The organism is Streptomyces regalis, assembly GCF_001509475.1.
In the GTDB taxonomy this organism is placed as follows: Bacteria; Actinomycetota; Actinomycetes; order Streptomycetales; family Streptomycetaceae; genus Streptomyces; species Streptomyces regalis.
Genome location: NZ_LLZG01000345.1, coordinates 1 through 112,043, shown reverse-complemented (window position 1 = coordinate 112,043; position 112,043 = coordinate 1). Strand labels below are relative to the sequence as shown.

General features: G+C 68.6%; 119 protein-coding genes, 4 tRNA genes, 1 pseudogene and 1 riboswitch (1 of these 125 running past the window's edge). Of the genes and pseudogenes, 99 read left to right on the top strand and 25 right to left on the bottom strand.

Annotated features, from left to right (window positions below; all coding sequences use genetic code 11):
• Positions 1-157: the final stretch of a Cof-type HAD-IIB family hydrolase gene (locus ADL12_RS29115; RefSeq protein ID WP_062706904.1), read on the top strand. The gene continues 674 nt to the left of window position 1, outside the view; only the last 157 of its 831 coding nucleotides appear in the window; its start codon lies beyond the left edge, outside the window; its stop codon occupies positions 155-157.
• A gap of 33 nt (positions 158-190) precedes the next feature.
• Here ADL12_RS29115 and ADL12_RS29110 read toward each other — a convergent pair whose 3' ends face one another.
• From ADL12_RS29110 to ADL12_RS29100, 3 genes and pseudogenes are all read right to left on the bottom strand, one after another.
• On the bottom strand, positions 191-961 hold the full coding sequence (locus ADL12_RS29110) for a LysM peptidoglycan-binding domain-containing protein (protein ID WP_062706902.1): 771 nt from the start codon (positions 959-961) through the stop codon (positions 191-193).
• Positions 962-966: 5 nt separating this feature from the next.
• Positions 967-1,142, bottom strand: a riboswitch (cyclic di-AMP (ydaO/yuaA leader).
• Between the two features lie 281 nt (positions 1,143-1,423).
• Positions 1,424-3,431, bottom strand: a pseudogene (locus tag ADL12_RS29105) (CocE/NonD family hydrolase).
• 19 nt (positions 3,432-3,450) lie between these two features.
• Positions 3,451-4,809 carry a peptide MFS transporter gene (locus tag ADL12_RS29100; RefSeq protein WP_062706899.1) on the bottom strand — a complete coding sequence of 453 codons (1,359 nt, stop codon included), beginning with the start codon at positions 4,807-4,809 and terminating at the stop codon, positions 3,451-3,453.
• Between the two features lie 228 nt (positions 4,810-5,037).
• Here ADL12_RS29100 and ADL12_RS29095 point away from each other — a divergent pair, with 228 nt between their 5' ends.
• The 5 genes from ADL12_RS29095 to ADL12_RS29075 all read left to right on the top strand — a co-directional run bounded on the left by ADL12_RS29095 (position 5,038) and on the right by ADL12_RS29075 (position 10,769).
• Positions 5,038-6,048, top strand: a complete 1,011-nt coding sequence (locus ADL12_RS29095; protein ID WP_062706897.1) for a polyprenyl synthetase family protein — start codon at positions 5,038-5,040, stop codon at positions 6,046-6,048.
• 254 nt (positions 6,049-6,302) lie between these two features.
• Positions 6,303-7,268 carry a CHRD domain-containing protein gene (locus ADL12_RS29090; protein WP_244188090.1) on the top strand — a complete coding sequence of 322 codons (966 nt, stop codon included), beginning with the start codon at positions 6,303-6,305 and terminating at the stop codon, positions 7,266-7,268.
• A gap of 293 nt (positions 7,269-7,561) precedes the next feature.
• On the top strand, positions 7,562-8,839 hold the full coding sequence (locus tag ADL12_RS29085) for a LolA family protein (protein ID WP_062706894.1): 1,278 nt from the start codon (positions 7,562-7,564) through the stop codon (positions 8,837-8,839).
• Positions 8,840-8,911: 72 nt separating this feature from the next.
• Positions 8,912-9,886: an ABC transporter ATP-binding protein gene (locus tag ADL12_RS29080; RefSeq protein WP_062706892.1), complete on the top strand. Its 975-nt coding sequence runs from the start codon at positions 8,912-8,914 to the stop codon at positions 9,884-9,886.
• A complete protein-coding gene (locus ADL12_RS29075) occupies positions 9,873-10,769 on the top strand; it encodes an ABC transporter permease (RefSeq protein WP_062706889.1) in 897 nt (298 codons plus the stop codon). The genes ADL12_RS29080 and ADL12_RS29075 overlap by 14 nt, the downstream gene beginning before the upstream one ends.
• A gap of 16 nt (positions 10,770-10,785) precedes the next feature.
• Here the strand turns inward: ADL12_RS29075 and ADL12_RS29070 are convergent, their stop codons facing one another.
• The 3 genes from ADL12_RS29070 to ADL12_RS29060 are packed head-to-tail and all read right to left on the bottom strand — an operon-like array spanning position 10,786 to position 13,276.
• Positions 10,786-11,373, bottom strand: coding sequence for a flavodoxin family protein (locus ADL12_RS29070; protein ID WP_062707057.1), 588 nt, complete (start codon positions 11,371-11,373; stop codon positions 10,786-10,788).
• 45 nt (positions 11,374-11,418) lie between these two features.
• The gene (locus tag ADL12_RS29065) at positions 11,419-12,720 is read right to left on the bottom strand and encodes an amidase (protein ID WP_079052338.1); all 1,302 of its coding nucleotides are present in this window, start codon (positions 12,718-12,720) and stop codon (positions 11,419-11,421) included.
• Between the two features lie 34 nt (positions 12,721-12,754).
• Complete coding sequence (locus ADL12_RS29060; protein WP_062706887.1) at positions 12,755-13,276, bottom strand: DUF6668 family protein; 522 nt, start codon at positions 13,274-13,276, stop codon at positions 12,755-12,757.
• Between the two features lie 55 nt (positions 13,277-13,331).
• On the opposite strand from ADL12_RS29060, the gene ADL12_RS29055 reads away from it, so the two are divergent.
• On the top strand, positions 13,332-14,693 hold the full coding sequence (locus tag ADL12_RS29055; RefSeq protein WP_107120054.1) for a hypothetical protein: 1,362 nt from the start codon (positions 13,332-13,334) through the stop codon (positions 14,691-14,693).
• A gap of 49 nt (positions 14,694-14,742) precedes the next feature.
• On the opposite strand, the gene ADL12_RS29050 is transcribed toward ADL12_RS29055, so the two are convergent.
• From ADL12_RS29050 to ADL12_RS29035, 4 genes are all read right to left on the bottom strand, one after another.
• On the bottom strand, positions 14,743-15,693 hold the full coding sequence (locus ADL12_RS29050) for a M28 family metallopeptidase (RefSeq protein ID WP_062706885.1): 951 nt from the start codon (positions 15,691-15,693) through the stop codon (positions 14,743-14,745).
• A 170-nt stretch (positions 15,694-15,863) separates the two neighbouring features.
• Positions 15,864-16,340: a VOC family protein gene (locus ADL12_RS29045; RefSeq protein WP_062706883.1), complete on the bottom strand. Its 477-nt coding sequence runs from the start codon at positions 16,338-16,340 to the stop codon at positions 15,864-15,866.
• An 88-nt stretch (positions 16,341-16,428) separates the two neighbouring features.
• Positions 16,429-17,382, bottom strand: coding sequence for an EamA family transporter RarD (gene rarD, locus ADL12_RS29040; protein WP_062706881.1), 954 nt, complete (start codon positions 17,380-17,382; stop codon positions 16,429-16,431).
• Positions 17,383-17,524: 142 nt separating this feature from the next.
• Positions 17,525-18,379, bottom strand: a complete 855-nt coding sequence (locus tag ADL12_RS29035) for an SDR family oxidoreductase (protein WP_062706879.1) — start codon at positions 18,377-18,379, stop codon at positions 17,525-17,527.
• Between the two features lie 90 nt (positions 18,380-18,469).
• Here ADL12_RS29035 and ADL12_RS29030 point away from each other — a divergent pair, with 90 nt between their 5' ends.
• From ADL12_RS29030 to ADL12_RS29020, 3 genes are all read left to right on the top strand, one after another.
• Entirely contained in the window at positions 18,470-18,895 is a 426-nt protein-coding gene (locus tag ADL12_RS29030) for a winged helix-turn-helix transcriptional regulator (protein ID WP_062706878.1), read from the top strand.
• Positions 18,896-19,031: 136 nt separating this feature from the next.
• On the top strand, positions 19,032-19,292 hold the full coding sequence (locus ADL12_RS29025) for a hypothetical protein (protein WP_062707054.1): 261 nt from the start codon (positions 19,032-19,034) through the stop codon (positions 19,290-19,292).
• A gap of 246 nt (positions 19,293-19,538) precedes the next feature.
• A complete protein-coding gene (locus ADL12_RS29020; protein ID WP_244188097.1) occupies positions 19,539-20,027 on the top strand; it encodes a DUF6082 family protein in 489 nt (162 codons plus the stop codon).
• A gap of 103 nt (positions 20,028-20,130) precedes the next feature.
• Here ADL12_RS29020 and ADL12_RS29015 read toward each other — a convergent pair whose 3' ends face one another.
• From ADL12_RS29015 to ADL12_RS28995, 5 genes are all read right to left on the bottom strand, one after another.
• Positions 20,131-21,210: a 2-oxoacid:ferredoxin oxidoreductase subunit beta gene (locus tag ADL12_RS29015; RefSeq protein WP_062706876.1), complete on the bottom strand. Its 1,080-nt coding sequence runs from the start codon at positions 21,208-21,210 to the stop codon at positions 20,131-20,133.
• Positions 21,203-23,131, bottom strand: coding sequence for a 2-oxoacid:acceptor oxidoreductase subunit alpha (locus tag ADL12_RS29010; protein ID WP_062706875.1), 1,929 nt, complete (start codon positions 23,129-23,131; stop codon positions 21,203-21,205). The genes ADL12_RS29015 and ADL12_RS29010 overlap by 8 nt, the downstream gene beginning before the upstream one ends.
• 254 nt (positions 23,132-23,385) lie before the next feature.
• The gene (locus ADL12_RS29005) at positions 23,386-24,084 is read right to left on the bottom strand and encodes a LuxR C-terminal-related transcriptional regulator (RefSeq protein WP_279617175.1); all 699 of its coding nucleotides are present in this window, start codon (positions 24,082-24,084) and stop codon (positions 23,386-23,388) included.
• 286 nt (positions 24,085-24,370) lie between these two features.
• Positions 24,371-25,735, bottom strand: a complete 1,365-nt coding sequence (locus ADL12_RS29000) for a sensor histidine kinase (RefSeq protein ID WP_062706873.1) — start codon at positions 25,733-25,735, stop codon at positions 24,371-24,373.
• Positions 25,736-25,861: 126 nt separating this feature from the next.
• Positions 25,862-27,070: a sensor histidine kinase gene (locus ADL12_RS28995; protein WP_062706871.1), complete on the bottom strand. Its 1,209-nt coding sequence runs from the start codon at positions 27,068-27,070 to the stop codon at positions 25,862-25,864.
• A gap of 339 nt (positions 27,071-27,409) precedes the next feature.
• Here ADL12_RS28995 and ADL12_RS28990 point away from each other — a divergent pair, with 339 nt between their 5' ends.
• The 13 genes from ADL12_RS28990 (at position 27,410) to ADL12_RS28930 (ending at position 40,075) form a co-directional block, all read left to right on the top strand.
• Positions 27,410-27,832: an NADH-quinone oxidoreductase subunit A gene (locus ADL12_RS28990; protein ID WP_062707053.1), complete on the top strand. Its 423-nt coding sequence runs from the start codon at positions 27,410-27,412 to the stop codon at positions 27,830-27,832.
• Complete coding sequence (locus tag ADL12_RS28985; protein WP_062706870.1) at positions 27,823-28,470, top strand: NADH-quinone oxidoreductase subunit B; 648 nt, start codon at positions 27,823-27,825, stop codon at positions 28,468-28,470. The genes ADL12_RS28990 and ADL12_RS28985 overlap by 10 nt, the downstream gene beginning before the upstream one ends.
• On the top strand, positions 28,467-30,191 hold the full coding sequence (locus tag ADL12_RS28980; RefSeq protein WP_063806750.1) for an NADH-quinone oxidoreductase subunit C: 1,725 nt from the start codon (positions 28,467-28,469) through the stop codon (positions 30,189-30,191). The genes ADL12_RS28985 and ADL12_RS28980 overlap by 4 nt, the downstream gene beginning before the upstream one ends.
• A complete protein-coding gene (locus ADL12_RS28975; RefSeq protein WP_062706868.1) occupies positions 30,188-31,156 on the top strand; it encodes a complex I subunit 1/NuoH family protein in 969 nt (322 codons plus the stop codon). Before ADL12_RS28980 ends, ADL12_RS28975 begins: the two co-directional genes overlap by 4 nt.
• A 2-nt stretch (positions 31,157-31,158) precedes the next feature.
• Positions 31,159-31,752 (top strand): NuoI/complex I 23 kDa subunit family protein, encoded by a 594-nt coding sequence (locus ADL12_RS28970; protein WP_062706866.1) that lies wholly within the window; start codon positions 31,159-31,161, stop codon positions 31,750-31,752.
• Positions 31,749-32,438 carry an NADH-quinone oxidoreductase subunit J family protein gene (locus ADL12_RS28965; protein WP_062706864.1) on the top strand — a complete coding sequence of 230 codons (690 nt, stop codon included), beginning with the start codon at positions 31,749-31,751 and terminating at the stop codon, positions 32,436-32,438. Before ADL12_RS28970 ends, ADL12_RS28965 begins: the two co-directional genes overlap by 4 nt.
• The gene (gene nuoK / locus ADL12_RS28960) at positions 32,438-32,827 is read left to right on the top strand and encodes an NADH-quinone oxidoreductase subunit NuoK (protein ID WP_062706862.1); all 390 of its coding nucleotides are present in this window, start codon (positions 32,438-32,440) and stop codon (positions 32,825-32,827) included. Before ADL12_RS28965 ends, nuoK begins: the two co-directional genes overlap by 1 nt.
• Positions 32,824-34,818 carry an NADH-quinone oxidoreductase subunit 5 family protein gene (locus ADL12_RS28955; RefSeq protein ID WP_062706861.1) on the top strand — a complete coding sequence of 665 codons (1,995 nt, stop codon included), beginning with the start codon at positions 32,824-32,826 and terminating at the stop codon, positions 34,816-34,818. The genes nuoK and ADL12_RS28955 overlap by 4 nt, the downstream gene beginning before the upstream one ends.
• Positions 34,819-34,824: 6 nt before the next feature.
• A complete protein-coding gene (locus ADL12_RS28950) occupies positions 34,825-36,399 on the top strand; it encodes a complex I subunit 4 family protein (RefSeq protein ID WP_062706859.1) in 1,575 nt (524 codons plus the stop codon).
• Positions 36,396-37,919, top strand: coding sequence for an NADH-quinone oxidoreductase subunit N (locus tag ADL12_RS28945; RefSeq protein ID WP_062706857.1), 1,524 nt, complete (start codon positions 36,396-36,398; stop codon positions 37,917-37,919). The genes ADL12_RS28950 and ADL12_RS28945 overlap by 4 nt, the downstream gene beginning before the upstream one ends.
• Before the next feature lie 239 nt (positions 37,920-38,158).
• Complete coding sequence (gene htpX, locus ADL12_RS28940; RefSeq protein ID WP_062706855.1) at positions 38,159-39,019, top strand: zinc metalloprotease HtpX; 861 nt, start codon at positions 38,159-38,161, stop codon at positions 39,017-39,019.
• Positions 39,016-39,411: a YccF domain-containing protein gene (locus tag ADL12_RS28935; protein WP_062706853.1), complete on the top strand. Its 396-nt coding sequence runs from the start codon at positions 39,016-39,018 to the stop codon at positions 39,409-39,411. The genes htpX and ADL12_RS28935 overlap by 4 nt, the downstream gene beginning before the upstream one ends.
• A 97-nt stretch (positions 39,412-39,508) precedes the next feature.
• Positions 39,509-40,075: an SMI1/KNR4 family protein gene (locus tag ADL12_RS28930; RefSeq protein WP_062706851.1), complete on the top strand. Its 567-nt coding sequence runs from the start codon at positions 39,509-39,511 to the stop codon at positions 40,073-40,075.
• A 214-nt stretch (positions 40,076-40,289) separates the two neighbouring features.
• Here ADL12_RS28930 and ADL12_RS28925 read toward each other — a convergent pair whose 3' ends face one another.
• Complete coding sequence (locus tag ADL12_RS28925; RefSeq protein ID WP_062706849.1) at positions 40,290-41,558, bottom strand: APC family permease; 1,269 nt, start codon at positions 41,556-41,558, stop codon at positions 40,290-40,292.
• Between the two features lie 136 nt (positions 41,559-41,694).
• On the opposite strand from ADL12_RS28925, the gene ADL12_RS28920 reads away from it, so the two are divergent.
• Entirely contained in the window at positions 41,695-41,961 is a 267-nt protein-coding gene (locus ADL12_RS28920) for a GlsB/YeaQ/YmgE family stress response membrane protein (protein ID WP_062706847.1), read from the top strand.
• Between the two features lie 117 nt (positions 41,962-42,078).
• Here the strand turns inward: ADL12_RS28920 and ADL12_RS28915 are convergent, their stop codons facing one another.
• Positions 42,079-42,567 carry a YajQ family cyclic di-GMP-binding protein gene (locus ADL12_RS28915; RefSeq protein ID WP_062706845.1) on the bottom strand — a complete coding sequence of 163 codons (489 nt, stop codon included), beginning with the start codon at positions 42,565-42,567 and terminating at the stop codon, positions 42,079-42,081.
• A 226-nt stretch (positions 42,568-42,793) separates the two neighbouring features.
• On the opposite strand from ADL12_RS28915, the gene ADL12_RS28910 reads away from it, so the two are divergent.
• Positions 42,794-42,875, top strand: a tRNA-Tyr gene (locus ADL12_RS28910).
• 84 nt (positions 42,876-42,959) lie between these two features.
• Complete coding sequence (locus ADL12_RS56910) at positions 42,960-43,172, top strand: hypothetical protein (protein WP_079052337.1); 213 nt, start codon at positions 42,960-42,962, stop codon at positions 43,170-43,172.
• Positions 43,173-43,219: 47 nt separating this feature from the next.
• Here ADL12_RS56910 and ADL12_RS28905 read toward each other — a convergent pair whose 3' ends face one another.
• The 3 genes from ADL12_RS28905 to ADL12_RS28895 all read right to left on the bottom strand — a co-directional run bounded on the left by ADL12_RS28905 (position 43,220) and on the right by ADL12_RS28895 (position 45,701).
• Positions 43,220-43,600: a nuclear transport factor 2 family protein gene (locus ADL12_RS28905; protein WP_244188089.1), complete on the bottom strand. Its 381-nt coding sequence runs from the start codon at positions 43,598-43,600 to the stop codon at positions 43,220-43,222.
• A 2-nt stretch (positions 43,601-43,602) separates the two neighbouring features.
• Positions 43,603-44,259, bottom strand: a complete 657-nt coding sequence (locus tag ADL12_RS28900; protein ID WP_062707050.1) for an SDR family oxidoreductase — start codon at positions 44,257-44,259, stop codon at positions 43,603-43,605.
• 176 nt (positions 44,260-44,435) lie between these two features.
• Positions 44,436-45,701, bottom strand: a complete 1,266-nt coding sequence (locus ADL12_RS28895; RefSeq protein WP_062706844.1) for an amidohydrolase family protein — start codon at positions 45,699-45,701, stop codon at positions 44,436-44,438.
• A gap of 284 nt (positions 45,702-45,985) precedes the next feature.
• Here ADL12_RS28895 and ADL12_RS28890 point away from each other — a divergent pair.
• From ADL12_RS28890 to ADL12_RS28850, 9 genes are all read left to right on the top strand, one after another.
• Positions 45,986-46,058, top strand: a tRNA-Thr gene (locus ADL12_RS28890).
• Between the two features lie 46 nt (positions 46,059-46,104).
• Positions 46,105-46,177: transfer RNA gene (locus tag ADL12_RS28885), tRNA-Met, on the top strand.
• A gap of 89 nt (positions 46,178-46,266) precedes the next feature.
• Positions 46,267-46,431 carry a 50S ribosomal protein L33 gene (gene rpmG / locus ADL12_RS28880; protein ID WP_003948671.1) on the top strand — a complete coding sequence of 55 codons (165 nt, stop codon included), beginning with the start codon at positions 46,267-46,269 and terminating at the stop codon, positions 46,429-46,431.
• A gap of 135 nt (positions 46,432-46,566) precedes the next feature.
• Positions 46,567-47,031 carry a MaoC family dehydratase N-terminal domain-containing protein gene (locus ADL12_RS28875; protein WP_062706842.1) on the top strand — a complete coding sequence of 155 codons (465 nt, stop codon included), beginning with the start codon at positions 46,567-46,569 and terminating at the stop codon, positions 47,029-47,031.
• Between the two features lie 3 nt (positions 47,032-47,034).
• A complete protein-coding gene (locus ADL12_RS28870; RefSeq protein WP_062706840.1) occupies positions 47,035-47,463 on the top strand; it encodes a MaoC family dehydratase in 429 nt (142 codons plus the stop codon).
• 143 nt (positions 47,464-47,606) lie between these two features.
• Positions 47,607-48,170 (top strand): TetR/AcrR family transcriptional regulator, encoded by a 564-nt coding sequence (locus ADL12_RS28865; protein ID WP_208614640.1) that lies wholly within the window; start codon positions 47,607-47,609, stop codon positions 48,168-48,170.
• A 129-nt stretch (positions 48,171-48,299) separates the two neighbouring features.
• Positions 48,300-49,760, top strand: coding sequence for an MFS transporter (locus ADL12_RS28860; RefSeq protein ID WP_062706836.1), 1,461 nt, complete (start codon positions 48,300-48,302; stop codon positions 49,758-49,760).
• Positions 49,761-49,837: 77 nt separating this feature from the next.
• Positions 49,838-50,218: a DUF3291 domain-containing protein gene (locus ADL12_RS28855; RefSeq protein WP_062706834.1), complete on the top strand. Its 381-nt coding sequence runs from the start codon at positions 49,838-49,840 to the stop codon at positions 50,216-50,218.
• Between the two features lie 86 nt (positions 50,219-50,304).
• Positions 50,305-51,360: a UDP-N-acetylmuramate dehydrogenase gene (locus tag ADL12_RS28850; RefSeq protein WP_062706832.1), complete on the top strand. Its 1,056-nt coding sequence runs from the start codon at positions 50,305-50,307 to the stop codon at positions 51,358-51,360.
• Positions 51,361-51,435: 75 nt separating this feature from the next.
• On the opposite strand, the gene ADL12_RS28845 is transcribed toward ADL12_RS28850, so the two are convergent.
• On the bottom strand, positions 51,436-52,068 hold the full coding sequence (locus tag ADL12_RS28845; protein ID WP_062706830.1) for an NAD(P)-dependent oxidoreductase: 633 nt from the start codon (positions 52,066-52,068) through the stop codon (positions 51,436-51,438).
• Between the two features lie 122 nt (positions 52,069-52,190).
• On the opposite strand from ADL12_RS28845, the gene ADL12_RS28840 reads away from it, so the two are divergent.
• Positions 52,191-52,787 (top strand): TetR/AcrR family transcriptional regulator, encoded by a 597-nt coding sequence (locus tag ADL12_RS28840; RefSeq protein ID WP_062706828.1) that lies wholly within the window; start codon positions 52,191-52,193, stop codon positions 52,785-52,787.
• Between the two features lie 13 nt (positions 52,788-52,800).
• On the opposite strand, the gene ADL12_RS28835 is transcribed toward ADL12_RS28840, so the two are convergent.
• Both ADL12_RS28835 and ADL12_RS28830 read right to left on the bottom strand, forming a co-directional pair.
• Positions 52,801-53,829 carry an adenosine deaminase gene (locus ADL12_RS28835; protein WP_062706826.1) on the bottom strand — a complete coding sequence of 343 codons (1,029 nt, stop codon included), beginning with the start codon at positions 53,827-53,829 and terminating at the stop codon, positions 52,801-52,803.
• A 225-nt stretch (positions 53,830-54,054) separates the two neighbouring features.
• On the bottom strand, positions 54,055-55,281 hold the full coding sequence (locus ADL12_RS28830; RefSeq protein ID WP_062706825.1) for a pyridoxal phosphate-dependent aminotransferase: 1,227 nt from the start codon (positions 55,279-55,281) through the stop codon (positions 54,055-54,057).
• A gap of 285 nt (positions 55,282-55,566) precedes the next feature.
• Between ADL12_RS28830 and ADL12_RS28825 the strand changes: the two genes are divergently transcribed.
• The 16 genes from ADL12_RS28825 (at position 55,567) to tuf (ending at position 74,637) form a co-directional block, all read left to right on the top strand.
• A tRNA-Trp gene (locus ADL12_RS28825) sits at positions 55,567-55,639 on the top strand.
• A 108-nt stretch (positions 55,640-55,747) separates the two neighbouring features.
• Positions 55,748-56,035, top strand: a complete 288-nt coding sequence (gene secE, locus ADL12_RS28820; protein ID WP_062706824.1) for a preprotein translocase subunit SecE — start codon at positions 55,748-55,750, stop codon at positions 56,033-56,035.
• A gap of 80 nt (positions 56,036-56,115) precedes the next feature.
• A complete protein-coding gene (gene nusG, locus ADL12_RS28815; protein WP_062706823.1) occupies positions 56,116-56,943 on the top strand; it encodes a transcription termination/antitermination protein NusG in 828 nt (275 codons plus the stop codon).
• A 260-nt stretch (positions 56,944-57,203) separates the two neighbouring features.
• Positions 57,204-57,638: a 50S ribosomal protein L11 gene (gene rplK / locus ADL12_RS28810; RefSeq protein ID WP_028805116.1), complete on the top strand. Its 435-nt coding sequence runs from the start codon at positions 57,204-57,206 to the stop codon at positions 57,636-57,638.
• Positions 57,639-57,717: 79 nt separating this feature from the next.
• Positions 57,718-58,443 (top strand): 50S ribosomal protein L1, encoded by a 726-nt coding sequence (gene rplA, locus ADL12_RS28805; RefSeq protein WP_062706822.1) that lies wholly within the window; start codon positions 57,718-57,720, stop codon positions 58,441-58,443.
• Between the two features lie 130 nt (positions 58,444-58,573).
• On the top strand, positions 58,574-59,380 hold the full coding sequence (locus ADL12_RS28800) for an SCO4651 family lipoprotein (protein ID WP_107120053.1): 807 nt from the start codon (positions 58,574-58,576) through the stop codon (positions 59,378-59,380).
• Positions 59,381-59,600: 220 nt separating this feature from the next.
• The gene (locus tag ADL12_RS28790) at positions 59,601-59,921 is read left to right on the top strand and encodes a hypothetical protein (protein ID WP_062706820.1); all 321 of its coding nucleotides are present in this window, start codon (positions 59,601-59,603) and stop codon (positions 59,919-59,921) included.
• Between the two features lie 169 nt (positions 59,922-60,090).
• Positions 60,091-60,621 carry a 50S ribosomal protein L10 gene (rplJ, locus tag ADL12_RS28785; protein ID WP_030046352.1) on the top strand — a complete coding sequence of 177 codons (531 nt, stop codon included), beginning with the start codon at positions 60,091-60,093 and terminating at the stop codon, positions 60,619-60,621.
• 114 nt (positions 60,622-60,735) lie between these two features.
• Entirely contained in the window at positions 60,736-61,125 is a 390-nt protein-coding gene (gene rplL / locus ADL12_RS28780; protein ID WP_062706819.1) for a 50S ribosomal protein L7/L12, read from the top strand.
• 581 nt (positions 61,126-61,706) lie between these two features.
• Positions 61,707-65,192 (top strand): DNA-directed RNA polymerase subunit beta, encoded by a 3,486-nt coding sequence (gene rpoB / locus ADL12_RS28775; protein WP_062706817.1) that lies wholly within the window; start codon positions 61,707-61,709, stop codon positions 65,190-65,192.
• Positions 65,193-65,289: 97 nt separating this feature from the next.
• Positions 65,290-69,189 (top strand): DNA-directed RNA polymerase subunit beta', encoded by a 3,900-nt coding sequence (locus ADL12_RS28770; protein ID WP_062706815.1) that lies wholly within the window; start codon positions 65,290-65,292, stop codon positions 69,187-69,189.
• Between the two features lie 169 nt (positions 69,190-69,358).
• A complete protein-coding gene (locus ADL12_RS28765; RefSeq protein WP_079052335.1) occupies positions 69,359-69,922 on the top strand; it encodes a DUF1707 and DUF4190 domain-containing protein in 564 nt (187 codons plus the stop codon).
• A gap of 356 nt (positions 69,923-70,278) precedes the next feature.
• The gene (rpsL, locus tag ADL12_RS28760) at positions 70,279-70,650 is read left to right on the top strand and encodes a 30S ribosomal protein S12 (RefSeq protein WP_003948652.1); all 372 of its coding nucleotides are present in this window, start codon (positions 70,279-70,281) and stop codon (positions 70,648-70,650) included.
• A gap of 2 nt (positions 70,651-70,652) precedes the next feature.
• A complete protein-coding gene (gene rpsG, locus ADL12_RS28755) occupies positions 70,653-71,123 on the top strand; it encodes a 30S ribosomal protein S7 (RefSeq protein WP_003992340.1) in 471 nt (156 codons plus the stop codon).
• 39 nt (positions 71,124-71,162) lie between these two features.
• Positions 71,163-73,289 (top strand): elongation factor G, encoded by a 2,127-nt coding sequence (fusA, locus tag ADL12_RS28750; protein ID WP_062706811.1) that lies wholly within the window; start codon positions 71,163-71,165, stop codon positions 73,287-73,289.
• A 154-nt stretch (positions 73,290-73,443) separates the two neighbouring features.
• A complete protein-coding gene (gene tuf, locus ADL12_RS28745) occupies positions 73,444-74,637 on the top strand; it encodes an elongation factor Tu (protein ID WP_062706810.1) in 1,194 nt (397 codons plus the stop codon).
• 200 nt (positions 74,638-74,837) lie between these two features.
• On the opposite strand, the gene ADL12_RS28740 is transcribed toward tuf, so the two are convergent.
• Positions 74,838-75,377: a hypothetical protein gene (locus tag ADL12_RS28740; protein WP_159053326.1), complete on the bottom strand. Its 540-nt coding sequence runs from the start codon at positions 75,375-75,377 to the stop codon at positions 74,838-74,840.
• A gap of 552 nt (positions 75,378-75,929) precedes the next feature.
• On the opposite strand from ADL12_RS28740, the gene ADL12_RS28735 reads away from it, so the two are divergent.
• Entirely contained in the window at positions 75,930-77,276 is a 1,347-nt protein-coding gene (locus tag ADL12_RS28735) for a sugar transferase (RefSeq protein WP_062707046.1), read from the top strand.
• 67 nt (positions 77,277-77,343) lie between these two features.
• Here the strand turns inward: ADL12_RS28735 and ADL12_RS28730 are convergent, their stop codons facing one another.
• Positions 77,344-79,050, bottom strand: a complete 1,707-nt coding sequence (locus ADL12_RS28730; RefSeq protein WP_062706806.1) for a hypothetical protein — start codon at positions 79,048-79,050, stop codon at positions 77,344-77,346.
• Positions 79,051-79,431: 381 nt separating this feature from the next.
• Between ADL12_RS28730 and ADL12_RS28725 the strand changes: the two genes are divergently transcribed.
• The 46 genes from ADL12_RS28725 to ADL12_RS28500 form a co-directional block, all read left to right on the top strand.
• On the top strand, positions 79,432-80,136 hold the full coding sequence (locus ADL12_RS28725) for a CDP-alcohol phosphatidyltransferase family protein (RefSeq protein ID WP_244188088.1): 705 nt from the start codon (positions 79,432-79,434) through the stop codon (positions 80,134-80,136).
• A 37-nt stretch (positions 80,137-80,173) separates the two neighbouring features.
• On the top strand, positions 80,174-80,722 hold the full coding sequence (locus ADL12_RS28720) for an LbetaH domain-containing protein (protein ID WP_062706803.1): 549 nt from the start codon (positions 80,174-80,176) through the stop codon (positions 80,720-80,722).
• The gene (locus ADL12_RS28715) at positions 80,719-81,831 is read left to right on the top strand and encodes a glycosyltransferase (protein WP_062706801.1); all 1,113 of its coding nucleotides are present in this window, start codon (positions 80,719-80,721) and stop codon (positions 81,829-81,831) included. The genes ADL12_RS28720 and ADL12_RS28715 overlap by 4 nt, the downstream gene beginning before the upstream one ends.
• 156 nt (positions 81,832-81,987) lie before the next feature.
• Complete coding sequence (locus ADL12_RS28710) at positions 81,988-82,968, top strand: NAD-dependent epimerase/dehydratase family protein (protein WP_062706798.1); 981 nt, start codon at positions 81,988-81,990, stop codon at positions 82,966-82,968.
• 27 nt (positions 82,969-82,995) lie between these two features.
• A complete protein-coding gene (locus tag ADL12_RS28705; protein ID WP_062706797.1) occupies positions 82,996-84,198 on the top strand; it encodes a glycosyltransferase family 4 protein in 1,203 nt (400 codons plus the stop codon).
• Between the two features lie 47 nt (positions 84,199-84,245).
• Positions 84,246-84,929 (top strand): class I SAM-dependent methyltransferase, encoded by a 684-nt coding sequence (locus ADL12_RS28700; RefSeq protein WP_208614638.1) that lies wholly within the window; start codon positions 84,246-84,248, stop codon positions 84,927-84,929.
• Between the two features lie 68 nt (positions 84,930-84,997).
• Entirely contained in the window at positions 84,998-86,449 is a 1,452-nt protein-coding gene (locus ADL12_RS28695) for a hypothetical protein (RefSeq protein WP_062706793.1), read from the top strand.
• Positions 86,424-88,091 carry a hypothetical protein gene (locus ADL12_RS28690; protein ID WP_062706791.1) on the top strand — a complete coding sequence of 556 codons (1,668 nt, stop codon included), beginning with the start codon at positions 86,424-86,426 and terminating at the stop codon, positions 88,089-88,091. The genes ADL12_RS28695 and ADL12_RS28690 overlap by 26 nt, the downstream gene beginning before the upstream one ends.
• Entirely contained in the window at positions 88,088-89,632 is a 1,545-nt protein-coding gene (locus tag ADL12_RS28685; protein WP_062706789.1) for an oligosaccharide flippase family protein, read from the top strand. The genes ADL12_RS28690 and ADL12_RS28685 overlap by 4 nt, the downstream gene beginning before the upstream one ends.
• A gap of 92 nt (positions 89,633-89,724) precedes the next feature.
• Positions 89,725-91,257, top strand: coding sequence for a fibronectin type III domain-containing protein (locus tag ADL12_RS28680; protein WP_244188087.1), 1,533 nt, complete (start codon positions 89,725-89,727; stop codon positions 91,255-91,257).
• Positions 91,254-91,727 (top strand): FAD synthase family protein, encoded by a 474-nt coding sequence (locus tag ADL12_RS28675; protein ID WP_208614637.1) that lies wholly within the window; start codon positions 91,254-91,256, stop codon positions 91,725-91,727. Before ADL12_RS28680 ends, ADL12_RS28675 begins: the two co-directional genes overlap by 4 nt.
• Positions 91,728-91,871: 144 nt before the next feature.
• Complete coding sequence (locus tag ADL12_RS28670; protein ID WP_079052333.1) at positions 91,872-93,008, top strand: PQQ-dependent sugar dehydrogenase; 1,137 nt, start codon at positions 91,872-91,874, stop codon at positions 93,006-93,008.
• 46 nt (positions 93,009-93,054) lie between these two features.
• Positions 93,055-93,195, top strand: a complete 141-nt coding sequence (gene pqqA / locus ADL12_RS28665; protein WP_062706782.1) for a pyrroloquinoline quinone precursor peptide PqqA — start codon at positions 93,055-93,057, stop codon at positions 93,193-93,195.
• Between the two features lie 8 nt (positions 93,196-93,203).
• Complete coding sequence (gene pqqB, locus ADL12_RS28660) at positions 93,204-94,103, top strand: pyrroloquinoline quinone biosynthesis protein PqqB (protein WP_062706780.1); 900 nt, start codon at positions 93,204-93,206, stop codon at positions 94,101-94,103.
• Between the two features lie 11 nt (positions 94,104-94,114).
• Entirely contained in the window at positions 94,115-94,837 is a 723-nt protein-coding gene (pqqC, locus tag ADL12_RS28655) for a pyrroloquinoline-quinone synthase PqqC (protein WP_062706778.1), read from the top strand.
• Positions 94,834-95,106 carry a pyrroloquinoline quinone biosynthesis peptide chaperone PqqD gene (pqqD, locus tag ADL12_RS28650; RefSeq protein WP_062706776.1) on the top strand — a complete coding sequence of 91 codons (273 nt, stop codon included), beginning with the start codon at positions 94,834-94,836 and terminating at the stop codon, positions 95,104-95,106. Before pqqC ends, pqqD begins: the two co-directional genes overlap by 4 nt.
• Entirely contained in the window at positions 95,103-96,221 is a 1,119-nt protein-coding gene (gene pqqE, locus ADL12_RS28645) for a pyrroloquinoline quinone biosynthesis protein PqqE (RefSeq protein ID WP_062706773.1), read from the top strand. The genes pqqD and pqqE overlap by 4 nt, the downstream gene beginning before the upstream one ends.
• A gap of 405 nt (positions 96,222-96,626) precedes the next feature.
• Positions 96,627-96,935, top strand: coding sequence for a 30S ribosomal protein S10 (gene rpsJ, locus ADL12_RS28640; RefSeq protein ID WP_003948644.1), 309 nt, complete (start codon positions 96,627-96,629; stop codon positions 96,933-96,935).
• 17 nt (positions 96,936-96,952) lie between these two features.
• The gene (gene rplC / locus ADL12_RS28635; protein WP_062706771.1) at positions 96,953-97,597 is read left to right on the top strand and encodes a 50S ribosomal protein L3; all 645 of its coding nucleotides are present in this window, start codon (positions 96,953-96,955) and stop codon (positions 97,595-97,597) included.
• A gap of 8 nt (positions 97,598-97,605) precedes the next feature.
• The gene (gene rplD / locus ADL12_RS28630) at positions 97,606-98,262 is read left to right on the top strand and encodes a 50S ribosomal protein L4 (protein WP_062706770.1); all 657 of its coding nucleotides are present in this window, start codon (positions 97,606-97,608) and stop codon (positions 98,260-98,262) included.
• The gene (gene rplW / locus ADL12_RS28625; protein ID WP_062706769.1) at positions 98,262-98,681 is read left to right on the top strand and encodes a 50S ribosomal protein L23; all 420 of its coding nucleotides are present in this window, start codon (positions 98,262-98,264) and stop codon (positions 98,679-98,681) included. The genes rplD and rplW overlap by 1 nt, the downstream gene beginning before the upstream one ends.
• Positions 98,682-98,721: 40 nt before the next feature.
• Positions 98,722-99,558 carry a 50S ribosomal protein L2 gene (rplB, locus tag ADL12_RS28620; RefSeq protein WP_062706768.1) on the top strand — a complete coding sequence of 279 codons (837 nt, stop codon included), beginning with the start codon at positions 98,722-98,724 and terminating at the stop codon, positions 99,556-99,558.
• 12 nt (positions 99,559-99,570) lie between these two features.
• The gene (gene rpsS, locus ADL12_RS28615; RefSeq protein ID WP_019753092.1) at positions 99,571-99,852 is read left to right on the top strand and encodes a 30S ribosomal protein S19; all 282 of its coding nucleotides are present in this window, start codon (positions 99,571-99,573) and stop codon (positions 99,850-99,852) included.
• A 44-nt stretch (positions 99,853-99,896) separates the two neighbouring features.
• Positions 99,897-100,244, top strand: coding sequence for a 50S ribosomal protein L22 (gene rplV / locus ADL12_RS28610; protein WP_062706767.1), 348 nt, complete (start codon positions 99,897-99,899; stop codon positions 100,242-100,244).
• Positions 100,244-101,065, top strand: a complete 822-nt coding sequence (gene rpsC / locus ADL12_RS28605; protein WP_003998826.1) for a 30S ribosomal protein S3 — start codon at positions 100,244-100,246, stop codon at positions 101,063-101,065. Before rplV ends, rpsC begins: the two co-directional genes overlap by 1 nt.
• Positions 101,066-101,070: 5 nt before the next feature.
• Positions 101,071-101,490 carry a 50S ribosomal protein L16 gene (gene rplP, locus ADL12_RS28600; RefSeq protein ID WP_030967307.1) on the top strand — a complete coding sequence of 140 codons (420 nt, stop codon included), beginning with the start codon at positions 101,071-101,073 and terminating at the stop codon, positions 101,488-101,490.
• Complete coding sequence (rpmC, locus tag ADL12_RS28595; protein WP_003974259.1) at positions 101,490-101,714, top strand: 50S ribosomal protein L29; 225 nt, start codon at positions 101,490-101,492, stop codon at positions 101,712-101,714. The genes rplP and rpmC overlap by 1 nt, the downstream gene beginning before the upstream one ends.
• Positions 101,714-102,001, top strand: coding sequence for a 30S ribosomal protein S17 (rpsQ, locus tag ADL12_RS28590; RefSeq protein WP_003992363.1), 288 nt, complete (start codon positions 101,714-101,716; stop codon positions 101,999-102,001). Before rpmC ends, rpsQ begins: the two co-directional genes overlap by 1 nt.
• A 233-nt stretch (positions 102,002-102,234) precedes the next feature.
• Positions 102,235-102,603, top strand: a complete 369-nt coding sequence (rplN, locus tag ADL12_RS28585) for a 50S ribosomal protein L14 (RefSeq protein WP_003998823.1) — start codon at positions 102,235-102,237, stop codon at positions 102,601-102,603.
• A 2-nt stretch (positions 102,604-102,605) separates the two neighbouring features.
• A complete protein-coding gene (gene rplX / locus ADL12_RS28580) occupies positions 102,606-102,929 on the top strand; it encodes a 50S ribosomal protein L24 (protein WP_031477830.1) in 324 nt (107 codons plus the stop codon).
• Positions 102,929-103,486, top strand: a complete 558-nt coding sequence (rplE, locus tag ADL12_RS28575) for a 50S ribosomal protein L5 (protein ID WP_016434630.1) — start codon at positions 102,929-102,931, stop codon at positions 103,484-103,486. The genes rplX and rplE overlap by 1 nt, the downstream gene beginning before the upstream one ends.
• 5 nt (positions 103,487-103,491) lie before the next feature.
• Entirely contained in the window at positions 103,492-103,677 is a 186-nt protein-coding gene (locus tag ADL12_RS28570) for a type Z 30S ribosomal protein S14 (RefSeq protein ID WP_003948630.1), read from the top strand.
• 213 nt (positions 103,678-103,890) lie between these two features.
• Positions 103,891-104,289, top strand: a complete 399-nt coding sequence (gene rpsH, locus ADL12_RS28565) for a 30S ribosomal protein S8 (RefSeq protein ID WP_007384075.1) — start codon at positions 103,891-103,893, stop codon at positions 104,287-104,289.
• A 24-nt stretch (positions 104,290-104,313) separates the two neighbouring features.
• The gene (gene rplF / locus ADL12_RS28560) at positions 104,314-104,853 is read left to right on the top strand and encodes a 50S ribosomal protein L6 (RefSeq protein ID WP_053846786.1); all 540 of its coding nucleotides are present in this window, start codon (positions 104,314-104,316) and stop codon (positions 104,851-104,853) included.
• Positions 104,854-104,856: 3 nt separating this feature from the next.
• Complete coding sequence (rplR, locus tag ADL12_RS28555; protein ID WP_007494754.1) at positions 104,857-105,240, top strand: 50S ribosomal protein L18; 384 nt, start codon at positions 104,857-104,859, stop codon at positions 105,238-105,240.
• A gap of 38 nt (positions 105,241-105,278) precedes the next feature.
• Entirely contained in the window at positions 105,279-105,884 is a 606-nt protein-coding gene (gene rpsE, locus ADL12_RS28550; protein WP_016434633.1) for a 30S ribosomal protein S5, read from the top strand.
• A 2-nt stretch (positions 105,885-105,886) separates the two neighbouring features.
• On the top strand, positions 105,887-106,069 hold the full coding sequence (gene rpmD, locus ADL12_RS28545; protein WP_003974250.1) for a 50S ribosomal protein L30: 183 nt from the start codon (positions 105,887-105,889) through the stop codon (positions 106,067-106,069).
• A gap of 2 nt (positions 106,070-106,071) precedes the next feature.
• Positions 106,072-106,527 carry a 50S ribosomal protein L15 gene (rplO, locus tag ADL12_RS28540; RefSeq protein WP_023547373.1) on the top strand — a complete coding sequence of 152 codons (456 nt, stop codon included), beginning with the start codon at positions 106,072-106,074 and terminating at the stop codon, positions 106,525-106,527.
• Between the two features lie 245 nt (positions 106,528-106,772).
• Positions 106,773-108,086 carry a preprotein translocase subunit SecY gene (gene secY / locus ADL12_RS28535; RefSeq protein ID WP_062706764.1) on the top strand — a complete coding sequence of 438 codons (1,314 nt, stop codon included), beginning with the start codon at positions 106,773-106,775 and terminating at the stop codon, positions 108,084-108,086.
• Complete coding sequence (locus ADL12_RS28530; RefSeq protein WP_062706761.1) at positions 108,086-108,748, top strand: adenylate kinase; 663 nt, start codon at positions 108,086-108,088, stop codon at positions 108,746-108,748. The genes secY and ADL12_RS28530 overlap by 1 nt, the downstream gene beginning before the upstream one ends.
• 158 nt (positions 108,749-108,906) lie before the next feature.
• Entirely contained in the window at positions 108,907-109,743 is an 837-nt protein-coding gene (gene map / locus ADL12_RS28525; RefSeq protein ID WP_062706759.1) for a type I methionyl aminopeptidase, read from the top strand.
• A 284-nt stretch (positions 109,744-110,027) separates the two neighbouring features.
• On the top strand, positions 110,028-110,249 hold the full coding sequence (infA, locus tag ADL12_RS28520; protein WP_003948620.1) for a translation initiation factor IF-1: 222 nt from the start codon (positions 110,028-110,030) through the stop codon (positions 110,247-110,249).
• A 59-nt stretch (positions 110,250-110,308) separates the two neighbouring features.
• Positions 110,309-110,422 (top strand): 50S ribosomal protein L36, encoded by a 114-nt coding sequence (rpmJ, locus tag ADL12_RS28515; protein ID WP_003998809.1) that lies wholly within the window; start codon positions 110,309-110,311, stop codon positions 110,420-110,422.
• A gap of 232 nt (positions 110,423-110,654) precedes the next feature.
• Positions 110,655-111,035 (top strand): 30S ribosomal protein S13, encoded by a 381-nt coding sequence (rpsM, locus tag ADL12_RS28510; RefSeq protein WP_005481202.1) that lies wholly within the window; start codon positions 110,655-110,657, stop codon positions 111,033-111,035.
• A gap of 70 nt (positions 111,036-111,105) precedes the next feature.
• A complete protein-coding gene (gene rpsK, locus ADL12_RS28505) occupies positions 111,106-111,510 on the top strand; it encodes a 30S ribosomal protein S11 (RefSeq protein WP_003956432.1) in 405 nt (134 codons plus the stop codon).
• Between the two features lie 155 nt (positions 111,511-111,665).
• The coding region (locus ADL12_RS28500; protein WP_048585330.1) for a DNA-directed RNA polymerase subunit alpha at positions 111,666-112,043 on the top strand (378 nt) is incomplete at its 3' end.

Genomic DNA, 112,043 nt, shown 5'->3' with positions numbered 1-112,043 from the left:
GATGTTCGACTGGGCGGCCCGCGGCGTCGCGATGGCCAACGCGCACCCCGAACTCAAGGCGGTCGCCGACGAGATCACCCTCTCGAACGAGGACGACGGCATCGCCGTCGTCCTCGAGAGACTGTTCGCGGGAAGCCTGGCCGACTTCGCCCAGTAGTGCCCGTTCTTCCCCAGTACAGAATGGTTTTGCTTAGTAAGGACCGTTCACGTTGTCGATCGAGCCGTACCGCGCGGCCGCGTAGTTGCACGCGGCCGTGATGTTCGCGACCGGGTCGAAGGGGTCGTAGACCGTCCCCGGCACGTGGTAAGCCGCGAAGGTGGGGTCGATGACCTGCAGGAGGCCCTTGGACGGGGTGCCCGCCGCGGCGTTGGAGTCCCAGCCGTTGATGGCGGCCGGGTTGCCGGACGACTCACGCATGACATTGCGGTAAATACCGTCGTATGAACCGGGGATTCCGTTTTGAGCCATGATGTCCAGCGCGTTGCGGATCCAGCCGTCGAGGTTGTCCGGATACGACTTCACGGAGGCCGTGGTGGCGTGGGCGACGGCGGACTTCTTGGCCGGCGCGGACGCCTTGTCGGCCGTCTTGCTCGCCGTGCCGGCCTTCGTCGCCCGGACCTTCAGGTCGAGACCCGGGTGGATCAGCCTGGGGTCGTCGCCGACGGCCTTGCGGTTGTCCTTGTAGAGCTGTCGCCAGCCGCCCTTCGCGTCGTACCGGTCCGCGATGCCGTAGAGCGTGTCGCCCTTCTTCGTGGTGTACGTGACGGACTTGGCCTTCGCCGCGGACGGTGCGGTCTGCGGTGCCGCCTGCGCGACGGAGGGGGCTTGGGCCGGCTGTGCGGCGCTCGCGGTGGTCGCGCTCAGGAGCGGGAGGGCGAGGGCGGCGGTACCGGTTCCGGCTGCGACGACGTGCCGGGTGAGGGGGCTGGTTCTGGGGCGGCGGTGCTTGCCTCGGGCCATGGCGCTGTTCCTCTCCGACGCCTGCGAGGTGAGCTGTCGGGTTCGGGCGGGAGATGCCCGGCCGCGCCGCCGTGCGGCAGCGCGAACTTCACCCCGAGCCGGCCCGGCGTGCCATCGAGGCGTCCGGTCCGGCGACTTACCTGGGTCCCCCGCTCCTGCCGTGCGTGAGTGAGTACGTAGGTGGATGACTCGGGCGGCGGCAGGATTCGGCGTCCGCCCGACTGAGCGGGAACGTATGCGAGAGCACATGCCCCGAACAAGGGCCATGGTCACCCGTCGTGCCGGTTGACCATGGTCTGGTGCGTATGGGGTGCTTGATCCTTTGCGGTTGCCAAGCCTCAACTTGCGCTTGAGGCAAGGGGGGATGACGGTGCGCCGAGGCGGATGTGCGGCCGGGCGCGCGTGACCCAACTCACTGGCATCCACAAGAGCGGCAAATCGGGCAATGGATCCAACTCGCCTTTAACCGGCTGTCCGTGGAGTCCGTTTCTCCCAGGTCCGGTGGAAAAGTACCTCTTCGTCGTCCCTGCAGATCACCTCGTTGGAGGTGACGAAGTCATGCCCGTCGCAGCTGATCTCCGAGCGGGTCCGCACCGTCGCGTCCCATGCCGTCTCCGGGCGGTGCAGCCGGATCGACCAGTCCGAGCGGGTGCGGGCCGACAGGGGGTCCCACTCGTCGATCGTGTACGTCTCCAGCGCGTCCTCGGCGAACTCCAGACCGTCGGGGTACACGCGTGCCGCCGTACCGAGGGTCGACCTCCAGGCGCCACTCGCCCTTGGCGACGTCACGCACGACGAGCCGCTCGGGTCGCGGTTCGTCCAGCGTGATGGGGGAGTTCACGCCGAGCGGCTCCGCCTGCTCCGGTTCCTCGAAGGCGATCATTGTGTCTTCCGCTGATTCGTCCAACGCACGCGCGCGTACCGGAAGTTCCAGAGAACTCCCGGCCGGTTCCAGCGTGAAGCCCGCCGACGAGTCCGGCCGGGGCCAGATCCACGGCCAGTAGGCGGAGGAGACGGCGAGGCGGATGCGGTGGCCGGGCGGGAAGGCGTGGCCGATGCCGTTCAGCTCGAAGGTCACGTCCTCGGTGGCACCCGGCTCCCACGGCACCGCACGGTCGCGGCCGTGGCGCGCCGACAGGTTCAGCACGCCGCGCGTGACCAGGGTCGAGGAGCCGTCGGGCGCCACGTCGCAGAGTCGGGCGACGACCTGCCCGCGCGGCACCTCCGAAGTCAGCCTCAGCCGCACCTTCGGCCGCCCCAACACCCAGGTCTCCTCGCCCACTTCGAACTCGAAGCAGGCCGAGCGCGCGTCCTCCTCCCGCTGGTCGGGCGGCAGATCGGCGTCATTGCCGAAGGGGAAGAACCGGCCGGCGTCGATGCCGGTGTGCATGGGCGAGCGGACGAGGACGGGGGCGCCCTGGCAGGCGTACGTCACGCTGCGCACGTGGGGAGAGGGCCAGGCCGGCTCGCCGACCCAGCGACCCGGCAGCGTGGGGTACACCGTGGCCGGGCGGTGGGAGTCGCTGACGTACGCGCGCAGCAGGGGCTCGGCCATGACGCCTGTGTCCTCGTCCTTCAGCCAGTGGTCCCACCAGCGCAGCGTCTCCTGGAGGAAGCCGATCGCCGGGCCCGGCGGCAGGCCTCGGTCCGGGTAATGGTGCGACCAGGGGCCGATCAGGCCGCGGACGCGGTCGGCGGGCAGGTGTTCGACGAGGCGCAGGACCGTGTCGCGGTACGGGTCTTGCCAGCCGCCCACCGCGAGCACGGCGGCGTCGATCGCGCGGTAGTCCTCGCAGACGCTGCCATGGCGCCAGTAGTCTTCGCGGGTCTGGTGGTCGAGCCAGGTGTGCGGAATGGGCTCGACGGCCTCCAGCCGCCCCAGCCACATGTCCCGCCAGGCGCCGCCGACGTACTGGGGGTCCGGCGGGCGGGCGATGAAGGCGAGCATGGTCGACGCCCAGGCGTGCATGTCGACGGCGAGGACGGAACCTCCCATGTAGTGCACGTCGTTGTCATAGCGATCGTCCGTCGAGCAGACCGTGCCGATCGCCTTGAGCGGCTCGGGTGCGAGGGCCGCGATCTGGAGGGAGTTGAAGCCGCCCCAGGAGATGCCGAACATGCCGACCCTGCCGTTGCACCAGGGTTGGGCCGCCAGCCAGTCGACCACTTCGACCCCGTCGTCGAGCTCCGTCGCCGAGTACTCGTCCGTCGGCATGCCCTCGCTGTTGCCGTGCCCGCGGATGTCCACGCGGACGGAGGCGTAGCCGTGGCCGGCGTACCAGGGGTGGCGTTGGTGGTCGCGGGGTGCGGTCCAGTCGGTCAGGCGGTACGGCAGGTATTCGAGGAGCGCCGGTACGGGCTCGTCCGTCAGAGGGCGCCACACGCGCGCGTACAGCAAAGTCCCGTCCGGGAGCGGGATCCAGAGGTCTTCGTGAGCCGTCTCGTGGGGGAAGGACGTACGGATGTGCATGAGCGGGATCCCCGTCAGGTCAGTGCACCGGGTGCATCGTGCGGCGCAGCCACGGTGCCGCGGCCGTCACGGCCAGCCCCGCGGCCACCGCGATCGCGCCGTTGACGCCGAAGTAGGCGGGCTGGGAGACGTCGTCGTAGAGGACGGACATGAGGTGGCCCTCGGCGGACTGCCCCAAGGTCGGCAGCACCATCAGCAGGAAGGACAGGCCGCCGAGCACGCCCCCGATCGCGATCTTGTTGGACGCGTGCGGCTGTCTGCGCCGCGTGCGCACCCACAGCGCGGCGACGGCGGGGGCGAGGGCGACCTCGAAGGCGCCGAGGGCGGAGGCGTACCAGCCGGCGGGGAAGTGGAAGCCGAGGATCGACCTCTCGGTGTTCGTCGAGGCCAGCATCATCGTCGAGTACGCCTGGAAGAGGACGAAGTTGAAGACCGTCGAGGCGAGGAGGAGGACGATGTACGGCCGGAGGCGACCGCGTTCCTCGGGGGTCACGCGCGGGCTGGTGAACATCACCGCGAAGTAGGCGATCGTGGCGATCACCGAGACGAGGGTGAGCAGGTCGACGAAGCGGTCCACGGTGAGCCGGTCGGCGGCGGCGAGGCGGACGGCGATGACCGCGGTGGCCACGAGGCCCGCGACGACGGGGCCCGCGGCGACGACGCGGATCGCCTGGTGTGGCGGGGGTTCCCCAGCGCGGGCGCATTCGAGCGTGGGGGAGTCCGGGGGCGGCGTGACCTCGGCGGCGTGCTTCCGTCCGGCCAGGTGACGGCGGCCGGCGACATACTGGACCAGGCCGAGCGTCATGCCGATCGCGGCTGCCGAGAAGCCCCAGTGCCAGCCCCTGTGGTCGCCGAGCCAGCCGGTGAACAGCGGGCCCGCGAAGGCGCCGATGTTGATCGCCATGTAGGAGAGCGCGAAGCCGGCGTCGCGGCGGTTGTCGTCGGTGCGGTAGAGCTTGCCGACCATGGTGGCGACGTCGGGCTTGAGCAGTCCCGTGCCCGCGCTGATCAGGCCGAGGCCCACCCAGGTCATGCCGGCGGTCGGCACCGCCATGGCGTAATGGCCGCAGGCGATGAGGATGCCGCCCCACAGCACCGCGCGATACGAGCCGAGGATGCGGTCGGCGAGCCGGCCGCCGACGACGGAGACCAGATGGACGAGGGTGCCGTAGGCGGCGGAGACGGAGGCGGCGGTTCCGGCCGACATGCCCATACCGCCGTGGGTGACCGTGTCGGCGAAGTACAGGACGAGGATGGCCTGCATGCCGAGGAACGAGAAGCGTTCCCAGACCTCGAGGCCGCAGAGCGTGAGCAGGCCTCTGGGCTGGCCGAAGAAGGCCTGGTCGGAGCGGTGCGGCGGTCCACTCCCGGGCTCGATGTCGACTTCGGTTCGGGAAACGGGCCGCTACTTCCCTATAAGTCGATGGATATCCGGCCTTATTACGTGATCAAAAACATACCGGTCGTGATCCAATACCGCCCATGGTGGACGGGTGGGCGGCATCGGTGATCGAAACGTGACCGGATACGCTGACTTGAGTGATGGCAGCGACCTATCGACAAACCGTGTAACCGCCAGAAGACACCAGCAGACAGGAGACCCCTCGTGACCGTCGTCGGGCCGTTCGGGCTGAGCGTGCGGGACCAGGCTCTGGAAGCCGATGTCCAGGCCGGATTGGCGGCTGTCGAGGAGGGATTGCTCGAAGCCACCAAGAGTGAGGTCCCCTTCATCACGGAGGCCGCCCAGCACCTGGTGCGGGCGGGTGGAAAGCGGTTCCGGCCGTTGCTTGTGATGCTCACTGCCCAGTTCGGGGACCCGTATGCGCCGGGCATCGTGCCGTCGGCGGTGGTGGTGGAGCTGACCCATCTGGCGACGCTGTACCACGACGACGTGATGGACGAGGCGGCGGTACGGCGGGGTGTCGACAGTGCGAACACCCGCTGGGGGAACTCGGTCGCCGTGCTGACCGGCGACTTCCTGTTCGCGCGCGCCTCGCACATCCTGGCCGACCTCGGGCCCGAGGCGGTGCGGGTGCAGGCCGAGGCGTTCGAGCGGCTGGTCACCGGGCAGATCCTGGAGACTGCGGGGCCGCAGGACGGGCGGGATCCGGTTGAGCACTACCTGGATGTGCTGAGCGGGAAGACCGGGTCGCTGGTGGCGGTGTCGTGCCGGTTCGGGGCGATGATGTCGGGCGCCGACGAGGCGGTGGTCGATGTGCTGACCCAGTACGGGGAGCGGCTGGGGGTCGCCTTCCAGCTTGCGGATGACGTGCTGGACATCGCGAGTGACTCCCATGAGTCCGGGAAGACGCCGGGTACGGATCTCCGGGAGGGGATTCCGACGATGCCGGTGCTGCGGTTGCGTGAGCGGGCCGAGCGGCTGGGGCTGGCGGAGGATGCCGCGCTGTGCGAGCTGCTGGACTCCGACCTGAGCGATGACGCGCGGCTTGCTGAGGCGTTGGCTTCGCTTCGGGTGCATCCGGCGTTGGAGCAGGCTCGTCGGGACACGGTGCGGTATGCGGAGGATGCGCGGGCTGCGTTGGCGCCGTTGCCGGACATTGATGCGAAGGCTGCGTTGATGGAGTTGTGCGACGCGGTGGTGCATCGGGCCGGGTAGGTATTTCGCCCCCGCCGCCCCTACCCGTCCCATCCCGAAGGGGCTCTGCCCCTTCGACCCCGCCGGGGGGCTCTGCCCCCTGGACCCCCCGTCGGCCCTGAACGGGCCTCGTCCTCAAACGCCGGAACGGGCTGGTGGTGTGATGCACGTCACGAAGCTGGACTGAGTCCAAACTGAGATCGTCTCCGTATGAATGCCCGGAAGCTGGCGCAGGGGGTGTCGGCTGCAATGCGGGGAGAAACAGAATCATGGGCATGGACACGACGTTCTCGAAGCGCCGTAAGAGCCTGATCGTCACCGCTGTCGCGGTGGCCGCCATCGGTGGGGTCGCCGCCGCTGTGGTTCCCGCCTTCGCTGCCGGAGGCGACCGCGCTGACCACGCGGGCCTCGGCACCGGGGGCACCATCCTCGCCGCCAGTCTTCGCGGGGCGAACGAGGTGCCCGTCGAAGGTGGGCCCGCTGTCGGGGACAAGGACGGTGCCGCCCTGCAGTTCGTGCAGGTCAAGGGTGACACGGTGTCCGTCGCGGTCACCTGGCGCGGCACCGGGAAGCCGACTGCCCTCCACATCCACCAGGGCGCCAAGGGCACCAACGGCGGCATCAAGGTCGACTTCGGCGGGCTCCTCGGCGAGAGCAAGAGCAAGGGCCACAGCCTCACCGGCACCGTCACCGTGAAGGACCCCGCCCTCCTCAACGCCCTGAAGACCGACCCGAGTTCGTTCTACGCCAACCTCCACACCGCCGAGTTCCCAGGCGGCGCCGTACGGGGCCAGTTCCACCAGGTCACCGTCGCCGAGTTCGACTTCCGCGACGCGCTCGACAACTTCCAGGCATCCGTCGTCGAGGGCAAGCAGATCTACGAGTGCAAGCCGGCCGAGGGCGGCGGGTACGCCTTCGCCCAGCGGGACGTCAGTGCCATACTCGGCGGCCGTATCGCGCACTCCTTCGTCGCCCCCAACTCCGGTACGCCGCAGTGGACCGCGCGTGACGGCAGTGCGGTGACGGGGGCTGTCCTGTCCAGGACGCCCAACGGCGACGGGAACATCCCCGAGCTCGACCTGAGGGCCACTCGGTCCGGCAAGCACCACGGCCTCCTCGCCGACGCCGCCGAGATTCTGCGGCTGAACACCGTCGGCGGTGTCGCCCCGACCGGCTCCTGCACGCCCGGCGCCGTCGTCGGCGTGCCGTACCAGGCCGACTACGTGTTCATCAACGGCTGATCCGCGCGGCAGCGCCCACGCACAGCGGCGTCTTCCCCGTCCAACCCCTACGGGTCGGGGGAGGCGCCGGCGTCGTGTGTCATACCGCAGGTGTACGCGGAGTTGGCTCCGAAGGCTGACGAATCTTCCTGGCCGATTTGGTCAGATGGAAACCACGGAAATCACCACTCCTCACCGATTCGGGTGAGAATGGCGGCGCACGGGTGGACCAGTGGACGAGTGCGGGGGTCGAGAGACTCGCGGGCGAGGAAACGAGACGGGCAGCCGCCGCCGACGACGGAGGTAAGGCACACATGGCACCGTACGCATCGGACGACAGTACGACCGCCGGGGAGGTCGACGACCTGCGCGCCGGACGGCGCAAGGCCGCGCGGTACGTCGTCCCGGTCGCGGTCGTGGGAGTCGCGGCGGCGACCATCGGGCTCGTCCCGGCGATCGCCGATTCCGGCGACCCGGACCTGCCGGAGATCACCGCGCAGCAACTCATCGAGAAGATCGCCCAGTCGGACGTACAGCAGCTGTCCGGCACCTTCAAGATCACCACCGATCTCGGCCTGCCCGACCTCGGCGGTCTGGAGTCCAGCTTCGCATCCGGCGCCATGGGCTCGGGGTCCGGTGACGGATCGTCCGCGGACCCCTCGGCCAAGCTCACCGAGCTCGCGTCCGGCACGCACACCCTGCGCGTCGCCCTCGACGGCGAGAACAAGCAGAAGCTCTCCCTGCTGGAGAACGCCTCCGAGTACAGCCTCATCCACAACGGCAAGGACATCTGGGGCTACGACAGCAAGTCGAACGAGGTCTTCCACGGCACCGCCGACGAGGCGCAGGCCGGGAAGGGCAAGCAGGGGAAGCCCGAAGAGGCACCCGCCACTCCCAAGGACTTCACCGAGGAAGTCCTCAAGGCGGTGGACGACACCACGTCCGTCACCGTCGACGGCACCGCGCACGTCGCGGGCCGGGACGCGTACCGGCTGCTCATCAAGCCGAAGCAGTCCGGGACCACGGTCGGCGCGATCACCGTGGCCGTGGACGCCAAGACCGGCATGCCGCTGAAGTTCACGCTGACCCCGTCCAGCGGCGGCGCGGCAGTCATCGACGCGGGCTTCACCCAGGTCAGCTTCGCCAAGCCGGCCGCCTCCACCTTCGACTTCACCCCGCCCAAGGGGGCGAAAGTCACCGAGGAGGGCGAGCTGGAGGGGTCCGCTCCGGAGCACGGCGGCACCAAGTCCGAGGACGAGTTCCGCAAGGAGCTCGAGAAGGAGTTCGGTGGCTCGAAGTCCGAGGGCAAGCCGGGCAAGGCGCCCGAAGGCGGTCCCGAGGTCATAGGCGAGGGCTGGAATTCCGTGGCCGTCTTCGACACCGGCGGCGAGGGCGTCCCGTCCGGCGCCGAGGTCGGCGGCGACATGGGCGGCTTCCTCGACTCCCTGGGCGACAAGGTCACCGGGAAGTTCGGCTCGGGCACCGTCTTCAAGACCCGCCTGATCAACGCCCTGATCACGGACGACGGCAAGGTCTACGTGGGCGCGGTCGACAAGGACGCGCTCGTGAAGGCGGCCGACTCGGCGAAGTAGGCCGTAACCAACCGCCGTACGCGCACGTAGGCGCACGTAGGCGTATCACGAGGCGAGGAGCCTGAGGGGCCCATGGAGGAACTGCCTGCCGCGGAGGCCGACGAGCACGACAGCGTCGGTGCGGTGATCGCCACCCGCGCGCTCACCAAGCGCTACCGCGGCGGGCAGCTCGCCGTGGACGGTCTCGACCTGACCGTCCCGGAGGGCAGCGTCTTCGGGTTCCTCGGCCCGAACGGCTCCGGCAAGACCACCACCATCCGCATGCTGATGGGCCTCATCGACCCCACCTCCGGTACCGCGCGCGTGCTCGGACAGCCCATGCCCCGGGCCGCGCGCGCCGTACTGCCGCAGGTCGGCGCGCTCATCGAGGGGCCCGCCCTGTACGGCTTCCTCTCCGGCCGCGACAACCTCCTCCGCTACGACGCCGCCGACCCGACCGCCGATCCGCGCACCCGGCGCACCCGCGTCGCGGCCGCGCTGGACCGGGTGGGCCTGACGGCCGCCGCGGGAAAGAAGGCGAGGGCGTACTCGCTCGGCATGAAGCAGCGGCTCGGGCTCGCGGCTGCTCTGCTCCAGCCGCGCAGGCTCCTCGTCCTCGACGAGCCGACCAACGGCCTCGACCCACAGGGGATGCGCGAAATACGTTCCCTGATAAGGGAGTTGGCGGCCGAAGGCACGACCGTCTTCCTCTCCTCTCACCTCCTCGACGAGATCGAGCAGGTCTGCACGCACGCGGCGGTGATGGCGCAGGGCCGACTGATCACCCAGGGCGCGGTGGCGGAGCTGGCGGCCGGGACGCGCGGCCGGCTCGTCGTGACCACGCCCGACACCGGGGACGCGGCCCGGGTGCTGAAGGAGCAGGGCGCCGGTGACGTCGTCATCACCGACGACCGGGTGACCGCCGAACCTCCGGAGCGTGATCTCGCCGACGTCAACGCCGCGCTGGTGAGGGCGGGAGTCCGGGTCCGTGGCTTCGGCGTCGAACGGGCCTCGCTGGAAGACGCATTCGTGGCACTCACGGGGGAGGGGTTCGATGTCGCAGGCTGAAGTCGTCCGACGGACGGGCGCGACCGAAGGCGCCCGAAAGACCAGTCCGCTGTGGACCTTCGGCCTCCTCCGCAGCGAACTGCTCACCACCTTCCGGCGCTGGCGCACGCTCGCCCTGCTCGCCGTCCTGGCCGCCGTGCCGATCCTGGTCGGGATCGCCGTGAAGATCGAGACGAGCGACGGGGCGGGCGGCCCCGGCGGGGGTGGCGGCGGCCCGGCGTTCATCTCGCAGATCACCAACAACGGCCTGTTCCTGGTCTTCACCGCACTGGCCGCGACGCTCCCGTTCTTCCTGCCGATGGCGATCGGCGTCATCGCGGGCGACGCGATAGCGGGCGAGGCCAACGCCGGCACCCTGCGCTATCTCCTCGTCGCCCCCGCCGGCCGCTCGCGCCTGCTCCTCACCAAGTACGCGACCACGATGGCGTTCTGCCTGGTGGCCACCCTCGTGGTCGCCGTCTCGGCACTCACGGTCGGGGCGTTGCTCTTCCCGCTCGGCGACCTGACGACCATCTCCGGCACACGGATCAGCTTCGCCGAGGGCCTGCTCCGCGCCCTGCTGATCGCCCTGGTCGTCGCCGCGTCACTCATAGGCGTCGCGGCCCTCGGCCTGTTCGTCTCGACGCTGACCAACAGCGGCATCGCGGCGATGGCCACGACCGTCGGCCTGCTGATCACCGTCCAGATCCTCGACCAGATCCCCCAACTGCACGCGATCCAGCCGTACTTCTTCTCCCACTACTGGCTGTCCTTCGCCGACCTCATGCGCGACCCCGTCTACTGGGACGAGCTGGTCAAGAACCTCGGCATCCAGGCCCTGTACGCGGGGGCGTTCGGCTCGGCGGCGTGGGCGCGGTTCATGGCGAAGGACATCACGGCCTGAGGGGCGCCGGCGACGCTCAGCCGGCCTCGTAGGGGAAACGGGCGAGCGGCGCCTCCTGCGCGAAGAACGTCTTGGCGCGCGCCAGCGCCTCCGCGTCGTTCAGTACGTCGCCACGCCTGCTGCCGTTGCCGGCCAGGACGCCGCCGAAGCGCATCCCCATGTACGCGGCCGAGTTGTTGAGCGTGCCGACGAGCGGGTCGGCCACCTCGGTCTCCTGGTGCGCGAGCGCGGTGACGCCCCAGAGGGTGCGCCCGGCAAGCGTCGCCTTGAAGTCGATGCCGGGGGTGCGCAGCCAGCCCGACCAGTAGTCCAGGTAGCGCTTGGTGAGACCGGACACCGAGTACCAGTACAACGGCGAGGCGATCACGATGTCGGTGGCGGCGAGAGTGGCGTCGAGCAGCAGCGCGGGAGTGCTTCCCACGGGAGGGCGCACATGGTCGCTGTCGCGCCGCAGGTCCACGAAGTCCGGCAGCGGGTGCTCGGCGAGACTGATCCACTGCTGCTCGACGCTCTTGGGCAACTGCTCGGCGGCCGCGCGGGCCAGCAGCTCGGTGTTGCCCTCGCTGCGGCTACTGCCCAGGACGAACAGGAAGCGGCGGGTCATGAGATCCCCCAGATGGTCGGCGTACGGCAATTACTCGCACGTGCATTATATGCGTACGCAAGTACCTGTCCAGAGGCTACCGGGGCCACCGGGGTCACCGGGGCCGCCGCCTCCGTCGTGCACCTCGGCCGCCCGGGCCACATCCAGCAGCAGTTCCTCCCGCCCGTGCGCCGCCACCACCTGCAGTCCGACCGGACACCCGTCGGGCCCGAACCCCGCCGGGATGCTGATCGCCGGATGGCCGCTCAGGTTGAACGCCCAGGTGAGCGCGGTGGAGTACCGCTCGCCGGGCCCTTCGTGGCCGTGCGGCGAGGTCGGGGCGGTCGGCGTCAGCAGGAGCCGGGCGCCGGAGAAGAAGGCGGACAGGCGTCTGTCGTTCGCGGCCCGGATGCGGTGGGCCGGCGCGGGGTCGGCGCCCGGGGTTCGCAGGGCGAGCCATGCGGGGGCCGGGTCGTCGAGGCGGAGCGGAGCCCGTGGGCGCACGAGCCGTAGCGCACCGGCTTCGGCGAGCCGTACGGCCGCGGCGTGGGCGACGGCGACGACGTCCGGGTCGGGGGAGTCGAAGCCGAGGTCGGGGGACCATTCGGCGGTCGGGGCGTCGTACTCGCCGGGTGGACCGTCCGGATCCGTCCCGTCCGTATCCATCCCGTCCGTATCCGCCCCGCCCCCCGTCGCCGTCGCCGTCCCCGCCACGGTCACCGCTTCCCGTTCCGCCCCCGAGACGACCGCCCAGTACGCCGCCACATCCTCCGCGGACCGTGCCAGCACCCCCGGTGCCATGAGCCCCGTGCGGTCGGTCGACGGCGGCCGCCCGTTGCCGGCCTTCAACCCGACAACCCCGCACCACGCCGCTGGAATCCGCACCGACCCGGCCCCGTCGCTCCCAGTCGCGAGCGGGACCAGCCCCGCCGCGACCGCCGCCGCGGAACCGGCGGAGGAGCCGCCCGGCGTACGGTCGTGCCGCCAGGGGTTGACCGTACGGCCGTACCGGCCAAGTCCCCAGGTCTGCCAGGCAGTTCCGGGCCCGGGAACGGACGTCGCCCCCACTGCCACACAGCCCGCCGCGAGCAGCGGGTCGGCCGCACGCAGCCCATGCCGGCCCTTGACCCCGATCGGCACGCCGGCCAACGGCAGCCGCTCACCCGCGCCGACTCGTGCGTCCACCTCGCGGGCCCGTCGAAGCGCCTCTTCGCCCCACACCTCGATGAAGGCGCAGAGGACGGGATCGGCCCGCTCGATCCGTTCGAGCGCCGACGCGACGGCATCGACGGCACGGAGGGTTCGCGAGCGTACGGCTGAGGCGATCTCCACGGCGGACAGGGCGGCTGGTGCTGGGGCGACTGCCATGGGGTGATTCTCCCGCCCGGCTTCGGCGCCACCCTCAGCGCGTGCGCCCCGTCAGCCGCGCCAACGCCTCCGCCTCCCGAGGCGGCGGTCCGCTCAGGTCGCCGAGCCGCCACGCGGGCACCCACGGCACCCGGTACACGTCGATGACCGATTCGATCACCTTGACGCGCTCGGCGAGCGGCCGCGGAAGCCGCCCCGGCGCGTCCGCGACCAGGACGACCGCATCGAGATCGAGCCCGTGCGGAGCCTCCCCGCGGCGGAAGACCTCAAGGGCGTTCAGGGCGCCGGTCAGCCCGGCCGCATGCGTACGGGCGACGAGCAGCACCGACTGCGGACCGGCGGGACCGGGCCAGTTGCGCCCGCAGTCGTGGCCGCCGTAGACCGAGGCGAGCGTGGAGACACCCGCCCCACCGTGGGTGCCGACCCAGGAGAAGCGCCGGGGCGCGGCTGCGGAAGGGGCGGGCGGCGGTTCTTCCGGCAGGGGCACAGGCCCGCGGATCCAGATCTCCGGCCCCGGTTGCGGCCGCCCCTGCTGCACGTGCATGTCAGTCCGCATGCCCGCACTCCTCCCTCGTCACGCCACCGATCTTCGCGTCAGGCATGAGAACGCTGTGACGTGGCACAAGCTCCTGGAACGAGTCTGTGACGCCGCGGTGACGTCCGCGCCGCGCGCGGCCGGAGAGACTCGACAGTACGTGTACGACGTGTACGACGTGTATGACGTATACGACGTGCAGGACGTGTCCGAAGTACGTGTCCGGCCGGTACGGCCGGACCTTGACGGCAGGGAAGCGATGTCTCTACTGAGCCGCGCGAAGAAGCGGGAACAGAAACGCGCCGCGGCCTCGGCGGCCCCCGCGGCCACGCCGATCGACGTGCGCGTCCCCGCCCACGGTCCGGGTGCCGGCGGGGCGTCGATCGGCGGAGTTCCCGTCACCGCGGCCCCCGGGGAGGAGATCCAGCACGTCGTCCTGACCCGCCTCCAGCGCATCGCCCTCGCTGCCGGCCACGCCGTGCACGCCACGATCCACGACGAGCGCATCGGTTACGTCGTCCCGCTGCGGGTGGACGCGGACGGCTCCAGCCGCTTCACCGCCGAGCCCGTACGGCTGTCTGCGGAGCCGCCCGCGCCACTCGCCCCGGGTGGGACACCGCAGCGGGACAAACCCACGCATGTCCTACGCCCCCTGCCGAGCGCGGGGCAGGACGCCTCGCCCACGTTCCGGTTGCGCGCGCTGCCCGAGCCGGTGCAGGACGCCGTGCCCGGCACGGTCGCGCCGCCGCTGGGGGAGTTCGGCCCGCCGCCGCAGATGGACGCGAGGCCGCTGCCGGCCGACGCACCGCAAACCGGCCGGCCGCCCACCGTCGTACCGAAAACCGACGAACCCGAGCCCGAGCAAGCCCGCGTCCCGGACCCCGACCCCAAGCCCATCCCACCCCGTGGCTTCGATGCCGTGGCCGAAGCCGTCCTCGGTGACGGGGCGACCGACACCACCGCCGACGCCTCGCCCTTCGCGCAACCGTTGGCGCGGATCAACGAGGCCGTGACGGCGGGGCGGACGGCGGAGGCGGCGGAGCTTGCGGAGCGGACCTTGGCGGAGGCGTCCGCGGTGCTGGGGCCGGTGCACCCCGAGGTGCTCCGGATGCGCGAACTGGCCGCGTACGTCGCCTACTTGGCGGGCGACCCGGTGCACGCCTTCGGGCTCTCCCTCGACGTGGCCCGGACCCACCACCACACCCGCGACGCGGAGGCGGCCTACAGCAGCCTCCTGGGCGCGGCCACGGCCTGGCGGGCCGTACGGGACCCGGCGCAGGGTCTCGACCTGGGCCGGGATCTGCTCGGCCTGTGGACCGAGCTCACGGCCGAGGGCGGTCCGGCCGCCGAGGACATCGAGGAGCTGGAGTCGGCCCGCGCCCGCATGGACCGCCTCGCCGCCCGAGCCGCCAAGTCGGCCGAACCGCCCAGGAGCTGAGCCACTAGCTCAGTAGCTCAGTGGATGAGCGGGGCGGTGGATCAGCGGGTCACTCCGAGAGCTCCCACACCGCGTGCGCGACGGCGTCGCTGTTCCGGTCGAGGGCGGTGTCGTTGATGTTGGACGTGGTGTCGCAGGACGAGTGGTAGCAGCGGTCGAAGGACTGCCCCGACGTACCGCCCCACTTGGCCGCCTGCGCCGCGGTCTTCGTACGGCTCGCCCCCGTGAACAGGCCGCCCACCGGGACGCCCGCGCTCTTGAACGGCGCGTGGTCGGAGCGGCCGTCGCCCTCGGTCTCGATCTCGGTCGCGACGCCGAGGCCGGCGTAGTAGTCCTTGAAGGTCTTCTCGATGGCGGGGTCGTCGTCGTAGACGAAGTAGCCGGGGTTCGGCGAGCCGATCATGTCGAAGTTCAGATAGCCGCTGATCTTCGCGCGGTTGGCGGAGGACAGGTTGTTGACGTAGTACCTCGACCCGACGATCCCCAGCTCCTCCGCGCCCCACCAGGCGAACCGCAGATGCTTGGTGGGCTGGTAGCCGGCCCGCGACACGGCGAGCGCGGTCTCCAGGATCGCGGCCGAGCCGGAGCCGTTGTCGTTGATGCCGGGGCCGGAGGAGACGCTGTCGAGGTGCGAGCCGACCATGACGACCTGGTTGGTGTCGCCGCCGGGCCAGTCGGCGATGAGGTTGTAGCCGGTACGGCCGGAGGACGTGAACTGCTGGATGGCCGTGGTGTATCCGGCGGCGTCCAGCTTGGCCTTCACGTAGTCGAGCGAAGCCTTGTAGCCGGGGCGGCCGTGGGCGCGGTTGCCGCCGTTGGCGGTGGCGATGGACTGGAGCTGGGTGAGGTGGGCCTTGACGTTCGCCACGGGTATGTCGGGTGCGGCGGCGGCCTCGACGTCCGCCTTGGGTGCCGCGTCGGCTATGGATCCGCCGGTCAGGAGTGTGGCGGTCGCGACTGCGGCGGCCGCCGACGTGCGCCAGGAGACGGGGAGCTTCATGTGGGGGGCTCCGAATTCCAGGGGGACCCCCGTGGGGTGACCACAGGGGATCCACAGTGAATGGGGTGCCTGGATGGTGAGGGTGAGCCTGACTCTCCGTCAAGAGTGCTATTCGGACTGGAAGTTCGGATAGGGAAAACGCTGCGTTCCTCTGCGTTCCCCTGCGTCCCTCACTGCACGCAGAACTCGTTCCCCTCCGGATCCGCCATCAACACCCACTCCCCGCCCGGCTCCTTCACGTGCCGCAGCACACTCGCCCCCAGCCCCTCCAGCCGCTCGACCTCGGCCTCGCGCTCCCCGGTCGGCGCGTGCAGATCGAGATGGAGCCGGTTCTTGACGGTCTTCGCCTCCGGCACGCGCTGGAACAGCAGCCGACGCCCCAACCCGGTACCGCTGTCCCGGTCGTACGGGTCGTCCGGATGCCGTACGGCCACCAGGTCCCGGAAGGCGAGGCGGGCGTGAAACTCGACGACGGCCTCCCGCGGCAGCGCCCCGAGCTCCAGGAGCCGCTCGATGAGGGCGTTGTTGTCCTCGACCTCGTAGTGCAGCGCGGCGGCCCAGAAGTCGGCCTGGGACTGGGGATTGGCGCAGTCGATGACGAGCTTCCAGTGGAGGGGGGTTGGTGTGGTGCCGGGTGCCTGAGTCATGCGACCACTCATATGGGGTGGGGAGAGGAGTCGCAACGGGGAAACGCCGGTTGGCACATATCAGCCCGTCCGGGGGGCAGCCCCCGGATCAGGCGTCCACTGCGGCGGACCTCGGCTTCTCGACCCGAGCCTCGCCGAGCTCGGCCATCCTGCTCCGCCGCGCGGAGCGCCACGCGTCCGCCGTGAGCAACGTCAACGCCAGCCACACCAGCGCGAACCCGGCCCACCGCTCGGCCGGCATCGCCTCATGGAAGTACAGGATGCCGAGCAGGAACTGGAAGACCGGCGCCAGGTACTGCAGCAGCCCCAGCGTCGACAGCGGCACCCGTATCGCGGCCGCGCCGAAGCAGACGAGCGGCAGGGCGGTGACGATGCCGGTGGCCGCGAGCAGCGCCGCATGCCCGGGTCCCTCCGACGTGAACGTCGACTCCCCACGCGCCGTCAGCCACGCCAGATACCCCAGGGCGGGCAGGAACTGGATCGCGGTCTCCGCGGCCAGCGACTCGATCCCGCCGAGATTGACCTTCTTCTTCACCAGTCCGTACGTGGCGAAGGAGAAGGCGAGGACGAGAGAGATCCACGGGGGCCGCCCGTACCCGACGGTCAGCACGACCACGGCCGCGAAGCCGACCCCGACCGCCGCCCACTGCGCCGGCCGCAGCCGCTCCTTCAGCAGCAGCACGCCGATCGCGATGGTGACGAGCGGATTGATGAAGTACCCGAGCGAGGCCTCGACGACATGGCCCGTGTTCACGGACCAGATGTACAGGCCCCAGTTGACGGTGATCACGCCGGCGGCCAGGGCGATGAGCGCCAGCCGCCGTGGCTGCCGTATCAGCTCACCCGCCCAGGCCCAGCGCCGTACGACGACCAGCGCGATCGCCACGAAGACGAGGGACCAGGTCATCCGATGGGCGAGGATCTCGATCGCACCGGCGGGCTTCAGCAGGGGCCAGAAGAGGGGAACGAGCCCCCACATCCCATAGGCCGCGAAGCCGTTCAGGACTCCTGTGTGCCGCTCGCCGCCCGAATTCCCGGTCACGGCCCCTCCTCCACACCCATCCGGCCGCGCCCTCACGACGGCTCGCACGAAGGTAACGCCGAACACCCCCGCCTGTCATGCCCGTATCGCTATACGGTCATGACAGGCGGGGGTGGGGCGCTCAAGGGGTACTGGGGGGAGTTCAGCCCTTGAGTGCGGCTCCGATCGCCTCGGCGATCGGAGTGGTCGGACGGCCGGCCAGGCGGGACAGGTCCCCGCTGTCGACGACCAGCTCGCCCTTCTCGAGGGAGGCGTCCACGCCGGCGATGATCGCGGCCACGGGTTCCGGCAGGCCGGCGCCGACCAGGATGCCGGTGAAGGCCTCGACGGAGACGGGGTTGTTGGCGATCTCCTTGCCGGTCTGCCGGCTCAGCTCGGCGGCGTACTCGGCGAAGCTCCAGGCGACGTCGCCGCCCAGCTCGTACGTCTTGTTCTCGTGCCCCTCGCCGGTCAGTACGGCGACGGCAGCGGCCGCGTAGTCGGCGCGGGAGGCGGAGGAGACGCGGCCCTCGCCGGCGGCGTGGGTGACCGCGTTGTACTGCAGGACCGGGGCGAGGTTCTCGGTGTAGTTCTCGTGGTACCAGCCGTTGCGCAGCAGCGTGTACGGCAGGCCGGACTCCAGGAGCGCCTTCTCCGTGCCGCGGTGGTCGTCGGCGAGGGCGGCCGTCAGGCTGCCGGGGGCGCTGGTGTAGGCGAGCAGGGCGACACCGGCGGCCTTGGCCGAGTTGATGACGACCTGGTGCTGGCCGACGCGGCTCTTGTCGAGCTCGCTGCCGGATATGAGCAGCACCTTGTCGCCGGCCGCGAACAGTCCGTCGAAGGTCTCGGGGGCGTTGTAGTCGGCGACGGCGATCTTCACGCCGCGCTCGGCGAGGTCGGCGGCCTTCTCGGGGGTGCGGACGACGGCGGTGACCTGGTCGGCCGGAACCTTCTCCAGCAGCTGCTCCACGACGTGGCGGCCCAGGTGTCCGGTGGCTCCGGTGACGACGATGCTCATGATGTGTGACTCCTTGTGGGGTGCGTTGGCACTAACCCTAGGAGATGCGCTAACTCTACGAAAGTACACACTTTGAAGTAAGGTACTGACATGGCAGTAAGTGACGTGGCAGGCGGCGCATCAGGCGCGACGACCATCAAGTACGACCTCGGCGAGGAGATGTGCCCGCACCGTCTGGTCGTGGATCACCTCACCAGCCGCTGGGGCTTCCTCGTCCTGCTGGAACTCCTGGAACGCCCCTACCGCTTCAGTGAACTGCGCCGGGCGATCGGCCGGGTCAGCGAGAAGATGCTGGCCCAGACCCTCCAGACCCTGGAGCGCGACGGCCTGGTCCACCGCGACGCGAAGCCGGTGATCCCGCCGAGGGTCGACTACTCCCTGACCGACCTGGGTCGTGAGGCGGCGGAACAGGTGCGCGGGCTGGCGCTGTGGACCCAGGAGCGGATGGGGCAGGTGCAGGATGCGCGCGAGGCGTACGACGCGCGGAAGCGTGCCGTCGCCGAGTCAACGGCGTGATCGCCGCTAGGTACTACTAGGGCGTGTCGACATGCGGACATGATTACGCTGAGTCAGTGAATCCCCGGCAGTCTGTGCATATTTACCTTGTAGGTTGACCGACATCCCGACGGTCGGCTCTCAAGAGAGGCTGCCTATGTCTAGTAATCTTTTCGATGACGGCGTGATCCTTCGCCGTCTCGGAACCGTCCCGAAAATGCGAAAAAGTCGAAGTAGTGAAACCTGCCCGGACATCTTCGAGCTCAGTGACGGGAGCTTCGCTGTCATCGGCACTGAGGCCACCGCAGCCCTCGATCCTCACCTTCCTCCCGATGCGGCCAGGGCCGAGTACGAGCGCATCGTCGTGATCAGTCGGGACACCCTGATCCATGCCAAGAAGGACATTCCGGACGCGTGAGTGAATCCGGAGCCCTTGCCTCAGGGGCCAGGAGTTTCGCCCCTGGGCTCTCATGCTCGATGACCGGACAGCTCCGGGAGGGGGCGGACGGGCCGGAGCAGGGCATCCATCCGTGCGCCCCCTGTCCGCCTCTGCGTCCGTTCGTTCGGGTGGGCACGCTGGTGCCGGGCGCCTTCGCCCGCCGTGCGTCGGTCCGAGCGCTCGGCACATGCACGGCCGCCGGACGTGGGAGGTCAAGGCGTGGCGATGTCGAACCAGGAAGAGCACCTCGGGGATTTTCTCCGCGTACTCGACGCCGTCTCCGATGGACTGGCAAGCATTGCAAAAGAGATGCACCGGGCGAACGTCATTCAGGTACAGCGCCTTTTCGCGGAGCAGCTGGACCGATCGCTCGACGATCCGCTGCTTGCCGACACGTTGAGCACTTTGGGTGGGATATCCGAGAGCAGGCGACGTCAGATGATTTTCGCCAATCGCCAGTACGCCCTGATTCTGCTCGCCTATCGCGTCGGCGTAATTGACCGAGGTGAACTCCTTGGGGACCTGAAGATATTGAGCCGGAATTCTGTCTTCGCGGAGTACTGGCAGCGGACTGCTGAGCACCGGCGACTGCTTCCCGAGGAGTCGCTGGAGGCCCGGACGGGCCGGGCGGTCGACGCGGTCATGGACGAGCGGCTGGACGACCTGGAGGAGTGGTGGGTCGTGGGCTTGGAGCCCGAGGCCCCCTCGGACTGACAGGCGCCGTAGGAGGAGGCGCCGTACGAGGAGGCCCGGAGACCGCAACGCAGAGGGCCTGGGCGCCCCACGGCACCCAGGCCTCGTCGTCTCTCGGCGGCCGTCAGCCGACGACCGTCCAGGTGTCCCCACCCGCCAGCAGCGCCGCCAGGTCCCCCTTGCCGTTCTGCTCGATCGCCGTGTCCAGTTGCTCGGACATCTGGGTGTCGTACACCGGGCGCTCCGCCGAGCGGAACACGCCGATCGGTGTGTGGTGCAGGGTGTCCGGGTCGGCCAGGCGGGACAGGGCGAAGGCCGTGGTCGGGGACGCGGAGCGGGCGTCGTGGACCAGGATCTGCGACTCGTTCTCCGGCGTCACGGTGACGACCTTCAGGTCACCGGTCTGCGCGTCCCGTACGACGCCCCGCGCGCCGTCGGTCCCGAAGCGGATCGGCTGCCCGTGTTCGAGGCGGATCACCGCCTCCTCGGCCTGCTGCTTGTCCTTGAGGACCTCGAAGGCGCCGTCGTTGAAGATGTTGCAGTTCTGGTAGATCTCGATCAGCGCCGTCCCCTTGTGGGCGGCCGCCTCGCGCAGGACCTGGGTGAGGTGCTTGCGGTCGGAGTCCACCGTGCGCGCCACGAAGGACGCCTCCGCGCCGATCGCCAGCGACACCGGGTTGAAGGGCGCGTCCAGCGAGCCCATCGGCGTCGACTTGGTGATCTTGCCGACCTCGGAGGTCGGCGAGTACTGGCCCTTCGTCAGGCCGTAGATCCGGTTGTTGAACAGCAGGATCTTGAGGTTGACGTTGCGCCGCAGGGCGTGGATCAGGTGGTTGCCGCCGATCGACAGCGCGTCACCGTCGCCCGTGACCACCCACACCGACAGATCCCGCCGCGACGAGGCCAGGCCCGTCGCGATCGCGGGGGCGCGGCCGTGGATGGAGTGCATGCCGTACGTGTTCATGTAGTACGGGAAGCGGGACGAGCAGCCGATGCCCGAGACGAAGACGATGTTCTCCTTGGCCAGGCCCAGCTCCGGCATGAAGCCCTGGACCGCGGCGAGGATCGCGTAGTCACCGCAGCCGGGGCACCAGCGCACTTCCTGATCGGACTTGAAGTCCTTCATGGACTGGCGGGCCTCGGCCTTGGGGACGAGCGAGAGCGCCTCGATCGTGCCCGTGCCTTCCGCGGACGTCTCAGGCATCGATGGCCTCCTTGAGAGCCTTGGCGAGCTGTTCCGCCTTGAACGGCATGCCGTTGACCTGGTTGTACGAGTGGGCATCCACCAGGTATTTCGCCCGGACCAGGGTGGCGAGCTGGCCGAGGTTCATCTCGGGGATCACCACCTTCTCGTAGCGTCCGAGTACCACGCCCAGGTTGCGTGGGAACGGGTTCAGGTGGCGCAGATGTGCCTGCGCGATCGACTCGCCGGCCTTGCGCAGGCGGCGTACCGCGGCCGTGATCGGGCCGTACGTCGATCCCCAGCCCAGCACCAGCGTCTTCGCCTCGTGCGGGTCGTCGACCTCCAGGTCCGGCACCTGGATGCCGTCGATCTTGGCCTGGCGGGTGCGGACCATGAAGTCGTGGTTGGCCGGGGAGTACGAGATGTTGCCTGTGCCGTCCTCCTTCTCGATGCCGCCGATCCGGTGCTCCAGGCCCGGCGTGCCCGGGATCGCCCACGGCCGGGCGAGGGTGTGCGGGTCGCGCTTGTACGGCCAGAAGACCTCGCTGCCGTCCTGAAGGGTGTGGTTCGGCCCCTGCGCGAACTGCACGGTCAGATCCGGCAGCTCGTCCAGCTCCGGGATCCGCCAGGGCTCCGAGCCGTTGGCCAGATAGCCGTCCGACAGCAGCATCACCGGAGTGCGGTACGTCAGCGCGATCCGCGCCGCCTCCAGGGCCGCGTCGAAGCAGTCGGCCGGCGTGCACGGCGCGACGATCGGCACCGGGGCCTCGCCGTTGCGGCCGAACATCGCCTGGAGCAGGTCCGCCTGCTCGGTCTTGGTCGGCAGACCGGTCGAGGGCCCGCCGCGCTGGATGTCGATCACCAGCAGCGGCAGCTCCAGCGACACGGCCAGCCCGATGGTCTCGGACTTCAGGGCCACACCGGGACCGGAGGTCGTGGTCACCCCCAGCGAGCCGCCGAAGGCCGCCCCCAGCGCCGCACCGATGCCGGCGATCTCGTCCTCGGCCTGGAACGTCCGTACGCCGAAGTTCTTGTGTTTGCTCAGCTCGTGCAGGATGTCCGAGGCCGGGGTGATCGGATACGAGCCCAGGAACAGCGGCAGGTCCGCCTGGCGGGACGCGGCGATCAGCCCGTAGGACAGGGCGAGGTTCCCGGAGATGTTCCGGTAGGTGCCGACCGGGAAGGCCGTGGTGGCCGGGGCGATCTCGTAGGAGACAGCGAAGTCCTCGGTCGTCTCACCGAAGTTCCAGCCCGCGCGGAAGGCGGCGATGTTGGCGGCCGCGATGGCGGGCTTCTTGGCGAACTTCGAGGTCAGGAACTTCTCGGTGCCCTCGGTCGGCCGGTGGTACATCCATGACAGCAGGCCCAGCGCGAACATGTTCTTGCTGCGCTCGGCCTCCTTGCGGGTGAGGTCGAACTCCTTCAGCGCCTCCACCGTCAGCGTGGTCAGCGGCACCGGATGGACGCTGTAGCCGTCCAGCGACCCGTCCTCCAGCGGTGAGGCCTCGTAGCCCACCTTCTGCATCGCCCGTTTGGTGAACTCGTCCGTGTTGACGATGATCTCCGCGCCGCGCGGCAGATCGCCGATGTTGGCCTTCAGGGCCGCCGGGTTCATCGCGACCAGCACGTTCGGTGCGTCGCCCGGGGTCAGGATGTCGTGGTCGGCGAAGTGCAGCTGGAAGGAGGACACGCCCGGCAGGGTGCCTGCGGGGGCGCGGATCTCCGCCGGGAAGTTCGGCAGTGTCGACAGGTCGTTGCCGAAGGACGCCGTTTCCGAGGTGAAACGGTCGCCGGTGAGCTGCATACCGTCGCCCGAGTCCCCCGCGAAACGAATGATCACCCGGTCCAGCCGGCGGACGTCCTTTGTCCCTGCCGGTTTGCGCTGCTCTCCCACGACGGCTTCGTCGGCCTGCTCCGCTGGGCTACTGACCTGGCTGGTCACTGAACTGGACCTCCCTCAAGACGGGTGTCTGGGCATGGCCTTCCCGCAAGCCTTCCCAGGATCAACCCTACGTCCGCAAAGGTCGCCCTCCCCGGGCCATTCGCATGACGGACATGGATTTGAGACGGTTTGCCACCCTGACTTGTCATGATTTACACGCCCCCCGGCGCTTCTTTGAAGACGCTCCCCGCTCGTTCCTTGGTTCTAGGTCTCGGACTCGGCGGATCCCGGTTTTCTGACACAGTGTCAGATTGTTAGGAGTTCAGGTAGGTGAGGACCGCCAGAACACGCCGGTGGTCCCCGTCGCTCTGGGAGAGTCCGAGCTTCAGAAAGATGTTGCTGACGTGCTTCTCGACCGCTCCGTCGCTCACCACCAGCTGCCGGGCGATCGCCGAGTTGGTCCGCCCTTCGGCCATGAGGCCTAGGACCTCCCGCTCGCGTGGCGTGAGCCCCGCGAGCACGTCCTGCTTACGGCTGCGGCCCAGCAGCTGGGCGACGACCTCCGGATCGAGCGCGGTCCCCCCTTGGGCCACCCGCACGACCGCGTCCACGAACTCCCGAACCTCCGCCACCCGGTCCTTGAGCAGATAGCCGACTCCACGGCTGGAACCGGCCAGCAGCTCCGTGGCGTACCGCTCCTCCACGTACTGCGACAGCACGAGTACCCCGAGTCCCGGGTGTGCCTTGCGCAGCTGTACGGCCGCTCGCACCCCCTCGTCGGTGTGCGTGGGTGGCATGCGCACGTCCGCGACCACGACGTCCGGCAGCTCGCCCTGTCCGTCCAGCTCCGTGATGGTCTTGATCAGCGCCTCGCCGTCGCCCACCCCCGCCACGACCTCGTGCCCACGGTCGGTCAACAGCCGGGTCAGCCCCTCCCTGAGCAGCACCGAGTCCTCGGCGATGACCACCCGCACCCTGTCCTCCACGATCCTCGGCCCCCCGCGCCTCGGCATTCGGCCGAGCGTGCCCCGGCCCTGTCGTCCCACGCGACCTCAGTATCCCGCGATCGGCCCTTCCGTACCGGGCCTGTGGATAACCTGCCCGCCGCAGTTCGGATCGCGCGGGGTGCGAAGGGGGCGACTCCGGGGCGCATGCACATGAAGTACTCAAGGAGTGCTCAAGGATTGCTCAGGGAGTGCTTGCGAACAAAACGGAAGTCCGGCCCCGAACCAACCGGAGCCGGATCCCCACCTCAGTGGGCCGAACGGCACACTCGAACTACCGAACGGCACACTCGAACTACACGGTCCGCCAGGGAAGCTCAGCCGTAACCTGTGTGGGCCCCCCGACCGGCGAGTCCACCACCAAAATCCCGTCCACCGCGTCCAACCGCTCGGCCAGCCCCGCCAGCCCCGACCCTTCGGAGACGGCGGCACCCCCCACCCCGTTGTCCACGACCTGCAGCATCAGCCGGTTCTCCACCCGCCACACATCCACCGCCGCCCACGTGGCCCGCGCGTGCTTGCTGATGTTCTGCAGCAGCTCCGACACCGTGAAGTACGCGATCCCCTCGATCGCCGGCACCGGCCGCTCCTCGAGGTCGACCTGGACCTCCACCGGCACCGTGCACCGCGAGGCCACCGCCGACAGGGCCGCATCCAGCCCGCGGTCGGTGAGGACCGCCGGATGGATCCCCCGAGCCAGATCCCGCAGCTCCTGCAGCGCCGTCTTCACCTCGCCGTGCGCCTCTTCCACCATCCGCGCGGCGGTCTGCGGATCCTCCGTCAGCTTCTCCTTCGCGAGACCCAGATCCATGGCCAGTGCCACCAGGCGGGCCTGTGCGCCGTCGTGCAGATCGCGCTCGATGCGCCGCAGGTCGGCAGCCGCCGTATCGACGACGACACCACGGTCCGACTCCAGCTCCACCACGCGCGTGGCCAGCCGCGACGGCCCGAGCAGGCCGTGCACCAGCAGCCGGTCCACCATCGTCAGCGCCCGCACGATCCAGGGCGTGGCCAGCGTGAACAGCAGGCCCACCAGTGCGGTGACCGTGATCTCGAAGGGGTTGTCGAGGTAGATGTGGTGGGTCTCGTCGCCGTACAGCTGAAGGCCGTCCTGACCGACGTACGCCGGGAAGACCCAGAACCACAGCGGGTACGTCAGCAGAGCCCAGCCGTACGCCCAGACGTTGAGGGCGACGACGAAGGAGAACACCGCCCACGGGAAGTGCAGCACCGCGTACAGCAGGCTCCGCCACGAGGTCCCGCTCTTCAGCACGGCGCCCATCCACGCCATGAAGCCGCTCCGGCGCATCCGCAGCGGCTCCGGGTCGGCCACCTCCAGGTCCAGCAGTGCACGCGCGCGTGCCCGCTCCAGCGCCCCGAAGCCCCGGCAGCCGGCGAGGCCCGCCGCCAGCACCGGGATGCCGAGGAACGTCACCAGCAGGCCCGCGCCCAGCGACACCATCGTGATGGCGTACACGAACAGCATGATGCTGATCGGCAGGCTCAGCAGCACATACCCGAACTCGCGCCAGCTACGTGCCTCGAACGGCGCCCGCAGCCCGGCCGGCATCCGGTGCCGTCGCTCGCCGCCGCGCTCGGGGAGGCCGCGCTCGGGGAAACCGAGCCCGTGCCCGTAACCCTGTCCGTACTCCGTGGCCATCGGCGTCGTCCGTTCTCCTCGTCCCGTCAGCCCCGCCGCCGGGGCTGTGCCGTCGTATCTCCACCCTGCTCGACCGCAGGTCCAGGGACCATGGAGGCCGTCGGCGTCTCGAACGGGGGGTTTTCCCTACCCCTGCCCGGGGTCGCGGTCCCGCCAGGGCAGCTCCGCCGTCACGGTCGTCGGACCGCCCTGCGGCGACTCGATGACGAACAGACCGTCCACGGCGTCCAGCCGGTCGGCGAGCCCACGCATGCCCGTACCTCCGTCGAGCCCTGCGCCCCCGCGGCCGTTGTCCCACACCTGGATGAGCAGCCGTTCGTCCGACCGCCACACGTCGACCGACGCCGACTTCGCCCCGCTGTGCTTGCTGATGTTCTGCAGCAGCTCGGAGACGGTGAAGTAGGCGATGCCCTCGATGGCCGCCACCGGCCTGGACACCAGGTCGACAGTCACCTTCACGGGCACCGTGCAGCGCGAGGCCACCGCCGACAGGGCGGCATCCAGGCCACGGTCCGTCAGTACGGCCGGATGGATGCCCCGTGCCAGGTCCCGCAGCTCCTGCAGCGCGAGCTTCACCTCGCCGTGCGCCTCCTCGACCATCGTCGCCGCCGCGTCGGGATCCTCCAGCAGCTTCTCCTTGGCCAGGCCCAGCCCCATGGCGAGGTTGACCAGGCGGGCCTGCGCGCCGTCATGAAGGTCACGCTCGATACGGCGCAGATCGGCGGCGGCCGTGTCGACGACGACACCCCGGTCCGACTCCAGTTCGGCGATACGGCGCTCCAGCTCGTCGGAGGGCGACAGCAGGCCACGCACCATCGCCCGGTCCGCGTTGGCCAGGCCCCGCGCGATGAACGGCAGCACCGGCCACAGCACGAACAGCGAGGTCAGCGTGATGGTGAAGGTGAGGATGCCCCAGGGCAGCCGGATGAAGTCGTACAGGATCGTGCGCCAGCCGACCGGGTCCTTCAGCGCCAGCCACAGCTGCGGGAAGAAGCCGTCCTTGCCGCCGCGCAACGGCATCGGGCTCGGCTCGTCCACCCGCACCCCGAGCAACGCACGCGCGCGTGCCCGCTCCAGCTTGCCCAACTGCCGCGCGCCCATCAGCCCGGCCGCGAGCAACGGGAACCCGATCACCGTCACGGTCAGGAAGGCGCCCGTGGACAGCACCACCACGACGTAGGTGAAGCCGAGCAGCGACAACGGAAGGTTCGCCAGGAGGTGCGCGAGCTCCTTCCAGGTGTGCCGGTCGTAGGCGAAACGGGCGGGCGGCAGCGGCGGCTGCTCGCTGTCGGACCGCCCGGAGGCGTCCCGCGAAGAGCTGGGGCGTTCGGTCATATGGGCTAGCGTGCCGCGCGGTGCGCCGCCGCGCCATGAGGCGGGCCGCCCCCGCCTACGGGGGAAATCCCCACCCCGCGACCCGGCAGGGCATCGGGCCGCGCGACCGGCCGGGTGCCCTGCTGTCGCATCTCGAGCGGATCTCAACGCGTGACTGGCTGCTTACGGTGTCTTTAGCAGGGCCTAGACTCCCGTGCGTACAGATCGTCGAACAGCGGTGTTCACGAAATCACAAGCAGCGGACACTGGTTCCAGGGACTGGTTCGGATTCCGGTTCTGGTGCTGGTTCTGGGACCGGTCCTGGGCATCGGTCACGAGGTCAGGGAGCGAGGGGCGGACGTGTCGGAACAGACCGTCGTCGTCGCGGCGGATACGTATGACGTCGTCGTCTCGGCGGACTACTTCCAGTCCTACTCGGTCGTCGGACTGCTGGCCGTCGTCGGCGTGCTGTTCGTCGCCGTCGCCTTCGGGGCGGGCCGCCTGCTGCGCCCCGTGGTCCCGACGCCCGAGAAGCTCCTGACGTACGAGTGCGGCGTCGACCCCGTCGGCGAGGGCTGGGCCCACACCCAGGTCCGCTACTACGTCTACGCCTTCCTGTACGTGATCTTCGCCATCGACTCGATCTTCCTGTTCCCCTGGGCGACGGTCTTCGCCGACCCGGGCTACGGCGCGACCACGCTTGTCGAGATGTTCATCTTCCTCGGCTTCCTGGCCGTGGGCCTGCTCTACGCATACAAGAAGGGCGTTCTGGCATGGACGTGACGCCAGACACCAACGAGCAGCCGGTTCTGTTGCCGGAGCCGAAGCGGCTGGGCGCGCTGGCCCGCCTCGCTCCCGAGCCGATGAAGGTGATCCTCAACTGGGGCCGCCGCTACTCGCTCTGGGTCTTCAACTTCGGCCTCGCCTGCTGCGCGATCGAGTTCATCGCCGCGTCGATGGCCCGCCACGACTTCATCCGCCTCGGCGTGATCCCGTTCGCGCCCGGCCCGCGCCAGGCCGACCTGATGGTTGTCTCCGGCACGGTCACGGACAAGATGGCCCCGGCCGTGAAGCGCCTGTACGAACAGATGCCCGAGCCGAAGTACGTCATCTCCTTCGGGGCCTGCTCCAACTGCGGCGGCCCGTACTGGGACTCCTACTCCGTCACCAAGGGTGTCGACCAGATCATCCCGGTGGACGTGTACGTCCCCGGCTGCCCGCCGCGCCCCGAGGCGCTGCTCCAGGGGATCCTGAAGCTCCAGGAGAAGATCGCGCGGGAGTCGCTGGGGGAGCGGTACGGCGATGAGGCGGCACGGCCGTCCACGGCGGCGCTCCAGAGTGGGCTGGTCAGGGCGCCGGGTGAGCCGGCTGCCGGTGGTAGCGGTACTGGTGGTGCCGACGCGGGGGAGGCCCACCGATGACGACGATCGGCTGGCTGCCCGCCCCCGTCGAGGACCTGTTCGGCCCCGAGGCAACGGCCGAGGAGTCGTACGAGGTCCTGACGGTCGACGTGCCCCCGACATCCTGGATCGCGGCGCTGGAGGCGGCCCGCGACGAGCTGGGCTGCACGTACTTCGACTGGCTGAGCGCGGTCGACGAACCGGGCACCGGCTTCCGCGTCGCGGCCCATGTCGCCGCCCTGTCTCCGGTACGACGCCTGCTGGTCCGTACGACGGTCCCGCACGACGCGCCGACGCTGCCCACCGCCGTCGGTGTGTATGCAGGCGCTGCCTGGCACGAACGCGAGACACACGAAATGTTCGGCGTGGCGTTCACCGACCACCCTGCCCTGGACCACCTGCTCCTCCCGGACAACTTCGAGGGCCACCCCCTCCGCAAGGACTTCGTCCTGGCGGCCCGCGTTGCCAAGGCCTGGCCCGGCGCCAAGGAACCCGGGGAGCCTGCGGCGGGTGCGGCACACGGCGTGCCGAAGCGCCGCCAGATGCTGCCCCCCGGCGTCCCCGACCCGAACGAATGGGGCCCCCTGAAGGGCCAGCTCCCCCCTGCCCCGGCCCGCCCGGCCAGGGGCGCGGGACGCGCAGCGGGGGAGCGGCCGGTACGGCGTACCCGTACGGCGGCGGAGGGCTCGGCGGGCCAGGGGGAGGCGTCGGCGGCTGGAGCAACGGCGCCCGAGGCACCGACTGGTGGAGTTCCGGCGGCGGGTGCGGCGCGGCGCGCTCGTACGGCGGCGGAAGGTTCGGCGAGTCAGCAGGGGACGGATGCGGCGGCTGGATCGCCTTCAGCCGGTGCGTCGCGTCGCGCGCGTACGGCGGCGGAGGGGTCGGCCGGCCAGGCTGCTGCTGGAGCTGAGCCCTCGCCCGAGACGGGCGCGTCTCCGACGGGAGCCGACACGCCGACTGGCGGAGCGGCGGACGGGCAGGAGACGACCGCGACCAGCACCCCACCGGCACGACGTGCACGCAGCGCGAGCGAAGGCTCGGCATCGCAGCGCCCGGAAACGGGCACCACCCCCGCCGGTCCCCGCCGATCGCGCAGCGCCTCGCAGGGCTCCGCGAGTCAGCGGGCTGCGTCCGACGCGGCAGCGCCCGATGCGGTGGCGTCCGAGACGGCGGCGTCCGCCGCAGCGTCGGTCACTGCGCCTGACGAAGCCGCAACGCCCTCGACCTCATCGGCCACCGCGAAGCCCCCCGCGGCCCCCCGCAGCCCGGACGCCCCGTGGCACCACGCCCGCCCGGCATTCGACGAGCAGGAACCCAGGCGACGAGCCGAGCCTGAGTCGCAGACCGAGACTGAGACCGAGACCGAGACCGAGACCGAGGCCGAGGCCGAGACCCGGTCGGCGTCGGAGACCGCGGCGAAGCCAAAGCCCGCCACTTCCGCCGAGGGCGATGCACCGGAGGTCCCGGAGCGGCAGCCCGGAGCCGAGACCGAGCCTCGCTCCGACAGCGAGCCACGCCCCGCGACCGAGCCGCAGCCGGCGTCGGCACCGGAACAGTCAGAGCCCGGCGAAGAAGCCACCGAGGCTCAGCAAGCCACCGGTGCCACTCCCACCCGCAAGCCCGGCCCGTCCGACCTCGCAGCCACCCCCGAAGACCCCCAAGGCTCCGAACGCTCCGACGGCTCCGAAGCCCCCACCGACGACCGCACAGACCGCACAGACCCCACAGGAGGCCCGCAGTGAACGACGCGCTCGACGTCAGCCTGCGACTCCTGATCGTCTTCGTCGTCTTCCTCACCTTCCCCCTGATCATCGGTCAGACCGAGCACAAGGTGATGGCCCACATGCAGGGCCGCCTCGGCCCGATGTACGCCGGCGGCTTCCACGGCTGGGCTCAGCTCGTCGCCGACGGCGTGAAGTTCGCGCAGAAGGAAGACATCGTCCCGACGGGCGCGGACCGCCGTATCTTCCAGCTCGCCCCCGCAGTGGCCCTCCTCCCGTACCTGCTCGTCCTTCTCGCCATCCCCATCGGCCCGGGCGAAGGCGCGGTCGGCGAGGTCATCGACGCGGGCATCTTCTTCGTCCTGGCGGTCATGGGCGTGGGCGTCCTCGGCTCGCTCATGGCCGGCTGGGCCTCCGCCAACAAGTTCTCCCTCCTCGGCGGCTTGCGCACCGCCGCCCAGCTCCTCGCCTACGAACTCCCGATGCTGCTTGCCGCCGCCTCCGTGGCGATGGCGGCCGGTACGGTCTCGCTCCCCGGCATCCTCGACGCCTTCGAGTGGTGGTGGCTGCCCTGGCAGATCGTCGGCGCGATCGTCTTCTTCGTCGCCGGACTGGCCGAGCTGCAGCGCCCGCCCTTCGACATGCCCGTCGCCGACTCGGAGATCATCTTCGGCGCCTACACCGAGTACACCGGCCTGCGCTTCGCCCTCTTCCTCCTCGCCGAGTACGCCGGAATCGTCGTCCTGTGCGGCCTGACCACCGTCCTCTTCCTGGGCGGCTGGCACGGCCCCTGGGGCGCCGACGGCCTCGGCTGGGTCTGGACTCTGCTCAAGGCGGCCGCCCTCGCCTTCATCGTGATCTGGCTCCGCGTCACCTATCCACGCCTGCGCGAGGACCAGCTCCAGAAGCTCTCCTGGACCCTCCTCGTCCCCCTCTCCCTCGCCCAGATCGCCCTCACCGGCATCGTCAAGGTGGTGATCCAGTAACCATGGCTGCGCCTCTTCCGCCCTCCCGGCCCCGCATTCCTGGCAGTGGCCTGGCCAAGGGCCTGGCCGTCACCCTCCGCACGATGACGAAGAAGTCCGTCACCGCGCAGTACCCGGACACCCAGCCCGACCTCCCGCCCCGCACCCGAGGCGTGATCGGCCTGTTCGAGGAGAACTGCACGGTCTGCATGCTGTGCGCCCGCGAGTGCCCGGACTGGTGCATCTACATCGACTCCCACAAGGAGACGGTCCCGGCGCCGACCCCGGGCGGCCGCGAACGCAGCCGCAACGTCCTCGACCGCTTCGCCATCGACTTCTCCCTGTGCATGTACTGCGGTATCTGCATCGAGGTCTGTCCTTTCGACGCCCTGTTCTGGTCCCCGGAGTTCGAGTACGCCGAGACCGACATCCGCGACCTCACCCATGAGCGCGACAAGCTCCGCGAGTGGATGTGGACCGTCCCGGCCCCGCCCGCTCTCGACCCCGGCGCGGAGGAACCCAAGGAGATCGCCGCCGCCCGCAAGACCGCCGAGAAGCTGGCAGCCGCCCAGGCCGAGCCGAAAGAGGCAACCGAGCCGCAGGAGGGCGAGTCGTGAGCCCCACCTCCGCCGCGCTGACCACGGCCGCCGACACGCACGGCTTCCTCTCCCCGACCGGCGTCGAGATCGCCTTCCTCCTTGTCGGCCTGGTCACCTTCGGCGCCGCGCTGGTCACCGTCACCACCCGGCAACTGGTGCACGCCGCCCTGTGGCTGGTGGCCACGCTCGGCGGCCTCGCCGTGGAGTACCTCCTGCTCACCGCCGAGTTCATCGCCTGGGTGCAGGTCCTCATCTACGTCGGTTCCGTCGTCGTCCTCCTCCTGTTCGGGCTGATGCTCACCAAGGCCCCCATCGGCCGCTCTCCGGACGCCGACTCCGGCAACCGCTGGGCCGCCCTCACCGTGGCCCTCGCCGCCGCGGCCACCCTCATCTGGGTCGTCGTCGACGCCTTCCGCACGACCTGGATCGACCTCGAAGGCCCCGCCGCCGGCTCCACCAAGGCCACCGGCGAAAGCCTCTTCCAGAACTGGGTCCTCCCCTTCGAAGGCCTCTCCGTCCTCCTCCTCGCCGCCCTGGTCGGCGCGATCGTCCTGTCCCGCCAGGCAAAGGAAACCGCCGCGGACGGGCCCGGAACCGGCTGCCGGTCGGGCAACCGCACCGAGGCGGGCGCGCCCTCGGCGACTGGCGTCCCGGCTCCCGCCGCCACCGAGCCCGGCGCCCCGAGCGAGAAGGAGTCGCGCTGATGCACCTCGCCTATCCCGCCGTACTGTCCGCCCTCCTCTTCTGCACCGGCCTGTACGGCGTCCTCGCCCGCCGCAACGCGATCCTGGTCCTGATGTCGGTCGAGCTGATGCTCAACGCCGTCAACCTCAACCTGGTCGCCTTCGACGTCTGGCTCAGCAAGGCCGCCGAGGAGACCCTGCACTCCGGTCAGGCCCTGACCCTGTTCACCATCACCATCGCCGCCGCCGAGATCGGCATCGGCCTGGCGATCGTCCTCGCCGTCTACCGAAACCGCGGCACCTCGGACATCGACAAGCTCCGCGACACCGCCGAGAGCCACGACACCGAGGGCCCCGACCACGACGCCCTCACGGCCGGGCAGGCCGAGAAGGCTGAGGCCACCGCGTGACCACGACCACCCTCGCCGTACTCGTCCCCCTTCTGCCGTTCCTCGGCGCCGCAGCCGGCCTGCTCCTGGGCCGCACGGCACCCGGCTTCGTCCGCCCGCTCGCGGTCCTGCCGACGCTCGCCTCCCTCGTGCTCGCCGCGGTGGTCGCCGTGCGCCAGGGCGGAGACGAGGCGATCAACGCCGCCACCAAGCTCACGCCCACCGGCTCGGTCCCGATCGACCTCGCCCTGCACATCGACGGCTTCGCCGCCCTCGTCGCCGTACTCGTCGGCGTCGTCGCCACGTGCGTGCAGATCTACTCGACCGGCTACCTCCGCGAGGACCCGCGCTACCCCTCGTACGCCGCGCTCGTCTCCCTGTTCACCTCCGCGATGCTGCTCGTCGTCTACTCCGGCGACCTGATGGTGCTGCTGGTCGGCTGGGAGATCATGGGCATCTGCTCGTACTTCCTGGTCGGCCACTACTGGGAGACCCCGGAGGCCCGTGCCGCCTCCATCAAGGCCTTCCTGGTGACCAAGCTCGGTGACGTCCCCTTCCTCATCGGCCTGTTCGCGCTGGCCACCGACGCCGGGTCCTTCCGCCTCACGAAGATCCTCGGCACCGTCGCGAGCGGCGGACTCGACCACCCGACGCTGATCGCCCTGCTGCTCCTCGCGGGCGTGGCGGGCAAGTCGGCGCAGTTCCCACTGCACACCTGGCTCCCCGACGCGATGGCAGGCCCGACGCCCGTCTCCGCGCTGATCCACGCCGCGACGATGGTCGCCGCCGGTGTCTACTTCATCGCCCGTCTCCTCCCGGTCTTCGAGGCCTCGCAGGCCGCGATGATCGTCCTCGCCGTGATGGCCGCCGTCACGATGATCGGCTCGGGCCTCGCCGCGCTCGCCCAGGACGACATCAAGCGCGTCCTCGCCTACTCGACGATCGGTCAGCTCGGCTACATGACCGGCGCCCTCGCCGTCGCCGACCGCGGTGCCGCCGTCTTCCACCTCCTCTCGCACGGCGCCTTCAAGGCGCTGCTGTTCCTCGCGGCCGGCGTGATCATCCACGCCGCCGGCACCAACTCGCTGGCCGCCATGTCCCGCATGAGCCACGTGCGCAACCGCGTCCCCGACGCCTACTGGACGATGACCGTGGCGCTCCTCGCGCTCGCCGCGATCCCGCCGTTCAGCGGCTTCTTCTCCAAGGAGTCCGTCCTCGGCGCCGCCGAGCACGTCGCCACCGGCCACGCCGAGCGCGTCCCCGGCTCCGTGGGCTGGATCGTCCTCGTCGCCGGCCTGCTCACGGCCCTGCTCACCGCGGCGTACGCGATGCGCCTGTGGCTGCTGGCCTTCCGCGGCCGGGGCGCCGAGGCCCCCGACCACGGCAGGCAGCCGCTGACGATGACCGTGGTGCTGTGGGTGCTCGCCGTCCCGTCCCTCGCCGTCGGCGCGCTCGCCTACCGCGTGCTCCCCGACTGGTTCGACGGCCGCGACCTCGCCCCGACCCTCACCACCTCCGTCCTCGGCACAGGCGTGGCCCTGGTCGGCGGCATCGTCACCTACGCGGCCTGGCGGCACACCACGGCCGTGGCGGCGCGCGTCCCGCTGGGTGCGGTCGCGGCCCACCCCGAGGGCGACGCCGCCCAGGTCGAGGCCGAGGCCATCGCCAGCCACGCGCCCGTGTACGGAACAGTGGCCTACGCACCCGACCCGGCGGACCCCGGCCGGCTGCTGCTCGGCCCGCTGCACCGCTCTGCGGCCTTCGGCTTCCACCTCGACGCCGTGTACCGGGCGTTGTTCGTCCGCCCGGTCCAGGCCGGCGCGAGTCTCGTCCGGTTCCTCGACCGTGAGGTCGTCGACACTTACGTCCGTGGGGCGGGCGCTCTACCCCGCTGGCTCGGCATCGCCGTACGGCGCGCCCAGACCGGCAATGTGCAGACCTATGTGAGCGCGCTGCTGGCCGGCACCGTCGTCCTGGCCGTCGCCGCCGTCCTCGTCGCCACGGGAGCGTGAGCAGGCGTGATCGATATCAACGAGTCCGTGATGCAGTTCCTTCTGGCGTTCGTCGTCGTCGGCCCGCTCCTCGGCGCCGCCGCCGCTCTCCTGCCCGCCCCGCCGGGGCTGAAGGGGAAGTCGCCCGAGCAGGCAGTGCTCCGGCACGGCGTGACCGTCACGGGCGTGGTCCTCATCGCCGCGATCGTTCTCTCGCTCGGCTTCGACCACGACCAGCCCTCGAAGATGCAGGCCAGCACGGACATCAGCTGGATCCCGGCACTCGACGTGCGCATCCACCTCGGCATCGACGGCATCTCCCTCCCCCTTCTGGTCCTGACCGCGCTGCTGACCTTCCTCTGCGCGCTCTACTCCTACTTCAAGATGCCTGCGGGCCCGACCCCGAAGGCCTTCGTCGCGCTGCTGCTCGTCCTGGAGTCCGGCACCCTCGCCACCTTCGCCGTCCTCGACCTGCTCCTCTTCTTCCTCGCCTTCGAAATGGTCCTCATCCCGATGTACTTCCTCATCGCCCGCTGGGGCGGCGAGGGCCGGGCCGAGGCCGCCTGGAAGTTCATCCTCTTCACGCTGCTCGGCTCCGTGGTCATGTTGCTCGGCCTGCTCCTGATCGGAATCAAGGCGGGCACATTCGACATGGTGGCACTCGCCACTGACAACGGCCAGTCACTGACCGCATCCGTGCAGGTCATCGCCGTTTTGGCGATCGGGATCGGGCTCGCGGTCAAGACGCCGATGTGGCCGCTGCACAGCTGGCTGCCCGACGCCCACACCGCCGCGCCGACCGTCGGCTCGGTACTGCTGGCTGGTGTCCTGCTGAAGATGGGAACGTACGGGTTCGTCCGGATTCTCTTGCCGATCACCCCCGACGGCTTCGCCGACTTCGCGCCGTACCTCGCCGCCTTCGCCGTGGTCGGAATCATCTACGGATCCCTGGCCTGCCTGGCCCTCGCCAAGCAGGGCGCGAAGGGCGACCTCAAGCGCCTCATCGCCTACTCCTCCGTCGGCCACATGGGCTTCGTGCTGCTCGGCATCGCGACGATGACCCCGACCGGCGTGAACGGCGCCCTGTTCGCCAACATCGCTCACGGCCTCATCACCGGCCTGCTCTTCTTCCTGGTCGGCGCGCTGAAGGACCGTACGGGCACGACCGACCTCGACGCCCTCGCCGAGCAGACCGGTGCGGCGCTGTACGGCAAGGCCCCGCGCCTCGGCGGCCTGCTCGCCTTCGCCGCGGTCGCCTCGCTCGGCCTGCCGGGCCTCGCCGGATTCTGGGGCGAGATGCTCGCGCTGTTCGGCGCCTTCGAGCCCGCCGCCGAACTCAGCCGACCGGCCTTCCTCACCTTCATGGCGATCGGGGCGTTCGGCACGCTGCTCACGGCCGCGTACCTGCTCGTCGTGGTCCGCCGCGTCTGCATGGGCGCCACACCGCAGGAAGGCCCGAAACTCGCCGACGTGCAGACGTACGAGTTCGCGGCCTGGACCCCGCTCGTCGCCCTCACCGTCGTCGCCGGACTGTGGCCGAAGACCCTCCTCGGCCTGACCGACCCGGCCGTGCAGCAGCTCCTCGCAGGAGGCACCCGATGAGCTCCCTGGCCCAGCCCCTGGCCGAGTCGGTGGTCCAGTCCGTCGACTGGCTCGCCATCGCGCCGCCCACCATCGCGGCGGTCGTCGGACTCGTGGTCCTCGTCGCCGACCTGTTCGTCGCGGAGAACAAGAAGGCCCTGCTCGGCTGGACATCCGTGGCCGGTCTGGCGGCCTCCGCGCTCCTGCTGCTGCCCCTCCAGGACGGTGACCGCTCCACCTTCTGCCTCACCGGCGACCCCGGCGTCTGCAGCTACACGGCCGACCGCTTCACCCTCGTCATCCAGTTCCTGGTCCTCGGCGGCGCCCTCCTCGCGGCTCTCCTGTCGGTCACCACCCTCAAGGACGCCAAGAAGGGACTCCCCGAAGGGGAGTTCTGGTTTCTGCTGCTCTCCTCCGCCGCCGGAGCGGCCCTCCTGCCGGCCTCACGGGACCTGGCGACGCTCATCGTCGCCCTCGAAGTCGCCTCTCTCCCCGCGTTCGCGCTGGTCGGCCTCCGCCATGGCGACCGCAAGTCCTCCGAAGCGGCCCTGAAGTTCTTCCTGTCCTCGGTCACCGCGACCGCGGTCAGCCTCATGGGCATCAGCTTCGTGTACGCCTCCACGGGCACCCTCTACCTCACTCAGATCGCCGACCGCATCCAGAACGTCGACGGACAGCTCCAGACCCTCACCCAGACCGGAGTCGTCCTCACTCTGGTCGGCTTCGCCTTCAAGACGGCCGCCGTGCCCTTCCACTTCTGGGTGCCGGACACCTATGTCGGAGCGCCCCTGCCGGTCGCTGCCTACCTGTCGGTCGTCGGCAAGGCGGTCGGCTTCACCGGCCTGATCCTCGTCACCGTCGTCGCCCTTCCGTCGTACGCCGACGTCTGGGGCCCGGCCCTCGCGGCGCTCGCCGCCCTCACCATGACCGTCGGCAATGTCGGCGCCCTGCGCCAGCAGGCCACGCGCGCGTACAGCGCGGTACGCCTGCTCGCCTGGTCCTCCGTCGGCCAGGCCGGCTACCTCCTGGTGCCGATCGCCGCCGCCGCGTACTCCGACGACGCCGAGCGGTCCATCGGCTCCACCGTCGCCTACGCCCTCATGTACGCGGCGGTGAACCTCGGCGCCTTCGCGGTGGCCGCATTCGTGGGCCGTACGAAGACCTTGAACCGTCTCAGCGACTACCGGGGCCTGTACGCGCGAAACCCCTTGTCCGCCCTGGTCCTGTCCTTCTTCCTGCTCTGCCTCGCCGGTCTCCCGCCGGGCATCATCGGCCTCTTCGCCAAGGTCACCGTCTTCTCCGCCGCCGTCGACGCGGGCCTTGGCTGGCTGGCCGTCGTCATGGCCGTCAACGTCGTGATCGCGCTGTTCTATTACCTCCAATGGACGGCCCTGCTGTTCCGCGCCCCCGAGGGCGAGCCCGTCAAGCACCTCGTCCCCGCGCCCGTGACAGCCACGATGGCCCTCACCGGCGTCGTCGGCATCGCCCTGTCCGGAGCCCCCCAGCTGATCCTGCGCTTCGCCGACACCGGGCTTTTCTGAGCCTCTGGCACATCCCGTACGCGCGCGTGGGGCACTCGCCCTCCACGCGCGCGTACGGGATGTGCCGGCGCCTTCACCCGGACGGCTCACGGCCGCCGCCGTATGCACCAGGGAACCCGTGGCCCTCGCCTGGCGTTGACCAGTACGGAAGGGTCCACTGGACGTGAGACCACGGCATCAGTGGCATCGGAGATCGACCAGCAAAGGGTTCCCCTGCCGCACCACTTGGAGGGCGTACCGTGCACCGCCGGCACAACGGGCTCAGGACAGCAGTGCTCCTCGGGGGACTGTCCGCACTCATCATCGTCATCGGCAGCTTCTTCGGCCGTATGGGGCTCGTCGTCGCGGTCCTGATCGCCCTGGGGACGAACGCGTACGCGTACTGGAACAGCGACAAGCTGGCGCTACGCGCGATGCGTGCCCGCCCGGTCAGCGAGTTCGAGGCCCCCGGGCTGTACCGCATGGTCCGGGAGCTCTCCACCCAGGCCCGCCAGCCCATGCCCCGCCTCTACATCTCCCCGACGGAGGCGCCGAACGCGTTCGCGACGGGCCGCAACCCGCGCAACGCCGCAGTGTGCTGCACCGAAGGCATCCTGCGCATCCTCGACGAGCGCGAACTGCGCGGCGTCATCGGGCACGAGCTCAGCCACGTCTACAACCGCGACATCCTGATCTCGTCGGTCGCCGGCGCGCTCGCCTCGGTGATCATGTTCTTGGTCAACTTCGCCTGGCTCATCCCGATCGGCCGTTCCGATGACGACGACGGCCCCGGTCTCCTCGGCATGCTGCTGATCATGATCCTGGGCCCGCTCGCCGCCTCGCTCATCCAGCTGGCCATCAGCCGGTCCAGGGAGTACGAGGCCGACGCGTCCGGCGCCCAGCTCACCGGCGACCCACTCGCCCTCGCCAGCGCCCTGCGCAAACTCGAACACGGCACGAAGCAGCTCCCGCTGCCCCCCGAGCCCCGCATCGAGACCGCCAGCCACATGATGATCGCGAACCCCTTCCGCCCAGGCCAGGGGTTCTCCAAGATGTTCTCCACACACCCGCCGATGGCGGAGCGTATCGACCGGCTCGAGAAGATGGCAGGCCACCAGTGAAAACCATCCTTAACGTCATCTGGCTCGTCCTGAGCGGCTTCTGGCTGTTCCTCGGCTACTTGGCCGCGGGCCTACTGCTGTGCATCACCATCATCGGCATCCCGTTCGGCATCGCGGCCTTCCGGATCGGCGTCTACGCCCTGTGGCCCTTCGGGTACACCACGGTCGAGCGCCGCGACGCCGGAGCCCCCTCCTGCGTCGGCAACGTCCTGTGGCTGGTCCTCGCGGGCTGGTGGCTGGCCATCGGTCACATCGTCACCGGCCTTGCCCTGTGCGTCACGATCATCGGCATCCCGTTCGGCATCGCCAACTTCAAGCTGATCCCGGTGTCGCTGTTCCCGCTGGGCCGCGAAATCGTATCGACGGACCAGCCGTTCGCGGCGCGTTGGTAGGACAGTGAGAGGGGCGTGGTGGCCGCCGGCTTATCCACAACCCGGCGGTTGTCCACAGGCCGGACCGATTGTCAGTGGCGGCTTGCATCATGAATGCATGACCGAGATCGAGCAGTTGCTGACGAGGGTCGCGGACAAGGCCCGCAACACCCGCCCCTGGGGCTGGCCTTCACTTCCCGAGCCCGTGGACTCGACGATCCTGGCCCGAGCCGAGGCCGCCCTCGGCTTCCGTCTGCCCCCGCTGCTCGCCGACCTCTACCTACGCATAGGAGACGGTGGTTTCGGCCCCGAGTACGGCCTGTTGCCCCTGCTCGACAACCCTCCGGCCGGCGAGCCCGCCGCCGTCACGCAATACCTCGCCAACCGAGAGAGCGCCCGCAAGGACCCCGACTGGCCCTGGCCCGAAGGCGTCCTGCCGATATCCCACTGGGGCTGCGCGATGTACGCGTGCGTGGACTGCCGCAGCACCCAGGCCACCGTCCTGCTCTTCGAACCGAACGCCGACGCCGCCGACCAGGCGTGGTACGTGGACGCCCCGAGTCTCACGGACTGGCTGCGCGCCTGGCTCGACGGCACGGGCTGGTACGTGGAGACGAACGACGGGCCGGAGATGGCCCCTTGGGCCGACTTCCGCATACGGACGGCGGCGGCACCTGCGTCCTGAGGGGGTGCGCATCAGCCGGTCGGTGAGCGGACGGACGGCCGGTCGAGCGGATCGACGGCCTTCGGCGGTCTGCGGCTGCCGCTGAGCGGACCGGTCAGCGGCGTGATTCGGCAGCCACCCACCCGGCCCCGCAAGCTCAACAGCACCGGCTGGGCCGACCTGCCCCTCACCCAAAGACACCTACGCGTACGTCAGCACACACGCGTACGTCGGCCTACCGTCCCCCGGCGCTCGACCGCCCCGCCACCCACCGGCGCACGCCGTACGCAACCACCCCCACCACCAGTACACCCGCACCCACAGCAACCGAAACCCCCGGCAGCGAGAACGCCAGCACCGCGCACCCGAGAAGCCCCACCACCGGCACGACCCGCGAAATCGGCGCCGAGTCGAGAGTCCAGGCCGAAGCGTTGGCCACCGCGTAGTACGCCAGCACACCGAAGGAGGAGAACCCGATCGCGCCCCGCACGTCCACCGTGGCGGCCAGGACCGCGACCACCGCCCCCACGGCCAGTTCGGCCCGGTGCGGCACCTGGAAGCGCGGATGGACGGCGGTCAGGACGCCGGGCAGATGCCGGTCGCGGGCCATGGCCAGCGTCGTCCGCGAGACGCCCAGGATCAGGGCGAGCAGCGAGCCCAACGCGGCGACGGCGGCACCCACCCGTACCACGGGCACGAGCCCCGGTACCCCGGCCGCCCGCACCGCGTCGGCCAGCGGCGCGCCCGCCTGCCCCAGACCATCCGACCCCAGTACGGAAAGGACAGCCGCCGCCACACACGCGTACACCGCCAGCGCGATGCCCAGGGCCAGCGGAATCGCCCGGGGGATGGTGCGCGCCGGGTCCCGCACCTCTTCGCCGAGGGTCGCGATCCGGGCGTATCCGGCAAACGCGAAGAACAACAGCCCCGCCGCCTGCAGCACCCCGCCCACGCCACCCGAGGCCCCGACGTCCAAGCGCCCGGCGTCGGACTCCCCGGACCCCAGACACACGACGACCACACAAGCGAGGACAGCCAGCACCACCGCCACGATCGCCCGCGTCAGCCAGGCGGACTTCTGGACGCCGCCGTAGTTCACCGCGGTCAGCGCCACCACGGCAGCGACCGCTACCGCATGCGCCTGCCCCGGCCAGACGTAAGCGCCCACAGTGAGCGCCATCGCCGCACAGGAGGCCGTCTTACCGACCACGAACGACCAGCCCGCGAGATAGCCCCAGAACTCCCCGAGCCGCTCGCGCCCGTAGACATATGTGCCGCCCGAGGCCGGATACAGGGCGGCCAGTCGCGCCGACGAGGTGGCGTTGCAGTAGGCGACGACAGCCGCGATCGCGAGTCCGAGCAGCAGCCCGGACCCGGCCGCGCCCGCCGCGGGCCCGAGCGCGGCGAAGATACCGGCCCCGACCATCGAGCCGAGTCCGACGACCACGGCGTCCCCGACCCCCAGGGTGCGCCGCAGCTCAGAGGGGGAGCTGGAGCTTGTCATGGCCGGAACCCTACTGATCGCTGCAACCGAGGGGTGCCGTCGTGACGTCCTCTTCATCAACAGAGCACGAACAAGCGCGCCCGAAATCACAGTGCCGGGAAAGTGCAGGCACAGCGCGGAAGGGCAGGTTCACGGCATGACGATCATCAGCTGGATCATTCTGGGGCTGTTGGCCGGGGCCATCGCCAAGTTCCTGCTGCCGGGCCGCGACCCCGGCGGCTTCATCGGCACCACTGTCATCGGCATCGCGGGCGCGTTCATCGGTGGCTGGATATCGGCCCGCTTGCTGGACCACCCGATCACCAAGGACTTCTACGACGGCACCACCTGGGCCGCCGCGATCGGTGGCTCCCTCGTGCTCCTGATCGCCTACCGCCTCCTGTTCGGCCACTCGCGCAGCTGAGCGAGGCGAGCGCATCCCCGGACCGCAACCGGCAGGCGAGAAGGGTGGGCACCGTGGGGTGCCCACCCTTCTCGTACGACGTCGCAGCCGGAGCCGTAGCCGGCTCGGATCAGCAGCTCACCGGTAGTTCACGAACTGCAGCGCGAAGTCGAAGTCCTTGCCCTTCAGGAGGGCGATCACGGCCTGCAGGTCGTCACGGCTCTTCGAGCTGACGCGCAGCTCGTCGCCCTGCACCTGAGCCTTGACGCCCTTCGGGCCCTCATCGCGAATGATCTTCGCCACCTTCTTCGCGTTCTCCTGGGAGATGCCCTCCTCGATCGACGCGAAGATCTTGTACTCCTTGCCCGAGAGCTGGGGCTCGCCCGCGTCCAGGGCCTTCAGCGAGATCCCGCGCTTGATCAGCTTGGACTGGAAGACGTCGAGGACAGCGTTCACCCGGTCCTCGGAGTTCGCCTCCATCAGGATCTTGTCACCGGACCACGAGATCGAGGCACCCACGCCCTTGAAGTCGTAGCGCTGCGAGATCTCCTTGGCGGCCTGGTTGAGGGCGTTGTCGACCTCCTGCCGCTCGACCTTCGAGACGATGTCGAAACTGGAGTCGGCCATGTCCTGTGGCTCCTTGTATCGGGGTGCGTATGGGGGTGCGTATCGGCGGGCGTGGGGGTTGCCGCCGAGCCGGGGCAGGCCCCGGACCGCATCCGGACAAGCCTAGCCATCCCTGGTCCCCCGGGCGGCGATCAATCGGGTGGCGAAGCACCCCTCCCCATCGGGTATTGTTTACGTCGTTGCCAGGGAGCACCGCCGAAAAGCGGTTCGAAACGGCAGCAAACCCGGCGGTGTGCCCGAGCGGCCAAAGGGAGCAGACTGTAAATCTGCCGGCTCAGCCTTCCCAGGTTCGAATCCTGGCGCCGCCACGCTGAGAAACCCCTCCGATCTGCGGAAACGTAGATCGGAGGGGTTTTCGCGTTCCAGAGTCACGCCCAGGGCACACTGGCTGCATGGCCATGCGTCGCAGAAGTTGCCCCGAGTGCCGGCGTGAGATCGCCGTCGTCGCCGGTCGGTTCGCACGGCACGATCCGCCCGGCGCACGGGAGAGCGGGGAACTCGTGTCGTGTCCCGGATCACGTCGGCAGGCGCAACTCGGGGCGGCCCAGCCCGCATTGGACGGGTACGTCGTACCTGAGTTCCCCGGCCAGTTGCCGCTGTTCTGAGCGCCCCACCGAGCCCCGGAGCCTGAGCTCACCCCGGGCCCCGCCCCTCAGGCGACCGCCCGCACATCCATCCGCGCCACCAGCCCGTCCTCGTCGAACCGGTACACGTGCTCGACCGTCTCCTCCGCCCACCGATCGCCCGACACGTCGCGCATCCCGGGCCGTACGGTCGCCACCACGGCCGCCCCGTCCTCGTCCGGGCGCAGGCCCTCCAGCCGTACGAGGGGATGTCCGGCGGCGAATTGCCGGGCCCAGTACGCGCGTACCGCCTCGCGGCCGTACAGCCGGACTCCGTCCAGGACGTTCGGCCAGTCCACGTCGGGCGCGAGGCACCGTTGCAGGAAGGCCTCTCGCTCGTCGGTCGAGAAGACCTCGTACATGCGCCGCAACAGCGCCTCCTGCGCGGCCGGAATCCCCTCCGTGCCCAACGTCAGTTCCCCGCCACCGACTTCACCGCGACCGAGACGGGAGCCGACCCGCTGATCAGTTCCAGCGTCAGGCCGGCCGTCGCCGGTGTGTCGAGCAACTCCGCGAGTGCGGCGGCCACGTCGTCGCGGGGGATCGGGCCACGGCCGGTGTGTGCCTCCAGGCGTACCAGGCCGGTCCCGGCGTCGTTCGTCAGCATGCCGGGGCGCAGGATCGTCCAGTCCAGGGCGTCCAGGTCGCGGACGTATGCGTCGGCCTCGCCCTTGGCGCGCAGGTAGACGTCGAAGACCTCGTCGCCCTCGTGCTTGGGGTCGGCGCCCATCGACGACACGACCACGAAGCGCCGTACGCCCGCCCGGACCGCCGCGTCCGCGAACAGGACCGCGGCACCCTTGTCCACCGTGTCCTTGCGGGCCGCCCCGCTGCCCGAGCCCGCGCCGGCCGCGAAGACCGCCGCGTCCGCGCCTTGCAGATGTTCCGCGACCTCCTCGACCGAGGCCGACTCCAGGTCCAGCAGGAGGGGTTCGGCGCCGGCCGCCCGCAGGTCGTCGCTCTGTTCGGCCTTGCGGATGATCCCCGCGACCTCGTCCCCACGCGCGGCGAGCAGCTGCTCCAGCCGCAGCGCGATCTGACCATGACCACCAGCGATGACAATGCGCATGTTTCCGACCGTACGCCCGGACGGCCGCATTCGCCGCACGACTTCAGCCACGCCTCACATCATCACAGGCGCACATCGCACGCACAGACGCCGGGCGTACGAGCCTCCGGCGCGCCCCTTGCGCGCTCCAGGCCGCCCCTTGCCTCACCCGCTCAAGCGCACGCAACCATGCGCCCTCAAGACACCTCTCCCCGCCCCTGTCGCGGCAGCCCCAACTCCGCCGCCACGGCCGAGTTGCAGTACTCCCGCACCGCGCTGGTCCGCGCCACCACGCGCCCCCGGTGCACCACGATGCGGCTGTACGCCAGCGACAGCGCCCCCGCCAGCCGGTCCCCGCGCACCGCCAGCAACTCGGCCGGGAAACCCGCCTCCACCCGCACCTCGGGCAGACCCAGCACCGCACGCGCCGACGCGCTCACGGCGTTGTACGCGTCCTCGGGCCGCAGTCCGTGGCGCGACGACAGCAGGTACGCGGCCTCCAGCGGGTCGCCGCGGCCCACCGGGTTCGACACGTCCCGCAGGGCGCCGCTTCCGGCGGCGAGCCGTACGCCGGCCGCGCGCAGCAGTCGTACGGGGGCCGTGGCCCGCCGTTCCACGCCCCCGCAGCCACCCTGCGGCAGGCACACCACCGTCACCCCGGCCGCCGCGAGCTGGTCCGCGGTGCGGGAGGCCACCTGGGCCGGCAGACGCCCCAGACCGCCGCACGGGCCGAGCGTCACGCCGGGGCGCAGTCCGCCGGCCATCGCGGCGAGGCGGGCCAGGCGGGCGGGGTCGGTGGCGTCGGTGTGCAGGTCGACGGGACAGCCGTGCTCGGAGGCGACCTCCAGGACCGCCTCCACGTAACCCGTCGGATCCGGGTCCAGGTCGGGGCAGCCGCCGACCACGGACGCGCCCATCTTCACCGCGTCCCGCAGCATCGCGAGCCCCTCCGTCCCGGCCGCCCCGGTCAGCAGCCGCGGCATCGCCACCGTCGTCAACTCGGTGAGCCCGCGCAGCGAACGCCGTGCCTGCAGTACGGCGGCCAGTGCGCCCAGCCCCTGAACGTCGCCCACGCGCACGTGCGCCCGCAGCGCGGTCGCCCCGTGCCCGAGCTGGAGCAGGGCGGCCTCGGTGGCCCGGCGCTGGACGTCCTGGGGGACGTACGAGACCGGTCCGCCCTCGTCGGCGGAGAGCGCGGTGTCGCCGTGGGCGTGCGGTTCGGCCGGGGCCGGCAGGAGCAGATAGCCGCCGAGGTCCACGCGGGTGCCGCACGCGCGCGTGTCGCCCGCCGCCAGGCTCCCGGCCGTGCCGACCGCCTCGATGCGCCCGCCGCCCAGCCGTACGTCCACGGTCCGGCCGTCGGTGAGCCGTGCCCCGCACAGCAGCAGAGCACCCGGGTCGGTCGGGCCGGACGAACCCGACGAGGACGACGAGTGGGGCGGCTGGGGCTGACTGTCGGGCATCGCGTTCCAGAGGCTCGGGGCTGCGCATCGGGGCTGCGGGAACGGTGCTGGGGACTGCGCCGGGCACGCAAGATCACGCAGAGTGAGTCGAGCCTAGGGTGGCGACCCGGCCCTGGTGCGCAGGAGCGCAATAGTCGTACCGGTGTGGTCCGCCGAACGGCGCCGCGTCCGCGGTGCCGCAGTGGCCCGCGAGGCGGCTGAGCGGTCCGCCGATCGGCGGCAGACCGGGGCCGGGAAACGGATTTGGGTGAACGGCAGCCGAGCGTGTAATGTCTTCATCGCTCGCCCCAATAGCTCAGTCGGCAGAGCGTCTCCATGGTAAGGAGAAGGTCAACGGTTCGATTCCGTTTTGGGGCTCTGGTGTGAGAGGTTCCCGCCGCGAGGCGGGAACGGATCGCATCACAGCGGTGTAGCTCAGTCGGTAGAGCAAGCGGCTCATAATCGCTGTGTCACCGGTTCAAGTCCGGTCACCGCTACTGACAGTAGCCGATTGCGGGGTCGGTCCTTCGATCGGCTACTCTTCTATGCGTTAAACCGTCCCATCCGTTCGTCAAGGAGCACTCACGTGGCTGCCACCGACGTCCGCCCGAAGATCACGCTGGCCTGCGTGGAGTGCAAGGAGCGGAACTACATCACCAAGAAGAACCGGCGTAACAACCCGGATCGTCTTGAGATGAAGAAGCACTGCCCGCGTTGCAACGCGCACACTGCGCACCGCGAAACGCGATAAAACAGGCTCGTACGCGAGGCCGCCCCCTCAGTCGGGGGGCGGCCTCGCGTCGTTTCCGCCCCGGTTACCGGTCGGTCCGGTCGAGCCGGGCGAACCAGCAGGTCAACCGCAGCAGACAGCAGGAGGTGCCGAGCCATGGCGCTCGACCAGTCCTTCGTGGGGCGGAGCTACCCGCCCACCGACCCCTATGAGGTGGGCCGGGAGAAGATCCGTGAGTTCGCGGAGGCCGTGGGGGACATCAACCCGGCGTACCTGGATCCGGAGGCCGCCAAGGCGCTCGGCCACTCCGATGTGATCGCCCCGCCGACCTTCGTCTTCGCGATCAGCTTCAAGGCCGCGGGACAGGTCATCGCCGACCCCCAGCTGGGCCTGGACTACAGCCGGGTGGTCCACGGCGACCAGAAGTTCGCCTACAGCCGGCCAGTGCGCGCCGGCGACCGGCTGACCGTCACCTCGACCATCGAGGCGATCAAGTCCATGGCGGGCAACGAGATCCTGGACATCCGCGGCGAGGTCCACGACGAGGCCGGGGAGCACGTCGTGACCGCCTGGACGAAGCTCGTCGCCCGTGGGGCGGACTCCGAAGAAGGGGAGGCCTGACCTATGACGGCGAAGATTGCGTACGGCGACGTCGAGGTCGGCGCCGAGCTGCCCGCCCAGACCTTCCCCGTGACTCGCGCCACGCTCGTCCAGTACGCGGGCGCTTCCGGTGACTTCAACCCGATCCACTGGAACGAGAAGTTCGCCAAGGAGGTCGGGCTGCCCGACGTCATCGCGCACGGCATGTTCACCATGGCCGAGGCGATCCGGGTGGTCACCGACTGGACCGGGGACCCGGCCGCGGTTGTCGAGTACGGCGTCCGCTTCACCAAGCCCGTCGTCGTCCCGAACGACGACCAGGGCGCCACGATCGAGGTCAGCGGCAAGGTCGCGGCCAAGCTCGACGACAACAAGGTCCGGGTGGACCTGATCGTGAAGAGCGCCGGGCAGAAGGTGCTCGGGATGTCGCGGGCGGTCGTACAGCTGGCGTGAACGTCTGTGCGAGCGGCACGCGCGTGCCGTGAAGTAAGGGGCGTCCTCCATGGTGGGGCGCCCCTTACCTGTTGCAGCTCGCCCCTTGTTGCAGAGGCCTCGACCCCTTGACTAAGTTAGTGATTAAGTACTAACTTACTGGCGTGGTCAGGATGAGCGCAGAAGAGAGGCGCGAGAGCGTCATCCGCGCGGCGACGGCCGAGTTCGCCCGCGGTGGCTACTACGGCACGTCGACCGAGGCGATCGCCAAGCGGGTCGGTGTCTCGCAGCCGTATCTCTTCCGGCTCTTCCCGGGCAAGAAGGCGATCTTCCTGGCGGCGGCCGAGCGTTGCGTGGAGGACACCATCCGGATGTTCGCGGAGGCCTCCGAGGGGCTGGAGGGCGAAGAGGCCCTGCATGCCATGGGTGACGCGTACCGGAAGGTCGTCTCGGAGCAGCCCGAGCAGCTGATGATGCAGATGCAGATGTACCTCGCCGTGGCGGCCGCCGAGCAGGAGGGTGACCACGAGTTCGGCGAAGTCGTGCGTGCCGGCTGGATGCGACTGTGGGACACCATCCATCTGCCGCTCGGTGCGGACGTCAACGAGACGACGACCTTCATGGCGTACGGCATGCTCATCAACTGCCTGGTGGCCATGGGTTTCCCTCCCGACCACCGTGTCTGGGCGGGGATGAGCCCGCCGGAGCGGACTGAGGAGCCGTCGTAGGGGGAGGGGTGGCAAAGCCCACTCCGCCTTTTCATGGGCTCCAATTCATGGGCTCAAAAGTTAGTGATCCATAACTATCTCTAGCACTGTCCACACCACCAACCGGAATGCATCATCCCTGGGGGAGCGATGTCACAGCAGACCGAACAGAAAGCGCGGACAGCACGCCGAGGCGGAGCCGCCTGGGCCCTTGTCATCACGAGCGTCGCCGGGTTCATGGCGGCACTCGACAACCTCGTCGTGACCACCGCACTGCCCTCCATCCGTGAGGACCTGGGCGGAGCGCTGCCCGACCTGGAGTGGACGGTGAGTGCCTACACGCTCACCTTCGCCGTACTGCTGATGTTCGGCGCGGCGCTCGGCGACCGCTTCGGCCGGCGTCGGCTCTTTCTCGTCGGCATCACGATCTTCACCGGCGCCTCCGCCGCCGCGGCCCTCGCGCCCGGCGTCGACTCCCTCATCGCCGCCCGCGCGGTCCAGGGCGCCGGCGCGGCGATCATGATGCCGCTGACGCTGACCCTGCTGACGGCGGCCGTGCCCGCGGCCAAGCGCGGGACGGCGTACGGCATCTGGGGTGCCGTCAACGGGCTCGCGGTCGCGTCCGGGCCGCTCATCGGCGGCAGCCTCACCGAGCACATCTCCTGGCAGTGGATCTTCTGGCTGAACGTCCCGCTCGGCCTCGCCCTGCTGCCACTCGCCCGCCTGCGCCTCACCGAGTCGTACGGCACCGGCGCCCCGCTCGACATCCCCGGCACGCTGCTCGCCAGCGGCGGCCTGTTCGGCATCGTGTACGGCCTGGTCCGCGGCCCTGCCGACGGCTGGACCGGCTCCCTGGTCCTGACCGGCCTGTTCGGCGGAGGCGCCCTGCTCGTCGGGTTCGTCCTCTACAGCACCCGAGCCAAGAACCCGATGCTGCCGATGCGGCTGTTCCGCTCCCGGGCCTTCTCCGGGATCAATGCCGCGAGCATGCTGATGTTCCTCGGCATGTTCGGGTCGATCTTCCTGCTCAGCCAGTACATGCAGGGCGTGCTCCGCTACTCGCCCACCGAGGCGGGGCTGCGGATGCTGCCGTGGACCGGTATGCCGATGCTCGTCGCGCCGATCGCCGGCATCCTGTCCGACCGCATCGGCGGCCGCCCCGTCGTCGCCACCGGCCTGTTCTTCCAGGCCGCCGGCCTTGCCTACCTGGCCTCCGTGATCACTGTCGACGCCTCCTACGCCGTCCAGCTGCCCGGCCTGATCATCAGCGGTATCGGCATGGCCCTGTTCGTCGCCCCGGCCGCCAACCTGGTCATGTCCAGCGTGCGGGCCTCGCAGCAGGGCATCGCCTCCGGCGCCAACAACGCGCTGCGCGAGGTCGGCGGTGCGCTCGGCATCGCCGTCATGGGGTCGATCTTCTCCGCGCAGGGCGGCTACGAGACCGGCCAGACGTTCGTCGACGGCCTGCGGCCCGCCCTCGTCACCGGCGCCGCCGTGGTGGCCGTCGCCGGCGTCTCGGCCCTGTTCATCCCGTCCCGGCGGCGTGGCGGCACGGCCGTGAGCCCGGCCGAGCAGGCATCGGAGCGCGTGCTGGAGACGGCCGCCCCCTGAGCCCGGCGGGCCGAACGACCCAACTGGCCCCACTCACTCCACTGACCGCACCGTCTCCCGGACCATGAGGAGCAGTCATGCCCACCCTTCCCTGGACCGTGCCGAACCCCGCCCCGCCCCACACCGAGGTGCACGTCTTCGCCTCCCGCTTCGAGACCCGCACCCTCTGGGGAGCGCTCCGCTTCCTCGCCCGTACGCCGGGCGTGTGGCGGCAGGTGAGCCGGGCGCCCGGAGCGTACGGGGCGTCTTTGAAGGCCGAGCCGTTCAAGCGGACCTTCTGGACGCTGTCCGCCTGGGAGTCGCCCGCGGCGCTCAAGGCCTTCGCCCGCTCGGGCGCCCACGCCCCGACCTCACAGGGCCTGTCCACCCAGATGCGGGACGCGAAGTTCGCCACCTGGCAGGCATCGAGCGGCGAACTCCCGCTCGGCTGGACAGAGGCGATCCGGCGGCTGACCTGAGCGGTACGCGTGCGTGGTGCGTGCCTTCGCCCCGGCACCGTGCATGGGTGCCGGGCCTGTCAGTGCCGTCTCGTAGTCTTGAGCGCGTGCAGGAACTCCACGACGCCCCCCTCGCCCCCCTCACCACCTTCCGGCTGGGCGGCCCCGCCACCCGCCTGGTCACCGCCACGACCGACGCCGAGGTGATCGACGTCGTGCGCGAGGCCGACGCCGGTGGGACCCCCCTGCTGGTGATCGGCGGCGGATCGAACCTGGTCATCGGGGACAAGGGCTTCGCGGGCACCGCGCTGGTCATCGCCACCAAGGGCGTCGAGCTGGACGGCACCACGCTCGAACTGGCCGCCGGCGAGGTGTGGACCGACGCCGTCGCCCGTACCGTGGAGGCCGGGCTCGCCGGGGTCGAGTGCCTCGCCGGAATCCCCGGCTCCGCAGGCGCCACGCCGATCCAGAACGTCGGCGCGTACGGCCAGGAGGTCTCCTCGACGATCACCGAGGTGATCGCGTACGACCGCCACGCGGGCGAGACCGTCGTCATCCCGAACGCCGAGTGCGCCTTCTCCTACCGCCACAGCCGCTTCAAGTCCGACCCCGAGCGCTACGTAGTCCTGCGCGTCCGCTTCCAGCTCGAGGACGCCGACGGACTCTCCGCACCCATCAAGTACGCCGAGACGGCCCGTGCCCTCGGCGTCGACCCCGGCGACCGCGTGCCCCTGGCCGCCGCTCGCGAGACGGTGCTGAAGCTGCGTACGGGGAAGGGCATGGTCCTGGACCGCGAGGACCACGACACCTGGTCGGCCGGATCCTTCTTCACCAACCCGATCCTCACCGACGAGCAGTTCGCCGCGTTCCACGCACGCGTGCGCGAGCACCTCGGCGACGGCGTGGAGCCGCCCGCGTACCCGGCGGGGGAGGGGCACACCAAGACCTCCGCAGCCTGGCTCATCGACAAGGCGGGCTTCACCAAGGGGTACGGCACAGGGCCCGCCCGCATCTCCACCAAGCACACCCTCGCCCTCACCAACCGCGGTGGCGCGACCACCGAGGACCTCCTCGGGCTCGCTCGCGAGGTCGTCGCCGGCGTCCGCGAGACCTTCGGCATCACGCTGGTCAACGAGCCGGTGACGGTCGGCGTGAGCCTGTAGTCCGGCTCTCGGGCGCCCAGGGGTCAGCTCCGGTCCAGGGGGCAGGTCCAAGAGGCAGGCCTCGAGGACAGGCGCTCAGTAGGCGACGCCCACGCCCTGCTTCACCGTCGTCCGGTCCTCGATCGCGCCCAGCATCGCGTGCGCCACATCGGCACGCGCCAGGAAGCGGCCCCCGCGCGGAAAACCGCCCACCACCCTCCGGTACGTACCGGTGAGCGGCTTGTCCTGCAGGCGCGGCGGCCGCACCACCGTCCAGTCCGTGGCGCTGCGGGCCAGCTCGGCCTCCATCTCCCGCAGATCGGCGTAGATGTCCTTGAGGACCGCGGAGACGATGCCGCGCACCGTCCGGTCGAGGAACCCGTCGCCCTCCGGCTCGGGACCGACCGGCGCCGCGCTCACCACGACCAGCCGCCGCACCCCCTCGGTCTCCAGGGCGCCGAGCACCGTACGCGTCAGACGCGCCGCGACCCCGGCGTCCTTGCGGCTGCGGGCACCGAGACCGGACAGCACCGCGTCCCGGCCGGCGACGGCGGGGCGCAGGGCGTGGGCATCGGTCAGGTCGGCGCGGAACACCTCCAGCTGCTCGCCGGTCATGGTGAACCGCGCCGGATCCCGCACCACTGCCGTGACCTGGTGCCCTGCCTCCAGGGCCTGACGGACGATCTCCTTGCCCGTGCCTCCGGTGGCTCCGAGGACGGTGAGTTTCATGGTGCCTCCTGTGCCGGTGCGGAACTGGTGAGTGACTGTTGGTGGGTGAGTATTCACTCACCCACCAACCCTTCTAGAGTGAGTAAGTACTCACCTACCCGTCAAGTGCGATTGGACGTGCCATGGAAAACCGACCGACCCGTGTTCGCCTGCTCGATGCCGCGCACGACCTGATGCTCACGGTCGGGCTGGCGCGGGCCACGACGAAGGAGATCGCGCGGGCGGCCGGTTGTTCCGAGGCGGCGCTGTACAAGCACTTCGAGAGCAAGGAGGAGCTGTTCATCCGGGTGCTCACCGAGCGCCTGCCCCCGCTCCGCCCGCTGCTCAGCAGCCTCGCCGCCGAGCCGGGTCGGCACACCCTCGAGGAGAACCTCACCGAGATCGCCCGCCAGGCGGCACTGTTCTACGAACAGAGCTTCCCGATCGCCGCGTCGCTGTACGCGCAGACCCAGCTCAAGCAGCGGCACGACGACGCCATGCGGCAGATGGGGTCGGGGCCGCACGTGCCGATCCAGGAACTCGACACATACCTGCGGGCCGAACAGGAGCTGGGACGGGTCAGTACGGGCACGGACACGTTCGCGGCGGCGTCGCTGCTGATGGGAGCCTGCGCGCAGCGGGCGTTCGCCTACGACGCCACGAAGGAGGTCGTACGGCCGCCGGTGGACGAGTTCGCCGCCCGGCTGGCCCGTACGCTGCTGGCCGGTATCGCCGACTGATGGCGGGAAGTGGCTAGGCCAGCCAGCCGTCCACCCCCGCCAACAGCTTCCCCTTCACGTCCTCCGGCGCCGCGGAAGCCCGAACCGACTGCCGGGCCAGCTCCGCCAGTTCCTCGTCCGTGAAGGCGTGGTGGTGGCGGGCGATGTCGTACTGGGCGGCGAGGCGGGAGCCGAAGAGCAGGGGGTCGTCGGCGCCGAGGGCCATCGGGACGCCGGCCTCGTACAGCGTCCGCAGCGGGACGTCCTCGGGCTTCTCGTAGACGCCGAGGGCGACGTTCGACGCGGGGCACACCTCGCAGGTCACGCCCCGGTCGGCGAGGCGCTTGAGCAGCCGTGGGTCCTCCGCCGCCCGCACCCCGTGGCCGATCCGGTGCGCGTCCAGGTCGTCCAGGCAGTCACGGACCGAGGAGGGGCCCGTCAGCTCACCGCCGTGCGGGGCCGACAGCAGACCGCCCTCGCGGGCGATGTGGAAGGCACGGTCGAAGTCCCGCGCCATGCCCCGGCGCTCGTCGTTCGACAGCCCGAATCCGACCACGCCCTGGTCGGCGTACCGCACCGCCAGACGCGCCAGCGTGCGGGCGTCCAGGGGGTGCTTCATACGGTTCGCGGCGACCAGGACACGCATCCCGACACCCGTGTCCCGCGACGCCGTCTCCACCGCGTCCAGGATGATCTCCAGCGCCGCGATCAGACCGCCCAGCCGGGGCGCGTACGACGTCGGGTCGACCTGGATCTCCAGCCAGCCGGAGCCGTCCTTCAGATCCTCCTCCGCGGCTTCCCTGACCAGCCGCTGGATGTCCTCCGGCTGTCGCAGGCACGAGCGCGCCGCGTCGTACAGGCGCTGGAAGCGGAACCAGCCCCGCTCGTCCGTCGCCCGCAGCTTCGGCGGCTCCCCGCTGGTCAGCGCGTCGGTCAGCGCCTCGGGCAGGCGCACGCCGTACTTGTCGGCCAGCTCCAGCAGGGTCGCCGGCCGCATCGAGCCGGTGAAGTGCAGGTGCAGATGGGCTTTCGGCAGCCCCCGGACATCTCGAACCTTCTCCATCAACTCTCCGTGTGCGCTAGGCGCCGCTCCGTGCCGAGAGGTGCCGGGCAGGGCTTGTCCGCCACTGGGCGTCAGCCACGTGGGAAGCCCCAATGGGGCGGAGTCACTCCAGGATCCTGCCGTAGAAATCCTGGATCAGGCAGCGAGTTTCCCCGAACGGGCGCGTGCCTGAACGCACAAGCGGGCCCCCGGCCCAGCCGGAGGCCCGCTTGTGCGCCGTACACGTCAGTCCCTGGCCTCCGCCAGCAGCTTCTGGATCCGGCTCACGCCCTCGATGAGGTCCTCGTCCCCGAGCGCGTACGACAGCCGCAGATAGCCCGGCGTGCCGAAGGCCTCGCCCGGCACCACCGCGACCTCGGCCTCCTCCAGGATGAGCGCGGCCAGCTCGACCGAGTCCTGCGGGCGCTTGCCGCGGATCTCCTTGCCGATGAGGGCCTTCACCGAGGGGTACGCGTAGAAGGCGCCCTCGGGCTCCGGGCAGACCACGCCGTCGATCTCGTTGAGCATCCGCACGATCGTCTTGCGGCGGCGGTCGAAGGCCTCACGCATCTTCGCGACCGCGTCCAGGTCGCCCGAGACGGCGGCGAGAGCGGCCACCTGGGCCACGTTCGAGACGTTCGACGTGGCGTGCGACTGGAGGTTGGTCGCGGCCTTCACCACGTCCTTCGGGCCGATGATCCAGCCGACCCGCCAGCCCGTCATGGCGTACGTCTTGGCGACACCGTTGACCACGATGCACTTCTCGCGCAGCTCCGGCAGGACCGCGGGCAGCGACACGGACACCGCGTCGCCGTAGACCAGGTGCTCGTAGATCTCGTCCGTCATCACCCACAGGCCGTGCTCGACGGCCCAGCGGCCGATCGCCTCGGTCTCGGCCTCGCTGTAGACGGCGCCGGTCGGGTTCGAGGGGGAGACGAACAGGACGACCTTCGTCTTCTCCGTACGGGCCGCCTCCAGCTGCTCGACCGAGACGCGGTAGCCGGTCGTCTCGTCGGCGACGACCTCGACGGGGACACCGCCCGCGAGACGGATCGACTCCGGGTACGTCGTCCAGTACGGGGCCGGCACGATGACCTCGTCGCCCGGGTCGAGGATCGCGGCGAAGGCCTCGTAGATGGCCTGCTTGCCGCCGTTGGTGACCAGGATCTGGGAGACGTCGGGCTCGTAGCCGGAGTCGCGCAGCGTCTTCGCGGCGATCGCGGCCTTCAGCTCGGGCAGACCGCCGGCCGGCGTGTAGCGGTGGTACTTCGGGTTCTTGCACGCCTCGATGGCGGCCTCGACGATGTAGTCCGGGGTCGGGAAGTCGGGCTCACCGGCGCCGAAGCCGATCACCGGACGCCCGGCTGCCTTGAGGGCCTTGGCCTTGGCGTCCACGGCGAGAGTGGCGGACTCGGAGATCGCGCCGACTCGGGCGGAGACCCGGCGCTCGGTGGGAGGGGTTGCAGGGCTCATGGGGCCCATCGTTTCAGACAGGAAACGCGCCCGGCACGCGGGTTTCACGGACTGAACATCAGCTGAACAGCTGTCCGGATCAGGCGCGCGGCCAGGGCGATCTTGCGCTGTCGCGCGGCCGGTCTCCAGGCGATCTTCCGTCACCCAAGCCCTCATCGGCCACTTTCTGTTCGACGAGGCGCCCGGGACCACGTACACTCTCACCTCGTTGGCCTTCAGCAGCCCGCAGTCGCACGGTGCACACCGAGCACTCGGTCGGATGCGGTACGTTGGGGGACACCACAAAGGGTCGTAGCTCAATTGGTAGAGCACCGGTCTCCAAAACCGGCGGTTGGGGGTTCAAGTCCCTCCGGCCCTGCTACACACACCTTCGCCAGGATGTGTGCGCATGTACGTACAGCAATGCACCGCCGTGCGGCTCAGACCGGGCGCGGCACGGCCACGACCCGGAATCAGGTGAGGACGAGTGACGGACGCCGTGGGCTCCATCGACATGCCTGATGCCCAGGACGAGGCGCCGGAGTCCAAGAAGAAGACCCGTAAGGGTGGTAAGCGCGCCAAGAAGGGCCCGCTGAAGCGACTTGCGCTGTTCTACCGCCAGATCGTCGCGGAGCTCCGCAAGGTCGTCTGGCCGACGCGCAACCAGCTGACGACGTACACCACCGTGGTGATCATCTTCGTGGTCATCATGATCGGCCTGGTTACCGTGATTGACTATGGGCTCGACCACGCCGCCAAGTACGTCTTCGGCTGAGCCAGGAGCGAAGGGCGCCGTGGTTACCGGCGCCCCTTTCGCATGTTCCACCCCTATGTATCCAGGAAGAAGCAGCCACCGTGTCTGACCAGAACCTGAACGACGCCATCGAGCCGCACGGGCAGGACGTCGAGTCCGTGGAAGACGAGCTCGACATCGTCGAGGGCGCTGACGAGGACCTGGACGAGGTCGAGGCTGCCGACGCCGAGGCGGGCGAGCCCACCGAGGAAGCCGCGCTGCACGTCGAGGACGAGGCTGCCGACGAGGCCGAGGAAGAGCCCGCCGAGCCCGTCGACCCCGTCGCCGCCCTGCGCGAGGAACTCCGCACCCTGCCCGGCGAGTGGTACGTCATCCACACCTACGCCGGTTACGAGAACCGCGTGAAGACCAACCTGGAGCAGCGCGCCGTCTCGCTGAACGTCGAGGACTACATCTTCCAGGCCGAGGTGCCGCAGGAAGAGGTCGTCCAGATCAAGAACGGCGACCGCAAGACGATCAAGCAGAACAAGCTGCCGGGTTACGTCCTCGTCCGCATGGACCTGACCAACGAGTCCTGGGGCGTCGTCCGCAACACCCCCGGCGTCACCGGCTTCGTGGGCAACGCCTATGACCCGTACCCGCTGACCCTGGACGAGATCGTCAAGATGCTCGCCCCGGAGGCCGAGGAGAAGGCCGCCCGCGAGGCCGCGGAGGCCGAGGGCAAGCCCGCCCCGCAGCGCAAGGTCGAGGTCCAGGTGCTGGACTTCGAGGTCGGCGACTCGGTCACCGTCACCGACGGCCCGTTCGCCACACTGCAGGCCACGATCAACGAGATCAACGCCGACTCGAAGAAGGTCAAGGGCCTGGTGGAGATCTTCGGCCGCGAGACGCCGGTCGAGCTCTCCTTCGACCAGATTCAGAAGAACTAGCGGTACAGCAGCTCTAGCGAAGGGCCTCCGACCAGCGGAAACAGCTGGCCGGAGGCCCTTTCGCCGTATGGGGCGCACCATCGTGCGGACTACGCCCCCACATACGTGTCGGCCGGGGGTCTGAGCTGCCGGTTTTGGCCCTGGCGCGTTACCCGTTATCGTTGTGCGGTATGCCTCCATCCGGATGATCCGGACACCGTTCCAGGTGGTCTGCGGTACGGATGGCGGCGGAAAACTCTCACTAAGGACCCGGAGAGAGCATGCCTCCCAAGAAGAAGAAGGTCACGGGGCTCATCAAGCTCCAGATCCAGGCCGGTGCCGCCAACCCGGCTCCGCCGGTCGGCCCGGCGCTGGGTCAGCACGGCGTCAACATCATGGAGTTCTGCAAGGCCTACAACGCCGCGACCGAGTCGCAGCGCGGTTGGGTCATCCCGGTGGAGATCACGGTCTACGAGGACCGTTCCTTCACCTTCATCACCAAGACGCCGCCGGCCGCCAAGATGATCCTCAAGGCCGCGGGCGTGGAGAAGGGCTCCGGCGAGCCGCACAAGACCAAGGTCGCCAAGATCACCGAGGCGCAGGTCCGCGAGATCGCCACCACCAAGATGCCCGACCTCAACGCCAACGACCTGGACGCCGCCGCGAAGATCATCGCCGGCACCGCCCGTTCCATGGGCATCACGGTCGAGGGCTGACCTCCAACCCCCACGCAGAAGAGAGTGGCAGGGCCTGCTCGGCCCGGACCACAACTCCTAAGAAGCAACAGGAGCAGTAGTGAGCAAGCGCAGCAAGACTCTCCGCGCTGCGGACGCCAAGATCGACCGGGAGAAGCTCTACGCCCCGCTCGAGGCCGTCCGTCTCGCCAAGGAGACGTCCACGTCCAAGTTCGACGGCACCGTCGAGGTCGCCTTCCGTCTGGGTGTCGACCCGCGTAAGGCCGACCAGATGGTCCGTGGCACCGTGAACCTTCCGCACGGCACCGGTAAGACCGCCCGGGTCCTGGTCTTCGCGACCGGCGACCGTGCCGAGGCCGCGCGTGCCGCGGGCGCCGACATCGTCGGTGCCGACGAGCTCATCGACGAGGTCTCGAAGGGCCGCCTGGACTTCGACGCCGTCGTCGCCACCCCGGACCTCATGGGCAAGGTCGGCCGCCTCGGCCGTGTCCTCGGCCCGCGTGGTCTGATGCCGAACCCGAAGACCGGCACCGTGACCCCGGACGTGGCCAAGGCCGTGACCGAGATCAAGGGCGGCAAGATCGAGTTCCGCGTCGACAAGCACTCGAACCTGCACTTCATCATCGGCAAGGCGTCCTTCGACGACACCAAGCTGGTGGAGAACTACGGCGCCGCGCTGGAGGAGATCCTCCGTCTGAAGCCGTCCGCCGCCAAGGGTCGCTACATCAAGAAGGCCGCGATCAGCACCACGATCGGCCCCGGCATCCCGGTCGACCCGAACCGCACCCGCAACCTCCTCGTCGAGGAGGACCCGGCCGCGGTCTGAGCCATCGGCTCACCAGGCTCACAGACGGGCCCCGCACCCTTCCCGGGTGCGGGGCCCGTCCCCGTTCTCCCGCCCGTTTGTCAGTGCCCTGGGTTAACGTGCATTCACGGGATGGGCACAGGGGGGACGAATGACGAGCACGAGGGCGGGCCGGTCGGCCTTCTGGATCGCGCTGCTGACCGTGCTGACGGCCCTGGCCGCCTGCACGTCCTCCGACAGCCCCGACGAGCAGGATCGCGCCACACCCGCCCGCGCCGTGACCGCCGCCCTGCGCATCGTCGAGCGGACCACCGACAAGGCCAAGTCCGCCCGCGTCGACTCCACGACCACCATGGGCTCGACGCTGTCCATGAAGGCCGACGGCACCCTCGCCTGGGACGACGGCCTCACCGGCGCCCTGACGATCACGTACACCGGCGGCACGACGGCCGAGACCATGCGCCGGCTCGGCGCCACGTCGATGGAGGCTCGCTATCTCCCCGACGCCTACTACGCGCGCATGGGCGACACGTTCGCCGAGAAGACCGACGGCAAGCACTGGATCAAGTACGGCTACGACGACCTGAAGCACGTCGCCGGCAGCGCCGGAGCGGATCTCGCGGACCAGATGCGCGGTACCGCTCCGCATACGTCGGTGAAGCTGCTGCTGTCCTCCACGGACGCACGGAAGGTCGGCGAGGAGAAGGTGAGAGGCGAGCACACCACGCACTACTCCGGCACGGTGCAGGGTGAGGGCGCCACCACGCAGACCTTCGACATATGGGTCGACCACCGGAACCTGCTGGTCAAGAAGGTCGAGAAGGGCCGGACGGCGACGGGACAGCTGACTCAGACCGCGTACTACAGCGACTACGGCGTGAAGGCCGCGGTCAAGAAGCCCGCGGCGGAAGACACCGCGGACTTCAAGGAGTTGCTGAAGGACCCTGAGCGCCGCTGAGAGGCGCGGAATCCCGTGCCGCGTCGGGTGGCGGGCACCGGCCGCCGATGCCTCGCAGGGGCCGTGGAGAAGTCCGAAGACGTCACTTCCCTGCGCCACCGGGTGACCGGCCGGTTTCCGAAGCGGGGGCGGAGAGCGGACGAGGCGAGCGTGCGTACGAAACCGGTGGCGGCGCGTCTCACGACGGCCAACCTGGGCGGCAGCCGGACGGGTGAGTGACATGGTCGAGGAGACGGGCGGCCGGCACTGGATCAGCTACGGCCCGAAAGCCGAGTTCACCACGCACGGCGGCCTGCGCGAGGACAAGGCCACGCGGGAAGGGCGCGAGAACAGCCTCGACCAGTACGAGGAGCTGGGCGTGGACGAGCTCACCCTGGACGTGTGGGTCGACGGCGACGACCGCGTCAAAGCGGCTCCGCACCCAGGGCTGGGGCCGATTTGCTCGACAGCGACTGTGTCCCGTACTCTCCTACAGAAGCCAAAGACCGCTGGTCGTTGCCGTGCGCTCGCAAGAGGGTGCGGTGGCCGAAGGATCCGCTGAAAATGCGGGCGACCCGCGCAGGTGACTGTGGAAGAACTCCTGGAGCACACACGTCTCGTGTGTGCGGCCGGTCGAGTCCGCCCCGTGCGCCTGCGCCGGGGCGTTTCGTTTTCCCCAGTCCTCCTTCGGGTCCGCGCGGTCAGAATCACCCGGAAGGAGGCCGAGGCTCATGGCGAGGCCCGACAAGGCTGCCGCAGTGGCCGAGTTGACGGAGCAGTTCCGCAACTCCAACGCTGCTGTGCTGACCGAGTACCGCGGTCTCACCGTGGCGCAGCTCAAGACGCTGCGTCGTTCGCTCGGTGAGAACGCCCAGTACGCCGTGGTGAAGAACACGCTGACCAAGATTGCGGCCAACGAGGCCGGGATCACGACGCTGGACGACCTCTTCAACGGTCCGACGGCTGTCGCCTTCGTCACCGGTGACCCGGTGGAGTCGGCGAAGGGTCTCCGTGACTTCGCCAAGGACAACCCGAATCTCGTCATCAAGGGCGGTGTCCTTGAGGGTAAGGCGCTCAGCGCCGACGAGATCAAGAAGCTTGCGGACCTCGAGTCCCGCGAGGTTCTGCTCAGCAAGCTGGCCGGTGCCTTCAAGGCGAAGCAGTCCCAGGCTGCCTCCGTCTTCCAGGCGCTGCCGTCGAAGCTCGTCCGCACGGTGGACGCGCTCCGCGCCAAGCAGGCCGAGCAGGGCGGTGCCGAGTAATTCGGCTCGCACACTGGCCCCCGCAGCCTGATCGCGGAGGTCACAGCGGGCCGACGTACGCCCGCCACACCCAGTACACCCGGCACCTGCCGATTTAGTGGAAGGACCGCCATCATGGCGAAGCTCAGCCAGGAAGACCTGCTCGCGCAGTTCGAGGAGATGACCCTCATCGAGCTCTCCGAGTTCGTGAAGGCCTTCGAGGAGAAGTTCGACGTCACCGCCGCCGCTGCCGCGCCGGTCGTCGTCGCCGGTGGTGCCGCTGGTGGCGCCGCCGCCGAGGCCGTCGAGGAGAAGGACGAGTTCGACGTCATCCTCACCGGCGCCGGCGACAAGAAGATCCAGGTCATCAAGGTCGTGCGTGAGCTGACCTCCCTCGGCCTGAAGGAGGCCAAGGACCTCGTGGACGGCGCCCCGAAGCCCGTTCTCGAGAAGGTCGCCAAGGACGCCGCCGAGAAGGCCGCCGAGTCCCTCAAGGGCGCCGGCGCCTCCGTCGAGGTCAAGTAAGACCTTTCGGTCGAGTACGACCGTCTCGCGTGCTGAAAGCAGCCTCGTAGGGCTGTAACGCAGTCGCACCGAAGAGCGATCATCCATTCGGGTGGTCGCTCTTCGGCGTTCCTGGGGGCGCGGCCACGGTTACCTTGCGCCCGCTTCGGCGGGGGGTATGGTGATCTTCGTCGTGTCTCCGGGAGCCCCTGGGTTCGGGCATGGGGGCCTTGACGAACCGCACGCAGCGCGCAATTCTCAGGACGCGTCGTCACAAGGATCCGAATCCGAGGCATGGATCGGCGGCGAAGAGGGCAGTATCAACGTGCATTGAGGGCGAGCATGCCGAGGGCGTTGAGAACAACGAGGGTCGCGAAAAACCCGCACTGGACATCAGTGTGCCAAGTGGCTACACTGACCCTTTGCGCTGCCTGTTAGCTGTCCCCTGCCCGTCACCAGGGGCATGCCCTCGCTTGAGCACCGATGACCGGACTATCCCTGACCTGGCCATTCTTTGGTCGGAGATGGAAACACCTGTCTCTGTGCCCCGGTGAGGGGCCGGTACGCGCGTAGTGAGTCCGAGCCCTCGGAAGGACCCCCTCTTGGCCGCCTCGCGCACTGCCTCGACCGCGAATACGAACAACGGCGCCAGCACCGCCCCGCTGCGCATCTCTTTTGCAAAGATCAAGGAGCCCCTCGAGGTTCCGAACCTGCTCGCGCTGCAGACCGAGAGCTTCGACTGGCTGCTCGGCAACACCGCCTGGCAGAGTCGGGTCGAGGCGGCTCTGGAGTCCGGTCAGGATGTCCCCACCAAGTCCGGCCTCGAGGAGATCTTCGAGGAGATCTCCCCGATCGAGGACTTCTCCGGGTCGATGTCGCTGACGTTCCGCGACCACCGCTTCGAACCGCCGAAGAACAGCATCGACGAGTGCAAGGAGCGCGACTTCACGTACGCCGCTCCGCTCTTCGTCACGGCCGAGTTCACGAACAACGAGACCGGCGAGATCAAGTCCCAGACGGTCTTCATGGGCGACTTCCCGCTCATGACGAACAAGGGCACCTTCGTCATCAACGGCACCGAGCGTGTCGTGGTGTCGCAGCTGGTCCGTTCGCCCGGTGTCTACTTCGACTCCTCCATCGACAAGACGTCCGACAAGGACATCTTCTCCGCCAAGATCATCCCGTCCCGGGGTGCCTGGCTGGAGATGGAGATCGACAAGCGCGACATGGTCGGTGTCCGCATCGACCGCAAGCGCAAGCAGTCCGTGACCGTTCTGCTCAAGGCTCTCGGTTGGACCACCGAGCAGATCCTCGAGGAGTTCGGCGAGTACGAGTCCATGCGCGCCACCCTGGAGAAGGACCACACCCAGGGCCAGGACGACGCGCTGCTCGACATCTACCGCAAGCTGCGTCCGGGCGAGCCCCCCACGCGTGAGGCCGCGCAGACGCTTCTGGAGAACCTCTACTTCAACCCCAAGCGCTACGACCTCGCCAAGGTCGGCCGCTACAAGGTCAACAAGAAGCTGGGTGCGGACGCTCCGCTGGACGCGGGCATCCTGACCGTCGAGGACGTCATCTCGACGATCAAGTACCTGGTGAAGCTGCACGCGGGTGAGACCGAGACGGTCGCCGACAGCGGTCAGACGATCGTCGTCGAGACCGACGACATCGACCACTTCGGCAACCGTCGTCTGCGCAGCGTCGGCGAGCTCATCCAGAACCAGGTCCGCACGGGTCTGGCTCGTATGGAGCGCGTCGTGCGTGAGCGCATGACGACCCAGGACGTCGAGGCGATCACGCCGCAGACCCTGATCAACATCCGGCCGGTCGTCGCCTCCATCAAGGAGTTCTTCGGCACCAGCCAGCTGTCGCAGTTCATGGACCAGAACAACCCGCTGTCCGGGCTGACGCACAAGCGTCGTCTGTCCGCGCTCGGCCCGGGTGGTCTGTCCCGTGAGCGGGCCGGCTTCGAGGTCCGTGACGTGCACCCGTCTCACTACGGCCGTATGTGCCCGATCGAGACGCCTGAAGGCCCGAACATCGGTCTGATCGGTTCGCTCGCCTCCTACGGCCGTGTCAACGCGTTCGGTTTCGTGGAGACGCCGTACCGCAAGGTCGTCGAGGGCCAGGTCACCGACGAGGTCGACTACCTGACCGCCGACGAAGAGGACCGCTTCGTCATCGCGCAGGCCAACGCCACGCTCTCGGACGACATGCGGTTCGCCGAGAACCGCGTCCTCGTCCGCCGCCGTGGCGGTGAGGTTGACTACGTCGCCGGTGACGACGTGGACTACATGGACGTCTCGCCGCGCCAGATGGTGTCGGTCGCGACCGCCATGATCCCGTTCCTCGAGCACGACGACGCCAACCGTGCCCTCATGGGCGCGAACATGATGCGCCAGGCCGTTCCGCTGATCCAGGCGGAGTCCCCGCTCGTCGGCACCGGCATGGAGTACCGCTCCGCCGTCGACGCCGGCGACGTCGTCAAGGCCGAGAAGGCCGGTGTGGTCCAGGAGGTCTCCGCGGACTACATCACCACCGCCAACGACGACGGCACGTACATCACGTACCGCCTGGCCAAGTTCGCCCGCTCCAACCAGGGCACCTCGGTCAACCAGAAGGTCATCGTCCACGAGGGCGACCGCATCATCGAGGGCCAGGTCCTCGCCGATGGTCCGGCCACCCAGCAGGGCGAGATGGCGCTGGGCAAGAACCTGCTCGTGGCGTTCATGCCGTGGGAGGGTCACAACTACGAGGACGCGATCATCCTGTCGCAGCGCCTCGTGCAGGACGACGTCCTCTCCTCGATCCACATCGAGGAGCACGAGGTCGACGCCCGTGACACCAAGCTCGGCCCCGAGGAGATCACCCGGGACATCCCGAACGTCTCCGAGGAGGTCCTCGCCGACCTCGACGAGCGCGGCATCATCCGCATCGGTGCCGAGGTCATCGCCGGCGACATCCTCGTCGGCAAGGTGACCCCGAAGGGTGAGACCGAGCTGACGCCGGAGGAGCGCCTGCTGCGCGCGATCTTCGGTGAGAAGGCCCGTGAGGTCCGTGACACCTCGCTGAAGGTGCCGCACGGCGAGACCGGCAAGGTCATCGGCGTCCGCGTCTTCGACCGCGAGGAGGGCGACGAGCTTCCCCCCGGTGTGAACCAGCTGGTGCGCGTGTACGTCGCGCAGAAGCGCAAGATCACCGACGGTGACAAGCTCGCCGGCCGTCACGGCAACAAGGGTGTCATCTCCAAGATCCTGCCGATCGAGGACATGCCGTTCCTGGAGGACGGCACCCCGGTCGACATCATCCTGAACCCGCTGGGTGTGCCGTCCCGAATGAACCCGGGACAGGTCCTGGAGATCCACCTCGGCTGGCTCGCCAGCCGCGGCTGGGACGTCTCCGGCCTCGCGGAGGAGTGGGCGCAGCGCCTCCAGGCGATCGGCGCCGACCAGGTCGACCCGGGCACGAACGTCGCGACCCCCGTCTTCGACGGTGCGCGCGAGGACGAGCTCGCGGGTCTGCTGCAGCACACCATCCCGAACCGCGACGGCGAGCGCATGGTGCTCCCGACCGGTAAGGCGCGGCTGTTCGACGGCCGTAGCGGTGAGCCGTTCCCGGACCCGATCTCGGTCGGCTACATGTACATCCTGAAGCTGCACCACCTGGTCGACGACAAGCTGCACGCCCGCTCGACCGGCCCGTACAGCATGATCACCCAGCAGCCGCTGGGTGGTAAGGCCCAGTTCGGTGGCCAGCGCTTCGGTGAGATGGAGGTGTGGGCGCTGGAGGCTTACGGCGCCGCGTACGCCCTCCAGGAGCTGCTGACCATCAAGTCCGACGACGTCACCGGCCGCGTGAAGGTCTACGAGGCCATCGTCAAGGGCGAGAACATCCCCGAGCCCGGCATCCCCGAGTCCTTCAAGGTGCTCATCAAGGAGATGCAGTCGCTCTGCCTGAACGTGGAGGTGCTGTCCAGCGACGGTATGTCCATCGAGATGCGTGACACCGACGAGGACGTCTTCCGCGCAGCGGAGGAGCTCGGCATCGACCTGTCCCGGCGCGAGCCGAGCAGCGTCGAAGAGGTCTGACGGGAGTCCGGCGGGGCCCTCACCCACAGGGCCCCGCCGACCCCCAGGCCCCCGTATCAGACCAAAGACTCACGACCCTGAGAGGGATTGACGCATAGTGCTCGACGTCAACTTCTTCGACGAGCTCCGGATCGGCCTGGCCACCGCTGACGACATCCGTCAGTGGAGCCACGGCGAGGTCAAGAAGCCCGAGACCATCAACTACCGCACCCTCAAGCCCGAAAAGGACGGACTCTTCTGCGAGAAGATCTTCGGTCCGACCCGGGACTGGGAGTGCTACTGCGGCAAGTACAAGCGCGTTCGCTTCAAGGGCATCATCTGTGAGCGCTGCGGCGTCGAGGTCACTCGCGCCAAGGTGCGCCGTGAGCGGATGGGCCACATCGAGCTCGCCGCGCCCGTCACGCACATCTGGTACTTCAAGGGTGTCCCGAGCCGGCTGGGCTACCTGCTCGACCTGGCTCCCAAGGACCTCGAGAAGGTCATCTACTTCGCGGCGTACATGATCACGTACGTCGACGATGAGCGCCGTACGCGTGACCTGCCCTCCCTGGAGGCGCACGTCTCCGTCGAGCGGCAGCAGATCGAGAACCGCCGGGACGCCGACCTGGAGGCCCGCGCCAAGAAGCTCGAGACCGACCTGGCCGAGCTCGAGGCCGAGGGTGCCAAGGCCGACGTGCGCCGCAAGGTGCGCGAGGGCGCCGAGCGTGAGATGAAGCAGCTGCGTGACCGTGCGCAGCGCGAGATCGACCGTCTCGACGAGGTGTGGACCCGTTTCAAGAACCTCAAGGTCCAGGACCTCGAGGGCGACGAGCTGCTCTACCGCGAGCTGCGTGACCGCTTCGGCACGTACTTCGACGGTTCGATGGGTGCTGCGGCGCTGCAGAAGCGCCTGGAGTCCTTCGACCTCGATGAGGAGGCCGAGAAGCTCCGGGAGATCATCCGTACCGGCAAGGGCCAGAAGAAGACCCGTGCGCTGAAGCGGCTGAAGGTCGTGTCTGCCTTCCTGCAGACCTCCAACAGCCCCAAGGGCATGGTGCTCGACTGCGTGCCGGTCATCCCGCCGGACCTTCGCCCGATGGTGCAGCTGGACGGTGGCCGCTTCGCGACCTCCGACCTGAACGACCTGTACCGCCGTGTGATCAACCGCAACAACCGTCTGAAGAGGCTCCTCGACCTCGGCGCGCCCGAGATCATCGTCAACAACGAGAAGCGCATGCTTCAGGAGGCTGTTGACGCCCTCTTCGACAACGGTCGTCGTGGTCGCCCGGTCACCGGTCCGGGTAACCGCCCGCTGAAGTCCCTCAGCGACATGCTGAAGGGTAAGCAGGGTCGATTCCGTCAGAACCTGCTCGGTAAGCGTGTGGACTACTCCGCGCGTTCCGTGATCGTCGTCGGTCCGCAGCTGAAGCTGCACCAGTGCGGTCTGCCCAAGGCGATGGCGCTGGAGCTCTTCAAGCCGTTCGTGATGAAGCGCCTGGTCGACCTGAACCACGCGCAGAACATCAAGAGCGCCAAGCGCATGGTGGAGCGCGGCCGCACGGTCGTGTACGACGTCCTCGAAGAGGTCATCGCCGAGCACCCGGTTCTGCTGAACCGTGCTCCCACCCTGCACCGCCTCGGCATCCAGGCCTTCGAGCCGCAGCTGGTCGAGGGCAAGGCCATCCAGATCCACCCGCTCGTCTGCACCGCGTTCAACGCGGACTTCGACGGTGACCAGATGGCCGTGCACCTGCCGCTGTCCGCGGAGGCGCAGGCCGAGGCCCGCATCCTGATGCTGTCCTCGAACAACATCCTGAAGCCGGCTGACGGTCGTCCCGTCACCATGCCGACCCAGGACATGGTTCTTGGTCTGTTCTTCCTCACCACCGACGGCGAGCTGCGTGACACCAAGGGCGAGGGCCGGTCCTTCGGCTCCACGGCCGAGGCGATCATGGCGTTCGACGCCGGTGAGCTCGCGCTCCAGTCGCCGATCGACATCCGCTTCCCGGTGGGCACCATCCCGCCGCGTGGCTGGACCCCGCCGGCGCAGGAGGAGGGTGAGCCCGAGTGGCAGCAGGGTGACACCTTCCGCCTGCGGACGACCCTCGGCCGCGCGCTCTTCAACGAGCTGCTGCCCGAGGACTACCCGTTCGTCGACTACTCGGTGGGCAAGAAGCAGCTCTCCGAGATCGTCAACGACCTCGCCGAGCGCTACCCCAAGGTCATCGTGGCGGCGACGCTCGACAACCTGAAGGCGTCCGGCTTCTACTGGGCGACCCGTTCCGGTGTCACCGTGGCCATCTCCGACGTCGTCGTTCCCGAGGCGAAGAAGGAGATCGTCAAGGGCTACGAGGCGCAGGACGAGAAGGTCCAGAAGCAGTACGAGCGCGGTCTGATCACCAAGGAAGAGCGCACTCAGGAGCTCATCGCGATCTGGACCAAGGCGACCAACGAGGTCGCCGAGGCGATGAACGAGAACTTCCCCAAGACGAACCCCATCTTCATGATGGTTGACTCGGGTGCCCGAGGAAACATGATGCAGATGCGGCAGATCGCCGGTATGCGTGGTCTGGTGTCGAACGCCAAGAACGAGACCATCCCGCGTCCGATCAAGGCGTCCTTCCGTGAGGGCCTGTCCGTGCTGGAGTACTTCATCTCCACGCACGGTGCCCGTAAGGGTCTGGCGGACACCGCCCTGCGTACCGCCGACTCGGGTTACCTGACCCGTCGTCTGGTGGACGTCTCGCAGGACGTCATCATCCGCGAGGAGGACTGCGGCACCGAGCGCGGCCTCAAGCTGGCCATCGCCGAGCGCGGCGCCGACGGCGTCCTGCGCAAGGCGGACAACGCCGAGACCAGCGTGTACGCGCGCTGCCTCGCCGAGGACATCGTCGTCGACGGCAAGGTGCTCGCCCCGGCGGGCGTCGACCTCGGTGACGTCCTCATCGACCAGCTGGTCAAGGCCGGCGTCGAGGAGGTCAAGACCCGCTCGGTCCTGACCTGCGAGTCCGCCGTCGGCACCTGCGCCATGTGCTACGGCCGTTCGCTGGCCACCGGCAAGCTGGTCGACATCGGTGAGGCGGTCGGCATCATCGCCGCGCAGTCCATCGGTGAGCCCGGTACCCAGCTGACGATGCGTACCTTCCACACCGGTGGTGTGGCCGGTGACGACATCACCCAGGGTCTGCCGCGTGTCGTCGAGCTCTTCGAGGCCCGTACCCCGAAGGGTGTCGCCCCGATCTCCGAGGCGGACGGCCGTGTCCGTATCGAGGAGACCGAGAAGACCAAGAAGATTGTCGTCACCCCGGACGACGGCAGCGACGAGACGGCGTTCCCGATCTCGAAGCGTGCCCGACTCCTGGTCAGCGAGGGCGAGCACGTCTCGGTGGGCCAGAAGCTCACCGTGGGTGCCACCAACCCGCACGACGTGCTGCGCATCCTGGGCCAGCGTGCTGTCCAGGTCCACCTGGTCGGCGAGGTCCAGAAGGTCTACAACTCGCAGGGTGTGTCGATCCACGACAAGCACATCGAGATCATCATCCGGCAGATGCTGCGCCGCGTGACGATCATCGAGTCCGGCGACGCCGAGCTGCTGCCCGGCGAGCTGGTCGAGCGCTCGAAGTTCGAGACCGAGAACCGTCGTGTGGTCCAGGAGGGCGGTCACCCGGCCTCCGGTCGTCCGCAGCTGATGGGTATCACCAAGGCCTCGCTGGCGACGGAATCCTGGCTGTCGGCCGCCTCCTTCCAGGAGACGACCCGAGTCCTGACGGACGCGGCGATCAACGCCAAGTCCGACAGCCTCATCGGCCTCAAGGAGAACGTCATCATCGGTAAGCTCATCCCGGCCGGTACGGGCCTGTCCCGCTACCGCAACATCCGGGTCGAGCCGACCGAGGAGGCCAAGGCCGCGATGTACTCGGCCGTCGGCTACGACGACATCGACTACTCGCCGTTCGGCACGGGCTCCGGCCAGGCCGTTCCGCTGGAGGACTACGACTACGGTCCGTACAACCAGTAAGGCGTACGTCAACTGAAGGGCGGTCACCTCTCGGGGTGGCCGCCCTTCGGCGTTCCGTTTCCTGGGATCCGGGATCGTCTCCGGGTTTTCTCCGGGTGGGGCCCCGATGCCGGGAACCCCGGTTCGGCGCATCATGGAGAGACTCCGACCAGTACGGGGGAGGTGCTCCATGACACATCCGTCGTGGCAGCCGTGGCAGGGGAGCCATGCCCCGCAGAGGTGGCAGGGCGGCGCTGTCCCCCATCCATGGCCTGTCCAGAGCAGTCCGGCGATGCTCGCCTCGCACGCCGACCGTGAGCGTGCCGTGGATGTGCTCAGGGCGGGATTCGGTGAGGGCCGCCTGGAGAAGGGCGAGTTCGACCAGCGGATCGAGCGGGCCTACGCGGCCCGTACCGTCGGCGAGCTGGCCCTGCTGGTGTCCGACCTGCCCCAGGGCCCCGTACCGCATCCTGCGCCCGTCACGGCTGTGCCACGCACGTTCCTGCCGGCCCGGCCGCAGACCAACGGCAAGGCCGTCGGTTCGGCGGTCTGTGGGGTGCTGTGCCTGGTGACCTTCGGGCTGACCGGCATCCCGGCCGTGGTCCTGGGTCACGCGGCCCGCTCCGAGATCCGCCGCACCGGGGAGAGCGGCGACGCGCTGGCCCTGACCGGTCTCGTGCTCGGCTGGCTGTCGACCGTGGGCTGGGCGCTCCTGCTGACGCTGATGCTCGTGGCCGCCGCGGTGTCGGCATGAGGACGGGCTGCGGGTGGCCGGTTCGGGGGTTGTGCGCCACGGCTCCGACGTGCCGGGACCGCCGATTCGAAGATCAAACACGGCTCGTGGTCTTGACATGGGCCGTGAGGCGAGGTGGGCGAGGCCCATTTGTTTTGACCGCAGCGAATGAGGTAGGTACGCTCAGACCTTGTGCCTGGGGTGTGCCCTGGCTCTCGTGCGTGCCTTCAACCGCATAACGAGCTGTGAGCGGCCACCGTAATCTGTGCTCTTTTCGCCTCGCGGCGGGAATCCGCCGGATTCGACACACCCGACCGCGTGGGTCGGCGACGTTCCAGGTTAGCTTCACCATTCGGCACACAGAAACCGGAGAAGTAGTGCCTACGATCCAGCAGCTGGTCCGGAAGGGCCGGCAGGACAAGGTCGAGAAGAACAAGACGCCCGCACTCGAGGGTTCCCCTCAGCGTCGCGGCGTCTGCACGCGTGTGTTCACGACCACCCCGAAGAAGCCGAACTCGGCCCTGCGTAAGGTCGCGCGTGTGCGTCTGACCAGCGGGATCGAGGTCACTGCTTACATTCCGGGTGAGGGACACAACCTGCAGGAGCACTCCATCGTGCTCGTGCGCGGCGGCCGTGTGAAGGACCTGCCGGGTGTTCGCTACAAGATCATCCGTGGTTCGCTCGACACCCAGGGTGTCAAGAACCGCAAGCAGGCCCGCAGCCGCTACGGCGCCAAGAAGGAGAAGTAAGAATGCCTCGTAAGGGCCCCGCCCCGAAGCGCCCGGTCATCATCGACCCGGTCTACGGTTCTCCTCTTGTCACGTCGCTCATCAACAAGGTGCTGCTGAACGGCAAGCGCTCCACCGCCGAGCGCATCGTCTACGGCGCCATGGAGGGTCTGCGTGAGAAGACGGGCAACGACCCGATCATCACGCTGAAGCGCGCGCTGGAGAACATCAAGCCGACCCTCGAGGTCAAGTCCCGCCGTGTCGGTGGTGCGACGTACCAGGTTCCGATCGAGGTCAAGCCCGGTCGTGCCAACACGCTCGCGCTGCGCTGGCTGGTCGGTTACTCCCGCGCCCGTCGCGAGAAGACCATGACCGAGCGTCTGCTCAACGAGCTTCTCGACGCCTCCAACGGCCTTGGTGCCGCTGTGAAGAAGCGCGAGGACACCCACAAGATGGCCGAGTCCAACAAGGCCTTCGCGCACTACCGCTGGTAGTCGCAGACCCCATCGAGACCGAGAGAAGACTGAAGCCTTATGGCTACCACTTCACTTGACCTGGCCAAGGTCCGCAATATCGGGATCATGGCCCACATCGACGCGGGCAAGACGACCACCACCGAGCGGATCCTGTTCTACACCGGCGTGTCCTACAAGATCGGTGAGGTCCACGACGGCGCTGCCACCATGGACTGGATGGAGCAGGAGCAGGAGCGTGGCATCACGATCACGTCTGCTGCGACTACCTGTCACTGGCCGCTCGAGGACAACGACTACACCATCAACATCATCGACACCCCGGGGCACGTCGACTTCACCGTTGAGGTGGAGCGCTCCCTGCGTGTGCTCGATGGTGCCGTGACGGTGTTCGACGGTGTCGCCGGTGTCGAGCCGCAGTCCGAGACGGTGTGGCGTCAGGCCGACCGTTACGGCGTGCCGCGTATCTGCTTCGTCAACAAGCTGGACCGTACCGGCGCCGAGTTCCACCGCTGTGTGGACATGATCTCGGACCGCCTGGGCGCCCAGCCGCTCGTCATGCAGCTCCCGATCGGCGCCGAGGCCGACTTCAAGGGCGTCGTGGACCTGGTCCGCATGAAGGCGCTCGTGTGGTCCGCGGAGGCCGCCAAGGGCGAGATGTACGACGTCGTCGACATCCCGGCCACGCACGTCGAGGCTGCCGAGGAGTACCGCGGCAAGCTGATCGAGGGCGTCGCCGAGAACGACGAAGAGATCATGGAGCTGTACCTGGAGGGCCAGGAGCCCACCGAGGAGCAGCTGTACGCCGCGATCCGTCGCATCACCATCGCGTCCGGCAAGTCCAGCGACACCACGGTCACCCCGGTGTTCTGTGGTACCGCGTTCAAGAACAAGGGCGTCCAGCCCCTGCTCGACGCGGTCGTGCGCTACCTGCCGACCCCGCTGGACGTCGAGGCCATCGAGGGCCACGACGTGAAGGACGCCGAGCTGGTCGTCAAGCGCAAGCCGTCCGACGACGAGCCGCTGTCCGCGCTGGCGTTCAAGATCATGAGCGACCCGCACCTCGGCAAGCTCACCTTCGTCCGGGTTTACTCGGGCCGCCTGGAGTCCGGCACCGCCGTGCTGAACTCCGTCAAGGGCAAGAAGGAGCGCATCGGCAAGATCTACCGCATGCACGCGAACAAGCGTGAGGAGATCGAGTCGGTGGGCGCCGGCGACATCGTCGCCGTCATGGGCCTGAAGCAGACCACCACCGGTGAGACGCTGAGCGACGACAAGAACCCGGTGATCCTGGAGTCCATGGACTTCCCGGCCCCGGTCATCCAGGTCGCCATCGAGCCCAAGTCCAAGGGTGACCAGGAGAAGCTGGGTGTCGCCATCCAGCGTCTCGCGGAGGAGGACCCCTCCTTCCAGGTTCACTCGGACGAGGAGACCGGCCAGACCATCATCGGTGGTATGGGCGAGCTGCACCTTGAGGTGCTGGTCGACCGTATGCGCCGTGAGTTCAAGGTCGAGGCCAACGTCGGCAAGCCGCAGGTCGCGTACCGCGAGACGATCCGCAAGGCCGTCGAGCGCGTGGACTACACCCACAAGAAGCAGACCGGTGGTACCGGTCAGTTCGCCAAGGTGCAGATCGCGATCGAGCCCATCGAGGGCGGCGACGCCTCGTACGAGTTCGTGAACAAGGTGACCGGTGGTCGTATCCCGAAGGAGTACATCCCTTCGGTCGACGCCGGTGCGCAGGAGGCCATGCAGTTCGGCATCCTCGCCGGTTACGAGATGACCGGCGTGCGCGTCACCCTGATCGACGGTGGCTACCACGAGGTCGACTCCTCCGAGCTCGCGTTCAAGATCGCCGGTTCGCAGGCCTTCAAGGAGGCCGCGCGCAAGGCCAGCCCCGTGCTGCTCGAGCCGATGATGGCCGTCGAGGTCACCACGCCCGAGGACTACATGGGTGAGGTCATCGGCGACATCAACTCCCGCCGTGGCCAGATCCAGGCCATGGAGGAGCGGGCCGGTGCCCGCGTCGTGAAGGGCCTCGTGCCCCTCTCGGAGATGTTCGGTTACGTCGGCGACCTGCGCAGCAAGACGTCCGGCCGTGCCAGCTACTCCATGCAGTTCGACTCCTACGCCGAGGTTCCGCGGAACGTCGCCGAGGAGATCATCGCGAAGGCCAAGGGCGAGTAACGCACCGCGTTCGCACGCTTTAGGCTTGACTCCGGAGCCCGGAGGGGCATTCACCCGCGTTTGTGGGGGAATGCCCCCGGGCCGAGGCTTTCCAGCAAAGATCACCTGGCGCCGATGAAGCAAGGCGTTCAGAACCACTCCACAGGAGGACCCCGTGGCGAAGGCGAAGTTCGAGCGGACTAAGCCCCACGTCAACATCGGCACCATCGGTCACATCGACCACGGTAAGACGACCCTCACGGCCGCCATTACCAAGGTGCTGCACGACGCGTACCCGGACCTGAACGAGGCCTCGGCCTTCGACCAGATCGACAAGGCTCCCGAGGAGCGCCAGCGCGGTATCACCATCTCCATCGCGCACGTCGAGTACCAGACCGAGACGCGTCACTACGCCCACGTCGACTGCCCCGGTCACGCGGACTACATCAAGAACATGATCACCGGTGCTGCCCAGATGGACGGCGCCATCCTCGTGGTCGCCGCCACCGACGGCCCGATGCCGCAGACCAAGGAGCACGTGCTCCTGGCCCGCCAGGTCGGCGTTCCGTACATCGTCGTCGCCCTGAACAAGGCCGACATGGTGGACGACGAGGAGATCCTGGAGCTCGTCGAGCTCGAGGTTCGCGAGCTGCTCTCCGAGTACGAGTTCCCGGGCGACGACCTGCCGGTCGTCAAGGTCTCGGCGCTCAAGGCCCTTGAGGGCGACAAGGAGTGGGGCCAGACCGTCCTCGACCTGATGAAGGCCGTCGACGAGAACATCCCGCAGCCCGAGCGTGACGTCGACAAGCCGTTCCTGATGCCGATCGAGGACGTCTTCACGATCACCGGTCGCGGTACGGTCGTCACCGGCCGTATCGAGCGTGGCGTCCTCAAGGTCAACGAGACCGTTGACATCGTGGGCATCAAGCAGGAGAAGACCACCACCACGGTCACCGGCATCGAGATGTTCCGCAAGCTGCTCGACGAGGGCCAGGCCGGTGAGAACGTCGGTCTGCTGCTCCGCGGCATCAAGCGCGAGGACGTCGAGCGCGGCCAGGTCATCATCAAGCCGGGCTCGGTCACCCCGCACACCGAGTTCGAGGCGCAGGCCTACATCCTGTCCAAGGACGAGGGTGGCCGCCACACGCCGTTCTTCAACAACTACCGTCCGCAGTTCTACTTCCGTACGACTGACGTGACCGGTGTTGTGACCCTCCCCGAGGGCACCGAGATGGTCATGCCCGGCGACAACACTGAGATGAAGGTTGAGCTCATCCAGCCCGTCGCCATGGAAGAGGGCCTGAAGTTCGCCATCCGTGAGGGTGGCCGGACCGTGGGCGCCGGCCAGGTCACCAAGATCAACAAGTAAGCTTGTTGACTTGACCTGGTAGCTCCAGCCTGAGCTGAGCTCCTGAAGGGGCCCGTACGACTTCGGTCGTACGGGCCCCTTTGCCGTGCGAACGGGGATCTTCGGTTGGGCGTGGAGGCCCGGCGTGGAGGCCCGGGGCGTCACCGGGCCTCCACGCTTGGCGGCGAGTCCCGGAGGGCGACCGTGATCAGCCGGCTGCGTCAGGTGTTGGCGCCGTCCTTGACGATGCAGAACGCGACGTGACTGAGGGCCGCGAAGCCGCCGCTGGGGTTGATCGGGGAGTGCAGGGTCACGTCGGCCTCGATCGCGCCGGCCATCGTGGGCCGGTAGTCGTAGACGTTGGCGCTGGGGCCGCCCTTGACGATGACCGCGCCGGCGGCGAAGGGGCCGCTGAACGAGAACCCGAGAAGCTCCGGCTCCCCTTCCGCGTTGTCCGTGACGTCGAGCGTGATCGTCCCGCTCTGGTTGTTGAAGCTGAAGGCGAGCATCTCCCCGTCCACGGGCTCGTTGTCCGTGTCGACCTCGAGGGCGAACCCGTTGATGTCCTTGCAGTCCGGGTTCCCCCTGTTCTCGAAGTTCTCAACGGGTGCTACCGCGGCCTGCAGCTGGGGCCCGGGGGCCGCCGACGCGGGGGCGGCCGCGAAGGTGACCGCCAAGGCCGTGGTCAGACCGAGGCCGACGCACCGCGCTCCCCATCTCGCTGCCGTCGACCCTGTGGTTGCTCGAGTGGTTACTCGCACGACAAGTGCTCCTTCTGTTCTGGATGAGTCGGATCTCGCCCCTGCGGACCCTCGCGCCGCGCTCTTCGGCGATTCGAGTTCTGACGTACTGTCATCAGCCGCCCGGACAATCTGATCAATTGCACAATCCGACCCGCGCCACTCTCCGAGGTCTCCTCTCCTAGGCCGTCCGGGTTGCAGAGCACCGGAAAGGCCGAGCCCCTACCCGGCGTCGCGGGTGTCCGACGAGGCCGTCGTTCCCCCGTGACCGGCGGGTTTCCGTCGTCCGCAAGCGCAATGCCGGTGGATAGGCCACGCCGAGCCGTAAGTCATGTAAGTAGGACATACATGCAAAAAGGTTGATATAACACTGGCGCGGGGCGTGAGTTGCTCTCGGATGCAGCCGCGCCCATGTCTTCGCCGAGGGCCGGGGTCACAGGGAGAACCATGCGGCAGTCCACCAGTACGGTGCCAGGGCAGGCGGTAACCCTCACACCGCGTCGGACAACCACGCGCAATGGCCCTGCCGACAGGTGGTACGTGCCGATCGCGGTCTGCGCCGACGCTGCGGCCATGGCCCTGCCGACGGCGGCGGCCTTGTACGCGATCGGCACGGCCCACCCCGTGCGCCAAGCGCTGGCGATCACCGTCATCTGGGTCCTCGTTGGCCTCGCCGCCAGGCGCTACGCACCCTGGACCTGGGACGAGGGCGCCCCGGTCGGACCGATCGTGCGGGACTGGCTGGTGCTGCTCGGTGCCCTGGCCGTAGTGCGTGCCGTATCCGGGCTCGGTGACGCACACGCCGAGGTTCTTGCCGCGCTGTGTCCGGCGTTGTCGGCCACCGTGGTCTGCCGCAAGGTGATCCACCGTCACATCCTGGCCGTACGCCGGCGTGCCCGGAGTCTTCGACGTGTCCTCGTCATCGGTGAGGCCGGGGCCGTGGACGCCGTGGTCGGACAGCTGGCCGAGCGTACCGACCACGGGTATGTGGTGGTCGGGGCCTGTGTGCTGGGCGAGGGCGAGGTGTTGTCCGGTGTGCCGGTATCCGCCCGGCTGCAAGTCGGCGCGCCGACCGCCCCCGACGAGGATGCCGCGCCCGTGGCGGAGGCGGCCGAGGCGTTCGGTGCCGACCTGGTCTTCGTCACAACGGACCGGCACATGTGCGGGGACCGGCTCCGGCGGTTGTCCTGGGCTCTGCACGACCGGGGGCGCCGGCTGATGGTGCTGCCCGGCGTCGTCGAAGTGGCCCGGCGCCGGGTGCGGATCGCCTCGGCGGCCGGGCTCACCCTGCTGGACATCTCACCGCCGACGCGCCGTGGCCTGCCGACGCTGCTGAAGAGCGCCACGGACCGGGCGGGCTCGTTCGTCCTGCTCATGGCGCTGGCCCCGCTGTTCGTGCTGCTGGCCTTCGCCGTGCGCCTGAGCTCGCCGGGGCCGGTCATCTACCGCCAGGACCGTGTCGGCCGGGACGGGACGCCTTTCCCCATGTGGAAGTTCCGGACCATAGTCGTGGACGCGGACCGGCTGAAGAGTGACTTGGCGGCGGCCAACGAGCACGACGGCCATATGTTCAAGCTGCGCCGGGATCCGCGGGTCACAACTGTCGGGCGTTTTCTGCGCCGTTACTCCCTGGACGAGCTGCCCCAGCTGGTCAATGTCCTCCTCGGCCATATGTCGCTGGTGGGACCGCGCCCGCCGCTGCCCGAGGAAGTCGCCCGCTATGACCAGGTGGAGATGCGCCGGCTGAGCGTCAAACCCGGCCTCACCGGACTGTGGCAGGTGAGCGGCAGGTCGGACCTGTCCTGGCACGAGACCGTCTCGCTCGATCTGCGCTACGTCGACAACTGGTCGCCGGCCTGGGACATGAGGGTCATGGCCCGCACGGTCCGCGCGGTGCTGGACGGTCGCGGGGCCTACTGAGCTGGACGGACGCGGGACCTGCTGAGACGAGGGCGCCGCCTGCCGGGTCCCGCCGCGTGGCGCGGCTTCAGGAAAGCCGGCACACCGAGTCGAGCTTCAGGGAGCGCACATACCGCTCGTCGACCTCGGAGCCGCGATAGCGAAGTGAGCGTGCATTCTCGGGGGTGATCGGCGTGCACCGTGAATGGAGCTCCGGGTGGAGGTCATTTCGCAGGTACATCCACATTCCGTGAACGACCACCGGGGTGTAGTCGTCCCGGAAAGAGGCGACGTCGTACAGCTTCGAGGCCTCCGACCACATGCCGTGTGTCTCCACCAGATCGGGTCTGCCGGTCTCCAGGTACGCCGGCATCGCGGCGTATCCGTCGCGAGCGAGCTCAGTGTTGGCGAGCAGTGCGAGGTCCAGGATCTTCAGTCGCGAGCAACACAGACTCGAGCCACCGACATCCGGGGTCAGCACCGTGAGTTCCGGCTTTCCCAGCTTCACCCGCACCGCATCCATCGCCTGGCCTGCCTCTCGGTACGTGGCCGGCGTGACGGCCGCCTGACGCTCGGGGTCAAGGCGTGCGGCGATGAACTGTTTCTCGATGCCACAGGCGGTGAGCAGCAGCATCGCGGCGATCACGGCGAAGAGGCGCGGCGTGGGCCTCAGAAAGCGCATGACGCGAGGCTTCGCCAGCGCGACCGCGACCACGCCCAGGGCGATCGCGGACTGCTCCATCCGCCCGATGTAGCCCCAGTTCCGGCCGATGCCCACATTGAACGCGGCGACCGCCGCGATGTACCCGAGGCTGAAGCTCACGACCGGGTGCACACCCCGTGAGCGCATTCGCCTGAGTGCCTCGGTGCCCGCCGACCGCAATCCGCCGCGCATGCCGGTCAGCGCCACGATGGCGATGACCGCTGCCGGCAGCAGGACGTAGAGAACCTCCACCGCGGCCACGAACATCTGCAGAAGGTGCCTGATCGTCGAGTCCGTGCTGTACGGGCTGGACTGCTTCGCGATCATCGTGTTCGGCAGCAGCGAGCCGAAGATCGCCAGGCGAACCGCTGTGAGCACCGCCAGCGAGAGAACGGCCCCCGCGGTCAGGGCCCACGCCCGGCGGTACTCCTTCGACCAGAGCGCCAGCAGCACGGCGCCGGCGATGACGTATCCGACGGCTTCGGCCCGGATCCATGGGGCCGTGGCAGCGAGCAGCGTCAGCCCGATCCACGCATATCGATGGCCGCTACGAAGCAGCCATACGATCGCGAGCGCCACCGCGGACAGCGACGTCATCTCCATTCCGTTGATGGTTTCGTTGAGGAACGGCCCATACCCGAAGAGCACCAGGCTGACCAGCCAGGCCTGGACGCGACCGTACGGTCGCAGCATGGTGTGAACCAGCACGGCGCCGATGGCCGCGAAGATCCCGGACCACAGCTGGCTGGCCAGGATCATTCCGTCGAAGTCCAATGGCAGCATCCGGCAGGTGCCCGCCATCAGCAGAAACCAAAATGGACTGGAAAACCCCTCGACCGTCTCTGACGGCGGTGTCAGCGCAATCTGACCGGACTCGGCAAAGGTGCGCGCAAACGCCAGCGTGATGGATCCGTCGTCCCAGCCGTTCGCACCGATGAACAGAGCGAGGACCGCGTGCAGGAAAAGGGTCGCACAGAACAGTCCGCAGGAAAGGAGACGGTCCGGATTTTTACTCGTCGGTCGGAGCGCTGATGCCGGGGCGTCCGTCGTGCGGATGATGTCGAGATCGCCTGTCGTCTGCTCGGCGTGCATGCCGTCTGCCCTTGCTTAGGAATTCCGCTCTTTTCGCCCATGTCGACTCAGCGATGGCACAGTGAATCAATCACGCGCAGGCATCTCAAGTGGGCTTGCCGGTCAATGGCCGCAGAAGCCGGGCCGGTAGACGCGCACAGCCGGGGCCGATCGGGTGGATCCCACGATAAGTCCGCTTGTCGCATCGGATTCGGTGGGCCCAAGCGATTACTTTCGGGATATGACCATCATGGTGAGACAGTCACCCAAGGGTGAGCCGCGAAGGTCGCGATTACGCGAAGGGCTCGCCTCACACTTTTCACCACGGTATCCGGGACAGAGCGGTGCGGTCCGGCGCAACGGCAAGGCATCCGTAACGCCTGCTCAGGCATGAGGTTGAGAGTGGACTTCCCCAGCACACTGAAGCAGCTCTCGAAGGTGCAGAAGCCCGCCCGTGGGGTTCCAGGCTATTCACGGTTCGTCAATCGGCCGGCCGGAAGAGTGCTCGCGGCGGCGGCTCACGGCATCGGACTTTCGCCCAACCATGTGACCGCCGCAAGCGGGCTGGTCACCTTTCCGGCCATTGCCGCGGTCGCGCTTTACCCTCCCTCACACGCGCTCGGACGATGGGTCACGCTCGCCCTGCTCATCGGCTTCGCGCTTGATTCCGCGGATGGTCAACTGGCCCGGCTGCACGGGTCGGCCAGCTCTGCCGGGGCGTGGATGGACCATGTGGTGGACTGCGCGAAGATCCTGAGCATCCATGCGGCGGTTCTGGTCTCGTTCTACCGCTTCTTCGACCTGCCGCGTCCCGTCCTGCTGCTCGCTCCGATCACCTTCCAGTTCGCCGCCGTCCTGCTGTTCTTCGGAGGAATGCTGACGGAACAGCTGAGACGGCGAGGTGCCGACGTGCACACCGGCCCGATGCGCCCGCACTCCGCTGCTCGGGGTATCGCGCTGCTGCCCGTGGATTACGGCCTGCTGTGCCTGATCTTCTTGTTCCTGGGAAATCAGCAGCTCTTCTTCGCGCTGTATGCCGCCCTGCTCGGGGCCCACATGGTGCTCGTGCCCGCATTCCTCGCCAAGTGGTTCCGAGAACTCTCCTGACTCGATTCCTTCCCATCCCCAAATGAAGGGCCGACCCGTGGCAGACACCGCCGCGCCGATCGCCGTGGAACGCTCCCTGCGAGGCTTCACCGGAGCCGGTTACGACAAGGGGCGCCCGCTGCTCGTTCAGGCAGCCTGGTTCGCCGTCCTCAACCTTGTCTTCGTCAAGTGGTGGTTCCCGGCCCGCTGGCGGCCCGCTCTGCTGCGGGCCTTCGGCGCGCGGGTCGGGCGGCGGGTGCTGATCCGTCAGCGTGTGCGCGTGCACTGGCCGTGGCGGCTGGATGTCGGCGACGACGTATGGATCGGCGAGAGTGCCTGGCTGCTGAACCTTGAGCGGATCACCATCGGCAGCGATGTCTGCGTCTCCCAGGACGCGTTGCTGTGCACCGGCAGCCATCAACGCCGTACGCCCACCTTCGAGTTCGACAACGGGCCCATCCGTCTGGAGCCCGGCGCCTGGGTCGCGGCGCGGGCCGTCGTGTTGCGAGGGGTCACCGTCGGTCGTGGCGCCGTGGTGGGCGCCGCGGCGGTCGCCCACCGCGACATCGCGCCGGGTGAGGTCCTCGCGGCAAGGGGCGTGAGATGAGGCTCGTTCATGTGGTGACGCTCGTCAGCGAGGACGGAGCCTACGGCGGTCCTACGAGTGTGGCGACGGGGCAACTGGAGGAGTGCGCCACGCGCGGCCATGAGGTCGCGCTGCTGTCCTTGTGGCGAGGCAGGTCCCGGCCGCCGGCACGTATCGGCTCGGTGCCGCTGCGAACGCGTCCGGCGCGCGCGCTGCTTCCCGGCCGCTTCACCGGGATCATGAACCCGCTGCTCGTCAGGGACATGTGGCGCTCCATGGGCAGGGCCGACGTGGTGCACATCCACGCGGGGCGCGACCTCGTCTCCCTCACCGCGCTGGCCGTGGCGGCGTTTCGGGGAAAGAGGTTCTTCACCCAGACGCACGGAATGGTCGAGCCCCGTCACAGGCTTGTGGCCAGGCTCTTCGACCGTCTGTACGTACCTCTCCTGCGCCGGGCGCGCGGTTGTCTCGTGCTCACCGAGCGGGAACGGCGAGCCGTGTCCCAGGTCGTTGGACCGCAGGGGCCGCCGCTGCTGACGCTGCCCAACGGGGTGCGACCCGAGCGCAACGCGGTGGTGGAGCCTCGGCCGCACACCCCGGAGGTGCTGTTCCTGGCGCGGCTGCACCCGCGCAAGCGTCCGGACGCGTTCGTCGAGATGGCCGCGCTCGTCCACCGCCGGCGGCCCGACGCGCGCTTCATCCTGCACGGGGCGAACGAGGGCCTGCTGCCGACGGTGCGCCGGCTCATCGCCGCCCATGGGCTCGGGGGCGTCGTCTCCTACGGTGGGGCGCTGTCGTACTCCGAGGCTCTGCGTGCCTACGCCAAAGCGGCGGTGTACGTGCTGCCGAGCGTGGACGAGCCGTTCCCCATGACCGTGATCGAAGCCCTGTCCGCGGGGACCCCCGTGGTGTGCACCGACACCTGCGGCATGGCGGACGAACTCGCGCGCCGCGGAGCGGCGATCGTCACGGACGGCAGTCCGCAGGCCATGGCCGAAGCGGTCTGCGAGGTGCTCGGCGACGAGAACAAACGACAAGCGCTGGTGAAGGAAGGCAGGCGCGCGGTGGAGGAATGCTTCTCCATCCACGCGGTGGCAGACCGCCTGGAAGAGATCTACCGAAATCACTGAAGGCCCATCAATCGCCTGTTGATGACAGGCCCAGACGGAGGCATCAGCTGACCTGGGGGCGCGGAAGTGCGTGGCATATTGCGCTAATCCGGATAATTGGTGCATAACCTACCAGGCAGATCCGACATCAGATCTTTGGTTTCTGGAGGAGCTGCCATGGCCAAGCAGGTGGACGTCGTCGTTGCCGGAGGCGGGGGATTCATCGGTGGGCACCTCGCTGCCGACCTTCTGTCGCAAGGACTGACTGTCCGTTGCGTCGACATCAAGCCGCAGCACGAGTGGCACCAACTGCACCGCGACGCCGAGAACGTCGTCGCCGATCTGTCACTTGTCGAGAACGCCCGCGACTCCGTCCGGGACGCCGGCCAGGTGTACATGCTCGCCGCGGACATGGGCGGCATGGGGTTCATCGAGAACCACAAGGCCGCCTGCATGATGTCGGTTCTGACCAGCACCCATATGCTCCAGGCCGCGCAGGAGGCCGGCGTCGAGCGCTACTTCTACTCCTCGTCCGCCTGTGTGTACGCGGCAGGCAAGCAGGTCGCCTCGAACGTCACCGCGCTGAAGGAGGAGGACGCGTATCCGGCACAGCCAGAAGACGGATACGGCTGGGAGAAGCTCTTCTCCGAGCGCATGTGCCGCCATTTCGAGGAGGACTACGGATTCACCTGCCGTGTCGCCCGCTACCACAATGTGTACGGTCCCGCGGGCACTTGGACGGGAGGCCGCGAGAAGGCCCCGGCGGCCGTGTGCCGCAAGATCGCCGAGGCGGTCATCTCCGGTGAGCACCGGATCGACATCTGGGGCGACGGCCGGCAGACCCGTTCCTTCATGTACATCGACGACTGCCTCCACGGCACACAGATGCTCATGAACGGCCCCAGCAGTGTCCCCGTGAACCTCGGTTCTTCCGAACTGGTCACCATCAACCAGCTGGTGGACATCGTCGAGGACATCGCGGGCATCCGCTGCGAACGCAAGTACCAGCTGGACGCCCCGCAGGGTGTGCGCGGCCGCAACTCCGACAACGCCCTGATCCGCGAACTGTACGGCTGGGAGCCGTCGATCCCCCTGGCCGAAGGCCTGGAGAAGACCTACGCCTGGGTCTACGACCAGGTCAAGCGCGCCGGCTCCTGACCCTCGAACCGGCCAGGAGGGCAGCCGATGAGGATCCTCGTCCACGACTACAGCGGGCACCCGTTCCAGGCCCAGCTCAGCCGTGAGCTGGCACAGCGAGGCCATGACGTCGTCCACTCCACCTGCCCGGCCTACGTCTCCGGGAAGGGCAACCTCGCCCAGGACGCGGTCTTCGGCCTGCGCTTCGTCACCATCGGCGACAACGTCGTGCTCGACAAGGGCGCTTACGTCCGACGCCTCTTCCAGGAGACCCGGCTGGGTCTGGAGCTGGCCCGACAGGTACGGCGCGAGAAACCGGACGTGGCGATGCTGGGGAATCTGCCGATCCCGACCCTGGTCGTGGCCGCGGCGGCGCTGAAGGCGCTGCGCATCCCCTGGGTGCTGTGGCACCAGGACATCACCGCCGTCGCTCTCAGGAGCTTCGCCGCCGCCGGTGTGTCGAGGCTGATGGGCGTCGCCGCCAGGGTTTTCGAGCAGGGCGAGAAGTGGTCGGCGCGACGCGCCTCGGCGGTCGTGGTGATCGCCGACTCCTTCGTGCGGATCCACCGCGAGTGGGGCACCGCCGCCAAGGTCACCGTCATCCCCAACTGGGCGCCGTTGGACGAGATCCGCCCCGTGCCCCGGGCCAACGTCTGGTCGCGGGAGCACGGCCTCACTGGTGTCAGGACCGTGCTGTACTCGGGCACCATCGGCCTCAAGCACAACCCCGAACTGCTGGTGCGGCTCGCCGAGACGCTGCGTGAACAGGGCGAACAGGTCCGCCTCGTCGTCGTCAACGACGGCCCGGCCGTCCCGGTCATCAAGGAGGCCGCCGCCGCCCGCGGGGTCGATCTGACACTGCTGCCCTTCCAGCCCTACGAGCGGCTGCCCGAGGTGCTGGGCACGGGCGATGTGCTGGTCGTGCTTCTGGCGGCGGACGCCGGAGAGTTCTCGGTCCCCTCCAAGACGCTGTCCTATCTGTGCGCCGGGCGACCGGTGCTGGGCCTGATGCCGCAGGACAACCTGGCGGGAAGGCTGCTCCGTCAGGCCGGCTCTGCGGTGTTCGCCCCCGAAGAGTCCTCGCTGGCCGACGCGGCCACCTGGGTCCGCGAGGTCCTGAACGACCCGGCGCACGCGGAGTCACTGGGCAAGGAGAGCCGGGCGCTGGCCGAGCGGGAGTTCGCCCTGGAGGGCTGCGCCTCGCAATTCGAAGACATTCTGCGGACCGTGAGCCGCACCGGTACCGGCTGAGCAGGAAACTCGGGCCGATTGGCGAAAGTCGACGTTGGGAGCTCTCGATGCGACAAATTTCCTACGCAGAGCAAACAGTGGAATCCGGAAATCCGCTGGCACGTTTTGCTCACCGTACGCGCACGGCGATGGCGATCAAGCTGGTCGCCGGGGTGTGCCCGAATTACGGCACCGTCCTCGATTTCGGTGCCGGGCCGGGGCTTTTCCTGCACATGCTAGGCAAGGCGCGCCCTGACATCGCGCTGGTCGGATGCGACCCGTACATGGAGCCGACATACCCCGAATTGAAGTACGCGGAATCGATTGAAAGCGTCGCCGCGCAAAGCGTGGATGTGCTGACGGCGTTCGAGGTCTGCGAGCATCTTTACGAAGACGAACTCGACGCTCTGCTTGAAGACACGTCGCGCATTCTCAAGCCGAACGGCGCGTTCGTGATCTCCGTGCCGATCATGTGCGGGCTGGCGATCGTACCCAAGGTGTCGAACTGGATGATTCGCAGCCGCTCACTCAAGTCGGAGTACACGCCTGCAGAAGTGCTGAGAGCGATGGTCGGAAAGCCCGTGAGCCGCCCGAAGAACCCGCGCACGACACACAAGGGATTTGATTTCCGTGAACTGCGGGAGATCGTGCGCGTGCGATTTCACATCGAGGCCGTGCATATGAGCCCGGTGCCGAACATGCCCTGGTGGCTGAGCTCGCAGTACTTCATGATCTGCCGGCCGAAGACATAACGCATCCATATCCAACCCATTTGTGCGTCATGAGAGGGGTGCAGGTGCAGGGCAGTCAAGAACGTCACGTGGCCGCGGTATGCGCCTGGGCCGCTGTACTCATCGGCCTGCTGCCGGGGCTGATCCTGCAGACCTCGGAAGGGCACATCCTCGCCGCACTCGTGGTGCAGTGTGTCGTCGTGGCGCACACTGGTTGTGCGCTCACCTGGGTGCTCACCGGTACGTCGGTACGTTTCGTCGCCTTCGGTTTCTGGCTCTTCGCCTATGTATGGCTCGGGCTGGCACCGCTCGCCATGCTCGCCACCGACACCTACCCCCTCGGATACCGGACCGACGACGCCAACGCCTTCTCCGTCACCGTCCTGATCGAAGTCGGGCTCCTCGCCTACAGCGCCGGATCGGCACTGGCCGCCAGGCGTGCCGAGAAGCGCTCGCCCGTCCTCGAACCGCTGCTCTGCCGCAGGCTCGCACCCTTGCCCGTGCTTCTGCTGTCCGGCCTGTCACTCGTTCTCGCGGTCGTCCTCATCCCCCGGATGGGAGGATGGGCCGCCTTCTTCACCAGCAGACAGGCACTGTGGCAGTCGGAGGCCGCGACCGACACGGAGCGCACGCTGCGTACCTGGATCCTCGCCGTCCCCGCCTTCTGGGCGTTGATGGGCCTGATCCACCTGCCCCGCCGCACGACGGGCGACCGGTTGCTGCGCGGCGTCCGCTGGATGCTGCTCCCGCTGCTGCTCGGGCTCAATGTGGTCGTGAACAACCCGATCAGCAGGCCGCGCTTCTGGGCCGGAACCGTCCTTCTGGCACTGCTGTTCTCATGGAGCCGGTTCAACCGGCCACGGGTCTTTCGCATCACCGCCGCGGCACTCACGGCGATGGTGCTGCTCGTCTTCCCGTACAGCGACTACTTCCGTTACAGCCAACGGGAAGCCGTCCATGTGGTGAGCCTGACGGAGCAGCTCACCTCCAACATGGACTACGACTCCTTCCAGCAGATGCAGACGGGCGTCGACTACGTGGAGAAGAACGGCTTCTCGCCGTCGGACGCGCTCGGTCCCGTGGTGTTCATGGTGCCGCGCTCCGTGTGGCCGGAGAAGCCGCAGGCCCTCGGCATCACACTCGCTCAGCACGCGGGCTACGAATTCTGGAACCTGTCGGCACCGCTGTGGATCGAGAGCTACACCTGGGCCGGCTTCCCCGCCGTGGTGGCCGTCTTCTGGCTGCTGGGTGCCGCCGGACGCCGTGTGGACGACATCCGGGAACGACTCCGGGACAGACCGGCCACGCTGGCGTTTCTGCTGGTCCCTGCCTTCGCCTTCTATCAGCTGATCTTCCTGCGCGGCAGCCTCCTGGCCATCGTGGGGCCGATGCTGCTGCTCCTGATCACCCCGCTGTTCATCACCCGCCGCGCCGCCCGGTCGATCCGGTTCCCTTCACAGGCGCCGCCGCCCGCGCCCCCCAGCCACGCATCCATCCCCGGAACAGGAGGCATCCGTGACCAGCTCCGCCAGCTTCGATGACCGGTACGGCGAACCGGACCAGCTCCGCGATCAGCTGCGCCAGCTGCTGAGGTACCGCGTGACCATCGCGCTGGGCATCGTCCTCGGGCTGCTCGGGGGACTGCTGCTGATGCTGCTCCGCGCGGGCAACTACACCTCCACCGGTGAGGTCCTCGTCCGTCCGACTGTCGACCCGTTCAGCACCATGGGCGTGTCCGTCGACGGCCAGGTGAGCATGGGCACCGAGCAGCAGATCGCGCTCAGCGCCACCGTCGCGGCCCGTGCCGCGAAGTCGTTGCGCGAACCCTCCCGTGCCGATGCGCTGCTGGAGGAGCTGCGTGTCAGCAATCCGCCGCACACCCAGATTCTCAGGTTCGAGTACACAGCCGGCACTGCGAAGCGGGCGGCCCGGGTCACCAACGCGTTCGTCGACGCCTATCTCGCCGACCGCAAGGAGCGGACCGAGGCCACGGCGGCGCGGATGAAGAGCACGCTGAAGCGTCAGATCGCCCCGCTGACCATGAAGAACACCGCTGAAGGCGGCAAGCCCGGAAGCCCGGCTGTGCGGGAACAGATCAACGCGCTGCAGAAGCGGATCTCCGACCTGGAGGCCCGCGACACCAGCGGAGGCGACGTCGTACGCAAGGCCGAGCCGCCGAAGCACCCCGCGGGGCCGGGGCCGGGGACGCTCATCGGCCTCGGCCTGTTGGGCGGTCTCGTCCTGGCCGTCGTGCTCGCCTGGCTGCGGTCCGTCCTCGAACCACGGGCCCGCTCGGTCGGCGAGGTACAGGGCGCGCTGGGCGCCCCGGTGCTGGCCGTCATCCCGGGGACCGGTACCGACAGCGAACTGCTGGAGGTCGGCCGGGTCGCCAGCAGCCGCGCGGAGGCGTACCGCACTCTCGCCTTCCATCTCCGGCACGGCGATGCCCGAATGGCCGGCGGCACACTGCTGGTCGTGGCACCGAAGCAGGACCACGACGACGAGGCGACGGCCGTCAACCTCGCCGCCGCGTTCGCCGAGGCCGGTGAGGACGTACTGCTGGTGGACGCCACCGCGAGCACACCGGGCCTCGCGGCACGACTGCCGCTGCGGACCGAGGACTTGGGTGACGACGCAGATCAGCCCCGTCTCCTGGACGGCCGGGTCGTCGTCGACGCGGGCACGGCGGGGCGCATCACACTCTCCCCCGACAGACGTGGCGTCACCAACGGCGACATCCCGATGTCCCCCATGGTGGCGCGTGTTCTGTCGGCGGCCGCTTCCGGAAGGTCCGCGGTCGTCGTCACACGGCCGCTGCTCGAACACGCCGACGGTCTCGCGGTCGCCCAACGCGCGGACGGTGTCCTCATCGTGGGCGGAATCGAGCACACCCGGCGCGACGACCTCAGGCAGGTTCGCGAGCTGATCAGCTGCTCGGGTGGGCGCATCGTGGGAGCGGTGTTCTGCATGGGCACCCGGCGAAGCCTGCTCCGCGGTGCCCTGGACCGTGTCCGCCGTCTCCAGGAGCGGGGCTCGTCCACCATGCCGGCCGCCCGTGCCGAGGGGGCCGAGGGTCTGACCGTGGCCGCGCGTCACGGCGGCGGCGAAACGCAGGAAGTGATCTCCCGGTCGCAGCAGAGCTCGTCCGCGCAGGACGACACGCTCACCGCCTCCAAAGGATGAGCGCCGCCGGCACGGCCCTTCCCGCAGTCGGCGGGAAGGCCGCCCGGAGCGGGGTCGCCGCCACGGCGCGGGGCGGGTGGTGGGGCTTTTTGGGTTCGACGGTCAGCGCCGTCTTCGGCTACGCCCTGGTCATGCTGGTCACTCGTGCCCTTGGGGCGCACGGGTCGGGAGCGGTGTTCACCGGCGTTGCCGTCTTCACCATCCTCAGCAACACCTGCAAGCTCGGCGCCGACACAGGGTTGGTGCGCTTCGTCTCCCGTGACGTGGCCACAGGCGGCGGCCGGCAGGTGGGGGCACTGCTGCGCACCGCGGTCGTACCGGGAGCCGTGGTGAGTACCGGGGCCGCCGCGCTGCTGTTCCTGTCTCCCTCGACGGCCACCTCGCTGCTGCCGAACCTGGCCCCGGACGACGCGGTCACGCTGGTCCGGCTCTTCGCGCTGTTCCTCCCCCTGGCCACGGTCACCCTGATCCTGCTCGGCGCGACCCAGGGCTACGGCACGGTGACTCCCCTCGTCGGGGTCGAGCAGATCGGCAAACCGGTCCTGCGCGTGCTGATCGCCGTACCGGTCGCGCTGCTGGCTCCCGGTGTGCTGAGTCTGGCCGCCGCCTGGCTCATTCCCACCCTGGCCGGCGTCGTCGTCGCCTGGCACGCGCTGCGCCGGTGCCGCCGTACCCACCTCGGACATCCCGCAGGACCCGGCACGGCCGTCACCCGGCACGGATTCTGGGCATTCGCCGCGCCCCGGGCGATCTCCTCCGTCTTCGACATCAGCGCGGTCTGGGTGGGCGTCATCCTGGTGTCGAGCCTGGCCACGAGCGAAGAGGCGGGCATCTACACAGCCGTCGGCCGTGTCATCGTCGCCGCGACGCTGCTCCAGCTCGCCATCCGCCTGGCCTTCGCCCCGGAGATCAGTCGGCTCCTCGCCGTGGACGGGATCCAGCAGGCCTGCCATCTGCATCGCATCTCGACGCGCTGGATCGTGCTGTTCTCCTGGCCGCTGCTCGTGCTCCTCATGAGTTTTCCCGGCACTGTCCTTTCCTTGTTCGGGCCCGAGTTCGTGCGGGGGGCGGACGCGCTGGTCGTGCTCTGTGTTGCCTCGGCGGTCAACGTCGGGGTGGGCAACGCCCAGACGGTGCTGCTGATGGCCGGCAAGAGCTCGTGGCATCTCGCGGTGACCGGCGTCGCGTTCGCGGTGCAGCTGGTCGTCGGTGTTCTTGCCGTGCCCCGTTGGGGCGCTCTGGGAGCCGCCCTGTCATGGGGAGCGGCGATCGTCGTCGAGAACCTCGTCTCGGCTGCCCTGGTGCGACGGCACCCGGGCTTTTCCATCGTCGACCGCGGGTACCTCCTGGCGACCGGCGCCGGGCTCTGCCTCACGGCGGCGCTGGTCCTTCCCGCGAGGCTGCTCACTGGTGACACGGCCGTCGGACTTGCCGTCGCAATGACCACGGGATTTTCAGTATTCGGTATAAGTTTGTGGCGATTTCGCACACCTCTGGGAGTGCGTGAACTCGTCGGTGTCCTGCGCGAACGCGCCACATGAGGCCGTCTCAGAACGAGACAGCCACACCTCCTCCCCTCCTCACCACTCGTACTCGCTGCAACCCGGGAAGTTCCATGCGCCTCAGAAAAAGCATGAAGAGGGGGGCCACCACGGCTTCGGCTGTGGCCCTCCTCGCGGCTGCCTCGCTCATCACGGCTACGGCCTCGGCAGCCGACGGCGACCAAAAGACCCTGACCGCCGACACCTTGGCGACCTGGCAGACCGACGGCATCGTCTGGTCGATCGAGTACGCAAACGGTGTCGTGTACGTCGGCGGAACCTTCGACAAGGTCCGCCCGCCGGGCGCGAAGTCCGGCCGGGGGGAGGTCGCGCGCAAGAACTTCGCCGCGTTCGACGCCGCCACCGGCAGGCTCCTGCCGTGCGCCCCGCGCTTCTCCGGCGGCGGTGACACCGTACGGGCGCTGAAGGCGTCGCCGGACGGCAAGGTGCTGTACGTCGGCGGCTCGTTCACCAAGGCCGGCCAGGCCGGGGTGTCCAGTGCGGTCGCGCTCAACACGGCCGGCTGCTCGCTGCGCGATGACTTCCGTCCGCATCTGTCGTCGTTCGTGCGGGCCATCGAGACCATGGGCGACGCCGTCTATCTGGGCGGCGACTTCATGGTCGCCAACGGTCAGGACCGGGAGCGCATCGCGGCATTCACCCCCAGCGGGAAGCTGCTGCCGTTCCAGACGGAGATCGACGCTCCCGTACGGGCCATCCTCGCCGTGCCGAAATTCGGCAAGCTCCTCGTCGGCGGCGACTTCTACATGCTCAACGGAGAGCTGGAGAAATCCCTCATCGCCCTGCACCCCGGCACCGGCAAGACGGTGACCTCGTACGCGGACTGGCTGCCTCCGAGGTCGTCCGTGAAGGCGCTGGCACACGACGAGACCAACTTCTATGTCGCGGCCGAGGGCAGGGGGACGGGCATCTTCGACGGCCGCATCGCCGGCCGCCTCGACAACGGCAAGCTGGTGTGGAAGGACACCTGCCTGGGCGCCACCCAGGCCGTCGCCGTGCACAACGGCGTTCTCTACAGCGGGTCCCACGCCCACAACTGCCGGGACACCCCCGGTGGTTTCCCCGAGTTCAACAACCGCCAGCACTTCCTGGCCCAGTCGGTCCGCGACCGGCACATCCTGCACTGGTTCCCCGACACCGACGGAGGGACCGGAGAGGGCAACGGCCCCCGAGTGCTGAAGATGGTCGGCCAAGTCCTCTGGGCGGGCGGCGAGTTCACCGAGGTCAACGGCAGACGGCAGCAGAGCCTGACCCGCTTCTCGGCCGGACCCGACCGGGGAGCCCCGGAAGACGTGCCCGAGCTCAAGGCGTCGGTCTCGCGTGACGGCCGGGTCACGCTCTCCTGGCGTGCCACCTGGGACCGGGACGACGCGGAGCTCACGTATCGGATCTACCGGGACGGCAACCTCGTGGCCTCGCCGACGCGTCGGTCCACCGAGTGGGACCGCCCCACGATGGAGTACACGGACTCCGTCGCCCCGGGCTCCCGCCACCGCTACCGGATCGCCGTCACCGACGGCGAGAACACCTCACTCAGGTCGAAGGCGCTCGTAGTCACCGCGGTCGCCGCGGTCGCCGATGAGCGTCAGAAGGAAAAGCGTTGATGGGAGAACGTCTCGGATACGCGCCGGGGGTCTTCGACCTCTTCCACGTGGGCCATCTGAACATCCTGCGCCGGGCGCGCGGGCACTGCGACCGGCTCATCGCCGGTGTCTGCTCGGACGAGCTCGTGGTGCGCCTGAAAGGCAGGCCGCCCGTCGTACCACTCGCCGAGCGGCTGCAGATCGTCCGCAGCGTGCGCTATGTGGACGAGACCTTCGTCGCGACCGTGGACGACAAGATCGCAATCTGGAAGGAACTCGGCTTCGACGTCATCTTCAAAGGCGACGACTGGCTCGGCACAGACGTCTGGACGATGCTCGAAACCGAATTCGCGAGGGTCGGGGTCGAGATCGTCTACTTCCCCTACACCGTGCACACCTCCAGCACGCTGCTACGGGACGCGCTACGCCTCCTCGCCCAGCGGGACCCTTCCGAGCCGGTCGCGGGACAGCTCGCGGGACCGCGTCCCTGAGGGATGCAGAGCCGGCGAGGGCCGCGGGGGTGCTCACCCTCGCGGCTCACCTCATGTGGCAGGCCGGTCACAATTCGTGAAGATTTCTGTGCAGAGCGGCACGGACTCCAGCCGCACCACGACGGCAACGAAGGAAGGTGTCGAATGGGATATTCAGGCCGCTGGATGCGGCATTCGTCCCGATACTGCATAGTCACGCTCGCCGCGGCCTCCGCCCTGCTGGCGGCAGGCCTGTCGCAGCCGGCGTCGGCAGGCGACGTACCGTCCGTCACCGCCGCGGCCACGGATGCCGACAGGGCCGCCCGCGACGGCGGCACACCGGTCGGCATCAGCACATTCTCCCAGGGCTGGACCAGCCCCTGGGGCATATCGTTCCTGCCGGGCGGACGCTCGGCGCTGGTGACGGGACATCTTTCCTACAAGGTCCACAGCCTCGACCGCGACGGCTCCAAGAAGCTGGTCGGCGAGGTGCCGTACGCGGTCCAGCAGGGCGCCGTCGGGCTGCTGGGTGTCGCTGTGTCACCGACCTGGAACGGCACGTCGGACAAGCGCGTGTTCTTCGTCCACACCACGAAGGCCGGGACTCGGGTGGTGAGGATGAGCTACGACGGCAGATCGCTCAGCGGTTACACGCCGATACTCACCGGAATCCGGCACAGCGACCTGGAGCACAACGGCGGCCAGATCGCCTTCGGTCCCGACGGATACCTCTACGTTTCGACCGGCGACGCCCTCCAGCCGCATCTCGCGCAGGACAAGAACTCCCTCAACGGAAAGATCCTCCGGATCACCAAGACCGGCGCTCCGGCCCCCGGAAACCCGTTCGGCAACCACATCTACAGCTACGGCCACCGCAATCCGCAGGGCCTGGCCTGGGACCGCAACCGCCGGCTGTGGTCGGTGGAAATCGGCAACGCGAAGCACGACGAGCTCAATCTGATCAAGCCCGGAGCCAACTACGGCTGGCCCACCTGCGAAGGCAACTGCACGGCCCCGGGCATGACCAACCCGAAGGCGACCACCACGCCGGAACAGGGCACGCCCGCCCAGCTCGCGGTCGTGAACAACGTCATTTACGTGTCGTCGCTCCGGGGGCAGCGGCTGTGGCGCGCCCCGATCGACGGGAACGCTGAGCGTGTCGGCACGATGAGCCATTTCTTCGCCCGCCAGCACGGCCGGCTGCGCGCCCTCGCGAAGGTGCCCGGCGCGAACGAACTATGGCTGGGGACCGCTGGCTTCGGACCCGGCAAGGACAAGATCCTCCGCGTGCACATCAAGTAACCCCCTCAAGTACCCCAGCCACGCAACGGGAAAGGACGTACGACCGATGAACGAAACCAAGGAACAGCTGAAGACCGTCGAGCAGACCTCCTCGAAGGAGACGGACCAGGCCACCTGGCAGACCCCCGCCTACGAGGTCGTGGACACCGCGCTGGAGGTCACCGCCTACGCCCTCAGCTCCCGCTAGCCGTTGCCATGCTGCTGCTGGTACTTGGCACCGCCGCCGGCGGCGGCATCCCCCAGTGGAACTGCGCGTGCCCGGGATGTGCCTGGGCACGCGTCCATCCGCACTGGCGCCGTCGGCACGCCTCGCTCGCCGTACATACAGGAGAGGGCCGCTGGTACCTCGTCAACGCGACGCCCGACATCGGCGACCAGATCGAAGCCCGGCCCGAGCTGCACCCGGGGCCCGGCCCCCGGCAGACCCCGATCGCCGGCGTGATCCTCACCGACGCCGAACTCGACCACACCCTGGGCATCGCACGACTGCGTGAGGCGACCGGCCTCCAGGTGAGGGCGACGGCCCCGGTCCGTCAGGCGCTGCTGGAGCGCCTGCGCCTCGGTGCGGTGCTGGCGCCCTACACCTCCGTGACCTGGCGGGAGCTGCCCGCGCGTGGCGCCGAGCCCCTCGACCGGGAGGCGGGCGGCCTGCAGATCAGCGGCATCCCGGTGTCCGGCAAGCGCCCGCGGTACGCCGCCGATGCCCCGGACGACGAGGCCTGGGTCGTCGCGCTGCGCCTGTACGACCCCGCCTCCGGCGCGTCCGCCCTCTACGCCCCCGCACTCGCCGCCTGGCCCGACCGCCTCCAGCAGGCCGCCGCCGAGGCCGACTGCGTCATCGCCGACGGCACCTTCTGGGACGACGAGGAGCCCCGCCGTACCGGCATCTCCGCCCACACCGCCACCGGCATGGGTCATCTGCCCATCGAGGGACCGGGTGGCACGGCCGACCGCCTCGCCTCCCTATCCGCCCGATGCCTCTACACACACCTCAACAACACCAACCCCCTCGTCGATCCGGCGGCGCCCCAGCACAAGCGGCTCGCCCGGCTGGGCATCGAGGTGGCGCAGGACGGGATGGTGATCGAGCTTTGAGCGCAACAGCTGTGAACACGAGAACCGCTCCGCTGCCGGAGCCCTGGAGCCCCGCGGAGTTCGAGGCACGACTGCGCGCGGTGGGGGAGGAGCAGTACCACGACCGCCATCCCTTCAACATCCGGATGCACAGCGGCGATCTCAGCCCTGACGAACTCCGCCGCTGGATCGTCAACCGCTTCCACTACCAGCGCCACATCCCCGTCAAGGACGCCCTGATCACCGCCAAACTGGACAGTCCCGAGCTGCGCCGCATGTGGCTGCGCCGCATCCAGGACCACGATGGGCCGCGGGACGGCGAGGGCGGCATAGAGCGCTGGCTGCGCCTTGGCGAGGCGGCCAGCCTGGAACGGGAGATGCTGCTGCGTGCCGACTCCGTGCTGCCGGGCGTACGACTGGCGGTCGACGGATACGTCAACTTCTGCCGGCTGCGCTCGCCCCTCGAAGCCGTCGCCGCCTCGCTCACCGAACTGTCTGCTCCGGATCTGATGCGCACCCGCGTAGACGCCTTCGAGCGCCACTACCCCTGGATCGACGCCGACGGCCTTGCCTACTTCCGCACCCGCGTCTCCCAGGGCCGGCGCGACAGCCGGGAGGCGCTCGACCTGGTGCTGACCTGGGCCCGCAGCCGGGACGGCCAGGAGCGTGCCGTGGCCGCGCTGCGCTTCAAGTGCGACGTGCTGTGGTCGCTGCTGGACGCCGTGGACCGCGCGGGCCGCCGGGAGCAGGAGTGACGGCGGCCCCCGGGACCGACTGGCGGCCCGTCCTGGCCCCCGCCATCGTGAGACGGCACGACCCCGTACGCGACGTCGACCTGCTGCTCCTCCCGGAGCGCGTCGGTGTCCTGACGGGCTCCGCCGCAGCGGTCGTCGGCCTGTGCGACGGCACCCGCAGCGTGCCCGACATCGTCGACGACCTGGCCGAACGCTTTCCCGGCGCCCCGGTGGCGACCGACGTCCCCCCGTTCCTCGAGCGGATGCGCAAGGAGGGCTGGCTCCGATGACCTCTGCCGACCCGTCACCCGCCCGCCCCTGGGCGCTGCTGGCCGAGCTCACTCACGCCTGCCCGCTCCACTGCGGCTACTGCTCCAACCCCCTTGAACTGACGCGCCGTTCGCACGAGCTGACCACAGACCAGTGGACGGACGTGATGCGCCAGGCTGGCGAACTCGGCGTCGTCCACACCCATCTCTCGGGCGGCGAGCCGCTGCTTCGCCGGGACCTGGAACAGATCGTCACCGCGGCCGAGGCCGCCGGCATCTACACCCAGCTGGTCACCAGCGGCGTGGGCCTGGACCAGGCCCGGCTGGACGCGCTCGCCTCCGCCGGACTGCGCAGCGTCCAGCTGTCCGTCCAGCACGCCGACCCGCGCGCGTCGGACCGGATCGGCGGACGCCGGTCCTTCGCCGAGAAGGAACGGGCCGCCCAGCTCGTCCGGGCCGTCGGCCTCCCCCTCGGCCTCAACGTCGTCCTGCACCGCGAGAACCTCGACGCGATCGACACCATCGTCGAGCTGGGCGTGTCCTGGGGTGCGGACCGCGTCGAACTTGCCAACGTCCAGTTCTACGGCTGGGGGCTGCTCAACCGCGCCGCGCTGCTGCCGACGCGCGAGCAGCTCGCCGGGGCGCGGGACGCTGTGGAGCGGTGGCGAAAGAGACTCAATACCGGACCTGAGCTCGTCTGGGTCGTCCCCGACTACTTCGACGGAGTCGCCAAGCCCTGCATGGGCGGCTGGGGAGCGGTCTCGCTCACCGTCACCCCGGACGGCACCGTCCTGCCCTGCCCGGCCGCGGCCGCGCTGCCCGGCCTGGACCCCCCGAACATCCGGGACCGTCCCCTGGACTGGATCTGGGAGCACTCCGCGGCGTTCACCCGCTACCGCGGCACCGACTGGATGGCCGACCCCTGCCGCAGCTGTGCCCGGCGCGACGAGGACTTCGGCGGCTGCCGCTGCCAGGCGTACGCGCTGACCGGCGACGCCGCCCGTACGGACCCCGCGTGCCGGTTCTCCCCGGACCACGGGGTGATTCGGGTGCCGGCGGACGAGGGCGCGGACGCAACCGCTCCGGTCAGGCGGCGCGTACCCGGTCGATCCGAGGGCGCGGCCACCTGGGTTTGACCTTCGTCACCCTCGGGGTATTCTCTCCGGCTCGATTGGCCAGCCCCCTGCCCCATATGGCAGACTGTCCGAGTTGCTCGGTCGAGTGTTGATGCTGCGCGCCTCCCGCCGGGAGGACCGGAAGCGAGTCCCACAGTACTCGTCGCCCTAACTGCCGTAAGGCAGCGCTGGGGCGGACGTACGGGAATCTTTCGGGAAGCGTCAGTGCGGCACCGACCAGGCACCCGGTGGGCCTTCCGCCCCCGGCTTGCGGTTCCGGAAGGGCCGCGCTCCCAGACAAGGGATGTTCGAACAAGGGGCATCTGTGTCAGCGAGAGCGCGACACGCCCGACCGCGTGGGTCGGAGGAGCGGGCAGAGGAACACCAGGTTCCAGAGCGTAAGAGAGACAGGACTACTGAGTAGCCATGGCGGGACAGAAGATCCGCATCCGGCTCAAGGCCTACGACCACGAGGTCATCGACTCCTCGGCGAAGAAGATCGTCGAGACGGTGACGCGCACTGGTGCGTCGGTCGCGGGCCCGGTGCCGCTGCCCACTGAGAAGAACGTGTACTGCGTCATCAAGTCGCCGCACAAGTACAAGGACTCGCGCGAGCACTTCGAGATGCGCACGCACAAGCGCCTGATCGACATCCTCGACCCGACGCCCAAGACCGTTGACTCTCTGATGCGACTCGACCTCCCGGCCGGTGTCGACATCGAGATCAAGCTCTGAGGGTCGGTGATCTGAGAATGGCTAAGCAGATCAAGGGCATCCTGGGCGAGAAGCTCGGCATGACGCAGGTGTGGGACGAGAACAACCGTGTTGTTCCGGTCACCGTCGTCAAGGCCGGCCCCAACGTCGTGACCCAGGTTCGTACCAACGACGTCGACGGCTACGAGTCGGTCCAGATCGCCTTCGGCGAGATCGACCCGCGCAAGGTGAACAAGCCCCTCAAGGGCCACTTCGCCAAGGCCGACGTCACCCCCCGTCGTCACCTCGTCGAGATCCGCACCGCTGACGCCTCCGAGTACACGCTCGGCCAGGAAGTCACGGCCGAGGTCTTCGAGGCCGGCGTGAAGGTCGACGTCACCGGCAAGAGCAAGGGCAAGGGCTTCGCCGGTGTCATGAAGCGTCACAACTTCAAGGGCCTCGGCGCCGGTCACGGCACCCAGCGCAAGCACCGCTCTCCCGGTTCCATCGGTGGCTGCGCCACCCCGGGCCGTGTGTTCAAGGGCCTCCGCATGGCGGGTCGCATGGGCAACGAGCGGGTCACCACCCAGAACCTGACCGTCCACGCCGTTGACGCGGAGAAGGGTCTGCTGCTCATCAAGGGCGCGGTTCCCGGTCCGAACGGCGGCCTCGTCCTGGTCCGCACCGCGGCCAAGGGGGCCTGAGGTAACCGATGAGCACTGTTGACATCCTTTCGCCGGCGGGCGACAAGGCCGGTACCGTCGAGCTCCCCGCGGAGATCTTCGACGTAGAGAAGATCAGCGTTCCGCTGCTTCACCAGGTCGTCGTCGCGCAGCTGGCCGCTGCCCGCCAGGGCACGCACAAGACCAAGACCCGCGGTGAAGTCCGTGGTGGTGGCAAGAAGCCTTACCGCCAGAAGGGCACCGGTCGCGCCCGCCAGGGTTCGACCCGCGCGCCGCAGTTCGCCGGTGGTGGCGTCGTGCACGGTCCCGTGCCGCGTGACTACTCGCAGCGGACCCCGAAGAAGATGAAGGCCGCGGCCCTGCGCCACGCCCTCACCGACCGGGCCCGCAACAACCGCATCCACGTCGTCTCCGGCGTGATCGAGGGCGAGACCCCCTCCACGAAGGCCGCGAAGAGCCTGTTCGGCAAGATCTCGGAGCGCAAGAACCTGCTCCTGGTCGTCGAGCGCGCCGACGAGGCCGCGTGGCTGTCCGCCCGCAACCTGCCCCAGGTCCACATCCTGGAGCCGGGCCAGCTGAACACGTACGACGTTCTCGTCTCGGACGACGTGGTCTTCACCCAGGCCGCCTTCGAGTCCTTCGTGTCCGGCCCGAAGGCCAATGACACCGAAGGGAGCGAGGCCTGATGGCTATCCGTCACCCCGCCATTGCCTCGAAGGCCGCGAAGAAGGCCAAGGCGGCTCGCGTCGCCAAGGCGCGTCGCCACGCCGCCGAGGGCAAGAACACCGTCGTCACGCCGGCGAGCAAGTCGTTCACGGACCTCCGTGACATCTTGATCAAGCCGGTCGTGTCCGAGAAGAGCTACGCGCTCCTCGACGAGAACAAGTACACGTTCGTCGTCGCCCCGGGCAGCAACAAGACCCAGATCAAGCAGGCCGTCGAGACGGTCTTCGAGGTCAAGGTCACCGGGGTCAACACGATCAACCGCCAGGGCAAGCGCAAGCGGACCCGCACGGGCTTCGGCCAGCGCGCGTCCACCAAGCGCGCGATCGTGACCCTCGCTGAGGGCGACCGTATCGACATCTTCGGCGGTCCGACCGCCTGAGGGCGGTCCGGATCGTCCGATATCGGACGAGGACTGAGAAATGGGAATCCGCAAGTACAAGCCGACTACGCCGGGCCGTCGTGGCTCCAGCGTCGCCGACTTCGTCGAGGTCACGCGGTCCACGCCGGAGAAGTCGTTGGTCCGCCCCCTGCACAGCAAGGGTGGCCGTAACAACTCCGGTCGTGTGACCGTCCGCCACCAGGGTGGTGGCCACAAGCGCGCCTACCGCGTGATCGACTTCCGTCGTCACGACAAGGACGGCGTGCCGGCGAAGGTCGCGCACATCGAGTACGACCCCAACCGCACCGCGCGCATCGCGCTGCTGCACTACGCCGACGGCGAGAAGCGCTACATTCTCGCCCCGCGCAACCTGCAGCAGGGTGACCGCGTTGAGAACGGTCCCGGGGCCGACATCAAGCCGGGCAACAACCTGGCGCTCCGCAACATCCCGGTCGGTACCACGATCCACGCGATCGAGCTCCGTCCCGGTGGCGGCGCCAAGTTCGCCCGCTCCGCCGGTGCCTCCGTGCAGCTGCTCGCGAAGGAGGGCTCGATGGCCCACCTCCGCATGCCCTCCGGTGAGATCCGCCTGGTCGACGTGCGCTGCCGCGCCACCGTCGGCGAGGTCGGCAACGCCGAGCAGAGCAACATCAACTGGGGTAAGGCCGGCCGTAAGCGCTGGCTGGGCGTTCGCCCGACCGTTCGCGGTGTGGCGATGAACCCGGTTGACCACCCGCACGGTGGTGGTGAGGGCAAGACCTCCGGTGGTCGCCACCCGGTCTCCCCGTGGGGTCAGAAGGAGGGTCGTACTCGTGCTCCCAAGAAGGCGAGCAACAAGTACATCGTCCGCCGCCGCAAGACGAACAAGAAGCGCTAGGAGCGGGTTTAGATGCCGCGCAGTCTCAAGAAGGGGCCCTTCGTCGACGACCACCTGATCAAGAAGGTGGAAGCCCAGAACGAAGCCGGCACCAAGAACGTCATCAAGACCTGGTCCCGTCGCTCCATGATCGTGCCGGCCATGCTCGGCCACACGCTCGCGGTGCACAACGGCAAGACCCACATCCCGGTGTTCGTCACCGAGTCGATGGTCGGCCACAAGCTCGGCGAGTTCTCGCCGACGCGCACCTTCCGGGGCCACGTCAAGGACGACCGGAAGTCGAAGCGCCGCTAGTAGCGGATCGCATTCAGACACGTAAGTAACTGAGAGGGACAACCATGGAAGCCAGGGCCCAGGCGCGGTACATCCGCGTTACGCCCATGAAGGCCCGCCGCGTGGTGGACCTTATCCGTGGCATGGATGCCACGGAGGCTCAGGCTGTTCTGCGATTCGCTCCGCAGGCAGCCTCCGTGCCCGTCGGCAAGGTGCTCGACAGCGCCATCGCCAACGCCGCGCACAACTACGACCACCCGGACGCCACCTCGCTGTTCATCAGCGAGGCGTACGTCGACGAGGGCCCGACCCTGAAGCGGTTCCGTCCGCGTGCCCAGGGCCGTGCCTACCGGATCCGCAAGCGGACCAGCCACATCACCGTGGTCGTCGCCAGCAAGGAAGGAACCCGGTAATGGGCCAGAAGGTTAACCCGCATGGGTTCCGGCTCGGTGTCACCACGGACTTCAAGTCCCGGTGGTACGCCGACAAGCTGTACAAGGACTACGTCAAGGAAGACGTCGCCATCCGTCGGATGATGACGTCCGGCATGGAGCGCGCCGGTATCTCGAAGGTGGAGATCGAGCGCACCCGTGACCGTGTGCGGGTGGACATCCACACCGCGCGTCCGGGCATCGTCATCGGCCGCCGTGGCGCCGAGGCCGACCGCATCCGCGGTGACCTCGAGAAGCTCACGGGCAAGCAGGTCCAGCTGAACATCCTCGAGGTCAAGAACCCCGAGACCGACGCTCAGCTGGTTGCCCAGGCCGTTGCCGAGCAGCTCTCCTCCCGCGTCTCCTTCCGCCGCGCCATGCGTAAGAGCATGCAGTCGGCGATGAAGGCCGGCGCCAAGGGCATCAAGATCCAGTGCGGTGGCCGCCTCGGCGGCGCCGAGATGTCCCGCTCGGAGTTCTACCGCGAGGGCCGTGTGCCCCTGCACACGCTCCGCGCGAACGTGGACTACGGCTTCTTCGAGGCCAAGACGACCTTCGGCCGCATCGGTGTGAAGGTCTGGATCTACAAGGGCGACGTGAAGAACATCGCCGAGGTCCGCGCCGAGAACGCTGCGGCCCGTGCGGGTAACCGCCCGGCCCGTGGTGGTGCCGACCGCCCGGCCCGTGGTGGCCGCGGTGGCGAGCGGCGCGGTCGCAAGCCGCAGCAGGCTGCCGGCGCCGAGGCCCCCAAGGCCGAGGCTCCCGCGTCCGCTCCGGCTGAGAGCACCGGAACGGAGGCCTGACCGACATGCTGATCCCCCGTAGGGTCAAGCACCGCAAGCAGCACCACCCCAAGCGCAGCGGCGCTGCCAAGGGTGGCACGACGGTTGCGTTCGGCGAGTACGGCATCCAGGCGCTCACCCCGGCGTACGTGACGAACCGTCAGATCGAGGCCGCTCGTATCGCCATGACCCGCCACATCAAGCGTGGCGGCAAGGTCTGGATCAACATCTACCCGGACCGTCCCCTCACCAAGAAGCCTGCTGAGACCCGCATGGGTTCCGGTAAGGGTTCTCCGGAGTGGTGGATCGCCAACGTCAAGCCCGGACGCGTGATGTTCGAGCTGTCGTACCCCAACGAGAAGATCGCCCGTGAGGCTCTGACTCGCGCCGCTCACAAGCTGCCGATGAAGTGCCGGATCGTCAAGCGCGAGGCAGGTGAAGCGTGATGTCGGCCGGTACCAAGGCGTCCGAGCTGCGCGAGCTGGGCAACGAGGAGCTTCTTGCGAAGCTTCGCGAAGCCAAGGAAGAGCTGTTCAACCTCCGCTTCCAGGCGGCGACGGGTCAGCTCGAGAACCACGGTCGGCTCAAGGCCGTCCGTAAGGACATCGCGCGGATCTACACCCTGATGCGTGAGCGCGAGCTGGGCATCGAGACGGTGGAGAGCGCCTGATGAGTGAGAGCAACGTGACTGAGCAGACTGCAGAGGCCCGCGGCTTCCGCAAGACCCGTGAGGGTCTCGTCGTCAGCGACAAGATGGACAAGACCGTCGTCGTCGCCGTCGAGGACCGCGTCAAGCACGCGCTGTACGGCAAGGTCATCCGCCGTACCAACAAGCTCAAGGCACACGACGAGCAGAACGCCGCGGGTGTCGGCGACCGCGTCCTCCTCATGGAGACCCGGCCGCTGTCCGCGACGAAGCGCTGGCGCGTCGTCGAGATCCTCGAGAAGGCGAAGTAATCAAGCGGGGCTCCGGCCCCGCTGACCCCGCCAGGGCTTCGGCCCCGGCACCCGCTGGGGGCTGTCGCCCCCGCCGCGGCCCTCGGGCCCGGCCCACGGCTCGCAGCCCCCGGCGGACAGGGTTCTTCCCTTTCAGAGGCGCAAGTAATTCCTGCGGGGCAATCCTCGCAGGACGGTTCCGCCAGGCTCTCCGGTTCACCCGGAGGGAACCGGCAGACAAACAGGAGATAGACGTGATCCAGCAGGAGTCGCGACTGCGTGTCGCCGACAACACTGGTGCGAAGGAAATCCTTTGCATCCGTGTGCTCGGTGGCTCCGGTCGCCGCTACGCGGGCATCGGTGACGTCATCGTCGCCACCGTCAAGGACGCGATCCCCGGTGGCAACGTGAAGAAGGGTGACGTCGTCAAGGCGGTCATCGTTCGCACCGTCAAGGAGCGCCGCCGTCCGGACGGCTCGTACATCCGCTTCGACGAGAACGCCGCCGTCATTCTGAAGAACGACGGCGACCCTCGCGGCACCCGCATCTTCGGCCCGGTCGGGCGTGAGCTGCGCGAGAAGAAGTTCATGAAGATCATCTCGCTGGCTCCGGAGGTGCTGTAAGCATGAAGATCAAGAAGGGCGACCTGGTCCAGGTCATCACCGGCAAGGACAAGGGCAAGCAGGGCAAGGTCATTGCCGCTTACCCGCGCGAGGAGCGTGTCCTGGTCGAGGGTGTCAACCGGGTCAAGAAGCACACCAAGGCCGGCCCGACCGCTCGCGGTTCCCAGGCCGGCGGCATCGTCACGACCGAGGCGCCGATCCACGTCTCCAACGTCCAGCTGGTCGTTGAGAAGGACGGCAACAAGGTCGTCACGCGTGTCGGCTACCGCTTCGACGACGAAGGCAACAAGATCCGCGTTGCCAAGCGGACGGGTGAGGACATCTGATGGCTACCACCACCACTCCGCGTCTGAAGCAGAAGTACCGCGAGGAGATCGCGGGCAAGCTGCGTGACGAGTTCAAGTACGAGAACGTCATGCAGATCCCCGGCCTCGTCAAGATCGTGGTCAACATGGGTGTGGGCGACGCCGCCCGCGACTCCAAGCTGATCGAGGGCGCCATCCGCGACCTCACCACGATCACCGGTCAGAAGCCGGCCGTCACCAAGGCCCGCAAGTCCATCGCGCAGTTCAAGCTGCGTGAGGGCCAGCCGATCGGTGCCCACGTCACGCTCCGTGGCGACCGCATGTGGGAGTTCCTGGACCGCACCCTGTCGCTCGCGCTCCCGCGCATCCGCGACTTCCGTGGTCTGTCCCCCAAGCAGTTCGACGGCCGTGGCAACTACACCTTCGGTCTCACGGAGCAGGTCATGTTCCACGAGATCGACCAGGACAAGATCGACCGCGTCCGGGGTATGGACATCACCGTGGTCACCACGGCGACCAACGACGCTGAGGGCCGCGCGCTCCTTCGTCACCTCGGCTTCCCCTTCAAGGAGGCGTGAGCGAGATGGCGAAGAAGGCTCTGATCGCGAAGGCTGCTCGCAAGCCCAAGTTCGGCGTGCGTGGCTACACGCGCTGCCAGCGCTGCGGCCGTCCCCACTCCGTGTACCGCAAGTTCGGCCTGTGCCGCGTGTGCCTTCGTGAGATGGCTCACCGTGGCGAGCTGCCGGGCGTGACCAAGAGCTCCTGGTAATCCCCCATTTAGGGATTCCAAGGGCTCTCGGTAAGCACTGGGCGTGTCAGGTGCCCTCCCTTCCATGGCTTAGGCTTGGAGGGTTGGGCGCCTGACGGTCGCCCGTACGACTTACTACGCCGTAGGTCCACCGCGCCGCACCCGTCCCGTCTCGGATCGGGGAGAGGGATGGCGCACCAGGAAACCCCGGCGAGAGAGGCCGAAGGCCAATTCATGACCATGACTGATCCGATCGCAGACATGCTTACGCGTCTGCGGAACGCGAACTCGGCATACCACGACTCCGTGACGATGCCGGCATCGAAGATCAAGTCGCACATCGCGGAGATCCTCCAGCAGGAGGGCTTCATCACGGGCTGGAAGGTCGAGGACGCCGAGGTTGGCAAGAACCTCGTCCTGGAGCTGAAGTTCGGCCCCAACCGTGAGCGCTCCATCGCGGGCATCAAGCGGATCTCCAAGCCCGGTCTCCGGGTTTACGCGAAGTCCACCAACCTGCCGAAGGTGCTCGGCGGCCTCGGCGTGGCGATCATCTCCACGTCGCACGGGCTCCTCACCGACAAGCAGGCCGGCAAGAAGGGCGTGGGTGGGGAAGTCCTCGCCTACGTCTGGTAGCGGAAGGGAACGGAGGAAACAGCTATGTCGCGTATTGGCAAGCTCCCCATCACGGTTCCCGCCGGCGTGGACGTCACCATCGACGGCCGTACGGTCTCGGTCAAGGGCCCCAAGGGCGAACTGACCCACACCGTTGCCGCGCCGATCGACATCGCCAAGGGTGAGGACGGCGTTCTGAACGTCACCCGCCCCAACGACGAGCGTCAGAACAAGGCCCTGCACGGCCTGTCCCGCACGCTGGTGGCGAACATGATCACCGGCGTGACCCAGGGTTACGTGAAGAAGCTCGAGATCAGCGGTGTCGGTTACCGCGTGACGGCCAAGGGTTCGAACCTCGAGTTCGCTCTCGGCTACAGCCACCCGATCACCGTCGAGGCCCCCGAGGGCATCACCTTCAAGGTGGAGGCCCCCACCCGGTTCTCGGTCGAGGGCATCGACAAGCAGAAGGTCGGCGAGGTTGCGGCCAACATCCGCAAGCTGCGCAAGCCCGACCCGTACAAGGCCAAGGGCGTCAAGTACGAGGGCGAAGTCATCCGCCGCAAGGTCGGAAAGGCGGGTAAGTAAGCCATGGCATACGGACAGAAGATCCTTAAGGGCGACGCCTACAAGCGCGCCGCGATCAAGCGCCGCCACATCCGGATCCGTAAGCACATCAACGGTACGGCGGAGCGTCCGCGTCTGGTCGTTACCCGCTCGAACCGCCACATCGTGGCCCAGGTGATCGACGACATCAAGGGTCACACCCTTGCGTCGGCGTCCACCCTGGACACCTCGATCCGCGGTGGCGAGGGCGACAAGTCCGCGCAGGCCAAGCAGGTCGGCGCCCTGGTCGCCGAGCGCGCCAAGGCTGCCGGTGTCGAGGCCGTCGTATTCGACCGTGGTGGTAACCAGTACGCCGGGCGCATCGCCGCCCTGGCGGACGCCGCCCGCGAAGCCGGGCTCAAGTTCTGAGCCGCTTCCGTAGCTAGCGGAAAGAGAGAGGTAATCCAATGGCTGGACCCCAGCGCCGTGGAAGCGGTGCCGGTGGCGGCGAGCGGCGGGACCGGAAGGGCCGTGACGGCGGCGCTGCTGCCGCCGAGAAGACCGCGTACGTTGAGCGCGTTGTCGCGATCAACCGCGTCGCCAAGGTTGTGAAGGGTGGTCGTCGCTTCAGCTTCACCGCGCTGGTCGTGGTGGGCGACGGTGACGGCACCGTGGGTGTCGGATACGGCAAGGCCAAGGAGGTGCCGGCCGCCATCGCCAAGGGCGTTGAGGAGGCCAAGAAGCACTTCTTCAAGGTCCCCCGCATCCAGGGCACCATCCCGCACCCGATCCAGGGTGAGAAGGCTGCCGGCGTCGTGCTGCTCAAGCCCGCGTCCCCCGGTACCGGTGTTATCGCCGGTGGCCCGGTGCGTGCCGTGCTCGAGTGCGCCGGTATCCACGACATCCTGTCGAAGTCGCTCGGCTCCGACAACGCGATCAACATCGTGCACGCGACCGTGGAGGCCCTCAAGGGCCTGCAGCGTCCCGAGGAGGTCGCGGCCCGCCGCGGTCTGCCGCTCGAGGACGTCGCTCCCGCGGCTCTTCTCCGTGCGCGTGCCGGGGCGGGTGCGTAATCATGGCGCAGCTCAAGATTACGCAGGTCAAGTCCTACATCGGCAGCAAGCAGAACCACCGTGACACCCTGCGCTCCCTTGGTCTCAAGGGCATCAACACGCAGGTCGTCAAGGAGGACCGCCCCGAGTTCCGCGGCATGGTGCACACCGTCCGCCACCTCGTGACGGTCGAGGAGGTCGACTGATCATGGCGGAGCAGAACCCGCTCAAGATCCACAACCTCCGTCCCGCCCCGGGCGCCAAGACCGCGAAGACCCGTGTCGGTCGTGGTGAGGCGTCGAAGGGTAAGACGGCCGGTCGTGGTACCAAGGGTACGAAGGCCCGTTACCAGGTTCCGGAGCGCTTCGAGGGTGGCCAGATGCCCCTCCACATGCGTCTTCCGAAGCTGAAGGGCTTCAAGAACCCGTTCAAGACCGAGTTCCAGGTCGTGAACCTCGACAAGCTGGCCGCGCTCTACCCCGAGGGTGGCGAGGTCACCGTCGAGGGTCTGGTGGCCAAGGGTGCCGTTCGCAAGAACAGCCTCGTCAAGGTCCTCGGCCAGGGCGAGATCTCCGTGGCGCTGCAGGTGACGGTTGACGCCGTCTCCGGCTCCGCCAAGGAGAAGATCACCGCCGCCGGCGGTACCGTCACCGAGCTCGTCTGAACACATCAGGCGACTCGATGACTTGAACGATCCCGACCGGGGATACCCCACAAATGGGGTATCCCCGGTTGGTCGTTCCAAGGGGGGCGGTCTCGCCGGTAAGGTGGCCTGCACTGCCCACTTTTACGGAGTGCTTCCTGTGGGGCACTCTGAGCGGCAGTTGACCGTTAGCTAAGTCGTTCCCATTAGTCGATCCTCAAGACCGTCACCCTTGACGCAGTAGCGCGGGGGTCGCAGGAGGCACCGTGCTCACCGCGTTCGCCCGGGCGTTCAAGACGCCCGACCTGCGCAAGAAGCTGCTCTTCACGCTCGGCATCATCGTGATCTACCGGGTCGGTACGCACATTCCGATCCCCGGCGTCGACTACCGGGCCGTACAGGTCTGCGTCGACCAGGCGAACGCCAACCAGGGCATCTTCGGCCTGGTCAACATGTTCAGCGGCGGCGCTCTGCTTCAGATCACGATCTTCGCGCTCGGCATCATGCCGTACATCACGGCGAGCATCATCCTGCAGCTGCTGACCGTCGTGATCCCACGCTTGGAAGCCCTCAAGAAGGAGGGCCAGGCGGGCACGGCCAAGATCACGCAGTACACCCGCTATCTGACCGTGGCGCTCGCCATCCTGCAGGGCACCGGCCTGGTGGCCACCGCCCGCAGCGGCTCGCTGTTCCCGACCTGCCAGGTGGCCGGCCAGATCGTGCCGGACCGCTCGATCTTCACCACCATCGTCATGGTCATCACGATGACCGCCGGTACGGCCACCGTCATGTGGCTCGGTGAGCTCATCACCGACCGCGGCCTCGGCAACGGCATGTCGATCCTGATGTTCATCTCGATCGCCGCGACCTTCCCGTCCGCGCTGTGGGCCATCAAGCAGCAGGGCGACCTGGCCGGCGGCTGGATCGAATTCGGCACGGTCGTCGCCGTCGGCCTGTTCATGGTCGGCCTGGTGGTCCTGGTGGAGCAGGCTCAGCGCCGTATTCCGGTGCAGTACGCCAAGCGCATGATCGGCCGCCGTTCCTACGGTGGTACGTCGACGTACATCCCGCTCAAGGTGAACCAGGCGGGTGTGATTCCCGTCATCTTCGCTTCTTCGCTGCTCTACATCCCCGCGCTGATTGTTCAGTTCGCCGGTTCGCAGGCGGGATGGGCGACCTGGATCACCGCGAACCTGGCCAACCCGCGGGCGGCGGTACACGTCAGTCTCTACTTCCTCCTGATTGTCTTCTTCGCGTTCTTCTACGTGGCCATCTCGTTCAACCCCGAGGAAGTCGCGGACAACATGAAGAAGTATGGTGGCTTCATCCCGGGCATCCGGGCTGGCCGACCGACCGCTGAGTACCTTTCCTACGTGCTCAACCGGATCACTTGGCCGGGCTCGCTGTACTTGGGCCTGATCGCTCTCGTGCCGACGATGGCGTTGGCTGGTTTCGGGGCAGACCAAAACTTCCCGTTCGGCGGGACCAGCATCCTGATCATCGTGGGTGTGGGTCTTGAGACGGTGAAGCAGATCGAGAGCCAGCTCCAGCAGCGCAATTACGAAGGGTTCCTCCGCTGATGCGTATCGTCCTCGTCGGGCCGCCGGGCGCCGGTAAGGGAACGCAGGCCGCGTTCCTGGCCAAGAACCTGTCGATCCCGCACATCTCCACGGGCGACCTGTTCCGCGCCAACATCAGCCAGCAGACGGAGCTCGGGAAGCTCGCGAAGTCCTACATGGACGCGGGCAACCTGGTGCCGGACGAGGTCACCATCGGGATGGCCAAGGACCGCATGGAGCAGCCGGACGCCGAGGGCGGCTTCCTGCTGGACGGCTTCCCGCGCAACGTGTCCCAGGCCGAGGCGCTCGACGAGATGCTCCAGTCCGAGTCCATGAAGCTGGACGCGGTGCTGGACCTCGAGGTCCCCGAGGAAGAGGTCGTCAAGCGGATCGCCGGGCGGCGGATCTGCCGCAAGGACTCCAGCCACGTCTTCCACGTCACGTACAGCCAGCCGAAGAAGGAAGGCGTCTGCGACGTCTGTGCCGGCGAGCTGTACCAGCGGGACGACGACTCCGAGGAGACCGTCCGCACGCGGCTGGAGGTCTACCACACGCAGACCGAGCCGATCATCGACTACTACAAGGCGCAGGGACTGGTGGTCACCATCTCCGCGCTGGGCAAGGTCGAAGAGGTGACGGCTCGCGCGATGGAGGCGCTTCAGCGCGACGAGGACGGCAAGTAGAAGCGCTCGTAGCTCGTACGTAGCTCAGGCCGCGGTTCCCTGTCGGGGGCCGCGGCTGCTGCGTGGGGTGGGCGCGCCGCCTCCGCCTTTGTGGTTCCCGCTCCGCCCTTATGGTTGAAGCAGTCCCCTTATCCGGTCCGAGAAAGGCCCTCGTCCCCATGGTGCAGATCAAGAGCCCCGAGCAGATCGCCAAGATGCGTGAGGCGGGGCTGGTCGTCGCCGCCATTCACGCGGCCACGCGTGAGGCCGCGGTGCCCGGGTCGAGCACCAAGGATCTGGACGAGGTGGCCCGCAAGGTGCTGGCGGAGCACGGGGCCAAGTCCAATTTCCTCGGCTACGGCGGCTTCCCCGCGACGATCTGCACGTCCGTGAACGAAGTCGTCGTCCACGGCATCCCGTCCGAGGACGTCGTCCTCAAGGACGGCGACATCATCTCCATCGACTGCGGCGCGATCATCGACGGCTGGCACGGCGACGCCGCGTACACGGCTTTCGTCGGGTCCGGTCACGCCCCGGAGCTGATCGAGCTCTCCCGGGTGACCGAGGAGTCGATGTGGGCCGGCATCGCGGCCATGAAGCAGGGCAATCGTCTTGTGGACGTCTCCCGCGCCATCGAGACGTACATCCGCCGGCAGCCGAAGCTCGGCGGCGGGCGCTACGGGATCATCGAGGACTACGGCGGCCACGGCATCGGCACCGAGATGCACATGGACCCGCATCTGCTGAACTACGTCGAGCGGAAGCGGGGGAAGGGCCCGAAGCTGGTTCCCGGCTTCTGCCTCGCGATCGAGCCGATGGTGTCTCTGGGCACGCCGAAGACCGAGGTCCTCTCGGACGACTGGACGGTCATCACCACGGACGGCACGTGGTCGTCCCACTGGGAGCACTCCGTCGCGCTGACCGACGAGGGGCCGCTTGTGCTGACGGCTCCCGACGGGGGTAAGGCGAAGCTGGCGGAGCACGGGATTGTTGCTGCGCCGGATCCGCTGGCCTGAGTCCGCCCTTGGGGAGGGCGGCCCGGCCGGATGGCGGCTGCGGGTTGGTGGGGGCTGGTCGCGCCCACGCGGCGGAGCCGCAGATCGACACAGCCCCGCGCCCCTGAGGGCATGCACCTTTTCGGCGCTTAATGATCTGCCCGTCGGGGCAGGCTTCCCCGATTCGTCTTTCCGGGTGCGCTGACGTAGACTGACTCGTCGGCTCTCGTGCACCCGCATGTCTGCATGCGCCCGTAAGGGACGCAAGGGAGTCGATCAAGGTAGTCGATTCCGAAGGGCGAAGCGTGGCCAAGAAGCAAGGTGCCATCGAGATCGAGGGCACTGTCGTCGAGTCTCTGCCGAACGCCATGTTCAAGGTCGAGCTCCAGAACGGCCACCAGGTTCTGGCACACATCAGCGGCAAGATGCGTATGCACTACATCCGTATCCTCCCTGACGACCGGGTCGTGGTGGAGCTGTCTCCGTACGACCTGACGCGTGGCCGGATCGTCTACCGGTACAAGTAGATCTTGCCCCCGCCCCGGGCCTCCCGAGGCGATGGCACTGACCCGGAGAACCTCACCTAATGAAGGTCAAGCCGAGCGTCAAGAAGATCTGCGACAAGTGCAGGGTGATCCGCCGTCACGGTCGGGTCATGGTCATCTGCGAGAACCCGCGCCACAAGCAGCGCCAGGGCTGACGCACGATCGTCCACTCCCTCTGCATCGATATCGCAGGGATTCGCGCGACGCGAGCTGAATATGTTCATACGCAGAATCCAGGCCGAGTGATCGTGCCTGACACCCCCGGTTCGGAGGCCGGGGACCTAGGTCGTACCTAATCTTTGGCTGCATCTTTTGAACAGCGTGAAGAGGCCGGCGGCTGGGAGTCGGTTCTGCGGAAGACCTCCGAAGATCACCAGGAGCCATTGAATGGCACGCGTTTCCGGTGTTGACATCCCGCGCGACAAGCGCGTGGAGGTCGCCCTCACCTACGTGTTCGGCATCGGCCGAACCCTCTCGCAGGAGACGCTGGCTGCGACCGGCGTCAACCCCGACACCCGCGTCCGCGACCTCTCCGAGGAGCAGCTCGTCGCGATCCGCGAGTACGTGGACAACAACATCAAGACCGAGGGTGACCTCCGTCGCGAGGTCCAGGCCGACATCCGCCGCAAGGTCGAGATCGGCTGCTACCAGGGTCTCCGTCACCGTCGCGGTCTGCCCGTCCGCGGTCAGCGCACCAGCACGAACGCTCGCACCCGCAAGGGCCCGCGTCGCGCCATCGCCGGCAAGAAGAAGCCGGGCAAGAAGTAGTCCTCAGCGGACAACGCTTCATCAGCGGTCTTCGCTGTAGGACCGACCACCTCCCCGTAGGAGTTACTAGATGCCCCCCAAGGGTCGTCAGGGCGCTGCCAAGAAGGTGCGCCGCAAGGAAAAGAAGAACGTCGCTCACGGCCACGCGCACATCAAGAGCACGTTCAACAACACGATCGTCTCCATCACGGACCCGTCCGGCAACGTGATCTCCTGGGCCTCCGCCGGCCACGTCGGCTTCAAGGGTTCCCGGAAGTCCACGCCGTTCGCCGCGCAGATGGCCGCCGAGTCGGCTGCCCGCCGCGCCCAGGAGCACGGCATGCGCAAGGTCGACGTGTTCGTGAAGGGTCCGGGTTCGGGTCGTGAGACCGCGATCCGTTCGCTTCAGGCGACCGGTCTCGAGGTCGGCTCCATCCAGGACGTCACCCCGACCCCGCACAACGGCTGCCGTCCGCCGAAGCGTCGTCGCGTCTGACGTACGGCTGCTTCGCAGCAGGCTTGGTTTCGGGCGGTACGGCTCTGTAAGGGCCGTATCGCCCGTACCCTTGCAGTACCCGCGCTTTTCACCGGGCGCGGTTTCCGTCGGGCGTCAAATAGCGGGCGTCCACGAAAGAAGGATCTGATCCACACATGCTGATCGCTCAGCGTCCCTCGTTGACCGAAGAGGTCGTCGACGAGTTCCGCTCCCGGTTCGTGATCGAGCCGCTGGAGCCGGGCTTCGGCTACACCCTCGGCAACTCCCTGCGTCGGACCCTCCTGTCCTCGATTCCGGGTGCGGCGGTCACGTCCATCCGTATCGACGGCGTGCTGCACGAGTTCACCACCGTGCCGGGCGTCAAGGAGGACGTCACCGACCTGATCCTCAACATCAAGCAGCTGGTCGTGTCGTCCGAGCACGACGAGCCGGTCGTGATGTACCTGCGCAAGCAGGGCCCGGGTCTGGTCACCGCCGCCGACATCGCGCCCCCGGCCGGTGTCGAGGTGCACAACCCCGACCTCGTCCTCGCC

Coding starts and splice junctions, on each gene's coding strand:
- ADL12_RS29110 (WP_062706902.1), bottom strand. CDS start 961: ATGGCCCGAGGCAAGCACCGCCGCCCCAGAACCAGCCCCCTCACCCGG.
- ADL12_RS29090 (WP_244188090.1), top strand. CDS start 6,303: ATGGACACGACGTTCTCGAAGCGCCGTAAGAGCCTGATCGTCACCGCT.
- ADL12_RS29085 (WP_062706894.1), top strand. CDS start 7,562: ATGGCACCGTACGCATCGGACGACAGTACGACCGCCGGGGAGGTCGAC.
- ADL12_RS29080 (WP_062706892.1), top strand. CDS start 8,912: ATGGAGGAACTGCCTGCCGCGGAGGCCGACGAGCACGACAGCGTCGGT.
- ADL12_RS29075 (WP_062706889.1), top strand. CDS start 9,873: ATGTCGCAGGCTGAAGTCGTCCGACGGACGGGCGCGACCGAAGGCGCC.
- ADL12_RS29070 (WP_062707057.1), bottom strand. CDS start 11,373: ATGACCCGCCGCTTCCTGTTCGTCCTGGGCAGTAGCCGCAGCGAGGGC.
- ADL12_RS29065 (WP_079052338.1), bottom strand. CDS start 12,720: ATGGCAGTCGCCCCAGCACCAGCCGCCCTGTCCGCCGTGGAGATCGCC.
- ADL12_RS29060 (WP_062706887.1), bottom strand. CDS start 13,276: ATGCGGACTGACATGCACGTGCAGCAGGGGCGGCCGCAACCGGGGCCG.
- ADL12_RS29050 (WP_062706885.1), bottom strand. CDS start 15,693: ATGAAGCTCCCCGTCTCCTGGCGCACGTCGGCGGCCGCCGCAGTCGCG.
- ADL12_RS29045 (WP_062706883.1), bottom strand. CDS start 16,340: ATGACTCAGGCACCCGGCACCACACCAACCCCCCTCCACTGGAAGCTC.
- ADL12_RS29035 (WP_062706879.1), bottom strand. CDS start 18,379: ATGAGCATCGTCGTCACCGGAGCCACCGGACACCTGGGCCGCCACGTC.
- ADL12_RS29030 (WP_062706878.1), top strand. CDS start 18,470: ATGGCAGTAAGTGACGTGGCAGGCGGCGCATCAGGCGCGACGACCATC.
- ADL12_RS29025 (WP_062707054.1), top strand. CDS start 19,032: ATGTCTAGTAATCTTTTCGATGACGGCGTGATCCTTCGCCGTCTCGGA.
- ADL12_RS29020 (WP_244188097.1), top strand. CDS start 19,539: ATGTCGAACCAGGAAGAGCACCTCGGGGATTTTCTCCGCGTACTCGAC.
- ADL12_RS29015 (WP_062706876.1), bottom strand. CDS start 21,210: ATGCCTGAGACGTCCGCGGAAGGCACGGGCACGATCGAGGCGCTCTCG.
- ADL12_RS29005 (WP_279617175.1), bottom strand. CDS start 24,084: ATGCCGAGGCGCGGGGGGCCGAGGATCGTGGAGGACAGGGTGCGGGTG.
- ADL12_RS29000 (WP_062706873.1), bottom strand. CDS start 25,735: ATGGCCACGGAGTACGGACAGGGTTACGGGCACGGGCTCGGTTTCCCC.
- ADL12_RS28995 (WP_062706871.1), bottom strand. CDS start 27,070: ATGACCGAACGCCCCAGCTCTTCGCGGGACGCCTCCGGGCGGTCCGAC.
- ADL12_RS28985 (WP_062706870.1), top strand. CDS start 27,823: ATGGACGTGACGCCAGACACCAACGAGCAGCCGGTTCTGTTGCCGGAG.
- ADL12_RS28980 (WP_063806750.1), top strand. CDS start 28,467: ATGACGACGATCGGCTGGCTGCCCGCCCCCGTCGAGGACCTGTTCGGC.
- ADL12_RS28970 (WP_062706866.1), top strand. CDS start 31,159: ATGGCTGCGCCTCTTCCGCCCTCCCGGCCCCGCATTCCTGGCAGTGGC.
- nuoK (WP_062706862.1), top strand. CDS start 32,438: ATGCACCTCGCCTATCCCGCCGTACTGTCCGCCCTCCTCTTCTGCACC.
- ADL12_RS28945 (WP_062706857.1), top strand. CDS start 36,396: ATGAGCTCCCTGGCCCAGCCCCTGGCCGAGTCGGTGGTCCAGTCCGTC.
- ADL12_RS28930 (WP_062706851.1), top strand. CDS start 39,509: ATGACCGAGATCGAGCAGTTGCTGACGAGGGTCGCGGACAAGGCCCGC.
- ADL12_RS28925 (WP_062706849.1), bottom strand. CDS start 41,558: ATGACAAGCTCCAGCTCCCCCTCTGAGCTGCGGCGCACCCTGGGGGTC.
- ADL12_RS28920 (WP_062706847.1), top strand. CDS start 41,695: ATGACGATCATCAGCTGGATCATTCTGGGGCTGTTGGCCGGGGCCATC.
- ADL12_RS28915 (WP_062706845.1), bottom strand. CDS start 42,567: ATGGCCGACTCCAGTTTCGACATCGTCTCGAAGGTCGAGCGGCAGGAG.
- ADL12_RS56910 (WP_079052337.1), top strand. CDS start 42,960: ATGGCCATGCGTCGCAGAAGTTGCCCCGAGTGCCGGCGTGAGATCGCC.
- ADL12_RS28900 (WP_062707050.1), bottom strand. CDS start 44,259: ATGCGCATTGTCATCGCTGGTGGTCATGGTCAGATCGCGCTGCGGCTG.
- ADL12_RS28895 (WP_062706844.1), bottom strand. CDS start 45,701: ATGCCCGACAGTCAGCCCCAGCCGCCCCACTCGTCGTCCTCGTCGGGT.
- ADL12_RS28875 (WP_062706842.1), top strand. CDS start 46,567: ATGGCGCTCGACCAGTCCTTCGTGGGGCGGAGCTACCCGCCCACCGAC.
- ADL12_RS28870 (WP_062706840.1), top strand. CDS start 47,035: ATGACGGCGAAGATTGCGTACGGCGACGTCGAGGTCGGCGCCGAGCTG.
- ADL12_RS28860 (WP_062706836.1), top strand. CDS start 48,300: ATGTCACAGCAGACCGAACAGAAAGCGCGGACAGCACGCCGAGGCGGA.
- ADL12_RS28855 (WP_062706834.1), top strand. CDS start 49,838: ATGCCCACCCTTCCCTGGACCGTGCCGAACCCCGCCCCGCCCCACACC.
- ADL12_RS28845 (WP_062706830.1), bottom strand. CDS start 52,068: ATGAAACTCACCGTCCTCGGAGCCACCGGAGGCACGGGCAAGGAGATC.
- ADL12_RS28840 (WP_062706828.1), top strand. CDS start 52,191: ATGGAAAACCGACCGACCCGTGTTCGCCTGCTCGATGCCGCGCACGAC.
- ADL12_RS28835 (WP_062706826.1), bottom strand. CDS start 53,829: ATGGAGAAGGTTCGAGATGTCCGGGGGCTGCCGAAAGCCCATCTGCAC.
- ADL12_RS28830 (WP_062706825.1), bottom strand. CDS start 55,281: ATGAGCCCTGCAACCCCTCCCACCGAGCGCCGGGTCTCCGCCCGAGTC.
- rplK (WP_028805116.1), top strand. CDS start 57,204: ATGCCTCCCAAGAAGAAGAAGGTCACGGGGCTCATCAAGCTCCAGATC.
- ADL12_RS28800 (WP_107120053.1), top strand. CDS start 58,574: ATGACGAGCACGAGGGCGGGCCGGTCGGCCTTCTGGATCGCGCTGCTG.
- ADL12_RS28790 (WP_062706820.1), top strand. CDS start 59,601: ATGGTCGAGGAGACGGGCGGCCGGCACTGGATCAGCTACGGCCCGAAA.
- rplJ (WP_030046352.1), top strand. CDS start 60,091: ATGGCGAGGCCCGACAAGGCTGCCGCAGTGGCCGAGTTGACGGAGCAG.
- rplL (WP_062706819.1), top strand. CDS start 60,736: ATGGCGAAGCTCAGCCAGGAAGACCTGCTCGCGCAGTTCGAGGAGATG.
- ADL12_RS28765 (WP_079052335.1), top strand. CDS start 69,359: ATGACACATCCGTCGTGGCAGCCGTGGCAGGGGAGCCATGCCCCGCAG.
- rpsG (WP_003992340.1), top strand. CDS start 70,653: ATGCCTCGTAAGGGCCCCGCCCCGAAGCGCCCGGTCATCATCGACCCG.
- fusA (WP_062706811.1), top strand. CDS start 71,163: ATGGCTACCACTTCACTTGACCTGGCCAAGGTCCGCAATATCGGGATC.
- ADL12_RS28735 (WP_062707046.1), top strand. CDS start 75,930: ATGGCCCTGCCGACGGCGGCGGCCTTGTACGCGATCGGCACGGCCCAC.
- ADL12_RS28730 (WP_062706806.1), bottom strand. CDS start 79,050: ATGCACGCCGAGCAGACGACAGGCGATCTCGACATCATCCGCACGACG.
- ADL12_RS28715 (WP_062706801.1), top strand. CDS start 80,719: ATGAGGCTCGTTCATGTGGTGACGCTCGTCAGCGAGGACGGAGCCTAC.
- ADL12_RS28710 (WP_062706798.1), top strand. CDS start 81,988: ATGGCCAAGCAGGTGGACGTCGTCGTTGCCGGAGGCGGGGGATTCATC.
- ADL12_RS28705 (WP_062706797.1), top strand. CDS start 82,996: ATGAGGATCCTCGTCCACGACTACAGCGGGCACCCGTTCCAGGCCCAG.
- ADL12_RS28700 (WP_208614638.1), top strand. CDS start 84,246: ATGCGACAAATTTCCTACGCAGAGCAAACAGTGGAATCCGGAAATCCG.
- ADL12_RS28685 (WP_062706789.1), top strand. CDS start 88,088: ATGAGCGCCGCCGGCACGGCCCTTCCCGCAGTCGGCGGGAAGGCCGCC.
- ADL12_RS28680 (WP_244188087.1), top strand. CDS start 89,725: ATGAAGAGGGGGGCCACCACGGCTTCGGCTGTGGCCCTCCTCGCGGCT.
- ADL12_RS28670 (WP_079052333.1), top strand. CDS start 91,872: ATGGGATATTCAGGCCGCTGGATGCGGCATTCGTCCCGATACTGCATA.
- pqqA (WP_062706782.1), top strand. CDS start 93,055: ATGAACGAAACCAAGGAACAGCTGAAGACCGTCGAGCAGACCTCCTCG.
- pqqB (WP_062706780.1), top strand. CDS start 93,204: ATGCTGCTGCTGGTACTTGGCACCGCCGCCGGCGGCGGCATCCCCCAG.
- pqqE (WP_062706773.1), top strand. CDS start 95,103: ATGACCTCTGCCGACCCGTCACCCGCCCGCCCCTGGGCGCTGCTGGCC.
- rpsJ (WP_003948644.1), top strand. CDS start 96,627: ATGGCGGGACAGAAGATCCGCATCCGGCTCAAGGCCTACGACCACGAG.
- rplC (WP_062706771.1), top strand. CDS start 96,953: ATGGCTAAGCAGATCAAGGGCATCCTGGGCGAGAAGCTCGGCATGACG.
- rplD (WP_062706770.1), top strand. CDS start 97,606: ATGAGCACTGTTGACATCCTTTCGCCGGCGGGCGACAAGGCCGGTACC.
- rplW (WP_062706769.1), top strand. CDS start 98,262: ATGGCTATCCGTCACCCCGCCATTGCCTCGAAGGCCGCGAAGAAGGCC.
- rplB (WP_062706768.1), top strand. CDS start 98,722: ATGGGAATCCGCAAGTACAAGCCGACTACGCCGGGCCGTCGTGGCTCC.
- rpsS (WP_019753092.1), top strand. CDS start 99,571: ATGCCGCGCAGTCTCAAGAAGGGGCCCTTCGTCGACGACCACCTGATC.
- rplV (WP_062706767.1), top strand. CDS start 99,897: ATGGAAGCCAGGGCCCAGGCGCGGTACATCCGCGTTACGCCCATGAAG.
- rpsC (WP_003998826.1), top strand. CDS start 100,244: ATGGGCCAGAAGGTTAACCCGCATGGGTTCCGGCTCGGTGTCACCACG.
- rplP (WP_030967307.1), top strand. CDS start 101,071: ATGCTGATCCCCCGTAGGGTCAAGCACCGCAAGCAGCACCACCCCAAG.
- rpmC (WP_003974259.1), top strand. CDS start 101,490: ATGTCGGCCGGTACCAAGGCGTCCGAGCTGCGCGAGCTGGGCAACGAG.
- rpsQ (WP_003992363.1), top strand. CDS start 101,714: ATGAGTGAGAGCAACGTGACTGAGCAGACTGCAGAGGCCCGCGGCTTC.
- rplX (WP_031477830.1), top strand. CDS start 102,606: ATGAAGATCAAGAAGGGCGACCTGGTCCAGGTCATCACCGGCAAGGAC.
- rplE (WP_016434630.1), top strand. CDS start 102,929: ATGGCTACCACCACCACTCCGCGTCTGAAGCAGAAGTACCGCGAGGAG.
- ADL12_RS28570 (WP_003948630.1), top strand. CDS start 103,492: ATGGCGAAGAAGGCTCTGATCGCGAAGGCTGCTCGCAAGCCCAAGTTC.
- rpsH (WP_007384075.1), top strand. CDS start 103,891: ATGACCATGACTGATCCGATCGCAGACATGCTTACGCGTCTGCGGAAC.
- rplF (WP_053846786.1), top strand. CDS start 104,314: ATGTCGCGTATTGGCAAGCTCCCCATCACGGTTCCCGCCGGCGTGGAC.
- rplR (WP_007494754.1), top strand. CDS start 104,857: ATGGCATACGGACAGAAGATCCTTAAGGGCGACGCCTACAAGCGCGCC.
- rpsE (WP_016434633.1), top strand. CDS start 105,279: ATGGCTGGACCCCAGCGCCGTGGAAGCGGTGCCGGTGGCGGCGAGCGG.
- rpmD (WP_003974250.1), top strand. CDS start 105,887: ATGGCGCAGCTCAAGATTACGCAGGTCAAGTCCTACATCGGCAGCAAG.
- rplO (WP_023547373.1), top strand. CDS start 106,072: ATGGCGGAGCAGAACCCGCTCAAGATCCACAACCTCCGTCCCGCCCCG.
- ADL12_RS28530 (WP_062706761.1), top strand. CDS start 108,086: ATGCGTATCGTCCTCGTCGGGCCGCCGGGCGCCGGTAAGGGAACGCAG.
- map (WP_062706759.1), top strand. CDS start 108,907: ATGGTGCAGATCAAGAGCCCCGAGCAGATCGCCAAGATGCGTGAGGCG.
- rpmJ (WP_003998809.1), top strand. CDS start 110,309: ATGAAGGTCAAGCCGAGCGTCAAGAAGATCTGCGACAAGTGCAGGGTG.
- rpsM (WP_005481202.1), top strand. CDS start 110,655: ATGGCACGCGTTTCCGGTGTTGACATCCCGCGCGACAAGCGCGTGGAG.
- rpsK (WP_003956432.1), top strand. CDS start 111,106: ATGCCCCCCAAGGGTCGTCAGGGCGCTGCCAAGAAGGTGCGCCGCAAG.